This is a genomic window from Streptomyces sp. NPDC049687 (assembly GCF_044465285.1).
Lineage (GTDB): Bacteria > Actinomycetota > Actinomycetes > Streptomycetales > Streptomycetaceae > Streptomyces.
Window position 1 is genome coordinate 343,932 of record NZ_JBITLN010000009.1, and the last position, 113,838, is coordinate 457,769.

Below are 113,838 nucleotides of genomic sequence, written 5' to 3' on the forward strand. Positions count from 1 at the left end.
GAACCAGTGACCTCTTCCGTGTCAGGGAAGCGCTCTCCCGCTGAGCTAATCGTCCTCGGGACCTGCGTGCGCGATACTGGGATTGAACCAGTGACCTCTTCCGTGTCAGGGAAGCGCTCTCCCGCTGAGCTAATCGCGCCGGGGATCCGAAGATCCAGTGGACGATACTGGGATTGAACCAGTGACCTCTTCCGTGTCAGGGAAGCGCTCTCCCGCTGAGCTAATCGTCCTTGGAGGTGGAGACGGGATTTGAACCCGTGTAGACGGCTTTGCAGGCCGTTGCCTCGCCTCTCGGCCACTCCACCAGGAGTGTAGGGGATCGGGAAGACCCCTTCTTCCTTCGAGCGGACGACGAGGCTCGAACTCGCGACCTCAACCTTGGCAAGGTTGCGCTCTACCAACTGAGCTACGTCCGCCTGTCGTTTCGGTCCGCTCTCGCGTCCCGGCGACGTTCTGAACTCTAGCGGATTCCTGGGCCAGTACAAAAACGCGTTTGTGCAGCGTGCGCCCCTGCGGCCCCGCCCGGACCTGCGGCGCGCGCGTCCCGGTCGGCTCGGGGTCGCACTGCGGACCTGCTCAGGGCCCCGCCGGGGACATCGCCCGGCCACCCCCACGACACCCGCCCTAGACTCGACACCGTGCTCGACCTCCCTCCTCTCGCCCGTTTCGGCGCCCGCGTCGCCACCGGACTCCTCGACGTCACCAACGACCCCGCCGCCCTCGACTCCGCCGGTTTCTGGGCCGTCTGCGCCGACTTCGAGGGCCGTCCGGTCTGCGCCCGCTTCGCCGAGGTTCGGGACGAACCGGTGCCCGCGCCCGTGCCGGGGGAGTGGCGGGGGCCCGCCGCCGGAGACTGGACGTCCTCGCTCGATCGCGCCGCGTACACCGCGGGCGTACGCCGGATACGGGAACACATCGCGGCCGGCGAGGTGTATCAGGCGAACCTCTGCCGCGTCCTGACCGCGCCCGTCGAGCCCGGCGCCGACGTCGACGCCTTGACCGCGCTGCTGGCCCGCGGCAACCCGGCACCATATGCAGGAACGATTCGCCTTCCCGGTCACGGTGTCGAGATCGCCACCGCGTCCCCCGAACTCTTCCTCCGCCGCGAGGGAAGGGCCGTCGAATCGGGCCCGATCAAGGGCACCGGCCGCACCGAGGCGGACCTGCTCGACAAGGACTACGCCGAGAACGTGATGATCGTGGACCTGGTCCGCAACGACATCGGGCGGGTCTGCGCCACCGGCAGCGTGACCGTGCCCGACCTGTGCGCGGTCGAGAAACACCCCGGACTGGTCCATCTGGTCTCGACGGTCCGCGGCGAACTGCGCGAGGAGGCCGGCTGGCCCGAGCTGCTCGAGGCCGCCTTCCCGCCCGGCTCCGTCACCGGCGCCCCCAAATCCAGCGCCCTGCGGATCATCGACGCCCTGGAGACCGCGCCCCGCGGACCGTACTGCGGCGGCATCGGCTGGGTCGACGCCGACCGGGGCACCGGCGAGCTGGCCGTCGGCATCCGCACCTTCTGGATCGACCGACCCAGCGACGGCACCGCCGTACTGCGCTTCGGCACGGGCGCCGGCATCACCTGGGGCTCCGACCCCGAGGCGGAGTGGCGGGAGACCGAGCTGAAGGCGGCGCGACTGCTCGCGGTAGCGTCGGGAACGTACGAGGTGAACGAAGGGACCCTGACGTGAAGATCTGGCTCGACGGCGGGCTGCAGGACACCGAGTCCGCCCGTGTCTCCGTCTTCGACCACGGGCTGACCGTGGGCGACGGCATCTTCGAGACGGTGAAGGCGACGGACGGCAAGACGTTCGCGCTCACCCGCCACCTCCACCGGCTGACCCGCTCCGCGCGCGGCCTCGGTCTTCCCGACCCCGACCACGACGAGGTCCGCCGCGCCTGCGCCGCCGTCCTCGAGGCGAACCCCATGCCGCTCGGCCGCCTCCGCATCACCTACACCGGCGGCCACGGCCCCCTGGGCTCCGACCGCGGCGACCGGGGCCCCACCCTCGTCGTCGCCCTCGGCGAGACCACCCGCCGCCCCGACTCCACCGCCGTGATCACGGTCCCCTGGACCCGCAACGAGCGCGGTGCGCTGACCGGCCTGAAGACGACCTCGTACGCCGAGAACGTCGTCGCCCTGGCCCGCGCCCACCAGGACGGCGCCTCGGAAGCCCTCTTCGCGAACACCGTCGGGCAGCTCTGCGAGGGCACCGGGTCGAACGTCTTCGTCGTCCTGGACGGTGAGCTCCACACTCCGCCGCTCGCCTCCGGCTGCCTCGCCGGCATCACGCGCGCGCTGACCGTCGAGTGGACCGGCGCCAAGGAGACCGACCTGCCGCTCGACGTGCTGGAGCGGGCCGACGAGGTCTTCCTCACCTCCACCCTGCGCGACGTCCAGGCCGTGCACCGCGTCGACACCCGCGAACTGCCCGCGACTCCGGGCCCGGTGACCGCCAAGGCGATGCGGATCTTCGACGAGCGCGCCGGGAACGATCTCGACCCGTAGCCGCCCGGCAGGTCGGAGCCGCCGCGGAAAAGGAGCTGACTTCGGCCCGTACGGCGGGTAGAAACCCTCTGATGACCACCACCCTGCGGCCGACCGAGCCGCTCCAGCGTGCCGCCGACGGATCCCTGTCCCGCCGCTACCAGGTGTGCGTGAACAGCCGTCCGGTCGGAGCGGTCCACCTCTCCACCGATCCCGCCTTCGGGCCCGCCGTCGCCCGCATCGACGAGCTGCGCATCGAGGAGCCCGACCGCGGGCGGGGCCGGGGCGCGGTGGCCGCGCTCGCCGCCGAGGAGGTGGCCCGGGGCTGGGGCTGCCGACAGGTCCAGATCAGGGTGCCCGGCGACGCGGGAGCGGCGATGCGCCTCGCCACGGCGCTGGGTTACGTCCACCGCAACCGTGGCATGGAGAAGCAGCTCGGCGCCGTCGCGCCCGCACTGCCCGAAGGCAGTCGGGTCCGGCCCATGACGGAGGCCGAGTACGGCCCGTGGCACGAGCGCGGCATCGAGGGGTACGCGCGCGACTGGATCGACCGGGACGTGCCGGAGGCCCTGGCGTGGACCAAGTCCCGGCAGGACTACGCTCGGTCGCTGGCACAGGGCCTCGCGACGGAGAACGCGCGGATCAGCGTCCTGGAGCACGAGGGCACCCCGGTCGGCGACCTGTGGCTCGCCTTCGTCGCCGACAAGGCGTTCGTCTTCAACGTCGAGACCTACGAGGAGCATCGCGGCCGGGGCCACGGCCGCACCCTGCTGCTGCTCGCCGAGGCCCAGACGGTGGCCACCGGCAGACTGGTGCTCGGCCTGAACGTCTTCGCGGGCAACACACCCGCCGAGCGGCTGTACGAGTCACTGGGGTACGTGCCCGTGGGCTACTCGATGTACAAGAACCTGCTCTGAACCCCTTTCAGCCCAGTTCGGCCAGCAGCCGGTCCGCGATCTCCTCGATCCGCTCGCGCAGCCCCGCCTGGCTCTTGCCGCCGTCGAGGCGCTCGCCGCCGATGACGTACGTCGGGGTGCCGGTGACACCGACCGCCTTGCCCTCGGCCTGGTCGGCGTCCACGATCAGGATGTGCCGGCCGTCGATCAGCGCGGTGTCGAACTCCTCTGCGTCGAGCCCGAGTTCACCGGCGATCTCGACCAGGAAGGGTTCTCCCGCACGGTTCAGCTCCTCGACCCGGCCCAGCACGGCCTCGACGTACGGCCAGCCCTTTCCCTGCTCGAAAGCCTCCTCGGCGGCCTGCGCGGCGGCGAAGGCGTGCTGGTGCTTCTCCAGCGGGAAGTGCCGCAGCCGCAGCTCCAGCCGGTCGCCGTAGCGCTCGCGCAGGGCACGCAGGTCGTCCAGGGCGCTGCGGCAGTCCGGGCACTGCAGCTCGCACCAGACGTCCAGGACGACGGCGGGACGGGCGGATGCCGGGGCGGACGCGGCGGCGGATGCCGAGGAGGAGTCGCTCATGCGGCCAGTCTCCCAGCCCGCGCCCGGCCACCCCAATCCGGGCGGCCTGCGTCTCCCGTACGACTGCGCTCGGCACCGACCGGCACCTGTGGAGGAGCCGACCCGGAGATGTCCCTGATGTCCGGCCGGACGATGGCCGGACAGTGGTGGCGAGGTGCAGGATGGAAGGGACGAAGCGCCCGCAGGTGGGCGTCGAGTCGATCCGTCCCCGCCCGAGACTGCCTGCCTGGAGGTCCGGATGATTGCCGAGACCGTCTGTTCCGCCGCCGCCGCGGCCGGCCTGGGCATTGCCGCGGTCACGGCCTACCGCAAGCGTTTCCTGGCGGCCGCCCGGACAGCGGCCTACGCGCTCGTACCTCTCGGGCTGGTGATGACCGGTGTCGTCGAGTGGCTCGCCGACACCGCCTTCAGTCCGACCGCCTGGGCCGGCTTCGCCTTGCTCGGCGGCGCCTGGGGGCTGTTCGCGATCACCCGTGCCGTGGAGCGCCGCCGGGGTGGCACCCGCGCCACCCGCAAGGAGCGCAAGGCGGCGGCTCGCTCCGCACAGGCCGACGCCGTGGCTCCCTCCGCCACGGCACCCTCCCTGGGTCAGGCGGCGCCCCGCCCCGCCTCCGCCCCGCGCTCCACGGGCGGCACAGACGACTTCAGCGACATCGAGGCCATCCTCAAGAAGCACGGCATATGAACCCGCGGAGGGCTTGTCGACCCGTGCCTCAGGGGTGAAACGACACAGTCGGCCCGTCCCCGCGCGGAAACGATCACGGCTTGAAACGGTCGTCGCGGAATACGGCGAACACCCGCTCATTCCGGGCGTGTGGATCGCGCAAGGTGCCTGGCCTGCGTCATCATCGCCCGCGAGATGCTGGACACGGAACAAGGCGACACCGCGCCGCCGCAGGACGAGCCGCGCGGATGCCTTTTCGCCCTTTCCCAGCCACCGCTGATGATCTTCCTGGCGGTGATCGGGTGTCTGCTGCTCATGGCTTCGCTGCATGATCTGCTGCTGCTGTGAGCCGTACCCGCGGTCCCCGGCGCCACCCGCCGGGGCCGCGTCGGCATCGAGCCCCACCCACCGGCCTCGCCGCCGCGTGGGTTCCCAGCCGTGCCGTAGCCGTCAGCCGGTGCATCGCAGGCGGAACGCCGCCGTCGTCGCGCGTGTCGCCCGGTCCCGGTCGCTCGGGTCGGGTCAGTCGCCCGGCCCCGATGGATCGGGTCGTGTCAGCCGTCCGCGGCCGGTCACAGACGTTCGGCCGTCGGCGCCCGGCTCGTGCCCTCAGCCGGTGCGGCTTTGCCCGGTCCGTCGCCCTCGGCCGGTGCGGCCTGCCCGGCTCGTCGCCCTCGGCCGGTGCGGCCTGCCCGGCCGTCGTTCTCGGCCTGCGGCCGTCGGATGGCTCACCTCACCCCTGCCTCGCGGCCCTCAGCCCGCCGCCTCCTTGCGGCGGGCGCGGTAGGCGGCCACATGGAGGCGGTTGCCGCAGGTGCGGCTGTCACAGTACCGGCGGGACCGGTTGCGGGAGAGGTCGACGAAGGCGCGTCGGCAGTCCGGGGCCTCGCAGCGCCGCAGCCGCTCCTGCTCCCCGGCCACCACGAAGAAGGCCAGCGCCATCCCGCAGTCGGCCGCCAGATGGTCCGCGACCGACGCACCCGGTGCGAAGTAGTGCACATGCCAGTCGTAGCCGTCGTGGTCCGTGAGCCGGGGTGTGGTGCCCGCGGCGGCGACCAGCTCGTTGATCAGCCCGGCGGCGGTCCGGGCGTCCCGCGCCGCGAAGATCCCCGCGAACCGCCCACGGATCTTGCGCACCGCGGACAGGTCGAACTCGGAGAGCACCCCGACGTCACTGATCTCGTGCTTTCGTACGAACTCCGCGAGGGCGGCGACATCCGACAGCGTGTCCGGGGTCGTCTCGTCCTCCGCTGCGGTGTTCACCAGATCCACCACGGCATCGAGCGCACACCGGGTGTCGTGGGTGATCAGCACGTTCTGCTCCCTGGCCTGGGGGGTCGGGCGGGCGCCCGCCGATGCTGGCCGATGGTAGCCGCCCCGGGCCCGGAAGCCACGGGGCCGCGGACGCCGAGCTCCCCCGAAGCGCCCCGCACGCGCGCCGACGCCGCGCCACGGCGGACCGTGGCGCGGCGTCGGCGCGCTCCCTGTGCGGTGGTCATGGCCCGAGCCGTCTCCCCGAGTGGACGGCGCCGGGCGGCTCGGTGGTGAGCCTCGCCCTAGCTTTCCGCCAGGATGTGCGAGAGCTCTTGGTCGAGATCGAAGTGCCGGTGTTCCGTGCCGGGAGGCACGGCCGCGTCCGTCCGCTTCAGGAAGGACTCCAGGGCCCGCGCTGGGGCCTCCAGCAGGGCCTCGCCCTCGGGAGAACTCAGGGCGATGCAGACGACGCCCTGACCGTGGCTGCGCGACGGCCAGACGCGGACGTCGCCGGTACCCGTGGGCCGGTGCAGGCCCTCGGCGAGGAGGTCGCGGGCGAACACCCACTCGACGGTTTCCTCGGCTCCGGTGTGGAAGGTGGCGTGCACGGCGTAGGGGTCGGCCGTGTCGTACCGCAGGCCTGCGGGGACAGGCAGGGAGGACTCGCTCGACACAACGAGGCGCAGGTGCAGCTCGCAGCTGACCGTGGTGTTCATAAGCGCCAGGGCCTTTCGCTCAGTGTGCGCTCGGGGATTCGCACGTCGGCGAAATCGACATGCCACCTACGGTGCCGTTGTAAACCCCTCTGCGTGTTTTGCGTGTGTTTACGTAACTCTTCCGGCCGAGAGCATGTTCGCGAAGTACCACCATTCCGGTGACATGAATCTCTCGGGTAGGGTCTGGCTGTATGAATACGGGGAGTGACGAGCCTGGCGAGGCGGCCGTGGCGGCGGACGGGACGAAGGCCGACGGGGCGGCGGACGAGCCGCAGAAGCAGGGTCTGGGCTCCAGGGCCCCCGACTTCATCAAGGCGCGCCGGGCCCTGCACCTCAGCTGGCAGGTCGGCGTCTTCGTCATCGGCCTGGCCGTGGTGGCCGCCGGCATCGTCATGCTGCCGCTGCCCGGCCCCGGCTGGGTCGTGATCTTCGGCGGCATGGCGATCTGGGCGACCGAGTTCGTCTGGGCCCAGCTGGTGCTGCGCTGGACCAAGCGCAAGGTCACCGAGGCGGCCGCGCGCGCCCTCGACCCCAAGGTGCGTCGCCGCAACATCATCCTCACCTCGGTCGGCCTGGTGATCATCGGAGTCCTGGTCGGTGTCTACCTGTGGAAGTTCGGCTTCGAGATGCCCTGGAAAATCAAGGACCAGTGATCTCGGACCGCTCTCCGGCTGCGCTCCGGCGGCGGCGAAGGAGGCGTCGGTTCTGGTCACAAGCACCCCCTGACATGGGGTAATGTTCTTCCTGCGTCCGGGCGATTAGCTCAGTGGGAGAGCGCTTCGTTCACACCGAAGAGGTCACTGGTTCGAACCCAGTATCGCCCACCCCGGAACGGTGGCCCGTCCGCGACAGAGCGGACGGGCCACCGTCGTTTGCGTCCACCGGCCCCCCTCGTGGCTTCGTCGTGATCATCGGGGACTGTTCGGGGTGACGGTGCGCAGTCACCATGCCGGCGCCCCGCCGCTCACCGGCGGACGGTCCCGCGTCGCCTTGCGGCACCGCACCGTCAACTCGCCTCACCGGTACGGCTGTCCACCCCACCCGTCCCGCAAACTCCCCTCTCGCAGGCCGGATTTCAGTCGCTCCGCCCCGCACCCTCCTCCTGTTCGGGAATCCGAACAGGCGCCCCTCACCTGGGCCTTCGCCGCACCAGTCGCGTCCTGCCGCCGCCCCGCCCTCCCTCCGCCCCGGTGCCGCCTCACAAGAAATTCCTGTCCGAATCATTGACGCTCCCTCAGCCCCCTCGTACCTTGTGCCAGCAAGCGCTTTCTTGAAACGATTCATGCAAGCGGCGACGATGCTGCTGGGAGGGCCCGACTGTGGGAACCAACAGGAATGTTGAGAGGCGAACGATCCTGAAGGCGGCCGGAGCGACGGCGGCCACGCTCGGGCTGGCCGCCACCACGGGATGTGGTGGCAACAGTGGTTCCGGCGACGGGACGGTGACGATCCGTTACGCCTGGTGGGGAGCGGAGGAGCGGGCGAAAAGGATCAATCAGAGCATCGCGCTCTTCGAGAAGAAGTACCCGAAGATCAAGGTGAAGACGGACTTCCAGGACTACGTCGCATTCTGGGAGAAGTTCCAGACGCAGGCAGCCGGCGGAAATCCGCCGGACGTATTCCAGAACGCCGTCGCATATCTTCGGAAGTACGACAAGAGAGGCATTCTCCTCGACCTCAAGTCCCAGGTGGACGCGGGCAATCTGAGCCTCGACAACTTCCGCGCGGGCGTCACCAAGGTCGGCGAGGTCGACGGCAAGCAGCTGGGCGTCCCTGTCGGCTCCAACACCATGGCGCTGGTCATCGACAAGAAGGCCTTCGCGAAGGCGGGCGTCGAGGCGACCCCGGGCTGGACCTGGGACGACTACTTCAAGGCCCTCAAGACGATCTACGACAAGACCAAGGTCCCGGGGGACACCGGCTACTTCAGCATCATGTACCTCTACGACCTGTACCTCCGTCAGAACGGCAAGGCGTTCTTCACCAAGGACGGGCTCGGCTTCGACAAGGCCGATCTGACGGAGTGGTGGCAGGACGGCTACAACCTCACCAAGGCCGGTGTCATCACCGACCCGAAGATCGTCGCCCAGGACCGCCCCAAGTCCTCCCTCTCGGCGGGTCACGCGGCCTCCGAGTTCACCTGGGACAACTTCACCGTCCGCTACACCGCCGAGGGAGACAGCGAGTACGGCCTCGCCCCGATCCCGACCATGGACGGCAAGGACACCGGCCAGTACCTGGCCTCCCTGATGCTCAGCGCCTCCGCGCGCACCTCCCACCCCAAGGAGGTCGCCCAGTTCATCGACTTCATGGTCCATGACGCCGAGGTCGGCAAGATCATGGGCTACGACCGGGGCATCCTGGCCACCACCGAGCAGTACGAGGCGTTCAAGCCGACCGACGCGGTCGCCAAGGAGATCGCCCAGTACGAGGAGGACACCGCAAAGGCCGGCATCCTCGGCACGATCACGCCGCACCCGTCCGGCGCCGACACCGTCGAGGCCGCGTTCCTGCGCATCGGCGGTGACATGAGCCTGGGCAAGGTGAAGGTCTCCGACGCGGTGAAGCAGTTCTTCGACGAGTCCGAGGCCGCTTTCCAGGCCTGATGCCTGATGCCTGATGGGGAACCAACTGTGACGCTCGTCAAGGAATCTCCGCCCGCCGCCCGCAAGGCCCGCTCCGCAGCCCCCTCCGCCGAAAGGCGGCGGGGCCGCCGGGACAACCTCGCCGGCTACCTCTTCATGTCCCCGTGGATCGCGGGCTTCGTGCTGCTGACCGCGGGCCCCATGATCGCCTCGCTGTACTTCGCCTTCACCGACTACAACCTCTTCAACAGCCCCAAGTGGATCGGCTTCGGCAACTTCACGAAGATGTTCGACGATCCCCGCTGGCAGAAGTCGGTCGAGGTCACAGCGAAGTACGTCGTCATCGGCACCCCGCTGAAGCTGCTGCTCGCGCTCGGCGTCGCCATGCTGCTCGCCCAGAGCCGGCGCGGCCAGGCCTTCTACCGGGCCGCCTTCTACGCCCCCTCGCTGATCGGCGCGAGCGTCTCGGTCGCCTTCGTCTGGCGCTCCCTGTTCTCCGACGACGCCGTCGTCGACCGTACGCTGTCGGTCTTCGGTGTCCATATCGGCGGCTGGGTCGGCAATCCCGACTGGATCCTCTACTGCCTGGTCGCGCTCACCGTCTGGCAGTTCGGCGCGCCCATGGTCATCTTCCTGGCCGGGCTCAAGCAGGTGCCGAAAGAGCTGTACGAGGCGGCCGCGATGGACGGCGCGGGACCTTTCCGCCGGTTCTGGAACATCACCCTGCCGATGATTTCCCCGGTGCTGTTCTTCAACGTTCTGCTGGAGACCATCCACTCCTTCCAGATCTTCGGCTCGGCCTACGTCGTCTCCAACACCTACTGCGGCCCGGCCGACGCCACGCTCGTCTACACCTGTTACCTGTACCAGCAGGGCTTCAAGAACGCGCAGATGGGCTTCGCCTCCGCGATGGCCTGGATGCTGCTGCTGGCCGTGGCCCTGGTGACCGCCGTCCTCTTCTGGTCGCAGAAGAAGTGGGTGCACTACGAGGAGGACGCCCGATGAGTGCCACGTCCACCGCCACCACGTCCACCGCCACGCGCAAGCCGGTCGGCGGCCTCGGCCGCAGACGCGCCGGCTCGCTCGCCTGGCACCTCGGCTCCCTGCTGGTCCTCGCGGTCGTGCTCTACCCGGTCCTGTGGGTCGTCGGTGCCTCGTTCAAGCCGAGCAAGAACATCATCAACGGGCTGGACCTGTTCCCGGCCAGCCCGATCCTCGACAACTTCACGGGCCTCGCCGACGGCATAGCGGACATCTCGATCTGGACGTTCTTCCAGAACTCCCTCTTCTACGCCTTCGGCTCGGTCCTCGGCATCCTGATCTCCTGCTCGCTGACCGCGTACGCCTTCGCCAAGATCAGGTTCGCGGGCCGCAACCTGATGTTCTCGCTGATGATCGGCACCCTGCTGTTGCCGTACCACGTGCTGCTCATCCCGCAGTACGTGATGTTCCAGAAGATGGAGCTCATCAACACCTACGTGCCGCTGCTCCTCGGCAAGTACCTCGCCACGGAGGCCTTCTTCGTCTTCCTCATGGTGCAGTTCATGCGCAACCTGCCCCGGGAGCTGGACGAGGCCGCCCGTATCGACGGCTGCGGGCACCTGCGGATCTACTGGTCGATCGTGCTGCCACTGTGCCGGCCGGCGCTCATCACCAGCGCGATCTTCACCTTCATCAACGCCTGGAACGACTTCATGGGCCCGCTGATCTACCTCAACGAGCCCGGCAAGTACACCGTCTCGCTGGGCCTGACGATGTTCCGCGACTCCGACGGCGTGGCCGCCAACTACGGCGGACTGATCGCGATGTCGCTGGTCGCGCTGCTGCCGGTGCTGCTGTTCTTCCTCGCCTTCCAGCGGTACCTCATCGACGGAATGGCGACCTCCGGACTGAAGGGCTGAGGCGGTTCCTCCATGGCCGAAGCACGCGTCAAAGCCCGTGGCCGCAAGGAGCGCGGGGAATCCCCGCTCGCCGAGCGCTTCGGGGTGTTCGCCGAGTGTCTGCTCACGGGCGTGTGGATCGCGGTGGCCTCGGTGGGGGTGGTCACGTATCCGGCCGCCTTCGCCGCCGGGGCCCGGCATCTGCGCCGCCGTACGGCCCACGAGGGCGGGGGATGGCGGGAGTTCGTCGCCGACTTCCGCTCCGCCGTGCGCGGCGGGTGGCTCGCCGGGCTCGCCGGGTGGGCGGCGGTGGCAGCGGTCTGGGTGGACGTCCAGGCCGCGCGCGCCGGCATCCCGGGCGGGCCGTTCGTCGGGGCCGTAGGACTGTTCGCGCTGATCGGTCTCGCGGTCGCCGGGCTGCGGGCGGCCGCGGTGTGGACGCCGGGGGAGTCCTGGCGCGCCCTGCTCGCGCGGGCGGGCCGCCGTACCGTGCTCGATCCCGCCGGATCGTTCCTGCTCATCGCCGGGCTGGCCGTGGTGGCCCTGTCCGGCTGGGTGGTCGCGCCGCTCGCGGTCCCCATGCTTGGGGCCGTCGCGGCGGCCGCCGTCGCCGTGGAGGAGCGCCACCGGGACCGCTGAGCCGTCCCGCCCCCTTCAGGTCGGCGCCCTGCGCGCCGCACCTCACTCTGTCATGCCCCTGACCAGACCCCGCACGGAAAGGCTGCATCTCATGTCTCCCATCCCCCGCAGGTCCCTCCTCAAGGCGGCCGCCGTCGCCGGAGCCGCCGCACAGTTCTCCTGGGCGCTAGGGGCGAAGGACGCCGAGGCCGCGCCCGGAGCCGAGGCGGCGGACGCGGATCCGGTGATCCTGGACTGGCTGGAGGACGGCGGCCTCGGCGCCGCCCCCGGCTCCACACTCGGCGTGCCCTGGCCGATGGGCGCCTACCAGGAGGACCAGACCTTCGCGCTGACGGACGCCGACGGCAAGGACGTGCCCGTACAGTCCTGGCCGATCGCGTACTGGCCGGACGGCTCGCTGAAATGGACCGCCCACGCGGTCAGTTCGGGGAAGGGGAAGCTGACCCTGGCCGCCGGCACACCCGCCGCCCCCGCCAAGAAGGTCAGCGTCGACAAGCGCGGCGGCACCATCGACGTCTCCACCGGTGTGATCACGGTCAAGATCGGCAAGGACGGTGCCACGCTGATCAAGTCCGTCAGGCGCGGCTCCACCGAGATCGCCAAGAACGGCCGCCTGGTCCTGATCCGCCAGCCCGAGATCGAGGACGAGGACCAGGGCACGGTCAGGACCGAGCGCTTCGAAGGCGCCATCGGTGACGTCACCGTCGAGCAGGAGGGCCCGGTCCGCGCGGTCGTCCGCATCGACGGCAAGCACCGCAGGAGCAGCCGCAGCTGGATGCCGTTCTCCATCCGGCTCTACTTCTACGCGGGTGCCGACTCCTTCCGGATGGTCCACACGATCACGTACGACGGGACCCAGGAGCCGGGCAAGGCCGGCGGCGACTTCATCCGCGGTCTCGGCGTGCGCTTCACGGTCCCGATGCGCGACGCGGCCTACGACCGGCACATCCGCATCGGCGGCGAGGGCACCGGTCTGCTGCGCGAGGCCGTCAGGGGCATCACCGGACTGCGCCGCGACCCGGGTGCGGCGGTCCAGGCCGCCCAGTACGCGGGCGAGAAGCTGCCCGACCCGTCCACCTGGGACCAGCGGGTCACCACCCGCCTCCAGTACATCCCCGAATGGGGCGACTACACCCTCTCCCAGCTCTCCGCCGACGGCTTCACGCTCCGCAAGCGCACCAAGAAGGGGCACGGCTGGATCGGCGCCGGCGGCGGCAGGCGGGCCTCCGGCTTCGGGTACGTCGGCGGGGTGAGCGGCGGATTCTCCTTCGGCCTCAGGGACTTCTGGGAGAAGCACCCCTCCCAGCTCGACATCCGGAACGCCCACACCGACGAGGCGACCGTCACCCTGTGGCTCTGGTCACCCGAGGCACAGCCCATGGACCTGCGCTTCTACCACGACGGCATGGGCCAGGACACCTATCCCGAGCAGCTCGAGGGCCTCAACATCACCTACGAGGACTACGAGCCCGGCTTCGGCACCCCCTACGGGATCGCCCGTACCTCCGAACTCCTCTTCTGGGCCAACGAGTCGACGCCCGCCCCCGCCGAGCTCGCCCGGCAGGTCGAGGCCGTCCGGGTGCTGCCGCAGCTCGCCGCACCGCCCAAGCAGCTCATCAAGGCGAAGGTCTTCGGCCCCGGCCTCTACTCCGAGCCGGACCGCTCCACCGCCGCCAAGGCGAAGATCGAGGACCACCTCGACTTCCTCTTCACCTACTACCGGGACCAGGTGGAGCAGCGCCGCTGGTACGGCTTCTGGGACTACGGCGACATCATGCACACCTACGACACCGTCCGGCACCAGTGGCGGTACGACATCGGCGGCTACGCCTGGGACAACTCCGAGCTGTCGCCGGACCTCTGGCTCTGGTTCGCCTACATCCGCTCCGGCCGCGCGGACATCTTCCGCTTCGCCGAGGCGATGACCCGGCACACCGGCGAGGTCGACGTCTACCACATCGGCCAGTGGGCGGGCCTGGGCACACGGCACGGTGTGCAGCACTACGCGGACAGTGCCAAGCAGCAGCGCATCGCCAACACCACCTACCGCCGCTACTACTACTTCCTCACGGCGGACGAACGCGTCGGCGACCTCATGCACGCCAACGTCGACTCCGACGAGACGTTCCTCGCCCTGGACCCGCTGCGCAAGATCCGCACCGAGCCGTACACGCCCGACCGGCACGCCCTGTCGATCGGGTTCGGCACCGACTGGAGCGGGCTGGTGTCGGCGTGGCTGACGGAGTGGGAGCGCAAGGGCCCCAAGTGGGAGAAGGCCAGGGCGCGCGTGCTGTCGACGATGGAGACCATCGCCGCCCAGCCCAACGGCTTCGTGCAGGGCAGCGGCCTGTACGACCTCGACACCGGCAGGTTCGCCGTCGCCACGACCCCGGTCGTCGGCGTCTCCCACCTGTCCGCCGTCTTCGGTCTCAACGAGCTGTGCGCCGAGCTCATCCACCTGGTCGACATGCCGAAGTTCAAGGAGGCCTACCTGGACTACTGCCGCTACTTCAACGCCACCAAGGCGGAACAGGCGGCACGCTACGGCAGCAACTTCGGCAGCCTGCTGCTCTTCCAGGGCCACTCCCGCCTCGACGCCTACGCCGCCGTACAGACCGGCGACGAGACGCTCGCCAAGCGGGCGTGGACGAAGTTCTACAGCTCCGACGGCTACCTGGAGTCCTCGCCGTGGAAGACGGAGCCGCTGAGCGGCCCCGCCACCCTGGTCGCGGGCAGCGAGGCCGCCTGGGTGTCCACCAACGACACCGCCCTCTACGGCCTCGCCGCCATCGAGAACCTGGCCCTCCTCGGCGACCGGATGCCGTCCTAGGCCCTCAGACGGGGCTGGTGCCACGCCCTAGTTCATCCTCCCCAGGACCTCCCGCACCTTCCGGACGTCCCGCAGCCGCCGCTCGTACGTCGCCCCGAGTGCGAGCAGCAGCAGTCCGGCGAGGGCGGGAGGCACCCAGCGGGGGAGTGCGTCGGCCATCCGGACGAGATACGGGGCGAGTTCGTGCAGCGCGTCCAGGACCAGCACCGAGCCGCCCAGCACCAGCGGTGCCCGCAGACGGTGCCGGGCGCCCAGCAGGGTGAGCAGCAGCGCCGCCGCGCCCAGCAGCAGGGGGCGGGTCCACTCCTGGTCGCCCCAGGCGGCGGCCAGGCTCGGCAGGAGCGTGGCGGCGAGCCCCGGGCCGTACGCCGTCCAGGACGAGGCACGCGGGTCACGACGCCGTCGCAGGGCGCCGACGAGCAGCGCCGGGACGGTCACCGGCAGCGTGTAGGCCTCGGGGAGCCCCACGTGCCAGGCCGCCAGCCGCACCCAGGCGGCCAGCACGAAGAGGAGGGCGGCCGCGTACCCGACGGCGCGGCGGTCGGGACGTACGGCCGTGCCCGCGGCGATCACCGCGCACAGGGACAGGGACAGGGCCAGCAGCGGCGGATCGGGGAGCGCCAGCGCGATGGCGAGCAGGCCCGCGACCGCTCCCGTCGTCTCCACCGCGACCGTGGTGGCGGCGTCGGAGACGCGGGGCGCGAGCAGGGCAGCGGCCGCCGGGACCACCAGCACCAGCAGCGCGACCTGCTCCGGTGGCCGACCGGCCGAGGCGCCGACGGCGCACGCCAGCGCCGTGGCGTATCCGAGCGAGGCGGCCGCCGACAGCGGAGCGGAACGCCCGCGCCGGGCGGCCACCGCGAAGAGCACGGTCAGCGAGGTGAGGACGGCGAGCGTCGCCGGCTCGGCGGCCAGGGAGAGGAAGGCGAGGCTCAGCGAGGTCGCCAGGGCCAGCCCCGTCGCGCTCCGCGAGGCGAACCCCAGGAGCGCCAGCACCACGAGCCCGTGCACCGACAGGCCCACGGCGTACGGCAGTTCCAGCGCCGTCGGGAGCACGATCACCGCCGCCCACGCCAGGGGCAGGGCGTGCGGGCGCCACTCGGTACCGCGGACCGCGAGGACCACGGCCACCGCGGCGAGCACCAGCGGAGCCGTGACCGAGTGCGGCGGCCAGAACGGGTCGAGCGCCGCCGCCGTACGGGCATCCGACGGCGCCCCCGACCAGGCGCGGCCCGCCCAGATCGTCGGTCCCAGCAGTGTGACGCCCACGGCAGGCACCGCCCACAGCACGGCGCAGGCCTGCACGGCGGCGGAAGCCCGGGTGAGACCCCGGCGCACCGGCTCCGAGCCGCGCACGACGGCCGACAGGGCGATCCCGCAGGCCACATACGCCGGCACGGTCCAGTCGGCGGGAAGCGACACCCGTAGGACGCCACCGACACCGGCGACCAGGGACAGGCCGCCCACCACCGCCGTCCCCACCGCGAGACCCGGCCGGGAAGCGAACCACGCGCCGCCCAGAGCCACCGCCGCAGCGAGGGAGAGCAGCGCCGCCGCGCGGACGGCGTCGCCCGGACCGGCCGCGTCCAGGGAGAGCAGACCGGCCGCCAGGACGCCGCAGCCGCCCGTGCCGAACGCGCAGACCACGGCGACGAGCCGGACCGGCCGCGCGGCCACCCGCAGCGCGACCACCACGTCGAGCGCCGCCGTGAGCAGCGCGGCCGTCGTGATCGCGTACGGCCCCCCACCGGCCGCGACCGCCCAGAGCGGCAGCGGGAACCGGGCGACCAGCAGGGCGGCGGGGCGGGGGAGGCGCAGCGCCGTGAGTGCCGTGCCGTACGTCGTCCAGAGCGCCGCCAGCACCGTCGACGCGACCGCCGCGTAGGTCACGCCGTCCGCCGCCGTGAACGCCGTCTCGTGCAGGGCGTACGCGTCCAGCGCGGTGAGGGCGAGGCCGAGGCCCGCGACCGACTCGGCGGTCGAGAGCAGCCCGCGCCGCAGCAGCGCCACGGGCGCGCCGAGTACGGCCAGCGTGACCGCGCCCAGCACCAGGGACCGGCCGGTGAGGCCCAGGTGCCCCCAGCTCACCAGGGTGAACACCATCGCGGCCACGGTGAGCAGGATGCCGCCCAGCAGAAGCAGGACGTTCTGCACGCTGGGCGCGGTGGCCTCAGGCCGGGGCGCGGCCGGCGGAGTCGGGGGCAGCGGCCGTATCGGCTGGAGCGTGGTGACCAGCCAGGCGCGGCGGGCCAGCAACTGGGCCCGGCGGGCGTCCAGTTGGCGCAGCTCGGCGTCGAGGAACCGCAACTCCTCGGCCGGGGGCGGAATGTGCGTCATGGCTGGAGTGTGGCCCAGGTCACGTCGTATGCCATGAGTGCGGGTACTCAGAACGTACTCAACAGCGGTGCGACCGCCCCTCGCGCGGGCACACTCCGCCCATGGACTGGACCCGTTACCGCTTCCTCAGCCGGTGGGCCCTGCCCGGGCCGCCCGCCGCCGTGTACGCCGCGCTGGAGCGGGTGGAGGACTATCCGCGCTGGTGGCGCCAGGTGCGCGAGGTGAACCGTGCCGACGGCACCACCGGCGTCGTCCGCATCCGCTCGCTGCTGCCGTACGACATCACGTTCACCGCGCGCGAGACGCGCCGCGATCCGGCGGCCGGAGTCCTGGAGATCGCCATGTCCGGCGACATCGAGGGCTGGGCCCGCTGGACGGTCACCGCCGCCGGGCCCGGCACCCTCGCCCGCTACGAACAGGTCGTCGACGCGAACAAGCCGCTGCTCAGGCGGTTCGCCGTGCCGGGGCGGCCGCTGTTCCGCGCCAACCACCGGCTGATGATGCGATCCGGACGGCGCGGCCTGGCGGCGTACCTGCAAGCGGTTTGAAGGAAGCGTGCGGGGACCTGTATTGTTCAGTGCGTTCCCGGGCGATTAGCTCAGTGGGAGAGCGCTTCGTTCACACCGAAGAGGTCACTGGTTCGAACCCAGTATCGCCCACCGGGAAGAACCGGTCCGCAGCACGCGGGCCGGTTCTTTTGTGTCCTCCCCAAGAGCTCCGAAGGGGCTCTAAGCCGCCGCCGGCAGCTCCGGGCGTACCGGCCAGGAGGTGTCCACCGTCTCCGGGGAGCCGCTGCGCGCGAACCAGGCCTGCAGACCCCGGGCCTGGGCCGCGTGCCAGGCCGTCTGGAGGGCGTGCAGCTCGGCGGGGGACAGGCGCTCCAGGCGGGCCGTGAAGCGGCGGCCCAGCGCGCGGACGACCTCCAGCGCGGCCAGCGCGTCCGCGGCCGCGTCATGCGCCTCGGACAGGGACACGCCGTAGTGCGCGCACAGGTCCGTGAGCGTGCGCCGCCCCTTGCGGTAGCGGTCCAGCTGCTTGTCCAGTACCCGCGGGTCCAGCACCCGCAGCGGCGCCGGCTCCAGCCAGTGGCCCAGTGACGAGGCCCGGTGCCGGCGCAGCTCACGGTCGAGCAGCGTCAGGTCGAACGGCGCGTTCATCACCACCAACGGCCGCCCCGCCGCCGCCTGTTCGGCCAGCAGCTCGGCTATCTCGAACATCACCGGTGCCGGCCAGCGGCCGTTGCGCTGCAGATGATCGTCCGTCAGCCCGTGCACCGCCGTCGCCTCGGCGGGCACCGGCACGCCCGGGTTCACCAGCCAGCGGCTCACCCGCGGCCGTACCCCCGGAGCGTCCTGGACGACGAGGGCGGCCGACACTATCCGGTCGGCCTCCACGTCGACGCCCGTCGTCTCCGTGTCGAAAGCGGCCAGCGGGCCCTCGTACCAGTACGTCATACCTACACAACCCCTCGTTCACCCACGGCAGCTGACGCCCCGTCTTCTGCCCGTTTGGTGATACCCGGGCTGTTTGCGCCGTACGCCGGAAGGACACAACAGGAGTACGGGTCTTTGCAGTTCAGCGGCCCGAGGCGGGATTTCACTCGGCGTTTCATTCGGATGTCACTCGGCCCGGTCGCGGACATCTCACCTTGCGCGGAAGGCAGTTGGTCATGGCGATAGCGCAGCCCGAGCGGGGCGGGCTGCTGCCCGAACAGACGGGCCCCCATCGCGGCACGCTCGCCACCACCGCCTGCATGGAGACACTGCAGGTGGGCTACTTGCACGCGGTCGCGGCGGCGGCCGGCTGCTCGCTGTCCCAGCCGTTCCCGGACAACGGCATCGACTGGCACGTCAGCCACAGCGCGCCCGGCCACACGGTGGACGACGAGGTCACCATCAAGGTGCAGCTCAAGGCCACCTACCAGATCCCGCCCGACCCCCCGGGCCGGTTCTTCTCCTTCACGCTCGACAACGACCACCTGCGCAAGCTCGCCCGCACCCCGGTGTCGGTGCACAAGATCCTGGTCGTGATGATCGTCCCCCGCTCCCAGGACCAGTGGCTGCGTGCCGGCCACGACCGACTCGACCTGCGGCACTGCTGCTACTGGGTCAATCTCGCCGGCCACCCGATCACCGGGCGGACCCGGACCACCGTGCGGATACCGACCTCACGCATCTTCGACGACCGGGCGCTGTGCGAGATCATGACGCGGGTCGGGACGGGAGGCAGACCATGACGCACCGCTCCCTCGACGAGCCCCTGAGGGCCGTACGTCCGCACCCCGACCCCCACTGGGACCGGACCCCCGAACCCGGCGAGGTCGACCCGGCCGTCCTCGGCGCCCTGCTGCGCCGGCACGGCTGGCAGCGGCGCGGCGGCGCCGTCGGACGCTACGGCCGCTGGACCCCACCGGGGCCCGGCGCGGGCGCCACGAGCCTGCTCGTGCCCGAGAGCCGGGCCTTCCCCGACAGCGACGACCTGCTCGGCGAGGCGCTCCAGGCCCTGGCCCGCAGCGGCTCGCCCTCCGCGCGCGAGGTGCTGGTCGGGCTCGCCGTGCCGAGCGACGAGATCCGCTGGTGGCGGGACACCCCCGAGGGGCCCGCCGGGGCCGCGCCCTGGACGGCCGACGAACAGCTGCGCGGCGCCGCCCGCCAGATGCTCCTCGCCGGCGCGCTCGCCACCCGCGGGCGGGCCGGCTACTACGGCGCCCGGCACCGCCGTGCGGCCACCGCGATGCTCGACCAGGTCCTGGTCGGCTCCGGGGCAGGTGGCCGCAGCCTCACCGCGTTCGTGCCGGCCGCCTCCGCCCGCGCCCTCGCCGTACGCCTCCACCAGGCCCTGTACGCGGTCCGTGAGGCCATCGACTACCAGCGGGCCACCGGCGGCATGGACGCCTTCGACGGCGCCGTGGAGGCCGGCGCGAGCCGCGAGCTCACCGACGCGCTGATCGCCCTGGTCCGCGGCACGGAGGGGGCCCGCGTCGCCGTGGAGTGGGCCCCCGCGCCAGGAGTGCCCGAGGACTGCGCCGCCACCGCCGAGCCCGTCGAGTTCTCGCCCGGCGACCTGCCCGTGCTGCGCGAGGCCGGCGCCCGCTATCTGCGCGAGGAGCCCGCGGTGTCCGTGCGGATCACCGGCACGGTGGTCCGGCTGCGCAGGTCCGGTCCGCGTGGCGAGGGCAGCGTACGGCTGCGGGTACTGGCCGGCGCCGAGATCCCGCACGTCCGGCTCACCCTCGACGAGGAGGACTACCGCATCGCCGGGCAGGCCCATCTGGTCGGGCTGCCGGTGCGGGTGCAGGGGCGGCTGGAGAGCAGGGGCGGCTTCCGGCGGATCACCGGCGCCTGCGGAGTCGTACCCGTACAGGTCGACGACGCCGAACGGGACCGGCTGATGAAGTCCCTGCAGGAAGGTCTCGACTTCTTCGAGGAGGCCTGCGGCGGAGAGTACGACGGGGACTGATTTCGCGGTCGGCGGGTGCGGGTCGGTACGATCCCCTATTGCGCGCGCTCCCGGTATGGCGCCGCACCCACCTGCAGTCAGGAGAGACCGGTGTCAGACGTCCGTGTGATCATCCAACGCGATTCCGAGCGGGAAGAGCGCACGGTGACGACGGGCACTACGGCCGCCGACCTCTTCGCCGGCGAGCGCTCGATCATCGCCGCGCGCGTGGGCGGCGAGCTCAGGGACCTGTCGTACGTGCTCTCCGACGGCGAGGAGGTCGAGGGCGTCGAGCTCTCCTCCGAGGACGGCCTCAACATCCTGCGCCACTCCACCGCGCACGTGATGGCCCAGGCCGTGCAGGAGATCTTCCCCGAGGCCAAGCTGGGCATCGGCCCGCCGGTCAAGGACGGCTTCTACTACGACTTCGACGTCGAGAAGCCGTTCACGCCCGAGGATCTCAAGGCCATCGAGAAGAAGATGCAGGAGATCCAGAAGCGCGGACAGCGGTTCTCGCGTCGCGTGGTGACCGACGAGGCCGCCCGCGAGGAGCTCGCCTCCGAGCCGTACAAGCTGGAGCTGATCGGCCTCAAGGGCTCGGCTTCGAGCGACGACGGTGCCGACGTCGAGGTCGGCGCCGGCGAGCTGACGATCTACGACAACCTCGACGCCAAGACCGGTGAGCTGTGCTGGAAGGACCTCTGCCGCGGTCCCCACCTGCCCTCCACCCGCCTCATCCCGGCCTTCAAGCTGATGCGCAACGCGGCCGCCTACTGGCGCGGCAGCGAGAAGAACCCCATGCTCCAGCGCATCTACGGCACCGCCTGGCCGTCCAGGGACGAGCTGAAGGCGTACCTCGACTTCCTCGCCGAGGCCGAGAAGCGCGACCACCGCAAGCTGGGCTCCGAGCTCGACCTGTTCTCCATCCCCGAGCAGATCGGCTCCGGCCTCGCGGTCTTCCACCCCAAGGGCGGCATCGTCCGCCGGGTCATGGAGGACTACTCGCGCCGCCGGCACGAGGAGGAGGGCTACGAGTTCGTCTACACCCCGCACGCGACGAAGGGGAAGCTCTTCGAGACCTCGGGCCACCTGGACTGGTACGCCGACGGCATGTACCCGCCCATGCAGCTCGACGAGGGCGTGGACTACTACCTCAAGCCCATGAACTGCCCGATGCACAACCTGATCTTCGACGCGCGCGGCCGCTCCTACCGCGAACTGCCGCTGCGCCTCTTCGAGTTCGGGACCGTGTACCGGTACGAGAAGTCCGGCGTCGTGCACGGCCTCACGCGCGCGCGTGGCTTCACGCAGGACGACGCGCACATCTACTGCACCCGTGAGCAGATGTCGGAGGAGCTCGACAAGACGCTCACCTTCGTCCTCGGCCTGCTGCGCGACTACGGCCTGACCGACTTCTACCTGGAGCTCTCCACCAAGGACCCGGAGAAGTTCGTCGGCTCCGACGAGGTCTGGGAGGAGGCCACGGAGACGCTCCGCCAGGTCGCCGAGAAGCAGGGCCTCCCGCTCGTCCCCGACCCGGGCGGCGCCGCCTTCTACGGGCCGAAGATCTCCGTCCAGACCAAGGACGCCATCGGCCGCACCTGGCAGATGTCGACCATCCAGCTCGACTTCAACCTGCCGGAGCGCTTCGACCTGGAGTACACCGGCCCGGACGGCGCCAAACAGCGCCCCGTCATGATCCACCGCGCCCTGTTCGGCTCCATCGAGCGGTTCTTCGCGGTGCTCCTGGAGCACTACGCGGGCGCCTTCCCGGCCTGGCTGGCCCCGGTCCAGGCGATCGGCATCCCGATCGGCGACGGGCACGTCGAGTACCTGGAGAAGTTCGCCGCCGCCGCCAGGAAGCAGGGGCTGCGCGTCGAGGTCGACTCGTCCTCCGACCGCATGCAGAAGAAGATCCGCAACGCCCAGAAGCAGAAGGTGCCCTTCATGGTCATCGCGGGCGACGAGGACATGTCGAACGGCTCGGTGTCCTTCCGCTACCGCGACGGCTCGCAGGAGAACGGCATCCCGTTCGACGAGGCCCTCGCGAAGATCGCGAAGGTCGTCGAGGAGCGGGCGCAGGTCTGATCCACCGGTTCCGCGTCGGGCCCTCGGGAAGCTAGTTTCCCGAGGGCCTTTCGTCGCCCTCGCGCGAGAACACCTGGATCAGCCACGACGAGAACGACCCCGTGACCGCGCCCAGCAGCGCCAGCCCGCACGCCATCAGTGCGACCGCGATCAGCCGGCCGCCGGTAGTGACCGGCACGACGTCGCCGTAGCCGACCGTGGTGAGCGTCGAGGCCGCCCACCAGAGCGCGTCTCCGAACGTGTGCATGTCGGTGCCCGGCGCGCCGCGCTCCCGGTCGTAGACGGCGAGTGCGCACGCGAAGCCGAGGAGCACGGTCGTCACCCCCGCGTACGCGATCACACGCGCGTGCAGCGACAGCCGGGGCTGCCCGCGCCGGCGCTGTACGGCCTCGTACACCTTGACGACCCGCAGTGGACGCAGCAGGGGCAGCAGCACGACCACGGTGTCCAGCTTGTGCGTACGCACGAAGCGCGGCCCCTGTCCGCTGAGCCGCCAGCGGGCCCCGTAGTCGACGGCGAACAGGGCCCACGCCGCGGCCATCACGGCCGCGCACAGGTCGCGCCAGACGGACGGCAGATCCTGGGCGAGGACCAGGACGGCGTACCCGGCGAGGAACACCAGGGAGGCGAGGGCGAGGGGGAGCTCCGTGCGCTGCTCCCAGCGGACCTGAGGGCTGACTTCGTCCATCGGCCCAGCTTGGCCCGCGGGGGTTTTCCCGCAGCCCCGGCGACACGCCGCGAACGGGCGAAGCCATATGCTGCCTTGCATGACGAGTGAGCCGGAGCAGCAGATCGGAGTGGGGACGCAGGACGCGTTCCAGCGCCTGTGGACGCCCCACCGGATGGCCTACATCCAGGGCGAGAACAAGCCGACCGGCCCGGGTGCCGACGACGGTTGCCCGTTCTGCTCGATCCCGGCGAAGTCCGACGAGGACGGGCTGGTCGTCAAGCGGGGCGAGCACGTGTACGCGGTGCTCAACCTCTACCCGTACAACGGCGGCCACCTGATGACCGTCCCCTACCGGCACGTCGCCGACTACACCGATCTGACCGGCCCCGAGACCGTCGAGCTGGCCGAGCTGACCAAGCAGGCGATGACGGCCCTGCGCACCGCGTCCGGCGCGCACGGCTTCAACATCGGCATGAACCAGGGAACCGTGGCCGGCGCCGGCATCGCCGCCCACCTCCACCAGCACATCGTGCCCCGCTGGGGCGGCGACACGAACTTCATGCCGGTGGTCGGCCACACACGCGTGCTGCCGCAGCTGCTGGCGGACACGAGAAAGATGCTGGCGGAAGCCTGGCCGGCGGCCTGATCACCAGCCCGTCCGGCGTCCGAGGACGAGGCCGTTCAGGCCCCCTTCGGCCTGAACGGCACCACGGCCCCCCGCCGGAGGCCTACGCGTCGTAGGTGTCGGCCTTCTTCGGGGAGACCTCCTGGACGCCCCCGCTGAGGGCCGCGGCACGTGAGCTGAACTTCTCGGTGTCCACGTCGTGCTCCTTGAGCACCCTCAGCGCGGCCCTGTGCACCGCCCGCAGTACCGGGGTGGCCGCGCGCAACGCGTCGTCGGCCATGAAGCGGTGGCTCCACGGCTGGTCGGCCCACGCGTGCCGCAGACCGAAGGGCTCCGGCAGGCCTATGGAGCCGCCGAGCCACTTCAGCAGCGGCGGGTACCAGCTGATCGTGGCCCGGGCCGCCAGCCGGACCACCTCGTCGGGGGTGACCAGCGGAAGCTTGACCGTCCGGGTCTCCCAGAAGCGGACGGTCTTGGCGACCTCCTTGCTGGGGGCCTCCGGCTTGGTGCTGAACAGGCCGTTGACCGGGCCCAGGGCGTGCCCGGTGACCTCGATGCGCAGGGTCTCCTTCAGCACGGTCACGGTGATCATCATGGTGATGATCAGATTGCCGTTCCACAGATGCGGCCACTGCACGCCCAGGTAGTGCCGGTCGCCGCTGTCGAACTGCTGGTTGTTGCAGATGTCCTCCACGGCCCTCGGCTTGACCTGGTAGGCCTCGACGTCGGTCCCCTCGGGCCTGGAGACCGCCTTGGCGCCCGCGCCCACATGCGTGACGACCCAGTGCCGTACCGACGGCTGAGGGAAGCCTCCGGTCTTCAGGCTCTGCCGGTGCAGCAGGCTCAGCTCGTCGTGGATCGCCCGGACGACCGTCCAGCTGCGGAACTCGTGGACGCCCTTGACCGGGTCGAGCGGCGTCAGTTCCTCGGCGAGGTGCCAGGCGCCCCAGCGGGTGCCCATGCCGAGGATGCCCTTGGGGCCGGCGTAGAAGACGGAGTTGGACTGCTGCTCGGCACTGAGCCGGGCCAGGGACTGGCGCAGCTGCTCGGCCGCCGCCTGGTCGGGGCTGGTCGGCACCGCCTCGGGGACCTTGGCGCCGACGCTGCCGCCGGACAGCAGGCTGTCCCAGCGCTCGCGCAGGTCCGTCGCGGTGCCCTCGCACACCCGCTTGGCCAGGAACCAGCCGGCCACCGGGGCCACGACGCATCCCCGCGCGTACCACCCCCAGATGCCGGTGAACGGCATCCGGACCACGAAGATCACGGCGAGGGCGCCCACGGCGACCAGCAGGCCGGTGCCGAGTCCGGAGACCCGCCTGCTGTCCAGCTTCCCCATGGTGGCCCGGAGCTGGAAGACGAGCAGCCAGACCAGCAGACCCGGCAGGAAGAGCACCCCGCACAGCAGCATCAGGCCGGTCAGCTTCTGGTCGCGCTGCCGCCGGATGCGGTTGGCCGCGAGACAGTGCTCGACGACCACCTGAGGCTCGCTGCCGAAGGACTGGATGAGCGGATCGCGGCCGACGCCCAGCATGCGGTCGATCACGGCCTGGGAGTACGCCTCACCGAAGTTGGGCCGGAAGATCTTCGCCCAGCTGCGGCCCTCCTTCACCGTCGACTGGTGCCATTCGTTGTCGGCCTTCTTGATTTCCTCCATCGGGGTGTCCCGGTACGCCGCCGAAGCCAGCGCGAACGTCGGCGCACCCCCCGAGCCGCCCGTCCGCGGCACCTGTGGCCCGAAGAAGTCCTCCACGGTCATTCCGCCCCCACTCGCCGCCACTCTCGCTCCTGCGGCCTTCCCGACTTCCGTACTCCGCACACCTGTTGATCAGGTCATCAGCGTATCCCCAGCCACTGACATCCGTCGGCGGACGGCCGAAGCCGCCCGCCGAACCGGAGGATCACCTTCCTCCCACGTCACTTGAGTCTGCCGTCGTCTCAACGCCTAACCGGCCTCCGCCTGTTGACGGACCCGCTCGGCCACCGGCGGCGGCATCGGCTCGTGCCGCGCGTACGCGCGGTGGAAACGGGCCGTGCCGTGCGAGAGCGAGCGCAGGTCCACCGCGTACCGGCCGATCTCGATCTCGGGCACCTCGGCCCGGACGAGAGTGCGTCCGCCGGCCGTCTGCTCGGTGCCCAGCACCCGGCCGCGCCGCCCCGACAGGTCGCTCATCACGGGGCCCACGTAGTCGTCGCCGACCAGCACACTCACCTCGGCCACCGGCTCGAGGAGATGGATCCGCGCATTGGCCGCGGCCTCCCGCAGCGCGAGCGCGCCCGCCGTCTGGAACGCGGCGTCGGAGGAGTCCACCGAGTGCGCCTTGCCGTCGAGCAGCGTGACCCGCACGTCGATCAGCGGATACCCGGTCGCGACGCCCTTGGCGGCCTGCGCCCGTACGCCCTTCTCGACGGACGGGATGAACTGCCGCGGCACCGCCCCGCCGACGACCTTGTCCACGAACTCGATGCCCGAGCCGCCGGGCAGCGGCTCCACCTCGATCTCGCAGATGGCGTACTGCCCGTGCCCGCCGGACTGCTTGACATGCCGCCCGCGCCCGCCGGACTTGTCCGCGAACGTCTCCCGCAGGGAGACCTTGTGCGGTACGACGTCGACCTGGACGCCGTAGCGGGAGCGCAGCCGCTCCAGGGCCACGTCGGCGTGGGCCTCGCCCAGGCACCACAGGACGACCTGGTGGGTGTCCTGGTTCTGCTCCAGGCGCATCGTCGGGTCCTCGGCGACCAGCCGGGCCAGTCCCTGCGAGAGTTTGTCCTCGTCGGGCTTGCTGTGCGCCTGGATGGCCAGCGGAAGCAGCGGGTCGGGCATCTGCCAGGGCTCCATGAGGAGCGGGTCGTCCTTCGCGGAGAGCGTGTCGCCGGTCTCCGCGCGGCCGAGTTTCGCCACGCACGCGAGGTCGCCCGCGATGGCGTGCGTCAGCCCCCGCTGTTGTTTGCCGAACGGCGCGGACAGGGCGCCGATCTTCTCGTCGACGTCGTGGTCCTCGTGGCCGCGGTCGGCCAGGCCGTGCCCGGAGACGTGGACGGTCTCGTCGGGGTGCAGGGTGCCGGAGAAGACGCGGACGAGCGAGACACGCCCGACGTAGGGGTCGGAGGAGGTCTTGACGACCTCCGCGACCAGCGGGCCCTCGGGATCGCACGGCTTCAGCTCACGCGGCCTGCCGTCGACCGTCGTCACCCGGGGGGCCTCGCGCTCCAGCGGCGTCGGGAAGCCCCGGGTGACCAGTTCCAGCAGCTCGACCGTGCCGATGCCCTGGCGGGCCCCGTCGGAGGCGGGCGCGGCCGCCAGGACCGGGAAGAACGTGCCGCGCGCGACGGCCCGCTCCAGGTCGTCGACGAGCGTCTTGACGTCGATCTGCTCGCCGCCGAGATAACGGTCCATGAGGGTCTCGTCCTCGCTCTCGGCGATGATCCCCTCGATCAGCCGGTTGCGGGCCTCCTCGAGGTCCGGCAGCTGGTCCTCGCCCGGCTCGGACTCCTTGCGTTCGCCGGAGGAGTAGTCGAACAGCGTCCGCGACAGCAGCCCCGTCAGACCGGTCACGGGCGCGTGCCCGTCGGCGGCCTGCGGGCCGTGCAGCGGCAGGTACAGCGGGAGCACGGCGTCCGGATCGTCACCCCCGAAGGCCTCCGCGCAGACCCGGGTCATCTCCTCGAAGTCCGCGCGGGCCGCCTCCAGGTGCGTGACGACGATCGCGCGCGGCATGCCGACGGCCGCGCACTCCTCCCACACCATGCGGGTCGAGCCGTCCACGCCGTCCGAGGCCGAGACGACGAAGAGGGCCGCGTCCGCCGCGCGCAGACCGGCCCTGAGCTCCCCGACGAAGTCGGCGTATCCGGGGGTGTCGAGGAGGTTGACCTTGATGCCGTCCCATTCGACCGGCACCAGGGAGAGCTGTACGGAGCGCTGCTGCCGGTGCTCGATCTCGTCGTAGTCCGAGACGGTGCCGCCGTCCTCCACACGGCCCGCCCGGTTCACCGCTCCCGTCGTCAGCGCGAGAGCTTCCACCAATGTCGTCTTGCCCGAACCGGAGTGGCCGACCAGCACCACATTCCGTACGGACGCGGGATGGTCGGCCGCCGTAGCCCTGCCGGCGGCTCCGGGGTGTGTGTTCGCCTTGTCGCCCATTTCCTTGCCTCCCGTGCACGGTGAGGTCACTGGGGGCGCGGGCACGCGAGCCCCGCGTGCGATGGCGGCTCCGGCGACGCCCGCGGTCCTTCGAGCTTTCCACTCCCGTCACCGTGCGTCCATACGAGGGACGCCACGACCCCTGGACTCGGCCGCGACCGGGCCGTGACCCTGATGCCGCGAGGCCGTGACACGGGGCTGTGGGTGCCCGCCCGTCGCACACACGCGCGCGTGACTACGATGGGCCAGCCGGTGGTCAGCAGGGGCCGCGCGGCGACACCGACCCTCGGGAAGGCCATGCTGAACAAGTACGCGCGTGCATTCTTCACGCGTGTCCTCACACCGTTCGCCGCGTTTCTGATCCGGCGGGGCGTCAGCCCCGACACGGTCACGCTCATCGGCACCGCCGGTGTGGTCGCGGGAGCGCTGGTCTTCTACCCCCGTGGCGAGTTCTTCTGGGGCACGGTCGTGATCACGCTGTTCGTGTTCTCCGACCTCGTCGACGGCAACATGGCCCGCCAGCTGGGCCGCTCCAGCCGCTGGGGAGCCTTCCTGGACTCCACGCTCGACCGGGTCGCCGACGGCGCCATCTTCGGCGGCTTCGCCCTCTGGTACGCCGGCCACGGGAACGACAACGTCCTGTGCGCCGTCTCGATCTTCTGCCTGGCCAGCGGCCAGGTGGTGTCGTACACCAAGGCCCGTGGTGAATCGATCGGCCTGCCGGTCGCCGTCAACGGCCTCGTCGAGCGCGCCGAGCGGCTGGTGGTCTCGCTGGTCGCGGCCGGGCTGGCGGGACTGCACAAGTTCGGCGTACCGGGCATCCAGTACCTGCTGCCGGCCGCCCTGTGGATCGTCGCCGTCGGCAGCCTGGTCACCCTGATCCAGCGGGTCGTCACGGTCCGGCGGGAGTCGGCCGAGGCGGAGGCCGCCGCGGCCGCGGAGGACGAGGGACACGAGGCCCGGGGGAGCGAGGCCGCGAAGTGAGCCCCCAGGAGCGTCTGACCGACGCGCTGTACGGTCTCGGCTGGAGCACCGTCAAGAAGCTCCCCGAGCCGGCCGCCGTGCGCCTGGGGCGGTCCCTCGCCGACCTCGCCTGGAAGCGGCGCGGCAAGGGTGTGCGGCGGCTGGAGGCCAACTACGCGCGCGTGGTGCCCGACGCCGGCCCCGAGCGCCTCGCCGAGCTCTCGCGCGCGGGCATGCGGTCCTACCTGCGCTACTGGATGGAGTCCTTCCGTCTGCCGGTGTGGAGCGAGGAGCGGATCAAGAGCGGCTTCGACCCCAAGGACCTCCACCACCTGACCGACGGCATCGCCTCCGGACGGGGCGTCGTCCTCGCACTGCCCCACATGGCCAACTGGGACCTCGCCGGCGCCTGGGTCACCACCGCGCTCCGGACGCCGTTCACGACGGTCGCCGAGCGCCTGAGGCCCGAGACCCTCTACGACCGTTTCGTCGCCTACCGCGAGGGCCTCGGCATGGAGGTCCTGCCGCACAGCGGCGGCACCGCCTTCGGCACCCTGGCCAGACGGCTGCGCGACGGCGGACTGGTCTGCCTGGTCGCCGAGCGGGACCTGTCCGCCTCGGGCGTCCCGGTGACCTTCTTCGGCGACACGGCGACGATGCCCGCGGGGCCCGCCCTGCTCGCCCAGCAGACCGGCGCGCTCCTGCTCCCCGTCACGCTCTGGTACGACGACTCGCCCGTCATGCGGGGCCGCGTCCATCCCCCGGTCGAGGTACCCGGGACAGGTACGCGGGCCGAGAAGACGTCTGTCATGACACAGGCCCTGGCAGACGTCTTCGCCTCGGGCATCGCCGACCATCCGGAGGACTGGCACATGCTGCAGCGGTTGTGGCGCGCGGATCTCGACCCGGCGCGTTCCGCTCACGGGGGGACCGCGTGAGGATCGGCATCGTCTGCCCGTACTCCTGGGACGTGCCGGGTGGCGTCCAGTTCCACATCCGCGACCTCGCCGAGTACTTCGTCCGGCTCGGCCACGAGGTGTCCGTCCTCGCCCCGGCGGACGACGACACCCCGCTGCCGCCCTACGTCGTCTCGGCCGGCCGCGCGGTCCCGGTGCCGTACAACGGCTCGGTGGCCCGTCTCAACTTCGGCTTCCTGAGCGCGGCGCGGGTACGCCGCTGGCTGCACGACGGCGCGTTCGACGTCGTCCACATCCACGAGCCCACCTCGCCCTCCCTCGGCCTGCTGACCTGCTGGGCGGCGCAGGGACCCATCGTGGCCACCTTCCACACCTCCAACCCCCGTTCGCGCGCGATGATCGCCGCGTACTCGATCCTCCAGGCCGCGCTGGAGAAGATCAGCGCGCGGATCGCGGTGAGCGAGTACGCCCGCCGCACCCTGGTCGAGCACCTCGGCGGCGACGCGGTCGTCATCCCCAACGGCGTCGACGTGGAGTTCTTCGCCAAGGCCGAGCCCAGGGCCGAGTGGCAGGGTGACACGATCGGCTTCGTCGGCCGCATCGACGAGCCCCGCAAGGGCCTGCCCGTGCTGGTGAAGGCCCTGCCGAGGATCTTCGCCGAGCGCCCGAACGCCCGCCTGCTGGTCGCGGGCCGAGGCGACGAGGAAGAGGCGGTGGCCGACCTTCCCGGGGAACTGCGTGCGCGCGTGGAGTTCCTCGGCATGGTCAGCGACGAGGACAAGGCCCGCTTCCTGCGCAGCGTCGACCTGTACGTCGCCCCCAACACCGGTGGCGAGAGCTTCGGCATCATCCTCGTCGAGGCCATGTCGGCGGGCGCCCCCGTCCTCGCCTCCGACCTGGACGCCTTCGCCCAGGTCCTCGACCAGGGCGCGGCGGGCGAACTCTTCGCCAACGAGGACGCCGACGCGCTGGCCGAGGCGGCCGTAAGGCTCCTGGGCGATCCCGCACGGCGGGCCGAACTGCGCGAGCGCGGCAGCGCCCATGTGCGTCGCTTCGACTGGTCGACCGTCGGCGCGGACATCCTGTCGGTGTACGAGACGGTGACGGCCGGCGCGGCGGCGGTGGCCGCGGCCGACGACGACCGGTGGGTCTCGGGGCTGCGGGCCCGGCTGGGGTTGGCGCGGGACTGACCGGAGGGGCGGTGCGGGGCCGATCCGGCGCGGCGTGGGCCGACGGACCGGACCGACCGGCTCCCCGGGGCGATGGGGCGTCCCGATAGCCTTGCTGCCCGTGACCGCAACCCTGATCTGGGCCCTCGTCGTCCTCGTCGCGATCGGCCTGTACCTGAGCTGGACGGCGGGGCGGCTGGACCGCCTGCACGCCCGGATCGACGCCACCCGCGCCGCGCTGGACGCCCAGCTGCTGCGCCGGGCGTCCGTGGCCCAGGAACTGGCCACCTCGGGCGTGCTGGATCCGGCCGCCTCGATCGTGCTGTACGAGGCCGCACACGCCGCCCGGCAGGCCGAGGAGGAGCAGCGGGAGGTCGCCGAGAGCGAGCTCAGCCAGGCGCTGCGGGCGATCTTCTCGGAGCCGGCACAGCTGGACGTGGTCCGTGCGGCGCCCGGCGGAGAGGCCGCGGCGCACGAGCTGACCGAGGCCGTCCGCCGAGTTCCCATGGCCCGGCGCTTCCACAACGACGCCGTGGGCGCGGCCCGCCGGCTGCGCGAGCACCGCAAGGTCCGCTGGTTCCGGCTGGCCGGCCACGCCCCGTTCCCGATGGCCTTCGAGATGGACGACGAGCCCCCGGCCACCCTGTCCGACCGCGCGGCCTGAGGCCGCCCGCCCGGCCCCCGGGGCGGAAAAGGATCCACCGGCTTGCCATTGGCCCTTGCTGTGGACTGGTCCACTCACGTTTCCTCGGTGGTTGCAGAAACCCCTCTTCCACTCCAGTGAGGTCAACCCGTGTCCATCACCGAGAACCAGGCTCCCGAGACCGGCACCGCACGCGTGAAGCGCGGCATGGCCGAGCAGCTCAAGGGCGGCGTGATCATGGACGTCGTCACGCCGGAGCAGGCGAAGATCGCCGAGGACGCGGGGGCCGTCGCCGTCATGGCCCTGGAGCGGGTCCCGGCCGACATCCGCAAGGACGGCGGCGTGGCCCGGATGTCCGACCCCGACATGATCGAGGGCATCATCGAGGCGGTCTCCATCCCGGTGATGGCCAAGTCCCGCATCGGCCACTTCGTCGAGGCCCAGGTGCTGCAGTCCCTCGGCGTCGACTACATCGACGAGTCCGAGGTCCTCACCCCGGCCGACGAGGTCAACCACTCCGACAAGTGGGCCTTCACCACCCCCTTCGTCTGTGGCGCCACCAACCTGGGCGAGGCACTGCGCCGCATCGCCGAGGGCGCCGCGATGATCCGCTCCAAGGGCGAGGCCGGCACCGGCAACGTCGTCGAGGCCGTGCGCCACCTGCGCCAGATCAAGAACGAGATCGCCAGGCTGCGCGGCTACGACAACCACGAGCTGTACGCCGCCGCCAAGGAGCTGCGCGCCCCGTACGAGCTGGTCAAGGAGGTCGCCGAACTCGGCAAGCTCCCCGTGGTGCTGTTCTCCGCCGGTGGTGTCGCGACCCCGGCCGACGCCGCGCTGATGCGCCAGCTCGGCGCCGAGGGCGTCTTCGTCGGCTCCGGCATCTTCAAGTCCGGCGACCCGGCCAAGCGCGCCGCCGCCATCGTCAAGGCCACCACCTTCTACGACGACCCGAAGATCATCGCGGACGCGTCCCGCAACCTCGGCGAGGCCATGGTCGGCATCAACTGCGACACCCTCCCCGAGACCGAGCGCTACGCCAACCGCGGCTGGTAAGGATCACTGGTAGCCACCCCATGAACACTCCTGTCATAGGCGTCCTGGCCCTCCAGGGCGACGTACGGGAGCACCTCATCGCCCTGGCCGCGGCCGACGCCGTGGCCAGGCCGGTGCGGCGCCCCGAGGAACTCGCCGAGGTGGACGGCCTCGTCATCCCCGGCGGCGAGTCCACGACCATCTCCAAGCTGGCCGTCCTCTTCGACGTGATGGAGCCCCTCCGCGCGCGGGTGCGGAACGGCATGCCCGTCTACGGCACCTGCGCCGGCCTGATCATGCTCGCCGACAAGATCCTCGACCCGCGCTCGGGCCAGGAGACGATCGGCGGCATCGACATGATCGTGCGGCGCAACGCCTTCGGGCGGCAGAACGAGTCCTTCGAGGCGGCCGTGGACGTCACGGGCGTCGAGGGCGATCCTGTGGAGGGCGTCTTCATCCGCGCTCCCTGGGTGGAGTCCGTGGGCGCCGAGACCGAGGTGCTCGCCGAGCACGACGGCCACATCGTCGCCGTCCGCCAGGGCAACGCGCTCGCCACGTCGTTCCACCCGGAACTGACCGGCGACCACCGCGTGCACGCGCTGTTCGTCGACATGGTGCGCGCGAACCGGGCGCCGGAGTCCTTGTAGGATCTCTGGCGTTCGTTATGTGGATGGTTACGCGAAGGAGACAGGCAGATGTCCGGCCACTCTAAATGGGCTACGACGAAGCACAAGAAGGCCGTGATCGACGCCAAGCGCGGCAAGCTCTTCGCGAAGCTGATCAAGAACATCGAGGTCGCGGCGCGCATGGGCGGCGTGGATCTGGAAGGCAACCCGACGCTGTACGACGCCGTACAGAAGGCCAAGAAGCAGTCGGTGCCGAACAAGAACATCGACTCCGCGATCAAGCGCGGCGGCGGTCTCGAGGCCGGCGGTGCCGACTACGAGACGATCATGTACGAGGGCTACGGCCCGAACGGCGTCGCGGTGCTCATCGAGTGCCTCACCGACAACCGCAACCGCGCGGCCTCCGACGTCCGTGTCGCCATGACCCGCAACGGCGGCTCGATGGCCGACCCGGGCTCGGTGTCGTACCTCTTCAACCGCAAGGGCGTCGTCATCGTCCCCAAGGGCGAGCTGAGCGAGGACGACGTCCTCGGCGCCGTCCTGGACGCCGGCGCCGAGGAGGTCAACGACCTCGGTGAGTCCTTCGAGGTGCTCAGCGAGGCCACCGACCTGGTCGCGGTCCGCACCGCCCTCCAGGAAGCCGGCATCGACTACGACTCCGCCGAGGCCAACTTCGTCCCGACCATGCAGGTCGAGCTGGACGAGGAGGGCGCCAGGAAGATCTTCAAGCTGATCGACGCGCTCGAGGACAGCGACGACGTCCAGAACGTCTTCGCCAACTTCGACGTCAGCGACGAGGTCATGGAGAAGGTCGACGCGTAACGCTGCCGCGAGCCCAGCGGATTCGGCGGGCCGGTGGGACACGTCCTACCGGCCCGCCGCCGTTGTCAGCGGCAGCGGATAGCCTGGCGACATCCAGAGATCACCGTCCAAGGGGAGGGGGCGCGCGTGCGCGTACTGGGGGTGGACCCCGGACTGACGCGGTGCGGTGTCGGCGTCGTCGAGGGGGTCGCGGGGCGGCCGCTCACCATGATCGGCGTCGGTGTCGTACGCACGCCCGCCGACGCGGAGCTGGGCCACCGCCTCCTCGCCATCGAGCAGGGCATCGAACAGTGGCTGGACGAGCACCGGCCCGAATACGTCGCCGTGGAGCGGGTGTTCAGCCAGCACAACGTCCGGACCGTCATGGGCACCGCCCAGGCCAGCGCCGTCGCCATGCTGTGCGCCGCCCGCCGCGGCATCCCCGTCGCCCTGCACACCCCCAGCGAGGTCAAGGCAGCCGTCACCGGCAGCGGCCGCGCCGACAAGGCGCAGGTCGGCGCCATGGTCACACGCCTGCTCCGGCTGGCCGCACCGCCCAAGCCCGCCGACGCCGCCGACGCCCTCGCCCTCGCCATCTGCCACATCTGGCGCGCCCCCGCGCAGAACCGACTCCAGCAGGCCGTCGCCCTGCACGCGGCCACAGCACCGACGAAAGGCCGTACGGCATGATCGCCTTCGTGAGCGGACCGGTCGCCGCCCTCGCCCCCGGCTCCGCGGTGGTGGAGGTGGGCGGCATCGGCATCGCCGTCCAGTGCACGCCGAACACCCTCGCGGGCCTGCGGATGGGCCAGCCGACCAAGCTGGCAACCTCCCTGGTCGTCCGCGAGGACTCCCTGACCCTGTACGGCTTCGTGGACGACGACGAGCGCCAGGTCTTCGAGCTGCTCCAGACCGCGAGCGGGGTCGGACCGCGCCTCGCGCAGGCCATGCTGGCCGTGCACACCCCGGACGCCCTGCGCCGCGCCGTGTCCACCGGCGACGAGAAGGCGCTGATCGCGGTCCCCGGCATCGGCAAGCGGGGTGCCCAGAAGCTCCTGCTGGAACTGAAGGATCGGCTCGGCGAGCCCGTCGGCGCCCCCGCGATCGGAGCCCCGGTCACCCAGGGCTGGCGCGATCAGCTGCACGCCGCCCTGATCGGCCTGGGCTACGCCACCCGCGAGGCCGACGAGGCCGTGGTGGCCGTGACCCCACAGGCCGAGGCCGCCGAGGGCACCCCGCAGGTGGGGCAGCTCCTCAGGGCCGCCCTGCAGACCCTCAACCGCGCCCGCTGACCCCCCACCCCCCGAGGCACATCAATGAACTGGGACGACACGACCGACGGCGGCTCCGAACGGCTGGTGGGCCCTGTCGCCGACCGTGAGGACCAGGCCGTCGAGGCCGCCCTGCGCCCCAAGGACCTGGGCGAGTTCATCGGCCAGGAGAAGGTCCGCGAACAGCTCGACCTCGTCCTGCGCGCCGCACGCGCGCGCGGGGCGACCGCCGACCACGTGCTGCTCTCCGGCGCCCCCGGCCTCGGCAAGACCACCCTCTCGATGATCATCGCGGCCGAGATGGGCGCCCCCATCCGCATCACCTCGGGACCCGCGATCCAGCACGCCGGCGACCTCGCGGCGATCCTGTCCTCCCTCCAGGAGGGCGAGGTCCTCTTCCTCGACGAGATCCACCGCATGTCCCGGCCCGCCGAGGAGATGCTGTACATGGCGATGGAGGACTTCCGCGTCGACGTCATCGTCGGCAAGGGCCCCGGCGCCACCGCCATCCCCCTCGAACTGCCGCCCTTCACCCTGGTCGGCGCCACCACCCGTGCGGGCCTGCTGCCGCCCCCGCTGCGCGACCGCTTCGGCTTCACCGCGCACATGGAGTTCTACGAGCCCGCCGAACTGCGGCGCGTGATCCACCGCTCGGCGAACCTCCTCGACGTCGAGATCGACACCGACGGCGCCGCCGAGATCGCCGGCCGCTCCCGCGGCACCCCCCGCATCGCCAACCGCCTGCTGCGCCGCGTCCGCGACTACGCCCAGGTCAAGGCCGACGGCGTGATCACCCGCGACATCGCCTCGGCGGCCCTCGCCGTCTACGAGGTGGACGCCCGCGGGCTCGACCGTCTCGACCGCGCGGTCCTTCAGGCCCTGCTGAAGCTCTTCGGCGGCGGCCCGGTCGGCCTGTCCACCCTCGCCGTCGCGGTGGGGGAGGAACGCGAGACAGTGGAAGAGGTGGCCGAGCCGTTCCTCGTGCGCGAGGGGTTGCTCGCCCGCACCCCGCGCGGACGCGTTGCCACCCCGGCCGCCTGGACGCACCTCGGCCTCACCCCGCCGCGCACCGTGGCGGGAAACGGACAGCAGGACCTGTTCGGGACCTGAGCGGTTCATCGGCGGGGGCAATGGCGAGGCCAGGAACCCAGGTGCCATGCTGAGCGTTGTTCCATGCACGCGGACTCGCTTAGACTCCGCCGATGCCGCCCTTGTCGGCGGCACAACCAACCCCCATCCATCAGGCCGCTCGAACCAACGCGGTCGCTTGAAGGAAGTTCCGACCCGTGAGTCCTGTGACCCTCCTCCCGTTCATCGTGCTCATCGGGGCCATGTTCCTGATGACCCGGTCGGCCAAGAAGAAGCAGCAACAGGCCGCCGACATGCGGAACCAGATGCAGCCCGGCAGTGGCGTCCGCACCATCGGGGGCATGTACGCGACGGTCAAGGAGGTCAGTGACGACACGGTCCTCCTCGACGCCGGTCCGGGCGTGGAACTGCTCTTCGCCAAGAACTCCATCGGTGCCGTCCTGACCGACGACGAGTACAACCGCATCGTCCACGGCATCGAGCACGACCTGAAGTCCGACTCCGCCGTCGTCCCGGACGACGCCTCCTCCCTCACCGACTCCGCCGACGTCGACGAGACCGCCGACGAAGCTGCCGCCGCCTCCGACGAGAAGTCCGTCGACCTCGGCAAGAAGGACCAGCCCGTCGAGACCGAGGAGCAGGCCGCCGCGCCCGAGGACCGGCAGGCCGAGGCCGACGAGGAGCCGAAGAAGACCGACGGCGACTCCGACGCGAAGAAGTAGTCACGTCCCCGGGGCACACGGGTAACCCCCGTGCGTCCCGGGGCGTGCGCATCTCGCAGCGGATCCCGACCAATGTCATGGCCGCCGCCGCGCTGACCCGGCGCGAGGCGGCCCGAGAGGGAGTACAAGAAGGTGGCAGCACCTAAGAAGGGCCGGAGCGCGAGCGCCCAGAGCAAGCCAGGGCGCTCGCTGGCCCTGATCCTGATCGCCATCGTGGGGCTCACGGGGGGCATGTTCGCCTCCGGGCACACGACCCCGCGTCTCGGCATCGACCTTGCCGGCGGAACCAGCATCACGCTGGAGGCGAAGGCCGACCAAGGGTCCGCGATCAACAAGGCCAACATGGACACCGCGGTCGAGATCATGAACCGCCGTGTCAACGGCCTGGGCGTCTCCGAGGCGGAGGTGCAGACCCAGGGCGACCGCAACATCATCGTGAACATCCCCAAGGGCACCAACTCCAAGGAAGCCCGGGACCAGGTCGGCACCACCGCCAAGCTGTACTTCCGCCCGGTCCTGGCCCAGGAGGCCACCGGCTCCGCCGCCACCGCCTCGCCGAGCCCGTCGGCCAGCGGCTCCTCCAGCGCCTCGCCGAGTTCGTCGGCGAGCCCTTCGTCCAGCGCCTCCGGCTCCACCGGCGAGGAGGCGACCTCCACGTCGTCCCCGTCGCCCACCGCCACCTCGCAGGGCCGCTCCGTCACCGACGCGCTGAAGGCCGACTCCACGCCGTCGTCGTCCGCCAGCGGCAGCGCCAAGGCCTCCGCCAGCCCCTCGGCCACCGCGAGCACCGGCGCCGAGGCCGAGGCCGCCGCGCTCCAGGCCAAGTACGCGGCGCTGGACTGCTCCAAGCAGTCCGTCCGCACCAAGGCCGGCGAGGGCGTCAAGCCCGGCGACTCGACCGTCGCCTGCGGTGAGATCGACAAGGTCTGGTACAAGTACCTGCTCGGCCCGGCCGCCGTCGACGGCACCGACGTCGACAAGGCCCAGGCGGTCTACGACACGCAGACCGCCGCCGGCTGGCAGGTCACCATGGAGTTCAACTCCAAGGGCCGGAAGAAGTTCGCCGACGTCACGGCCCAGCTGGCGCAGAACACCGAGCCGCAGAACGAGTTCGCCATCGTTCTCGACGGCGATGTCGTCTCCAGCCCGTTCGTGCGGGAGTCCATCACCGGCGGCAACGCCCAGATCTCCGGCAGCTTCACGCAGGACGAGGCACAGAACCTCGCCAACATGCTGTCGTACGGCGCGCTCCCGCTCTCCTTCAAGGAGCAGAGCGTGACCACGGTGACCGCCGCGCTCGGCGGTGACCAACTGCACGCCGGTCTGCTGGCCGGCGCCATCGGCCTCGCCCTGGTCGTGATCTACCTGGTCGCCTACTACCGCGGCCTGTCGATGATCGCGATCGCCTCGCTGCTGGTCTCCGGCGCCCTCACCTACGTGCTCATGTCGCTGCTCGGCCCGGCGATCGGCTTCGCGCTGAACCTGCCGGCCGTCTGCGGTGCCATCGTCGCCATCGGTATCACCGCGGACTCGTTCATCGTGTACTTCGAACGCATCCGGGACGAGATCCGCGAGGGCCGCACCCTGCGCCCCGCCGTCGAGCGGGCCTGGCCGCGTGCCCGGCGCACCATCCTCGTCTCCGACTTCGTGTCGTTCCTCGCCGCGGCGGTGCTGTTCATCGTCACCGTCGGCAAGGTCCAGGGCTTCGCGTTCACGCTGGGTCTGACCACCGTCCTCGACGTCGTCGTGGTCTTCTTCTTCACCAAGCCGCTGATGACGCTGCTGGCCCGCCGGAAGTTCTTCGCGGACGGCCACAAGTGGTCCGGGCTCGACCCGAAGAGCCTGGGCGCCAAGCCCCCGCTGCGCCGCACCCGCCGTCCCTCCGGTCTTGCCGCCGGCCCTGTCGACACGAAGGAGGCGTGAGCAATGTCGAAACTCGGCAACCTCGGCGCCCGACTGCACCGTGGCGAGGTCAGCTACGACTTCATCGGCCACCGCAAGCTCTGGTACGGCATCTCGGTCCTGATCACCATCACGGCCATCCTGGGCCTGGCGGTGCGCGGCCTGAACATGGGCATCGACTTCCAGGGCGGTGCCGTCTTCACCACCGAGAAGACCGGCGTCTCCGTCTCCCAGGCCGAGGACTACGCGGAGGAGGCCTCCGGCCACCAGGCGGTCGTGCAGAAGCTCGGCAACGGCACGCTGCGCATCCAGATCGCCGGCATGGACACCCAGCAGTCCGACGACATCAAGACCGAACTCGCCAAGGACTTCAAGGTCGACCCGGAGACCATCGCCGCCGACCTCGTCGGGCCCAGCTGGGGTGACCAGATCGCCGACAAGGCCTGGCAGGGTCTGGCGATCTTCATGATCCTGGTCGTGATCTATCTGGCGATCGCCTTCGAGTGGCGCATGGCCATCGCGGCGCTCGTCGCCCTGATCCACGACATCACCATCACCGTCGGCATCTACGCCCTCGTCGGCTTCGAGGTCACGCCCGGCACGGTGATCGGTCTGCTGACGATCCTCGGTTACTCGCTGTACGACACGGTCGTCGTCTTCGACTCCCTCAAGGAACAGACGAAGGACCTCACCAAGCAGACCCGCTTCACCTACAGCGAGGTCGCCAACCGCTCGATCAACGGCACCCTGGTCCGCTCCATCAACACCACGGTGGTCGCGCTGCTGCCGGTGGCGGGCCTGCTGTTCATCGGCGGCGGCGTCCTCGGCGCGGGCACGCTCAACGACATCTCGCTGTCGCTGTTCGTCGGCCTCGCGGCGGGCGCCTACTCCTCGATCTTCATCGCCACGCCGCTCGTCGCCGACCTCAAGGAGCGCGAGCCGCAGATGAAGGCCCTGAAGAAGCGCGTCCTCGCCAAGCGTGCCCAGGCGGCTCAGGACGAGGAGTTCGTGCGTACGCCCGAGGGCGACCCCGAGGACGCCACCCCGGCCGTCGTCGGACCCCGCGACCAGTCCGGTCCGCGCAGCCGTCGCCGTCCTTCCGGGAAGCGCCGATGACCGACGTCGAGGAGTTGCTGCTCAGCCGCATCCGCGATGTGGCCGACTACCCGGAGCCGGGGGTGATGTTCAAGGACATCACCCCGCTCCTGGCGGACCCGGCGGCGTTCACCGCGCTCACCGACGCCTTCGCCGAGATCGCGGAGCGCACCGGCGCCACCAAGATCGTCGGCCTGGAGGCCCGGGGCTTCATCCTGGGCGCCCCGGTCGCCGTCCGCGCCGGCCTCGGCTTCGTCCCCGTACGCAAGGCGGGCAAACTCCCCGGAGCCACCCTCGCCCAGGCCTACGACCTGGAGTACGGCTCCGCGGAGATCGAGGTGCACGCCGAGGACCTCAGCGCCGAGGACCGGATCCTGATAGTCGACGACGTGCTCGCCACCGGCGGTACCGCCGAGGCCGCGATCCAGCTCATCCACCGCGCGGGCGCCGAGGTCGCGGGCGTCGCCGTCCTGATGGAGCTGAGCTTCCTGGACGGCCGCCCCCGCCTGGAGGCGGCGCTCGGCCGGGCCCCGCTGGACGCACTGCTGACCGTCTGAAAACCGCCGTACGGCAAAGGGGCGGGCCCGGAGGAATCCGGCGCCCGTCCCTTGCGTTTCTCCGGTAGACGGCCCTCACATCGGCCTGAAGGCGATCCTGGAGCCCAGGATCGCTACGATGGGTGCTCCGGAGCCTGACCGGGGACCCGGATCGCGCACGAGGAGCCCTCTTGCCAGACGAGGCCCAGCACCTGACCGCCGCCAAGCCCGAGTCCGCCTCGGCGCCCGCGGCCGAGCCTGCGCAGCCCGACGCCCGCGGGCCGGTCGAGCACGACCGTTCCGCGCCCGCCGACAAGCCGGCCGAGCAGACGCGCCCCAAGCCGGCCCCGCCCGAGCGCCCGGCCGCGGCGCAGCCGCCCGCCCGGTCCGGCTCCTCCAACCGCGTCCGTGCCCGCCTCGCCCGCCTGGGCGTCCAGCGCGCCAACCCCTACAACCCGGTCCTGGAGCCGCTGCTGCGGATAGTGCGCAGCAACGACCCCAAGACCGAGACGACGACCCTGCGCCAGATCGAGAAGGCCTACCAGGTCGCCGAGCGCTGGCACCGCGGCCAGAAGCGCAAGAGCGGCGACCCGTACATCACCCACCCGCTCGCGGTGACCACGATCCTCGCCGAACTCGGCATGGACCCGGCGACCCTCATGGCGGGCCTCCTGCACGACACCGTCGAGGACACCGAGTACGGTCTGGACGACCTGCGCCGCGACTTCGGCGATGTCGTGGCCCTGCTCGTCGACGGTGTCACCAAGCTGGACAAGGTCAAGTTCGGCGAGGCGGCGCAGGCCGAGACCGTCCGCAAGATGGTCGTGGCCATGGCCAAGGACCCCCGTGTCCTGGTCATCAAGCTCGCCGACCGCCTGCACAACATGCGCACCATGCGCTACCTCAAGCGCGAGAAGCAGGAGAAGAAGGCGCGCGAGACCCTCGAGATCTACGCGCCGCTCGCCCACCGCCTCGGCATGAACACCATCAAGTGGGAGCTGGAGGACCTCGCGTTCGCGATCCTCTACCCCAAGATGTACGACGAGATCGTACGGCTGGTGGCCGAGCGGGCACCGAAGCGTGACGAGTACCTGGCCATAGTGACCGACGAGGTCCAGTCCGACCTGCGAGCCGCCCGTATCAAGGCGACCGTCACCGGCCGCCCGAAGCACTACTACAGCGTCTACCAGAAGATGATCGTCCGTGGCCGTGACTTCGCGGAGATCTACGACCTGGTGGGCATCCGCGTGCTGGTGGACACCGTCCGCGACTGCTACGCGGCCCTGGGCACCGTCCACGCCCGCTGGAACCCGGTTCCGGGGCGGTTCAAGGACTACATCGCGATGCCCAAGTTCAACATGTACCAGTCGCTGCACACGACGGTCATCGGCCCGAACGGCAAGCCGGTCGAACTGCAGATCCGCACGTTCGACATGCACCGCCGCGCCGAGTACGGCATCGCCGCGCACTGGAAGTACAAGCAGGAGGCCGTCGCCGGCGCCTCCAAGGTGCGCACCGACGTGCCCAAGGCGGGCAAGGGCAAGGACGACCACCTCAACGACATGGCGTGGCTGAGGCAGCTCCTGGACTGGCAGAAGGAGACCGAGGACCCCAGCGAGTTCCTGGAATCCCTGCGCTTCGACCTGTCCCGCAACGAGGTCTTCGTCTTCACCCCCAAGGGCGACGTCATAGCGCTGCCCGCGGGCGCCACCCCGGTGGACTTCGCGTACGCCGTCCACACCGAGGTCGGCCACCGCACCATAGGAGCGCGGGTCAACGGCAGACTCGTACCGCTCGAATCGACACTGGACAACGGCGACCTGGTGGAGGTCTTCACCTCCAAGGCGGCCGGCGCCGGTCCCTCCCGCGACTGGCTGGGCTTCGTCAAGTCGCCGCGGGCCCGCAACAAGATCCGCGCCTGGTTCTCCAAGGAGCGCCGCGACGAGGCGATCGAGCAGGGCAAGGACGCCATCGCGCGGGCGATGCGCAAGCAGAACCTGCCGATCCAGCGCATCCTCACCGGCGACTCGCTGGTCACCCTGGCGCACGAGATGCGCTACCCGGACATCTCCTCGCTGTACGCGGCGATCGGCGAGGGCCATGTGGCCGCGCAGAACGTCGTTCAGAAGCTGGTGCAGGCGCTCGGCGGCGAGGAGGCGGCCACCGAGGAGATCGACGAGGCGGTCCCGCCGTCCCGCACCCGCGGCCGCAAGCGGCGCAGCAACCAGGACCCGGGTGTGGTGGTCAAGGGCGTCGACGACGTCTGGGTCAAGCTCGCCCGTTGCTGTACGCCCGTTCCGGGCGACCCGATCATCGGGTTCGTCACCCGCGGTAGTGGCGTATCGGTTCACCGCAGCGACTGCGTCAACGTGGAGTCACTGTCCCGTGAGCCGGAGCGCATCCTCGACGTCGAGTGGGCGCCCACGCAGTCCTCGGTCTTCCTGGTCGCCATCCAGGTCGAGGCCCTGGACCGCTCGCGGCTGCTGTCGGACGTCACCCGCGTCCTGTCCGACCAGCACGTCAACATCCTCTCCGCGGCCGTCCAGACCTCCCGCGACCGGGTCGCGACCTCCCGCTTCACCTTCGAGATGGGCGACCCGAAGCACCTGGGCCATGTGCTGAAGGCCGTACGAGGCGTGGAGGGCGTGTACGACGTCTATCGCGTGACGTCGGCCCGTCGGCCGTAAACCGCGCCCCAGGCACGCGAGAGGCCCCCGTACACCGCGTACGGGGGCCTCTTCGACGCCTGGCGTCAGACGGTGATCAGCCGCCGAACTCCTGCAGACCCTTCAGCGCCTGGTCCAGCAGGGCCTGGCGGCCCTCCAGCTCCCGCTCCAGCTTGTCGGCGCGGGCGGAGTTGCCCTGGGCGCGGGCCTGGTCGATCTGCGCCTTCAGCTTGTCCACCGCGGCCTGCAGCTGACCGGTCAGGCCCTCGGCACGCGCGCGTGCCTCCGGGTTCGTGCGGCGCCACTCGGCCTCCTCGGCCTCCTGGAGCGCCCGCTCCACGGTGTGCATCCGGCCCTCGACCTTCGGCCGGGCGTCCCTCGGCACGTGGCCGATGGCCTCCCAGCGCTCGTTGATCGAGCGGAACGCGGCACGCGCCGCCTTCAGGTCATCGATCGGCAGAAGCTTCTCGGCCTCCTCGGCCAGCTCCTCCTTGAGCTTCAGGTTCTCGGACTGCTCGGCGTCCCGCTCGGCGAACACCGAGCTGCGCGCGGCGAAGAAGACGTCCTGGGCGCCGCGGAAGCGGTTCCACAGGTCGTCCTCGTGCTCGCGCTGGGCGCGGCCGGCGGCCTTCCAGTCGGCCATCAGCTCGCGGTAGCGGGCGGCCGTCGGACCCCAGTCCGTCGAACCCGACAGCGCCTCGGCCTCGGCGACCAGGCGCTCCTTCGTCCGGCGGGCCTCCTCGCGCTGCGCGTCCAGCTGCGCGAAGTGGGCCTTGCGGCGCTTGGAGAACGCCGAGCGCGCGTGCGAGAACCGGTGCCACAGCTCGTCGTCCGACTTGCGGTCCAGGCGCGGCAGACCCTTCCAGGTGTCCACCAGGGCCCGCAGCCGCTCACCGGCCGCCCGCCACTGGTCGGACTGCGCCAGCTGCTCCGCCTCGGTGACCAGGTCCTCCTTGGCCTTGCGGGCCTCGTCGGACTGCTTGGCCCGCTGCTGCTTGCGCTCCTCGCGACGCGACTCCACCGTCTGCACCAGCTTGTCCAGCCGGGCCCGCAGCGCGTCCAGGTCGCCGACCGCGTGGTGCGCGTCGACCTGCTCGCGGATGTGGTCGATGGCGACCTGCGCGTCCTTCGCCGACAGGTCGGTGGTCTGCACTCGCTTCTCGAGGAGGCCGATCTCGACAACCAGGCCCTCGTACTTGCGCTCGAAGTAGGCCAATGCCTCCTCGGGGGAGCCGGCCTGCCAGGAACCGACGACCTGCTCGCCGTCGGCCGTACGCACGTACACGGTCCCCGTCTCGTCGACGCGGCCCCACGGGTCGCTGCTCACAGCGCCTCCTCCACATGATGCCTCCGAGGGGCTTCGGCGCCCCTGGGCATCGTCCACAGTTTCGTCACGGCCAACATAGGCGACCAGCGGGGCGCCTGTCCGCATCCAGCGCGACCGAATTACGCTGCCCACCGCCCGGATGTCAGGACTTCGTGACCGTCGCCTTGTTGATCACGACCGTCGCGTTCGGGGCGCCGTCACCGGCCCCGGTGTTCTCGCCCGCGGAGGCGATCTTCTTCAGGACCTTCATGCCCGCGGCCGACACCGTACCGAACGGGGTGTAGCTGGGCGGGAGCTGACTGTCCTGGTAGACGAGGAAGAACTGGCTGCCTCCGGAGTGCGCCTGCCCCGTGTTGGCCATCGCGACCGTGCCCGCCGGGTAGGTGTTGCTCTTGAGGCTCTTGTCCTTCAGATTCTCGTCCGGAATGGTGTAGCCGGGACCACCGCTGCCGCTGCCCGTCGGGTCGCCGCACTGCAGCACGTAGATGCCGTTCGTGGTCAGCCGGTGGCACTTCGTGTGGTCGAAGTAGCCCTTGCCCGCCAGGAAGTCGAACGAGTTGACGGTGTGCGGCGCCGCGGCCGTCTTGAGCGCTATGTCGATGTCACCGCACGTCGTCGCCAGCTTCATCGTGTAGTCGGCCGACTTGTCGATGGTGATCGCCGGCTCCTTCTTCCAGCTCAGCTTCTTGACCGAGCCGGCGGCGGCCTTCTCGCACGGGTCCTTCACGGCGCTGGGCGACGCCTGCGGGGACGCCTCCGCACTCGCGTTCGCCTTGTCGTCCTTGTCGTCCTTGAGGACGCCCGTGGTGTAGAGCGTCAGGCTGCCCACCAGGATCACGCCGAGCACCGACGCGATCACCGAGTTGCGCACGCGCGCCTTGCGCCGCGCGGCCGTGCGGCGCTGCTGCTGCCGCAAGAACTTCTCCCGGGCGAGCTGACGCTTGCGCTGTTCCTGGGTGACCACCGGGTTCTCTCCTCGTGCGTCTCGTAATGCCGACCGCTTGCATGTGCCCCGTACCGTATATGGGTTCGCTGAGGAATCGGCAGCGCCGGTAGTCTCTGACAGCGGCGGTCGCCGCTTGTAAACCGCCCGTATCGACACAACGAAGGACGATCGTGCTCATTGCCGGGTTCCCCGCCGGGGCCTGGGGGACGAACTGTTATCTCGTCGCCCCCGCCGCCGGTGAGGAGTGCGTGATCATCGACCCGGGCCACCAGGCGGCCCCCGGAGTCGAGGAAGCACTGAAGAAGCATCGGCTCAAGCCCGTCGCCGTCGTCCTCACCCACGGCCACATCGACCATGTCGCCTCGGTCGTCCCGGTGTGCGGCGCGCACGACGTACCGGCCTGGATCCACCCCGGGGACCGGTACATGATGAGCGACCCCGAGAAGGCGCTCGGCCGGTCCATCGGGATGCCGCTGATGGGCGAACTGACCGTGGGGGAGCCGGACGACGTCCGCGAGCTGACCGACGGCGTCACTCTCGGCCTGGCGGGTCTGGAGTTCTCCGTCGCGCACGCGCCGGGCCATACCAAGGGGTCGGTGACCTTCCGGATGCCCGAGACGACCGAGATCCCCCCGGTCTTCTTCTCCGGGGATCTGCTGTTCGCCGGCTCCATCGGACGCACCGACCTGCCCGGCGGTGACATGGCCGAGATGCTCGACTCGCTGGCCCGCGTGTGCCTGCCGCTCGAGGACTCGACCGTGGTGCTGTCCGGCCACGGCCCCCAGACGACCATCGGCCAGGAGCGCGCCACCAACCCGTATCTGCGGCAGGTGGCCGCCGGCGGCCAGGGAGCGTCCCAGGCTCCCCGACGAGGAATGTGACGAGAGACCTTCCGTGAGCACCTTCAGGGCCCCCAAGGGCACGTACGACCTTCTGCCGCCCGACTCCGCGACGTACCTCGCCGTCCGTGAGGCGATCGCCGCGCCGCTGCGCAGCTCCGGCTACGGCTACATCGAGACGCCCGGCTTCGAGAGCGTTGAGCTCTTCGCGCGCGGTGTCGGTGAGTCCACCGACATCGTGACCAAGGAGATGTACGCCTTCGAGACCAAGGGCGGCGACCGGCTCGCCCTGCGCCCCGAGGGCACCGCCTCCGTGCTGCGCGCGGCACTGGAGGCCAATCTGCACAAGGCGGGCAACCTGCCGGTCAAGCTCTGGTACTCCGGCTCGTACTACCGCTACGAGCGCCCCCAGAAGGGCCGCTACCGCCACTTCTCCCAGGTCGGCGCCGAGGCGATCGGCGCCGAGGACCCGGCGCTGGACGCCGAGCTGATCATCCTGGCCGACCAGGCGTACCGCTCGCTCGGTCTGCGGAACTTCCGCATCCTGCTGAACAGCCTGGGCGACAAGGAGTGCCGTCCGGTCTACCGGGCCGCCCTCCAGGACTTCCTGCGCGGCCTGGACCTGGACGAGGACACGCTGCGCCGCGCGGAGATCAACCCGCTCCGCGTCCTGGACGACAAGCGCGAGTCGGTCCAGAAGCAGCTCGGCGACGCCCCGCTGCTGCGCGACTACCTCTGCGACGCCTGCAAGGCGTACCACGAGGAGGTCCGCGAGCTGATCACCGCGGCGGGCGTCGCCTTCGAGGACGACCCGAAGCTGGTCCGCGGCCTGGACTACTACACCCGTACGACCTTCGAGTTCGTCCACGACGGTCTGGGCTCCCAGTCGGCGGTGGGCGGCGGCGGGCGCTACGACGGCCTCTCCGAGATGATCGGCGGCCCCGCGCTGCCGTCCGTCGGCTGGGCGCTGGGCGTCGACCGCACGGTCCTCGCCCTGGAGGCGGAGGGTGTCGAGCTCGACCTCCGGTCCTCGACCTCCGTCTACGCGGTCCCGCTCGGCGAGGAGGCCCGCAGGCTGCTCTTCGCCAAGGTCACGGAGCTGCGCAAGCTCGGTGTCGCGGCCGACTTCGCCTACGGCGCGAAGGGGCTGAAGGGCGCGATGAAGAACGCCAACCGCAGCGGCGCCCGCTACACGATCGTCGCCGGCGAACGCGACCTCGCCGAGGGTGTCGTCCAGCTCAAGGACATGGACTCCGGCGAGCAGGCGGCGATCGGCGTGAACGAGATCGTGGCCGAGCTGGAGTCCCGGCTCGGCTAGCACGCGAGGCTCGTGCAGCACGCGACGAAGGCGCCGGGTCGTCCCCCCGGCGCCTTCTCCGTAGTGGATCACGTGTTTCCACGGAGGCGCCCCGGGCCGCGGCGCGCCAAGGTCATCTGTGTCGGCAGGACGGAAAGACGCAGGGGGACCTCGGTGAAACTCGTGATCGGTGACCATTGGCGGGAGGCGGTCCGCTTCGGCCCGGACACGCAGGCCCGGCACATCCTGTGGCCCGCGTCCTTCCCGGACACACCCCGGGCCCGGGTCCCCGCGCACGCACTGGCGGCGCTGCTCTTCGTCACCGCGATGTGCGAGGCCTACCTGCTCTGGTACTGGGCCGACAACCACCAGCTGCACGTGTGGGACCGCCACGCCGCCCTGTGGCAGACGTCGGTGATCATGGCCGCACCGGTCCTGCTGATGGGCGCGGTACTGAAGGGCGCCCTGCGCGGCTGGAAGGGGGCGTGGTACAACCTGCTGACCGCCGCTGCGTGGATACCGACGGTCCCCGCGACCCTTCTCGTCCTGCTGCTGGTGTCCCAGCAGACCCGCGGCACCTACTGCGAGGGTGGGGCCCACCCGCCCGAGCATCCGCTCCCGGACCATGCGGTGCCCCTCTGCATCGCGCTGGCGCTGGCAGCCGGATCATCGGCCTCGTGGCTCGTGTGGCTGATCTCGCGCCGCCGTGCACGGCCCGAGGACCTGTACAGGGTGTGGCTTCTCGCGCTCCTCGTCACCCTCGTGGTGACCCTGGCACCGTGGCTGGAGTCGGCCGGGACCTGCCGCACCGGGGCCTGACCACAGCCTCTCAGTCGAGCAGCCCGAGACGCAGGGCGTTCGTCACCGCGGCGGTCCGGTCGTCGACTCCCAACTTGCCGAAGGCGCGCAGGAGATGGGTCTTCACCGTCGACTCACCTATGAAGAGTCGCCGCCCGATCTCCGCGTTGGTGCAGCCCTCCGCCACCAGCCGCAGCACCGCCGTCTCGCGCGCCGACAACCGCGGCCGCTCCGGTCTCACCCGCAGCTGGTCGACCAGCCGTGCCGCCACCGAGGGCGCCAGGACCGTCTCCCCGCGCGCCGCCGCCCGTACCGCCTCCGCCAGCTGCCCCCGCGGCAGATCCTTCAGCAGGTAGCCCGCCGCCCCGGCCTCCACCGCCCTCAGGATGTCCCGGTCCGTCTCGTACGTCGTCAGGACGATCACCCGGCAGGGCAGCCCCGCCTCCGTCATCCGCACGATCGACTCCACGCCCCCGCCGCCCGGCATCCGCAGGTCCATCAGCACGATGTCCGGGCGCAGTTCGGCGGCCAGTGCCTCGGCCCGCGGCCCGCTCTCCGCGTCGGCGACGACCTCCAGGTCCGGCTCGGCGCTCAGCATCGCCCGCAGCCCCTCCCGTACGACGGGGTGGTCGTCGGCCAGGACGATCCGGATCACGGGGCCTCACTCCTCGCCCGGGCGGGGACGGGCAGCCGGACGGTCACCGTCGTGCCCTCCCCGGGCATACTGCACAACACCGCCGTCCCGCCCACTTCCGCGGCCCGAGCCCGCAGCCCCGCCAGACCGTAACCGTCCGGGACGACGACCGGGTCGAAGCCGCGGCCGTCGTCCCGCACCGACACCGTCAGACCGCTCTCCTCGTACGCCAGAGAGATCACCACCCGGACCGGACTTCCCGCGTGCCTACGGGCATTGGTCAGCGCCTCCTGGCAGGAGCGCAGGGCCACCACCTCCGGCCCGGCCGGCAGCGCGCGCACCGCGCCGGTGACGTCCAGGACCGCCGAGTGCCGCTCGGCCAGCCGGCGCAGCGCGTCCGGCAGGGAGGTCCCGGCCAGGTCCGCGGGGGCACCGCCGGCGACCAGGGCACGCGCCTCGGCCAGGTTCTGACGGGCCGTCTCGTCCATCAGCCGCAGATGGCGCCGGGCCTGCGCCACATCCGTCTCCAGCTCCGCCTCCACCGCCTGCGTCAGCATCAGCAGGCTGGTGAACCCCTGGGCGAGCGTGTCGTGGATCTCGCGCGCCATCCGTTCCCGTTCCGCGAGCGCGCCATGGGCGGCCGACAGCCGGGAGACCTCGTGGCGGCTCGCGTCCAGCTCCGCGATCAACGCCGCCCGCTCCTGGCTCTGCTCGATGATCCTGATGATCCAAGTGCCGATGGCCACCGCGAACACGAAGGACACCACGGCGAACAGTACGTTGAAGAAGACGTCCTGGTCACTGGGCCACCACAGCAGCGCCCAGCCCATCACGGGCAGGAGGGTGAGGACGGCCACGGCCACCAGCGCCTGCCGCATCCGCAGCGTCATGAAGCACTGGGGGACCAGCGCGAAGGTCATCACACGGGTCTCGCCCACGAACACCGCCGCCGGCAGGAACAGCGTCATCGCCGCCACGAGGTAACCGAGGGCCCGGCGCGTGTCCGGCGGATCCTCCCGCAGCAGGGGGCGCCCCACCCGGACGAACAGGGGGACCAGCAGCACCAGCAGCGCCGCCGCGACCACGCGGACCGGCCACCCGGGACGCCCGGCACCGAGCACGAACACCAGGGTGGCCAGCCAGATGAGCGCGAAGTAGCTGTCCCAGAGCCGGAACGAGCGTTCCCAGGTGTACGCGCTCGCGGCCTGAGCGGCACCGCTCATCCGTCGCGCCGGTTCTTCCAGCGGAAGGTCAGCAGACACAGCGCCAATCCTCCGACGCACCAAGCCCCCAGCACCAGGGCGGTGCGTCCGAACTCCCAACTGCCCGCCTGCTCCAGGACCCGAGCCGACTCCGGCAGGAACACACCGCGCAGCCCCTGGCACATCCACTTCAGCGGGAACAGCGCACCGATGTTCAGCATCCAGTCGGGGATGGTGTCGATGGAGATGTACACCCCGGAGATGAACTGCAGTACCAGGAACGGCAGGACGACCACGGAGGACGCGCTCTTCCCGGACTTCGGCACCGAACTGATCGCGATGCCGAGCAACGCGCACGCCGTCAGCCCGAGCACGAAGATCCAGGCCAGGCCGAACCACCGGCCGGGGTCCGAGGGGAGATCGACGTCGTACAGCGTCGTGCCGGCCAGCAGCAGGATCGCCGTCTCCAGCAGGCCGGTGACCAGAACCAGCCAGATCTTGCCGAGGAAGTACGCCGCCGACGGCATGGGCGTGCCGCGAAGCCGGCGCAGCACCTTCTCGTCCCGCTCGATCGCGATCGAGATGCCCAGCGACTGGAAGCTCGTCGACATGATCCCGGCGGCCATCATCGCCGGGACGTACAGTTGCGAGGCGGTGATGCCGGCTCCCTCGACGTCGTCGGTGAAGATCGAGGCGAACAGGAAGAGGAAGACCACCGGGAAGGCGAAGGTGAACACCACCTGGTCGCGCTGCCGGAAGAACTGCTTCAGTTCGAGGGCGCCCCGGTGCAGGCCGAGCGTCCAGGCGCCGGGCAGGCGGGAGGAGGCGGTCTCGGTCCGTGCTGCCGCGAGGATCGTCATCGCGTGTCCTCCTGGTCTGTCTGTCCGGTCAGGTGCAGATACACGTCCTCGAGCGTGGGGCGGGTCACCGTGAGCCCCGGGATCTCGCCGTCGAAGCGGCGCGTCAGCTCGGCGACCGTGCGCGTCGGGGTGTCCGTACGCGTGGTGCGCGCGGTGCCGTCGGGTTCGGTCCAGGCGACCGTCGCGCCGGTGCCGTAGCGCTCCCGCAGGGCCGCCGGTTCGCCCTCGGCGACGACCCGGCCTCGGGCGACGACCGCGAGCCGGTCGGCGAGCGCCTCGGCCTCCTCCAGGTAGTGGGTGGTGAGCACGATCGTCGTGCCCTCGTCGGAGAGGGTGCGGATCAGCTCCCAGAACTGCCGGCGGGCCGCCGGGTCGAAGCCGGTCGTGGGCTCGTCCAGGAGCAGCAGGTCCGGGTCCCCGATCACGCCCAGAGCCACGTCGAGCCGTCGGCGCTGGCCACCCGAGAGCGTCTTCGTCCGGCTGTCCGCCTTCGCCTCCAGCCCCACCAGGGAGATCACCTGCTCCGGGTCGCGTGGCCTCGGGTAGTAGCGCGCGAAGTGCCGTACGGTCTCGCGGACCGTCAACTCCGCGGGCGCCGATTCGTCCTGCCAGACGATTCCCACCCGGGCGCGCCACGCGCGGGTGCCCGTCGCCGGGTCGGTGCCCAGCACCCGCACCTCGCCGGCGTCCCGGCTGCGGTGCCCCTGCAGGATCTCCACCGTGGTGCTCTTGCCCGCGCCGTTCGGTCCGAGCAGGCCGAAGACCTCGCCCGCGCGGATTCCCAGGTCGATGCCGTCCACAGCGGTCACGTCCCCGTACTGCTTGCGCAGCCCCCGAACGTCCACCGCGAGCTCGTTCGCGTCTGTGGTCATGCCGAGAGCGTCGTCCGGAACCGAACACGCCGGGACGACCGGGCGTACTTCCTTATGTCCACCGAACGGTGGACACCGGCTCCGGTGCGGCACAATGGCCCTGCCCGAAGATGGTCCAGCCCTCAAGTGACGGATCGGCGTGATGAGCAAGACGACAGTCAAAGACGTCTCCACGGAGTCCGAGCCCGAGCGCGCCGCCGCGTCCGAGCCCCGGACGGTGGGCGGCAGCCGAGCGTTCGCGATTCTGCTGCTGATCACCGGTGCGGCCGGGCTGCTCGCCGCGTGGGTCATCACGATCGACAAGTTCAAGCTGCTCGAGGCCAAGGTGGCGGGCACCACCTTCACGCCCGGCTGCAGCCTGAACCCCGTGGTCTCCTGCGGCAGCGTGATGGAGTCCAAGCAGGCCGCCGCCTTCGGCTTCCCCAACCCGATGCTCGGGCTGGTCTGCTACGGCATCGTCATCTGCGTCGGCATGAGCCTGCTGGCCCGCGCCCGCTTCCCGCGCTGGTACTGGCTCACCTTCAACTTCGGCACGCTCTTCGGCGTCGCCTTCTGCACCTGGCTGCAGTTCCAGTCCCTGTACCGGATCAACGCCCTGTGCCTGTGGTGCTCGCTGGCCTGGGTCGCCACGATCACCATGTTCTGGTACGTGACCTCCTTCAACGTCCGCAACGACTTCCTGCCCGCCCCGCGCTGGCTGAAGAGCTTCTTCGGCGAGTTCACCTGGGTCGTGCCCGTGCTGCACATCGGGATCATCGGCATGCTGGTCCTGACCCGCTGGTGGGAGTTCTGGACCAGCTGAGCCGCGCTCCCACGGTGCCGGTGGGATTGTCGGTGGCGTCATTTAGGGTTTCAGCGTGGAGCCCGACCTGTTCACCGCCGCAGCGGAAGACCGCCAGGAGAAGGACCCCGCCGGGAGCCCCCTGGCGGTCCGGATGCGCCCGCGCACCCTCGACGAGGTCGTGGGCCAGCAGCACCTGCTGAAGCCGGGCTCACCCCTGCGCCGTCTCGTCGGCGAGGGCGCCAAGGGCCCGGCCGGCCCCTCGTCCGTGATCCTCTGGGGGCCGCCCGGCACCGGCAAGACGACCCTGGCGTACGTCGTGTCGAAGGCGACGAACAAGCGGTTCGTCGAACTCTCCGCGATCACCGCCGGCGTCAAGGAGGTCCGCGCGGTCATCGACGGCGCCCGCCGGGCCATCGGGGGCTTCGGCAAGGAGACCGTCCTCTTCCTCGACGAGATCCACCGCTTCAGCAAGGCCCAGCAGGACTCCCTCCTCCCGGCCGTCGAGAACCGCTGGGTGACCCTGATCGCGGCGACCACGGAGAACCCGTACTTCTCCGTGATCTCCCCGCTCCTGTCCCGGTCCCTGCTCCTCACGCTGGAGCCCCTCACCGACGACGACCTGCGCGGCCTCGTCCGGCGCGCCCTGGCCGACGAGCGCGGCCTCAAGGACGCCGTCACCCTTCCCGAGGACGCCGAGGCCCACCTCCTGCGCATCGCCGGCGGCGACGCCCGCCGCGCCCTGACCGCCCTGGAGGCCGCCGCCGGAGCCGCCCTCGACCAGGACGAGCGCGAGGTCAGCCTCCGGACCCTGGAGCAGACGGTCGACCGGGCGGCGGTGAAGTACGACCGCGACGGCGACCAGCACTACGACGTCGCCAGCGCCCTCATCAAGTCCATCAGGGGATCCGACGTCGACGCCGCCCTGCACTACCTGGCCCGCATGATCGAGGCCGGCGAGGACCCCCGCTTCATCGCCCGCCGTCTGATGATCTCCGCCAGCGAGGACATCGGCCTGGCCGATCCCCATGCCCTGCCGACAGCCGTCGCCGCCGCCCAGGCCGTCGCCATGATCGGCTTCCCCGAGGCCGCCCTCATCCTCAGCCACGCCACCATCGCCCTCGCGCTGGCCCCCAAGTCCAACTCCGCGACGACCGCGATCGGCGCCGCCCTGGACGACGTACGCAAGGGCCTCGCGGGGCCCGTCCCGCCGCATCTGCGCGACGGGCACTACAAGGGCGCCGCCAAGCTCGGCCACGCCCAGGGGTACGTGTATCCGCACGACCTGGCGGAGGGCATCGCCGCCCAGCAGTACGCCCCGGACGCGATCAAGGACCGCGAGTACTACTCCCCGACCCGGCACGGCGCGGAGGCGCGGTACGCGGACGCCGTGGAGTGGACCAGGAAGCACCTCGGTCGCAAGGGGGACTGAGCACCCTGTAGACTCGCCCGAAGTGCCGCGTCCCGTGCAGTCAGAACGGGACAGCCGGCCGGAGACCCGGTCCCCCGGACCGGGCTCCAGGAGCGTCGCGCACCGTCGAAGGTGTCGCGGGCAGCCCACCACCACCCGAGGTTCCGGGACCGGTCGGTGGGCCACTCGCGTGCTGCACGTATGTGCCCAGACCAGGGGAGCGGCTGCCCACCCGGTCCGCAGTCCGCAAGGACGGGGACAGGGCGGGATTCCCCGGCTGCGGATGCGACCTCTCTCCACCCTGACAAGCCGAAACGAAGAAACGAGATTAGGACAGTGGCGAACCAGTCCCGCCCCAAGGTCAAGAAGTCGCGTGCCCTCGGCATCGCGCTCACCCCGAAGGCCGTCAAGTACTTCGAGGCCCGCCCCTACCCGCCGGGTGAGCACGGCCGTGGCCGCAAGCAGAACTCGGACTACAAGGTCCGTCTGCTCGAGAAGCAGCGTCTGCGCGCGCAGTACGACGTGTCCGAGCGCCAGCTCGTCCGCGCCTACGAGCGTGCCTCCAAGGTCCAGGGCAAGACCGGTGAGGCCCTGATCATCGAGCTCGAGCGCCGCCTCGACGCCCTGGTCCTGCGTTCGGGCATCGCCCGCACCATCTACCAGGCCCGTCAGATGGTCGTGCACGGCCACATCGAGGTCAACGGCCAGAAGGTCGACAAGCCGTCGTTCCGCGTCCGTCCCGACGACGTCGTGATGGTCCGCGAGCGCAGCCGCGAGAAGACCCTCTTCTCCATCGCCCGTGAGGGCGGCTTCGCCCCCGAGGGCGAGACCCCGCGCTACCTCCAGGTGAACCTCAAGGCCCTGGCGTTCCGCCTGGACCGCGAGCCGAACCGCAAGGAGATCCCGGTGATCTGCGACGAGCAGCTCGTCGTCGAGTACTACGCCCGTTGATCCTTCAGCGGCCGTAGGACACCTGCGCCCAGGCCCGTCGCTCCCCTGCCCCTCCGGGCAGGCGGGACGGCGGGCCTTCGCGCACCCCTAATCCGGTGCGGAACCGCGGTGTCGGCGCGATAGGCTCGGAACCCAATCGATTTCGCCGAAGAGCGGGAAGCAGGTGCACGGTGTCCGGTGGTGAGGTGGCCGGGATCCTGGTGGCCGTCTTCTGGGCGATCCTGGTCTCCTTCCTCGCCGTCGCGCTGGCGAGGCTGGCCCAGACGCTCAGGGCGACCACCAAGCTGGTCGCGGACGTGACCGACCAGGCCGTCCCGCTGCTGGCCGACGCCTCCGCGGCGGTGCGCTCCGCGCAGACCCAGATCGACCGGGTCGACGCGATCGCCTCCGACGTCCAGGAGGTCACGTCGAACGCCTCCGCGCTCTCGACGACCGTCGCCTCCACCTTCGGCGGCCCCCTGGTCAAGGTCGCCGCCTTCGGGTACGGCGTACGCCGGGCCCTCGGCGGTCGCAAGGAGGACGCGCCCGCCGGCAAGCCCCGGCGTACCGTGATCGTGGGCCGGACGGTCTCCCGGCGGGAGAAGTGGAACGCCCGTGGAAAGAGGGACTGAGAGCCAGCCATGTTCCGCCGTACGTTCTGGTTCACCACCGGCGTCGCCGCCGGTGTGTGGGCCACCACCAAGGTCAATCGCAAGCTGAGGCAGCTGACCCCCGAGAGCCTCGCCGCGACCGCGGCCAACAAGGCACTCGAGACGGGAGCGCGCCTCAAGGACCGCGCGGTGGGCTTCGCGCTCGACGTCCGCGACAACATGGCCCAGCGGGAGGCCGAACTCCAGGACGCGCTCGGCGTCCACGAGGACCCCGAACTTCCCGCGCCCCGGCGGTTCGCCGCCCTCGAGAACCCCACCAACCCGCAGCACCGCACCAACCCGAAGTACATCGAGAACACGACGTACTCGTACAACCGGAATGAGGACCACTGATGGAGTCGGCCGAGATTCGCCGCCGTTGGCTGAGCTTCTACGAGGAGCGCGGGCACACCGTCGTCCCTTCGGCGTCGCTCATCGCGGACGACCCGACTCTGCTCCTCGTCCCCGCCGGCATGGTCCCCTTCAAGCCGTACTTCCTCGGTGAGGTCAAGCCGCCGTGGTCGCGCGCCACCAGCGTGCAGAAGTGCGTGCGCACGCCCGACATCGAAGAGGTCGGCAAGACCACCCGCCACGGCACGTTCTTCCAGATGTGCGGCAACTTCTCCTTCGGCGACTACTTCAAGGAAGGCGCCATCAAGTACGCCTGGGAGCTGCTCACCACGCCCCAGGACAAGGGTGGTTACGGCCTGGAGCCGGAGCGCCTGTGGATCACCGTCTACCAGGACGACGACGAGGCCGAGCGCATCTGGCACGAAGTGGTCGGGGTGCCGAAGGAGCGCATCCAGCGCCTCGGCATGAAGGACAACTACTGGTCCATGGGCGTCCCCGGCCCCTGTGGTCCCTGCTCCGAGATCAACTACGACCGCGGCCCCGAGTTCGGCGTCGAGGGCGGCCCGGCCGTCAACGACGAGCGGTACGTGGAGATCTGGAACCTCGTCTTCATGCAGTACGAGCGTGGCGAGGGCATCGGCAAGGACAACTTCGAGATCCTCGGCGAGCTCCCGAGCAAGAACATCGACACCGGCCTCGGCCTGGAGCGCCTCGCCATGATTCTGCAGGGCGTGCAGAACATGTACGAGATCGACACCTCCATGGCGGTCATCGAGAAGGCCACCGAGTTGACCGGCGTGGCCTACGGCGACGCCCACGACTCCGACGTCTCCCTGCGCGTGGTCACCGACCACATGCGGACGTCGGTGATGCTCATCGGCGACGGCGTGACCCCCGGCAACGAGGGCCGCGGTTACGTGCTGCGCCGCATCATGCGCCGCGCCATCCGCAACATGCGCCTCCTCGGCGCCACCGGCCCGGTCGTCAAGGACCTCATCGACACCGTCATCGGGATGATGGGCCAGCAGTACCCGGAGCTGGTCACCGATCGCGAGCGCATCGAGAACGTCGCCCTCGCCGAGGAGGCCCGCTTCCTCAAGACCCTCAACGCCGGTACGAACGTCCTGGACGGTGCCGTCACCGAGACCAAGGCCTCCGGCTCCTCCGTGCTGCCCGGCGACAAGGCGTTCCTGCTCCACGACACCTGGGGCTTCCCGATCGACCTCACCCTCGAGATGGCCGCCGAGCAGGGGCTGTCCGTGGACGAGGACGGCTTCCGCCGCCTGATGAAGGAACAGCGGGAGCGCGCCAAGGCCGACGCCCAGGCCAAGAAGACCGGCCACGCCGGTGTCGGCGCCTACCGTGAGATCGCCGACAAGTCCGGCGAGACCGAGTTCATTGGCTACGCGGACACCGAGGGCGAGTCCACGGTCGTCGGCATCCTCGTCGATGGCGTCTCCTCCCCGGCCGCCTCCGAGGGCGACGAGGTCGAGATCGTCCTCGACCGCACGCCGTTCTACGCCGAGGGCGGCGGCCAGATCGGCGACACCGGCCGGCTCAAGGTGGCCTCCGGCGCCGTCGTCGAGATCCGCGACACCCAGAAGCCGGTCCCGGGCGTCTACGTCCACAAGGGCGTCGTCCAGGTCGGCGAGGTGACCGTCGGCGACCTCGTCCAGGCCACGATCGACTCCCGTCGCCGCAAGGCCATCGCCCGCGCCCACTCGGCCACCCACCTCACCCACCAGGCTCTGCGCGACGCCCTCGGCCCGACGGCCGCGCAGGCCGGTTCCGAGAACCAGCCCGGCCGCTTCCGCTTCGACTTCGGCTCGCCGTCCGCCGTTCCCACGGCCGTGATGACCGACGTCGAGCAGAAGATCAACGAGGTGCTCGCCCGCGACCTCGACGTGCGCGCCGACATCATGGGCATCGACGAGGCCAAGAAGCAGGGCGCCATCGCCGAGTTCGGCGAGAAGTACGGCGAGCGCGTCCGCGTGGTGACCATCGGTGACTTCTCCAAGGAGCTGTGCGGCGGCACCCATGTGCACAACACCGCCCAGCTGGGCCTGGTGAAGCTGCTCGGCGAGTCGTCGATCGGCTCGGGTGTGCGCCGTATCGAGGCGCTCGTCGGCGTCGACGCCTACAACTTCCTCGCCCGTGAGCACACGGTGGTCGCCCAGCTCCAGGAGCTGGTCAAGGGCCGTCCGGAGGAGCTCCCGGAGAAGATCTCCGCCATGCTCGGCAAGCTCAAGGACGCCGAGAAGGAGATCGAGAAGTTCCGCGCCGAGAAGGTCCTCCAGGCCGCCGCCGGTCTCGCCGAGTCCGCCAGGGACGTCCGCGGCATCGCCGTCGTCACCGGTCGGGTCCCGGACGGTACGACCCCCGACGACCTGCGCAGGCTGGTGCTCGACGTGCGCGGCCGGATCCAGGGCGGACGGGCCGCCGTGGTGGCCCTGTTCACGGTCAACAACGGCAAGCCGCTGACGGTCATCGCCACCAACGAGGCCGCCCGCGAGCGCGGTCTCAAGGCCGGCGACCTGGTCCGTACGGCCGCCAAGACCCTCGGCGGCGGCGGGGGCGGCAAGCCGGACGTAGCCCAGGGCGGTGGCCAGAACCCGGCCGCCGTCGGCGAGGCCGTCGAGGCCGTCGAGCGGCTCGTGGCGGAAACGGCCAAGTGAGTCCAGCCATGCGAAGGGGCCGTCGACTCGCGATCGACGTCGGGGACGCCCGGATCGGGGTCGCCTCGTGCGACCCCGACGGGATCCTCGCCACCCCGGTGGAGACGGTCCCCGGCAGGGATCTCCCGGCGGCTCACCGCCGGCTGCGGCAACTGGTCGAGGAGTACGAGCCGATCGAGGTCGTCGTCGGTCTCCCTCGCTCCCTCAAGGGGGGCGAGGGCCCGGCCGCGGTAAAGGTTCGAGGCTTCGCCCAGGAGCTCGCGAAGGGCATCGCGCCCGTGTCCGTCCGGCTGGTGGACGAGCGGATGACGACGGTGACGGCCAGTCAGGGACTGCGCGCCTCAGGCGTGAAGTCCAAAAAGGGCCGGTCGGTGATCGACCAGGCGGCCGCTGTGATCATCCTTCAACAGGCCCTCGAATCCGAACGGGTGTCAGGTAAAGCACCGGGCGAGGGCGTCGAAGTGGTCATCTGATCGCGATACGGTAACGTTCCGCGTCGATGCGGCGGTGTTCGAACAGCCACCGCACAGAGAGAGGCGGAACGGTGACGGCCCCGCGAAGGCCGCGTGATCGCCGCCTCGCGGCTCTAGGGGATCGATGACTGAGTATGGCCGGGGCCCAGGCTCCGAACCGTGGCATCCGGAGGACCCGTTGTACGGGGACGGCGGATGGGACGGGCAGCAGGCACAAACGGGTCATCAGCCTGCCCACGGCGGCCAGCCGCAGCACCACCACTACCCGCAGCAGCCGCAGCAGCAGTACTGGGCCGACGGACAGGCGCAGCAGTACGACCAGCACCAGTACGGCCAGCAGCAGTACCCCGAGCAGCAGTACCCCCAGCAGCCCTACGACCCGCAGCAGTACCAGCAGCCCCACGGCCAGCAGCAGTACCCGCAGCCCTATCACGAGGGGTACCAGGAGGGTGGCTGGGACGGTACCGGCACCCACGCCCACGTCCCGTACGCCGCCGATCCCGGCGACCCCTATGGCCAGCAGGCCGCCGCGTACGGCGCCGAGCAGCCCGACTTCTACGGCACCCCGGACGCGTATCCGCCGCCGGAACCGCCCGCCCGGCGGCACCCGGAGTCCGATCCGGAGCCGGAACCCGAGCCGGAGGCCGAGCCGAAACCCGACTGGGACCCCGGGCCCGACCAGGGCGAGCACGCCTTCTTCGCGGGCGGCGGGGACGAGGACGACGAGGACGACGACGATCCCGAAGGCCGCGGGGGCCGTCGGGGTCGCGGCGGCAAGGGCGGCAAGACCGCCAAGGGCAAGAAGAAGAGCCGCAACGGCTGCGCCTGCCTGGTCGTCGTGCTGGTGTTCGCCGGGGGGATCGGCGGCGCCGGTTACTTCGGCTACCACTTCTACAAGAATCGTTACGGCGCGGCCCCGGACTACTCGGGCAATGGCACGAGCCAGACCGTGAGCGTCCAGATTCCCGAGGGTGCGGGCGGCGCGCAGATCGGCCGGCTGCTGAAGGAGGCCGGCGTGGTCAAGAGCGTCGACGCCTTCGTGTCCGCGGCCACGAACAATCCCGATGGTGACAAGATCCAGGCCGGCGCGTACATCCTGAAGAAGGAGATGTCCGCGAAGAGCGCCGTCGCGATGATGCTCGACGGGGACAGCCAGGCCAACGTGATGGTCAAGCCCGGCCAGCGCAATGTACAGATCTACACGGTCATCGACGAGAAACTCGGCCTTTCCTCCGGAACCACCAAGAAGATCGCCGAGAAGGACTACAAGAGCCTCGGGTTGCCCAGCTGGGCGAACAACAACAGCGAGATCAAGGACCCACTGGAAGGCTTCCTCTTCCCGGGCACCTATCCCGCGGCCAAGGGCATGAAGCCCGAGACGGTCCTCAAGGGCATGGTGGCCGCGGCCGCGAAGAAGTACGCGTCGTACGACCTGGCGGGCAAGGCCGAGGCGCTCAATCTGGACGACCCCCTGCAGGTCGTCACCGTCGCGAGCCTCGTCCAGGCCGAGGGCAAGACGGTGGACGACTACCGCAAGATGGCGGAGGTGGTCTACAACCGCCTCGATCGCGCGAACCCCGAGACCTACGGCTTCCTGCAGTTCGACTCGACCTTCAATTACCTGAAGAGCGAGAGCAAGATCAATATCAGCGAGTCGGAGATCACCAGCAACAAGGACCCGTACAACACCTACACCAACAAGGGCCTCCCGCCCGGACCGATCGGAAACCCGGGGGAGGTCGCGCTCAAGGCGACGCTGAATCCGACCGACGACGGCTGGTACTACTTCGTGGCGACCGACGGGGTGAGCAAGACCGAGTTCGCCAAGACGCACAAGGAATTCTTGAAGCTCAGGGACAAGTTCAATGCAAGCACGGGCAACTGACGCCCGCCGAGCCGCCGTACTCGGCAGCCCCATCACCCACTCCCTCTCCCCGGTGCTCCACCGCGCCGCGTACGAGGCGCTGGAGCTCACCGACTGGACGTACGACCGCTTCGACGTCGACGAGGAGGCCCTGCCCGGCTTCGTCGCGGGGCTGGGCCGGGAGTGGGCCGGGCTGTCGCTGACCATGCCGCTCAAGCGCGCGGTCATCCCGTTGCTCGACGAGATCAGCGAGACGGCGGCCTCCGTCGACGCGGTCAACACCCTGGTGTTCACCGAGGACGGCCGCCGCCTCGGCGACAACACCGACATCCCCGGCATGGTCGCCGCCCTGCGCGAGCACGGAGTCGAACAGGTCGACTCGGCCGCGATCCTCGGCGCCGGCGCCACCGCGTCCTCGGCGCTGGCCGCCCTGGCCAGGGTCTGCACCGGCGAGATCGTGGCCTATGTCCGCAGTCAGGCCCGGGCCGCCGAGATGCGGCGGTGGAGCGAGCGCCTGGACGTCGGCGTCCGGATCGCCGACTGGACCGATGCCGCCGACGCCCTGCGCTTCCCGCTCGTCGTCGCTACCACTCCGGCCGGGACCACGGACGCCCTGGCCACCTCGGTGCCGGAGCGGCCCGCCACCCTCTTCGACGTGCTCTACGACCCCTGGCCGACCGAGCTCGCCGCCCGCTGGTCCATGTTCGGCGGCGCCGTCGTCAGCGGGCTCGACCTGCTCGTCCACCAGGCGGTCCTGCAGGTGGAGCAGATGACCGGCCTCGCCCCGGCACCCCTGGAGGCCATGCGCAAGGCGGGCGAACACGCGCTCGCCTCCCGACCGGACCCCCAGCACCGGAGCGGGAACACGCTGTGAGCCCTTCCCCTTCGTCGTAAGCCCTGCTCCTTCGTCCGTCTGTTCCTCCTTTCGTCCGTCTAATGGACCGTGCCGCCGGTCCGCCCCGCGGACGTGGGAGGATCGAGGTGGCTGGCCGGAGCCGCGCACCCGGCCGGGCCGACGACGTACGCGAGGACGCGCGTAGGGCAGTACCAGGGCGCGAGCACTGAGGAGCATCGTTGAGCAGGCTGCGTTGGCTGACCGCGGGGGAGTCCCACGGTCCCGCACTTGTCGCGACGCTGGAGGGCCTTCCCGCCGGCGTGCCGATCACCACGGAGATGGTGGCCGACCATCTCGCGCGGCGGCGGCTCGGCTATGGACGCGGCGCGCGGATGAAGTTCGAGCGCGACGAGGTCACCTTCCTCGGCGGCGTCCGGCACGGACTCACGCTCGGCTCCCCGGTGGCGGTCATGGTGGGCAACACCGAGTGGCCGAAGTGGGAGCAGGTCATGGCGGCCGACCCGGTCGACCCGGAGATCCTCGCCGGCCTCGCCCGCAACGCCCCGCTGACCCGGCCCCGCCCCGGCCACGCCGACCTGGCCGGCATGCAGAAGTACGGCTTCGACGAGGCCCGGCCGATCCTGGAGCGCGCCTCCGCCCGGGAGACCGCCGCCCGCGTCGCCCTCGGCGCCGTGGCCCGGTCGTACCTGAAGGAGACGGCCGGGATCGAGATCGTCTCCCACGTCGTCGAGCTGGCCGCCGCCAAGGCGCCCTACGGCGTCCACCCGACCCCCGCCGACGTCGAGAGGCTGGACGCCGATCCGGTGCGCTGCCTGGACGCGGACGCGTCGAAGGCGATGGTCGCGGAGATCGACCAGGCCCACAAGGACGGCGACACCCTCGGCGGGATCGTCGAGGTGCTGGCGTACGACGTCCCGGTCGGTCTGGGCTCGCACGTGCACTGGGACCGCCGGCTGGACGCCCGGCTCGCCGCCGCCCTCATGGGCATCCAGGCGATCAAGGGCGTCGAGGTCGGCGACGGCTTCGGCCTCGCGCGCGTGCCGGGTTCCCAGGCGCACGACGAGATCGTCACCACGCCCGACGGCATCAGGCGCTCCACCGGCCGTTCCGGCGGCACCGAGGGCGGTCTGACCACCGGTGAGCTGCTGCGCGTACGCGCCGCGATGAAGCCGATCGCGACCGTGCCGCGGGCCCTGCAGACCGTCGACGTCACCACGGGCGAGGCCACCCAGGCGCACCACCAGCGCTCCGACGTGTGCGCGGTGCCGGCGGCCGGGATCGTCGCCGAGGCGATGGTCGCGCTGGTGCTCGCCGACGCGGTCGCGGAGAAGTTCGGCGGCGACAGCGTCACCGAGACCCGCCGCAACGTCCGCTCGTACCTCGACAACCTGCACATCCGATGAGCGGGCCCCTGGTCGTCCTGGTCGGCCCGATGGGCGTCGGCAAGTCCACCGTCGGGCGGCTGCTGGCCGACCGGCTCGGCGTCGGTTACCGGGACACGGACGACGACATCGTCGCCGAGCAGGGCCGCAGCATCGCGGAGATCTTCGTCGACGAGGGCGAGCAGACCTTCCGCGCGATCGAGAAGCTCGCCGTGCACACGGCGCTCGCCGAACACGACGGCGTCCTGGCGCTCGGCGGCGGCTCCATCCTCGACGCGGACACCCGCGGCCTGCTGGCGGACCAGCAGGTGGTCTACCTGTCGATGGACGTCGAGGAGGCCGTCAAACGCACCGGCCTCAACGCGGCCCGCCCACTGCTCGCGGTCAACCCGCGCAAGCAGTGGCGCGAGCTGATGGAGGCCCGCCGAAGCCTGTACGAGGGTGTCGCCACGGCCGTCGTGCCGACCGACGGCCGCACGCCCGAGGACGTCACCCAAGCCGCCCTGGACGCCCTGGAGTTGAAGGAAGCATGAGCAGTGAGTCTGTGACCCGGATCCGGGTCGGCGGCAGCGCGGGTTCCGAGCCCTACGAGGTCCTGGTGGGCCGTCGGCTGCTCGGCGAACTCGCCGGGCTGATCGGTCCCAGGGCCAAGCGCGTCGCCGTGATCCACCCCGAGGCGCTCGCCGAGACCGGTGAGGCGCTCCGTGCCGACCTGGCCGCGCAGGGCTACGAGTCCGTCGCCATCCAGGTGCCCAACGCCGAGGAGGCCAAGACCGCCGAGGTCGCCGCGTACTGCTGGAAGGCGCTCGGCCAGTCCGGTTTCACGCGCACCGACGTGGTGGTCGGCGTCGGCGGCGGCGCCACCACGGACCTCGCCGGATTCGTGGCCGCCACCTGGTTGCGCGGGGTGCGCTGGGTCGCCGTACCGACGACCGTGCTCGCCATGGTGGACGCGGCCGTGGGCGGCAAGACCGGCATCAACACCGCCGAGGGCAAGAACCTCGTCGGCGCCTTCCACCCGCCGGCGGGCGTCCTGTGCGATCTGGCCGCGCTGGACTCCCTCCCGGTCAACGACTACGTCTCCGGACTCGCGGAGATCATCAAGGCCGGTTTCATCGCCGACCCGGCGATCCTCGACCTCATCGAGTCCGACCCCGAGGCCGCCCGCACCCCGGCCGGCCCGCACACGGCCGAACTGATCGAGCGCTCCATCAAGGTCAAGGCGGACGTGGTCTCGTCCGACCTGAAGGAGTCGGGGCTGCGGGAGATCCTCAACTACGGCCACACCCTCGCGCACGCCATCGAGAAGAACGAGCGCTACAAGTGGCGGCACGGCGCGGCCGTGTCGGTGGGGATGCACTTCGCCGCCGAACTGGGCCGCCTCGCGGGTCGCCTGGACGACGCGACGGCCGACCGTCACCGCACCGTCCTCGAATCCGTCGGGCTGCCGCTGCACTACCGCTACGACCAGTGGCCCAAGCTGCTGGAGACCATGAAGGTCGACAAGAAGTCGCGGGGCGACCTGCTGCGCTTCATCGTCCTGGACGGTCTCGCCAAGCCGACCGTCCTGGAGGGACCCGACCCGGCGGTGCTCCTCGCCGCGTACGGCGAAGTCGGACAGTAGGAGCACGCGAACGGGTGAGTAAGTCCACCAGGTCCCCTTCCGCCCGATTCACTTTCCACAGCGGGCACTTGGGACCGCCCCCGGCCGTTCACCAAACGACGGCCGGGGGCGGTACCGTTCAGTAGCGAAGGAAAGGGATCAACCCCCGACCGCCAGCGCCCATTGCCTGTACGAGACGGAGTGGCACCGGATGCAGCACGCAGTGGGTTCTCCGCTGCCGCCGCCCCACCAGCCGGGGCACGGTCCGGCCGCCGACTGGTCGTCGGCCGCCCACCACCCGGGCCCGCACCAGCCGGGATACCTCGGGGCTCCCTCGGGCCCGGTGCCACCGGCCCCGCAGCCCCCCATCCCCCCGGTGCCGCCGCCATCGGCCCCGCAGCCTCCCACCCCACCGGCGCCGCAGCACGCCCCCGTCCCGCCGGGCACCGACGTCACCGGCCACGTCCCGCTGCCTCCCGGCGGCCCCGTCGCCATGCCCAGCGCACCGCCCGCCGCGACCGCCCCGGATTCCGCGACCACCACCCTCGCCGTGCTGCTCATCGGCCCCGCGGGCGCCGGCAAGACCAGCGTCGCCAAGTTCTGGGCATCTCACCGCCGGGTCCCCACCGCCCACGTCAGCCTCGACGACGTACGCGAATGGGTCCGCTCGGGCTTCGCCGACCCACAGCGCGGCTGGAACGACCACTCCGAGGCCCAGTACCGCCTGGCCCGCCGCACCTGCGGCTTCGCCGCGCGCAACTTCCTCGCCAACGGCATCTCCTGCATCCTCGACGACGCGATCTTCCCCGACCGCCCGGTCGTCGGCCTCGGCGGCTGGAAACGCCACGTGGGCCCCGGTCTCCTCCCGGTCGTCCTCCTGCCCGGTCTGGAGGTCGTCCTGGAACGCAACGCGGAACGCTCGGGCAACCGCCGACTCACCGACGAGGAGGTGGCCCGCATCCACGGCCGCATGGCCGGCTGGTACGGCTCGGGCCTCCCCATCATCGACAACTCCCAGATGGACGTCCCGACGACGGCAAGGGTCCTGGACGAGGTGCTGGCCCGGGCGATAGCGAGTCCCCCGAAGTGGTGACGGGGGTGACCGCGGATCTCAGGGGTGTGGGGACCCGCGCGAGCAGCCCCCGTCGGCCCGCACCCGGCGGACAACCCCACCGGCCCCTCCCAACCGGCACAATCCGCCCACCGCTCCTACGCTCGACTTATGTCAGAGGTGTACGGGACTCGCCGCGCGCGACTGAGGGACCGCTGTAGCTCGAGCGGCGGCGCAGCCGCGCTCATCTCCCGCCCCGCGAATGTGAGGTACCTCGCGGGCGCTGCGCCCGAGGGTGCCGTCCTCCTGCTGGGCAGGCGCGAGGACGTCCTCGTCTGCACGGGCCCGCCCGACGACCGCCCCGCCGAGGCCGGCCGCCCGGACGAGACCCTCCGCATGCACACCCTGCCCCACGCCGGAGGCGACCCCGCGGTGGCCGCGGCGGGCCTCCTCACGGCCCAGGGCGGCGACTGCCTCGCCGTGGAGGAACACCACCTCACCGTCGCCCGCCACCGGGAACTGCGCTCGGTCGCCCCACGACTTCGCCTCACGGGCCTCGGCGGCGCGGTGGAACAGCTCCGCGTGGTGAAGGACGAGGAAGAGATCTCCTGCCTCCGCATCGGCGCCGAGATCGCCGACCAGGCCCTCGGTGAGCTGCTGGAGTCCATCCTCGTCGGCCGCACCGAACGCCACCTCGCCCTCGAACTGGAACGGCGGCTCGTCGACCACGGAGCCGACGGCCCCGCCTTCCCCACCTCCGTCGCCACCGGCCCGAACTCCGGCCGACGCGGACACCGGCCCACCGACCGGAGGGTCGAGGAGGGCGACTTCCTCTCCGTCTGTCTCGGCGCGACCTACCGCGGCTACCGCTGCGAGATCGGCCGCACCTTCGTCATCGGGACGTCTCCCGCCGACTGGCAGATCGAGCTGTACGACCTCGTCTTCGCCGCCCAGCGCGCCGGACGCGAGTCCCTGGCACCCGGCGCCGCCTGCCGTGATGTGGACCGCGCGGCACGCCAGATCCTCGACTCGGCGGGGTACGCACAGAGCCTTCCGGCGCTGACAGGGCACGGGGTCGGACTCGAATTCGACGAGGACCCGCAGTTGGCTCCCGCGGCCATGGGTAAACTGGACGCTTGCGTGCCGGTCACCGTCGAACCGGGGGTCCACCTCCCGGGCCGGGGCGGTGTCCGGATCGATGACACGCTCGTCGTACGCCCCGAGGCGGACGGCGGACCCGAGCTACTCACCATCACGACCAAGGAACTGCTCGCACTCTAGGCAAGGTGCGCGCCCCCGGGGTCGTCCACGTCAGTCCAGGAGATTCCGCAACCGTGGCTTCCACGAACGACCTCAAGAACGGCATGGTGCTCAAGCTCGAAGGCGGCCAGCTCTGGTCCGTCGTCGAGTTCCAGCACGTCAAGCCCGGCAAGGGCCCGGCCTTCGTGCGCACCAAGCTCAAGAACGTGCTCTCCGGCAAGGTCGTCGACAAGACCTTCAACGCCGGCGTCAAGGTCGAGACGGCCACTGTCGACAAGCGCGACATGCAGTTCTCGTACATGGACGGCGACTACTTCGTCTTCATGGACATGGAGACCTACGACCAGCTGCACATCGACCGGAAGGCCGTCGGCGACGCCGCGAACTTCCTGATCGAGGGCTTCACCGCCACCGTCGCGCAGCACGAGGGCGAGGTGCTCTTCGTCGAGCTCCCCGCCGCCGTCGAGCTGACCATCCAGCACACCGACCCGGGCGTCCAGGGCGACCGCTCCACCGGCGGCACCAAGCCCGCGACGCTGGAGACGGGTCACGAGATCCAGGTCCCGCTCTTCATCACCACCGGTGAGAAGATCAAGGTCGACACCCGCACCAGCGACTACCTCGGCCGGGTGAACAGCTAACCGTGGCTGCCCGCAACACGGCCCGCAAGCGCGCCTTCCAGATCCTCTTCGAGGGCGACCAGCGCGGAGCCGACGTCCTGACGGTCCTCGCGGACTGGATCCGGCTTTCCCGGGCCGACACCCGGCAGCCGCCGGTGAGCGAGTACACGATGCAGCTGGTCGAGGGCTACGCAGAGCACACGAAGCGCATCGACGAGCTGATCTCCCAGTACTCCGTCGGCTGGACGCTCGACCGGATGCCGGTCGTCGACCGCAACATCCTCCGGCTCGGCGCCTACGAGCTGATCTGGGCCGACGAGATCCCGGACGCCGTCGTCATCGACGAGATGGTGCAGCTGGCGAAGGAGTTCTCCACGGACGACTCGCCGTCGTTCGTCAACGGCCTGCTCGCCCGGCTGAAGGACCTCAAGCCGTCCTTGCGCCGGGACGAGGCATAGGCGGTACGACAAACGCCGGAGGGCCCGCAGCATCACTGCTGCGGGCCCTCCGGCATGTCCGTGCCCCCGGCGCCCGGTACGCCCCTAGAAGGCCCCAGGGGTGGCGGGAACCACTCGGTTCCGGCCAGCCCGAGGGTACGTTTCTGCTGAGCCGCAGAGCGGCTCAGCTCTCCTCGTGGGAGACCGCGCGACGCGCGTCCGCGTCCAGCACGCCCCAGCTGATCAGCTGCTCGGTGAGGACCGAGGGCGACTGGTCGTAGATGACGGAGAGCGTGCGCAGGTCGTCCTGGCGGATCGACAGCACCTTGCCGTTGTAGTCACCGCGCTGGGACTGGATCGTCGCCGCGTAGCGTTGCAGGGGGCCGGCCTTCTCGACCGGCACATGGGCCAGTCGCTCCAGGTCCAGGACCAGCTTCGGCGGGGGCTCGGCCGCCCCGCCCGGGGTGGTGCCCGGCAGCAGCTCCTGGACGGGGACGCCGTAGAAGTCCGCCAGCTCGGCAAGGCGCTGCACGGTCACGGCGCGGTCGCCGCGCTCGTACGAACCGACCACGACCGCCTTCCAGCGTCCCTGGGACTTCTCCTCGACACCGTGGAGGGAAAGGCCCTGCTGGGTGCGGATCGCCCGGAGCTTGGCCCCGAGCTGTTTGGCGTATTCGCTGGACATATAGCTCCCCGGCACTGGGTCGACGCGACTGGACTTTGGTTCCCGGCCGCGCGGCTGGTAACTCATTGTGAGGTTACGCAGCGTGATTCTTCTGCGTCAAGCCGAATGGTCCACACCGACTCTTCCGTGGTATCGATGGCCGGTACCGCCAAGGGGGTGATCGGGGTCGTCTCCGGGGGCTGCTACGGTGGATGGCGCAAACCCGACGTCCTTTAAGGTCCGTCCCGTGAGGCGGAGAAGGAGGTCCTTTTCGTATGGACACTCAAGCGTCCGATGCGCGGCCCGTTCTCGAAGGCCCCGACATCGCGCGGGTACTGACCCGCATCGCCCACGAGATCGTCGAGCGCGCCAAGGGCGCCGACGACGTGGTGCTCCTCGGCATTCCGACCCGGGGCGTCTTCCTCGCCCAGCGGCTGGCCGCCAAGCTCGAGCAGATCACCGACCGCAAGATCCCGGTCGGCTCCCTCGACATCACCATGTACCGCGACGACCTGCGCATGCACCCGCCGCGTGCGCTGGCCCGCACCGAGATCCCCGGTGACGGCCTCGACGGCAAGCTGGTCGTCCTCGTCGACGACGTGCTCTTCTCCGGCCGTACCATCCGCGCCGCCCTCGACGCCCTGAACGACATCGGGCGCCCCCGCGCGGTCCAGCTCGCGGTCCTCGTCGACCGCGGCCACCGCGAACTGCCCATCCGCGCCGACTACGTCGGCAAGAACCTCCCCACGTCGTTGCGGGAGACGGTCAAGGTCCAGCTCGCCGAGGAGGACGGTCGGGACACCGTGCTGCTCGGTGTGAAGCAGACCCAGTAGCAGACGGATCCCGGCCGCCGATCCGGCGCGCCCCCGCCTGCCCGGATTCTCCCCTATATACGTGAACTGCCTTACGGAGCCTGACAGATGCAGCGTCATCTCATCTCGGCCGCCGACCTCACCCGCGACGACGCCGTCCTGATCCTCGACACCGCCGAGGAGATGGCCCGGGTCGCCGACCGGCCCATCAAGAAACTGCCGACCCTGCGCGGCCGCACGATCGTCAACCTCTTCTTCGAGGACTCCACGCGCACCCGTATCTCCTTCGAGGCCGCCGAGAAGCGCCTCTCGGCGGACGTCATCAACTTCTCGGCCAAGGGATCGAGCGTGTCCAAGGGCGAGTCCCTCAAGGACACCGCCCAGACGCTGGAGGCCATGGGCGTCGACGCCGTAGTCATTCGGCACGGCGCCTCCGGAGCCCCCTACCGCCTCGCGAACTCGGGCTGGATCGACGCGGCCGTCGTCAACGCCGGCGACGGCACCCACCAGCACCCCACCCAGGCGCTGCTCGACGCCTTCACCATGCGCCGCCGCCTGGTCGGCCGGGACGCCGGCATCGGGCAGGACCTCTCCGGCAAGCGCATCACCATCGTCGGCGACGTCCTGCACAGCCGGGTGGCCCGCTCCAACGTCGACCTGCTGCACACCCTCGGCGCCGAGGTCACCCTGGTCGCCCCGCCCACCCTGGTGCCGGTCGGCATCGAGACCTGGCCCTGCGAGGTGTCGTACGACCTCGACAGCACCCTGCCCAAGTCCGACGCGGTGATGATGCTGCGCGTGCAGCGCGAGCGGATGAACGCCGCGTTCTTCCCGACCGAGCGTGAGTACTCGCGGCGCTACGGCCTCGACGGCGACCGCATGGCGAAGATGCCCGAGCACGCCATCGTGATGCACCCCGGCCCGATGGTCCGCGGCATGGAGATCACCGCCGAGGTCGCCGACTCCGACCGCTGCACCGTCGTCGAGCAGGTCGCCAACGGCGTGTCCATCCGGATGGCCGTTCTCTATCTGCTGTTGGGCGGCAACGAGCCCGCCGTCAGCCACGCCCGTACCACCGAGGAGAAGTAACAACCCATGAGCAAGATCCTGATCCGTGGTGCGAAGGTGCTCGGCGGCGAGCCGCAGGACGTCCTGATCGACGGCTCGGTCATCGAGGCCGTGGGGACCGGACTCCCGGACGAGGGCGCCGAGGTCGTGGAGGCGGCCGGCAAGGTGCTGCTGCCGGGACTGGTCGACCTGCACACCCATCTGCGGGAGCCCGGCCGCGAGGACTCCGAGACGGTCCTGACGGGTACGCGGGCCGCCGCGAGCGGTGGCTACACGGCCGTGTTCGCCATGGCCAACACCTTCCCGGTCGCCGACACCGCCGGTGTCGTCGAGCAGGTCTACCGGCTCGGCCAGGAGCACGGCTACTGCGACGTGCAGCCGATCGGCGCCGTCACGGTCGGCCTGGAGGGCAGGAAGCTCGCCGAGCTCGGGGCCATGCACGAGTCGGCGGCCGGTGTCACCGTCTTCTCCGACGACGGCAAGTGCGTCGACGACGCCGTGATCATGCGGCGCGCCCTGGAGTACGTGAAGGCCTTCGGCGGGGTCGTCGCCCAGCACGCGCAGGAGCCGCGGCTGACCGAGGGCGCCCAGATGAACGAGGGCATCGTCTCCGCCCAGCTGGGTCTCGGGGGCTGGCCGGCGGTGGCCGAAGAATCGATCATCGCCCGGGACGTCCTGCTCGCCGAGCACGTGGGCTCTCGGGTGCACATCTGCCACCTCTCGACCGCGGGGTCGGTCGAGATCGTGCGCTGGGCCAAGTCCCGCGGCATCGACGTCACCGCCGAGGTCACCCCGCACCACCTGCTGCTCACCGACGAGCTGGTCCGGACGTACAACCCGGTCTACAAGGTGAACCCCCCGCTGCGCACCGAGCGTGACGTGCGCGCCCTGCGCGAGGCGCTCGCCGACGGCACGATCGACATCGTCGCCACCGACCACGCGCCGCATCCCCACGAGGACAAGGACTGCGAGTGGGCCGCGGCGGCCATGGGCATGGTCGGCCTGGAGACCGCGTTGTCGGTGGTCCAGGAGACGATGGTGGAGACGGGCCTGCTGGACTGGGCGGGGGTCGCCGAGCGCATGTCCTTCACGCCGGCCAGGATCGGGCGGGCCAAGGGGCACGGGCGTCCCGTCTCGGCAGGTGAGCCCGCCAACCTCACGCTCGTCGACACGGAATACCGTGGGTCCGTGGACCCCGCGGGCTTCGCCTCGCGCAGCCGCAACACCCCGTACGAGGGGCGTGAGCTGCCGGGCCGTGTGACGCACACGTGGCTCCGGGGCAAGGCCACGCTCGTCGACGGGAAGCTCACGTGACATCTGCAGCACTACTGCTCGCGGCCGAGAAGGAATCGGCCGAAGTGACCGACTGGGCCGCGCGGATCGGCTGGGTGGTCGGCCTCGGACTGTTCGTCGCGCTCGTCTACTGGCTGATGCGCGAGGGCTGGAAGTGGCGGGGCACGCTCCAGGGCGACATCCCCGAGCTGCCCACCGCGCCTTCCGAGCCGGGTGCGGCGAGACTGACGATGAGCGGCCGCTACCACGGCTCCACCACCGCCGGGCAGTGGCTCGACCGCATCGTGGCGCACGGCCTGGGCACCCGCAGCCTGGTCGAGCTCACCCTGACGGACGCGGGACTGGACGTCGTACGCCCCGGCGCGACCGACTTCTTCATCCCCGCGGGCGCGCTGCGCGAGGCCCTGCTCGGCAAGGGCATCGCCGGCAAGGTCCTCACCGAGGGCGGACTGCTCGTGGTGACCTGGCAGCACGGCGACAAGCTGATCGACTCCGGCTTCCGCTCCGACCACGCGGCCGAGCACACCGAGTGGGTCGACGCCATCAACTCCATGATCAAGAACAGCACGACGGAAGGCGCACGATGACGACCTCCACCAGGGGAGCCACCAAGGCTCCCGCCGTACTCGTCCTGGAGGACGGCCGGATCTTCCGCGGCCGTGCCTACGGGGCCGTGGGGGAGACCTTCGGCGAAGCGGTGTTCTCCACCGGCATGACCGGCTACCAGGAGACCCTCACCGACCCGTCGTACGACCGCCAGATCGTCGTCGCGACCGCCCCGCAGATCGGCAACACCGGCTGGAACGACGAGGACGACGAGTCGAGCCGCATCTGGGTGTCCGGCTACGTCGTACGGGACCCCGCGCGCGTGCCGTCCAACTGGCGCGCCAAGCGGTCGCTGGACGACGAGCTGGTCAAGCAGAACATCGTCGGCATCTCCGGCATCGACACCCGCGCCCTCACCCGCCACCTGCGCGAGCGCGGCTCCATGCGGGCCGGCATCTTCTCCGGCGAGGCGATCGCCGCCGAGAACGAGCTCCTCGCGCGCGTGCAGTCCCAGCCGCACATGAAGGGCGCCAGCCTCTACGAGGAGGTCGCCACCCAGGAGGCCTACGTCGTCCCGGCGGTCGGCGAGAAGAGGTTCACCGTCGCCGCCATCGACCTCGGCATCAAGGGCATGACCCCGCACCGCATGGCCGAGCGCGGCATCGAGGTGCACGTGCTCCCGGCGACGGCCTCGGCTCAGGACGTGTACGCCGTGAACCCCGACGGCGTGTTCTTCTCCAACGGCCCGGGCGACCCGGCCACCGCCGACGGCCCGGTCGCGCTGATGACCGAGGTGCTGGAGCGCAGGACGCCGCTCTTCGGCATCTGCTTCGGCAACCAGATCCTCGGCCGCGCCCTCGGCTTCGGCACCTACAAGCTGAAGTACGGCCACCGGGGCATCAACCAGCCGGTCCAGGACCGTACGACCGGCAAGGTCGAGGTCACCGCGCACAACCACGGCTTCGCCGTGGACGCGCCGCTCGACAAGGTCAGCGAGACCAGGTTCGGCCGCGCCGAGGTCTCCCACGTCTGCCTGAACGACGACGTCGTGGAGGGGCTGCAGCTGCTCGACCAGCCGGCCTTCTCCGTCCAGTACCACCCCGAAGCGGCAGCGGGCCCACACGACGCCGCCTACCTGTTCGACCGCTTCGTATCCCTGATGGAGGGCCAGCGTGCCTAAGCGCACCGATATCCAGTCCGTCCTGGTCATCGGCTCCGGCCCGATCGTCATCGGCCAGGCCGCCGAGTTCGACTACTCCGGGACCCAGGCCTGCCGCATCCTGCGAGCCGAAGGGCTGCGCGTCGTCCTGGTCAACTCCAACCCGGCGACGATCATGACCGACCCGGAGATCGCCGACGCCACCTACGTCGAGCCGATCACCCCCGAGTTCGTCGAGAAGATCATCGCCAAGGAGCGTCCCGACGCGCTGCTGCCCACCCTGGGCGGCCAGACGGCCCTCAACACGGCGATCTCGCTGCACGAGAACGGCGTCCTGGACAAGTACGGCGTCGAGCTGATCGGCGCCAATGTGGAGGCCATCCACAAGGGCGAGGACCGCGACCAGTTCAAGGAGGTCGTGGAGGAGGTCCGCCGCAAGATCGGGCACGGAGAGTCCGCCCGGTCCGTGATCTGCCACACCATGGACGAGGTCCTCGCGGGCGTGGACACGCTCGGCGGCTACCCGGTCGTCGTCCGTCCCTCCTTCACCATGGGCGGCGCCGGCTCCGGCTTCGCCCACGACGAGGAGGAGCTGCGCCGCATCGCGGGCCAGGGCCTCACCCTCTCGCCGACCACCGAGGTGCTCCTGGAGGAGTCCATCCTCGGCTGGAAGGAGTACGAGCTGGAGCTGATGCGCGACAAGCACGACAACGTCGTGGTCGTCTGCTCCATCGAGAACTTCGACCCGATGGGCGTGCACACCGGCGACTCGATCACCGTCGCGCCCGCGATGACGCTGACCGACCGCGAGTACCAGATCCTGCGTGACATCGGCATCGCCGTGATCCGCGAGGTCGGCGTCGACACCGGTGGCTGCAACATCCAGTTCGCGGTGAACCCCGAGGACGGTCGCGTGATCGTCATCGAGATGAACCCGCGTGTGTCGCGGTCGTCGGCCCTCGCCTCCAAGGCGACGGGCTTCCCGATCGCCAAGATCGCGGCCAAGCTCGCCGTCGGCTACACCCTCGACGAGATCCCGAACGACATCACGCAGGAGACCCCGGCCTCCTTCGAGCCCACGCTGGACTACGTGGTCGTGAAGGCCCCGCGGTTCGCCTTCGAGAAGTTCCCGAGCGCCGACTCCACCCTCACGACCACCATGAAGTCGGTGGGCGAGGCCATGGCGATCGGCCGCAACTTCACCGAGGCCTTCCAGAAGGCGCTGCGCTCCCTGGAGAGGAAGGGCAGCCAGTTCACCTTCGTCGGCGAGCCCGGCGACAAGGACGAGCTGCTGCGCGAGGCCGTCCGGCCCACCGACGGCCGGATCAACACCGTCATGCAGGCCGTCCGCGCGGGCGCCACGCCCGAGGAGGTCTTCGAGTACACGAAGATCGACCCCTGGTTCGTCGACCAGCTCTTCCTCATCAAGGAGATCGCGGACGAGCTGGCCGCCGCCGACCGGCTGGACACCGAACTGCTGGCCGAGGCCAAGCGGCACGGCTTCTCCGACCAGCAGATCGCCGAGATCCGCGGCCTGCGCGAGGACGTCGTCCGCGAGGTCCGGCACGCCCTCGGCGTCCGCCCGGTCTACAAGACGGTGGACACCTGCGCCGCCGAGTTCGCCGCGAAGACCCCGTACTTCTACTCCTCCTACGACGAGGAGAGCGAGGTCGCGCCGCGGGAGAAGCCCGCGGTGATCATCCTGGGCTCCGGCCCGAACCGCATCGGCCAGGGCATCGAGTTCGACTACTCCTGCGTCCACGCCTCCTTCGCGCTGTCCGACGCCGGGTACGAGACCGTGATGGTCAACTGCAACCCGGAGACCGTCTCCACCGACTACGACACCTCCGACCGCCTGTACTTCGAGCCGCTGACGCTGGAGGACGTGCTGGAGATCGTGCACGCGGAGGCGCAGGCCGGCCCGATCGCCGGTGTCGTCGTCCAGCTCGGCGGCCAGACCCCGCTGGGCCTGGCGCAGGCGCTCAAGGACAACGGCGTGCCGATCGTCGGCACCTCCCCCGAGGCCATCCACGCGGCCGAGGACCGGGGCGCCTTCGGGCGCGTGCTCGCCGAGGCCGGTCTCCCGGCCCCGAAGCACGGCACGGCCACCACCTTCGCGGAGGCCAAGGCCATCGCCGACGAGATCGGCTACCCGGTCCTGGTCCGGCCCTCCTACGTCCTGGGCGGCCGCGGCATGGAGATCGTCTACGACGAGACCCGTCTGTCGTCCTACATCGCCGAGTCGACCGAGATCAGCCCCACCCGGCCGGTCCTCGTCGACCGCTTCCTCGACGACGCGATCGAGATCGACGTGGACGCCCTGTACGACGGCGAGGAGCTGTACCTCGGGGGCGTCATGGAGCACATCGAGGAAGCCGGCATCCACTCCGGCGACTCGGCGTGCGCCCTGCCCCCGATCACGCTCGGCGGCTTCGACATCAAGCGCCTGCGGGCCTCCACGGAGGCCATCGCGCGCGGTGTGGGCGTCCGGGGCCTGATCAACATCCAGTTCGCGATGGCTGGCGACATCCTCTACGTGCTGGAGGCCAACCCGCGCGCGTCCCGTACGGTCCCCTTCACCTCGAAGGCGACGGCGGTGCCGCTGGCGAAGGCCGCCGCCCGGATCTCGCTGGGCGCGACCATCGCCGAGCTGCGGGCCGAGGGGCTCCTCCCGGCGACCGGGGACGGCGGCGAGCTGCCGCTGGACGCGCCGATCTCCGTCAAGGAGGCCGTGATGCCGTGGACCCGCTTCCGCGACACCTCCGGCCGCGGCGTCGACACCGTGCTCGGCCCGGAGATGCGCTCCACCGGCGAGGTCATGGGCATCGACTCCGTCTTCGGCACGGCGTACGCCAAGTCGCAGGCGGGCGCGTACGGTCCGCTGCCCACCAAGGGCCGCGCCTTCATCTCGGTCGCCAACCGCGACAAGCGCTCGATGATCTTCCCCGCGCGCGAGCTGGTCGCCCACGGCTTCGAGCTGCTCGCCACCTCCGGCACCGCCGAGGTCCTCAAGCGCAACGGCATCAAGGCCACGGTGGTGCGCAAGCAGTTCGAGGGCACCGGCCCGAACGGCGAGAAGACGATCGTCCAGCTCATCCACGACGGAGAGGTCGACCTCATCGTCAACACCCCGTACGGCACCGGCGGCCGCCTCGACGGCTACGAGATCCGTACGGCGGCCGTGGCGCGGTCAGTGCCCTGCCTGACGACGGTCCAGGCACTCGCCGCCGCCGTCCAGGGCATCGACGCCCTCAACCACGGTGACGTGGGCGTGCGTTCGCTCCAGGAACACGCGCAACACCTGACCGCGGCCCGCGACTAGCAGCCGACGAGGGGGACACCGGAAACGGTGTCCCCCTCTGTATGAGGACCGCTGTCATGAGGACCGCTGTCTTCATGAGGACCCGAGGACTCTTCCGATGTACAAGCTTTTCTTCCGTCTGGTTTTCCGACGGATGGACCCTGAGCAGGCCCACTACCTGGCCTTCCGCTGGATCCGGTTCGCCGTCCGCGTCCCGGTGCTGCGCACGTTCGTGGCGGCCGCTCTCGCCCCGCGCTACGAGGAACTGCGCACCGAGGCGTTCGGCCTTCGCATGCACGGTCCGTTCGGGCTCGCGGCCGGCTTCGACAAGAACGCGGTCGCGATCGACGGCATGTCGATGCTCGGTTTCGACCATGTCGAGATCGGTACCGTCACCGGTGAGCCGCAGCCCGGCAACCCCAGGAAGCGGCTGTTCCGCCTGGTGAAGGACCGGGCGCTCATCAACCGCATGGGCTTCAACAACGAGGGCTCGCTGGCCGTCGCCGCGCGCCTGGCCTCGCGTACGCCCGTCTTCAGGACGGTGGTGGGCGTCAACATCGGCAAGACGAAGGTCGTACCGGAGGAGGAGGCCGTCGGCGACTACGTGAAGTCGACCGAGCGGCTCGCGCCGTACGCCGACTACCTGGTCGTGAACGTGTCCTCGCCGAACACGCCCGGGCTGCGCAATCTGCAGGCCACCGAGGCGCTGCGGCCGCTGCTGAGGGCCGTCCGGGAGGCCGCCGACCGTACGGTGACCTCGCGCCGGGTCCCGCTGCTGGTGAAGATCGCCCCGGACCTCGCCGACGAGGACGTGGACGCGGTCGCCGACCTCGCCGTGGAACTCGGTCTGGACGGGATCATCGCCACGAACACCACCGTCGCGCGCGAGGGCCTCGGTCTGACAGCCGAACCCTCTCTGGTCAAGGAGGCCGGCGGCCTGTCGGGCGCCCCGCTGAAGGCGCGCTCCCTGGAGGTCCTGAGGCGTCTGTACGCGCGTGTGGGCGATCGGATCACCCTGGTGGGTGTCGGCGGCGTCGGGAACGCCGAGGACGCCTGGCAGCGCATTCTGGCCGGTGCCACGCTGGTGCAGGGCTACAGCGCCTTCGTCTACGAGGGGCCCTTCTGGGGCCGCGCCATCCACAAGGGGCTCGCCACCCGGCTGCGCACGAGCCCGTACGCCACCCTCGCCGACGCGGTCGGCGCCGACGTGAGGAAGACGGCATGACCCTGGAGCCCTTCGGCGCGCGCCTCCGCCGGGCGATGGACGAGCGCGGCCCCCTCTGCGTCGGGATCGACCCGCACGCCTCCCTGCTCGTCGAATGGGGCCTGAACGACGACGTGGCGGGCCTGGAGCGGTTCAGCCGCACGGTCGTGGAGGCGGTGGCCGACCGGGTCGCCGTACTGAAGCCGCAGAGCGCGTTCTTCGAGAGGTTCGGCTCGCGGGGGATCGCCGTCCTGGAGAAGTCGGTCCAGGAGGCGCGGGCCGCGGGAGCCCTGGTGGTCATGGACGCCAAGCGAGGCGACATCGGCTCGACCATGGCCGCCTACGCCGAGTCCTTCCTGCACAAGGACGCGCCCCTGTTCTCGGACGCGCTGACCGTCTCGCCGTACCTCGGCTACGGCTCCCTCAGCCCGGCCGTCGCGCTCGCCCGGGAGAACGGCGCGGGACTGTTCGTGCTGGCGCTGACCTCCAACCCGGAGGGCGGCGAGGTCCAGCACGCGGTGCGGGCGGACGGCCGTGACGTCGGCGCGACCATGCTCGCGCACCTGGCGCTGGAGAACGCGGGGGAGGAGCCCCTGGGTTCCTTCGGGGCGGTCATCGGGGCCACGCTCGGCGATCTCTCGTCCTACGACCTCGACATCAACGGCCCCCTCCTCGCGCCCGGTGTCGGCGCGCAGGGGGCGACGCCGGCGGACCTTCCGGGGGTGTTCGGCGCCGCGCTGCGCGACGTGGTGCCGAATGTCAGCCGGGGGGTGTTGCGCCACGGTCCCGACGCGGTCGCGCTGCGTGACGCAGCGGACCGTTTCGCCGAGGAGATCCGGGCGGCGACGGAGTCCGCCTGATGGGCGGTCCGAGGGCTTCTCAAACCTCCGAGGGGTGCCTCGTGGCGGATTTGAGGCTGGATACATCCTCAAATCCGGGGCACTATGTCTGAAATATCCCGTCCTGACGGAGGCTGACCAGGACTTTTCCTCTGTTCTCGCTGACTCAGGCGGACTTGGCCGCTAGTCTCCGAGCAGTGGGGCTACCTCCCACGTTCTTAAAGCAGTGGGGGAGAACGGGCAGAGCGTGTTGCTCGTATCTCCCTAGGTGTGGGGCGACTAGGTTCCTCACCGGTCCGTATCCGACAGTTCGACATCCGAGGTGACGTAGGCGTGGCTCTTCCGCCCCTTACCCCCGAACAGCGCGCAGCCGCGCTCGAAAAGGCCGCCGCGGCTCGCCGGGAGCGGGCCGAGGTCAAGAATCGACTCAAGCACTCCGGCGCCTCCCTGCACGAGGTCATCAAGCAGGGCCAGGAGAACGACGTCATCGGCAAGATGAAGGTCTCCGCGCTGCTCGAGTCCCTTCCGGGCGTGGGCAAGGTCCGCGCCAAGCAGATCATGGAGCGACTCGGCATCTCCGAGAGCCGCCGTGTGCGCGGTCTCGGTTCCAACCAGATCGCCTCCCTGGAGCGTGAGTTCGGCAGCACCGGTTCCTGAACCCGGGTACTCCGGGAAGGAAGTCCCGGGCACTCCGGGATTGCTGGAATAATCGCTGCATGAGTGAACGTCCGCGGCTGACCGTGCTCTCCGGCCCCTCCGGGGTCGGCAAGAGCACGGTCGTCGCCCATATGCGCAAGGAACACCCCGAGGTCTGGCTCTCGGTGTCGGCGACGACCCGCAAGCCACGCCCCGGCGAGAAGCACGGAGTCCACTACTTCTTCGTCACCGACGACGAGATGGACAAGCTGATCGCCAACGGTGAACTGCTGGAGTGGGCCGAGTTCGCGGGCAACCGCTACGGCACGCCGCGAGCCGCCGTGCTGGAGCGTCTGGAGGCCGGTGAACCCGTCCTCCTGGAGATCGACCTCCAGGGCGCGCGGCAGGTCCGCGAGTCCATGCCGGAGGCCCAGCTGGTGTTCCTGGCTCCTCCCTCCTGGGAGGAACTCGTGCGCAGACTCACCGGGCGGGGCACCGAGCCGCCCGAGGTCATCGAACGCCGGCTGGACGCCGCCAAGATCGAACTCGCGGCCGAGCCGGAGTTCGACGTGACCCTGGTCAACACCTCCGTCGAGGACGTGGCGCGTGAGCTGCTAGCCTTGATGGATGTCGTGTGATCGTCACGATCACACCCAGTGAATCGTCCTGATTCTTTCCCATCCATCGGAAGGTAGAGCGTGTCCTCTTCCATCTCCGCGCCCGAGGGCATCATCAACCCGCCGATCGACGAGCTCCTCGAGGCCACCGACTCGAAGTACAGCCTCGTGATCTACGCGGCCAAGCGGGCCCGTCAGATCAACGCGTACTACTCGCAGCTCGGCGAGGGCCTCCTCGAGTACGTCGGTCCGCTCGTCGACACCCACGTCCACGAGAAGCCGCTCTCGATCGCTCTTCGCGAGATCAACGCGGGTCTGCTGACGTCCGAGGCCGTCGAGGGCCCGGCGCAGTAAGTAGTACTTTCAGCTCGCAGCTGACTTTTCCACAGGCCCGGCAGGCCGACTGCCGGGCCTGTGGTGTGTGATGGGGGTGTGCGCCGGTCCCTGGCGCACACGAGCCGAGTGCCGGGGAGAGACGGTGGACAAGCCCAAGGTCGTGCTGGGAGTCAGCGGTGGCATCGCCGCCTACAAGGCCTGCGAGCTGCTGCGCAGACTGACCGAGTCCGGCCATGAGGTACGCGTGGTCCCCACCGCCTCCGCGCTGCACTTCGTCGGCGCCGCCACCTGGTCCGCCCTCTCCGGCAACACCGTCTCCACCGAGGTCTGGGACGACGTCCACGAGGTCCCGCACGTCCGCATCGGCCAGCACGCCGACCTGGTGGTCGTCGCCCCGGCCACCGCCGACATGCTCTCCAAGGCCGCCCACGGCCTCGCCGACGACCTCCTCACCAACACCCTGCTCACCGCCCGCTGTCCGGTCGTCTTCGCCCCCGCGATGCACACCGAGATGTGGGAGCACCCGGCCACCCAGGAGAACGTGGCGACACTGCGCCGCCGTGGCGCCGTCGTGATCGAGCCGGCCGTGGGCCGCCTCACCGGCGTCGACACCGGCAAGGGCCGGCTGCCCGACCCCGCCGAGATCTTCGAGGTCTGCCGCCGCGTCCTGGCCAGAGGGGTGCGCGAGCCCGACCTCACCGGCCGGCACGTCGTGGTCAGCGCCGGCGGCACCCGCGAGCCGCTCGACCCGGTCCGCTTCCTCGGCAACCGCTCCTCCGGCAAGCAGGGCTACGCCCTCGCCCGTACCGCCGCCGCCCGGGGCGCCCGTGTCACCCTGATAGCGGCGAACACCGGCCTGCCCGACCCGGCGGGCGTCGACGTCGTCCAGGTCGGTACCGCCGTACAGCTGCGCGAGGCCGTCCTGAAGGCGGCCGCGGACGCCGACGCGGTCGTGATGGCGGCCGCCGTCGCCGACTTCCGGCCGGAGATCTACGCCACCGGGAAAATCAAGAAGAAGGACGGACAGGACCCCGACCCGATCGTCCTCGTACGGAATCCGGACATCCTCGCGGAGATCTCCGCCGACCGCGCCCGCCCCGGACAGGTCGTCGTGGGCTTCGCCGCCGAGACGGACGACGTCCTGGCCAACGGCCGTACGAAGCTGCGGCGCAAGGGCTGCGACCTCCTGGTGGTGAACGAGGTGGGGGAACGCCGGACCTTCGGCTCCGAGGAGAACGAGGCCGTCGTCCTGGGCGCCGACGGCAGCGAGACCCCCGTGCCGCACGGCCCCAAGGAAGCGTTGGCCGAAATCGTGTGGGACCTGGTGACGCCACGCCTGAGCTGACGCTGTGATGCGCTTCGCCATTCCCTCGAACGCCGCTCGATTCGGGCGTGGCGACCCTGGCCAAGGGCGTTCGGCATTCGGCAGAATGCCCGTGCCGCAGGTCACAGCGCTCCCGAGAGGCGAGACGGTGGGCCGGTGGCCGGGCTCGACCGATAAACTGTCCCCGGACGACGCCGGGCGCAGCTCCCGTCGCGTCCGCCAATGATCAGCCAGCAGCCGCTGCAACCCCAGGGAGCGTTGTGTCCCGTCGCCTGTTCACCTCGGAGTCCGTGACCGAGGGTCACCCCGACAAGATCGCTGACCAGATCAGCGACACCATTCTCGACGCGTTGCTGCGCGAGGACCCGACGTCCCGGGTCGCCGTTGAGACCCTGATCACGACCGGCCTGGTGCATGTGGCCGGTGAGGTCACCACCAAGGCCTACGCGCCCATCCCCCAGCTCGTGCGCGAGAAGATCCTCGAGATCGGCTACGACTCCTCGAAGAAGGGCTTCGACGGCGCCTCCTGCGGCGTCTCGGTGTCCATCGGCGCCCAGTCCCCCGACATCGCGCAGGGCGTCGACACGGCGTACGAGACCCGCGTCGAGGGTGACGACGACGAGCTCGACAAGCAGGGCGCCGGTGACCAGGGCCTGATGTTCGGCTACGCGTCCGACGAGACGCCGACCCTGATGCCGCTGCCGATCTTCCTGGCGCACCGCCTCTCCAAGCGCCTGTCGGACGTCCGCAAGAACGGGACCATCCCCTACCTGCGCCCCGACGGCAAGACCCAGGTCACCATCGAGTACGACGGCGACAAGGCCGTCCGCCTCGACACGGTCGTCATCTCCTCGCAGCACGCGAGCGACATCGACCTGGACTCGCTGCTGGCCCCCGACATCCGTGAGTTCGTCGTGGAGCCGGAGCTGAAGGCGCTTCTGGACGAGGGCATCAAGCTCGACACCGAGAACTACCGTCTGCTGGTCAACCCGACCGGCCGCTTCGAGATCGGCGGCCCGATGGGCGACGCCGGCCTCACCGGTCGCAAGATCATCATCGACACCTACGGCGGCTTCGCCCGTCACGGCGGCGGTGCCTTCTCCGGCAAGGACCCGTCCAAGGTCGACCGCTCGGCCGCCTACGCCATGCGCTGGGTCGCCAAGAACGTGGTCGCCGCGGGCCTGGCGGGGCGCTGCGAGGTCCAGGTCGCCTACGCGATCGGCAAGGCCGAGCCGGTCGGTCTGTTCGTCGAGACCTTCGGCACCAACAAGGTCGAGACCGAGAAGATCGAGAAGGCCATCGACGAGGTCTTCGACCTGCGCCCGGCAGCGATCATCCGCGACCTCGACCTGCTGCGCCCGATCTACGCCCAGACCGCCGCGTACGGCCACTTCGGCCGTGAGCTGCCCGACTTCACCTGGGAGAAGACGGACCGCGTGGAGGCACTGCGCAAGGCCGCGGGGCTGTAAGCCCCACCGCCCACACCGACACGCCGGGGCCCGGCCTCCTCAGGGAGGCCGGGCCCCCGCGTGTTCGGGCACCAGGGGCTCTGTCGGTGGGGTTTGGTAAGAATGCAAAGGTGAGCAGCGAGAAAGGGCACGGGGGCGTGGGCGGCGGGGAGGGTGCGCCGCCGGAGCAGCTCGCGTTGATTCGGGAGAGTGTGCGCAAGGCCAAGGCGCCCAGGGCCAAGCCGCGGACCTGGCGGGGCGCCACGCTGGCCGAGGGGCTGCCGGTGGCGCGCGTGCTCGTGGACAAGGGCGTGCTGCACCTCGACCGGTACTTCGACTACGCGGTGCCGGCCGAGCTGGACGCCGACGCCCAGCCGGGGGTGCGGGTGCGGGTGCGGTTCGGGGCCGGTCGTGGCCGGGTGCGTGAGGGGCGGCGCGAGGGCGGGGGCCTCATCGACGGGTTCCTGGTCGAGCGGCTCGCCTCGTCCGACTACTCGGGGCCGCTCGCGGCCCTCGCCCAGGTCGTGTCGCCCGAGCCGGTGCTCAGTCCGGAGCTGCTCGGGCTGGCGCGGGCCGTCGCCGACCGGTACGCCGGGAGCCTGGCCGATGTCCTGCAACTGGCCGTGCCGCCGCGCAACGCGCGGGCCGAGCAGCGGCCCTCGCCCGCGCCCCTTCCCCCGCCTCCGGCACCGGCGGCCGGGGCCTGGGCGCGGTACGAGCACGGGGGCGCCTTCCTGGATTCGCTGGCCTCGGGGGGCGCGCCGCGCGCCGTGTGGAACGCCTTGCCGGGGCCCGAGTGGAGCGAGGAGCTGGCGCGGGCGGTCGCCGCGACGCTCGCCTCGGGACGGGGGGCGCTCGTCGTCGTACCGGACGGGCGGGCCGCCGCCCGCGTCGACGCTGCGCTGACGGCGCTGCTGGGGGAGGGGCGGCACGCCCTGCTCACGGCGGACGCGGGGCCCGAGAAGCGGTACCGGGAGTGGCTCGCCGTACGGCGCGGGAGCGTACGGGCGGTGGTCGGAACCCGGGCCGCCATGTTCGCGCCGGTGCGCGACCTCGGGCTCGTCGCCCTCTGGGACGACGGGGACGACAGCCACAGCGAGCAGCACGCGCCGCAGCCCCATGCGCGGGAGGTGCTGCTGCTGCGGGCCGCGCAGGACGGGTGCGGGTTCCTGATGGGGGGCTGGAGCTGCACGGTGGAGGGCGCGCAGCTCGTCGAGAGCGGGTGGGCACGGCCGCTGGTCGCCACCCGGGAGGAGGTGCGGCAGGCCGCCCCGCTGGTGCGGACCGTGGGGGACCAGGACCTGGCGCGGGACGAGGCCGCCCGGGCCGCGCGACTGCCCACCCTCGCCTGGCAGGCGGTGCGGGACGGGCTGCGGCAGGGGCCGGTGCTGGTGCAGGTGCCGCGGCGGGGATACGTGCCTCGGATGGCGTGTGCGCAGTGCCGGGCGGCGGCGCGGTGCCGGCACTGCTCCGGGCCGTTGGAGGCGCGGGACGGCGGGGCGCTGTGGTGCGGGTGGTGCGGGCGTGAGGAGAGCGCGTGGCACTGTCCGGAGTGCGGGTCGTTCCGGTTGCGGGCCCAGGTCGTGGGCGCGCGGCGGACCGCCGAGGAGCTGGGGCGGGCGTTTCCCGCCGTTCCGGTGCGCACGTCCGGGCGGGAGCATGTGCTGGACACCGTGCCCGCGGCGCCCGCGCTGGTCGTGAGCACGCCGGGGGCCGAGCCGGTGGCCGAGGGCGGGTACGCGGCGGCGCTCCTGCTGGACGGCTGGGCCATGCTGGGGCGGCCCGATCTGCGGGCCGGCGAGGACGCGCTGCGCCGTTGGATCGCGGCCGCGGCGCTCGTGCGGCCGCAGGGGGACGGCGGCACGGTGGTCGTCGTCGCCGAGCCGACGCTACGGCCCGTTCAGGCGCTGGTGCGGTGGGATCCCGCGGGGCATGCGCTGCGGGAGCTCGCCGAGCGGGCCGAGCTGGGGTTTCCTCCGGTGTCGCGGATGGCGGCGGTGTCCGGGACGGGGGAGGCGGTAACCGCGTTCCTGGGGGCCGTCGAGCTGCCCGGGGAGGCGGAGGTGCTGGGGCCGGTCCCCTTGCCGGACACCCCGCCGGGGAGGCCTCGGCGGCCGGGTGCGCCGCCTCCCGGCGAGCACTGGGTGCGGGCACTGATCCGGGTGCCGCCGGGGAGGGGAGCGGCGCTGGCCGCCGCGTTGAAGGCGGCGCAGGCGGCGCGGATGGCTCGGGGCGGGGAGGAGGCCGTGCGGGTGCGGATCGATCCGGCGGACATCGGGTGAGAGCGATGCGGCGGGCCCGGGGGGCTGTCGATCCGGCGAACCTGTCCATGAGGCTGCCCATGAGGCTGCCCTCTCGGGAGGGGCCGAGAGGGCAGGAGGGCGGGGGTGCTTCAGCCGTTGCGCGGGCCGGGGAGCGCGGTCGGTCTCACCTCGTCGCGCAGGGACGGGCTGCCCGCCGTCGGCTGGGTCGGCATGGAGCGGGCGGCGGGGACGGTGGGGGCCGTCGGCATGCCCGCGTTCACACCGACCGCGTGGGTGCCGGTGGGCTCCGGGGTCCTCTCGGTCTCGGCAGGTGCCTGGGCGGCGGCGCGGCGGGCGCCGTAGCGGCGGTGGACCGCCTGCTTGGTGACTCCGAGCGCGGAGCCCACGGCGTCCCACGAGAAGCCGAGCGAACGGTCGAAGTCCACCGCCGCGGTGACCAGGGTCTCGACGCTGTCCCGGAGTTCCTGGGCGAGGCGGACCGTCGGGGCGGGAGCGCGTCCGTAGACGACGAAGCCCGTGGAGGGGCCGGAGCGGCGCGGACGGTAGACGTTGCCCAGTTGGGCGGTGAGGGTGCGCAGTGCGTCCACCTGCCGGCGGACCCGCTCGATGTCCCGCACCAGCAAGTGCAGGCTGGCCCGGGCCTGGGCGTCGTGGGTTGCGTGGTCGGCCATGAACAAGCCTCTCGAACCGGCGTTGAAGAGAAGGTCAACGAAGAGAAGGTCAACTCTTTCTTGACCAACGCGGGTTCGCTCCGCTGGTCACGGTGTGGGGGCGTGTGGGCATATGCGGGCGCCCCCCGGGGTGGGGTGCGCGGCTCGGCTGCGGCCTTCGCCGGGTTGTCCTCCCACCCGTGCACCGCCCGTTTCCCGTGGGATGAGCGCGCGCCACCTGACCCACGCCCCCGCGTCCTCTCCCCATAAACTTGTGCGTTGCCCGCCGTCCGTTTCCTTCGAGAGGCCCGCCCCCTTATGAAGCTCGTCTTCGCCGGTACCCCCGAGGTCGCCGTTCCCGCTCTGGACGCTCTGATCGCCTCCGGGCGGCATGAGGTGGCCGCCGTGGTGACGCGGCCCGACGCGCCGGCCGGGCGGGGGCGCAGGCTGGTCGCCTCTCCCGTCGCGCAGCGGGCCGAGGAGGAGGGGATCGAGGTGCTGAGGCCCGTCCGGCCCCGGGACCCGGAATTCCTGGAGCGGCTGAAGGAGATCGCGCCGGACTGCTGTCCTGTCGTGGCCTACGGGGCGCTGCTGCCCAGGGTGGCGCTCGACATCCCCGTCCACGGCTGGGTCAACCTGCACTTCTCGCTGCTGCCCGCCTGGCGCGGGGCCGCGCCCGTGCAGCACGCCATCATGGCGGGGGACGAGATCACCGGGGCGTCCACGTTCCTGATCGAGGAGGGGCTCGACTCCGGCCCGGTCTACGGCACCGTCACCGAGGAGATCCGGCCCACCGACACCAGTGGTGACCTGCTCACCCGGCTCGCCTTCGCGGGTTCCGGGCTGCTCGCAGCGACCATGGACGGGATCGAGGACGGCACCTTGAAGGCCGTTCCGCAGCCCGGCGAGGGGATCTCGCTCGCTCCGAAGATCACCGTCGAGGACGCACAGGTCGACTGGGCCGCCCCGGCGCTGCGGGTCGACCGTGTCGTGCGCGGCTGCACCCCGGCCCCGGGTGCCTGGACGGTCTTCCGTGGCGAGCGGCTCAAGCTCATCCAGGTACAGCCCGTTCCGGGGCGCGAAGACCTCGCTCCGGGTGCCCTGGCCGTCGGCAAGAACAGTGTCCACGTCGGCACGGGGTCGTACGCCGTCGAGCTGCTGTGGGTGCAGGCGCAGGGCAAGAAGCCGATGCGGGCGGCCGACTGGGCGCGAGGTGCGCGCATCGGCGAGGGCGAGCGCGTCGGGGCGTAACGCTCCTGCACCGGCCCCGCGAACACGCCGTACGCTGAACGCGTCTTCCATCCTGCAATCCGGAGCACCTTTTCGTGAGCGACCAGCCCCGCCGGCCCCGCAAGCCCGCCAAGCCCTACCGACGGCCCCAGAAGGACCCCGTCCGCATCCTCGCCTTCGAGGCGCTGCGGGCCGTGGACGAGCGGGACGCCTACGCCAACCTCGTGCTGCCGCCGCTGCTGCGCAAGGCGCGCGAGAAGGGCGACTTCGACGGGCGGGACGCCGCGCTCGCCACCGAGCTGGTGTACGGGACGCTGCGGCGGCAGGGGACGTACGACGCCGTCATCGCCGCCTGTGTGGACCGGCCGCTCAAGGACGTCGATCCGCCCGTGCTCGACGTACTCAGCCTCGGGGCCCATCAGCTGCTCGGGACGAGGATCCCCACCCACGCGGCCGTGTCCGCCTCGGTCGAGCTGGCGCGGGTCGTGCTCGGCGACGGGCGGGCCAAGTTCGTCAACGCCGTGCTGCGGAAGATCGCCCAGCACGATCTCGACGGATGGCTGGAGCAGATCGCCCCGCCGTACGACGACGATCCCGAGGACCACCTCGCCGTCGTGCACTCGCATCCGCGCTGGGTCGTGTCCGCGCTGTGGGACTCGCTCGGCGGTGGGCGGGCCGGTATCGAGGATCTCCTGGAGGTCGACAACGAGCGGCCCGAGGTGACCCTCGTCGCCCGGCCCGGGCGGGCCACGACCGAGGAGCTGCTGCGGGAGGAGGCCGCCGTGGCCGGGCGCTGGTCGCCGTACGCCGTGCGGCTCACCGAGGGCGGCGAGCCCGGCGCCGTCGACGCCGTACGGGAAGGGCGCGCCGGGGTCCAGGACGAGGGGAGTCAGCTCGTGGCGCTGGCCCTCGCCAACGCGCCCGTGGAGGGAAGCGACCGGTACTGGCTCGACGGGTGTGCCGGGCCCGGTGGCAAGGCCGCGCTGCTCGGCGCCCTCGCCGCCGAGCGCGGGGCCACCCTCCTCGCCGCCGAGAAGCAGCCGCACCGGGCGGGTCTGGTGGCGAAGGCCCTGCACGGCAATCCGGGCCCCTATCAGGTGATCACCGCCGACGGGACACGGCCGCCGTGGCGGCCCGGGGCGTTCGACCGGGTGCTGATGGACGTGCCGTGCACCGGGCTGGGCGCGTTGCGCCGGCGGCCCGAGGCGCGCTGGCGGCGCCGGCCGGAGGACCTCGAGGGGTTCGCGACGCTGCAGCGCGGCCTGCTGCGGACCGCGCTGGAGTCCGTGCGCGTCGGGGGCGTCGTCGGGTACGCCACCTGCTCACCGCATCTCGCCGAGACCCGGGCCGTCGTCGCCGACCTGCTCAAGCAGTTCCCGGAGGCCGACCTCGTCGACGCGCGGCCGCTGCTGCCGGGCGTGCCGGCGCTCGGTGACGGGCCCGACGTACAGCTGTGGCCGCATCTGCACGGCACCGATGCCATGTACCTGGCGCTCATCCGCCGGACCGGGTGACCGGCTCCGGTTCGCTGGGAGTCGCCGCCCGGCCGTCCTCCCGGGCCAGCCGGTGCGGCCACCACACCTTGGGTCCCACATCCAGGAACAGCGCTGTGACCAGCACGGACCGTACGATGAAGGTGTCCAGGAGGACGCCCAGCGCGACCGCGAAGCCGATCTCGGCGAAGGCGACCATGGGGAGGGTACCGAGGGCGGCGAAGGTGCCCGCCAGCACCAGACCCGCGGAGGTGATGACGGAGCCCGTCGCGGCCAGGCCCGTCACCACGCCCTTCCGCGTGCCCTGGTGGGCCGCCTCCTCACGGATACGGGTGGTCAGGAAGATGTTGTAGTCGATGCCGAGGGCCACCAGGAACACGAAGACGAAGAGCGGGAAGTCCGTGGACTCGCCCGCGTAGTCGAACAGGTGCCGGAAGGCGAGCGCGCTGATGCCCAGGGCCGCCGCGAAGGACAGGATCACCGTCCCGACCAGCAGCAGCGGCGCCACGACGGCGCGCAGCAGGGCGCCCAGGATCAGCAGGACCACCGCCAGGACCAGCGGGATGATCAGGATGTTGTCGTGCGTGGTGGCCTTGTCCATGTCCAGCAGGGCCGCCGTGCCGCCGCCGACCTTGGCGTCGGCGTCGGGCACCGCGTGCACGGCGTCGCGGACGCGCTCCACGGTCTGTTTGGCGGCCTCGCTGTCCGCCGGGGCGGTCATGGTCGCCTCGAACAGCACCTTGCCGTCGTGGAGCGGTTTCGTGCCCGGCGGAAGTCCGAGGGACGTCGGCACGACCCCGTCCGTGGCCGCCACGGCCTGGCCCACCTGCCTCGCCCGGGCCTGGTCGGAGACGATCACCAGGGGGTCTCCGCTGCCCGCCGCGAAGTACTTCTCGGACACCTCCTGCCCCGTGATCGAGTCGGGTTTGCCGGTGAAGGCGTCCGCGTTGCTGATGCCCTCCGCGCGCAACTGGATCAGGCCGAGGGAGCAGACCGCCAGGACGAGCGCGGTCACCGCCCAGATCATGCGCGGGCGGCGGGCGATGCCGCGGCCCGTGCGGGACCAGAACCCGCTTTCGGTCGGATCGGACGAGCCGAAGTGCGGGATCACCGGCCAGAAGATCCACCGCCCGCAGATCACCAGCAGGGCGGGGAAGAGGGTCGTCATGGCGAGAAGGGCCACCGCCACGCCGATGGCCGCGACCGGGCCAAGACCGGCGGTGGAGTTCATCTCGGCGGCCATCAGGACAAGCATGCTCAGGACCACCGTGGCGCCCGAGGCCAGCACGGCCGGGCCCGCCCGGTGCAGCGCCAGAGCCATCGCCTCGTGCCGGTCCTCGTGGCGGCGCAGCTCCTCCCGGTAGCGGGCCACGAGGAGCAGCGCGTAGTCCGTGCCCGCGCCGAAGACGAGGACCGTGAGGATGCCGGCGCTCTGGCCGTTCACCGTCAGGCCCGCGTGGGTGGCCAGGAAGTAGATCAGTGCCTCGGCCGTGAACAGCGCAGCGACCACGCCGAGCACCGGGACCAGCAGCAGGGTGGGACTGCGGTAGGTGATCAGGAGCATGACGATGACGACACCCATGGCCGACAGCAGCAGCGTCGAGTCGATGCCCTCGAAGGCCTCGGAGAAGTCCGCCGAAGTTCCGCCGGGCCCGGTGATGTGCACGGCCAGACCGGTCCCGCCCTTGCCGACGACGTCCCGGATCGAGTCGACGGCCGGGGCGATCCGCTCCCAGCCCTTCTCGTCCATCGTGATCGGGACGTAGATCTGCGCGGCACGGGGGTCCGCCCGGCGGTCGTAGACCGGGTCGCGGGTCTCGGAGCCCCGGATGCCGTGGTCCGAGAGCTGCTTGAGGTCGGCCGCGTCGGCGGTGATCCGCGCGCGGTCCTGTGCCGTCAGACCGGAGTCACGGGCGTAGACGACCACGGCCGGGATCTGCTCCGGCCGGAAGTCCTTCGAGATCTCCAGCACCTGCGTGGACTCGGCCGACCCCGGCAGCCAAGAGGCCGCGTCGTTGTCCTGCGCGTCGGTGAGCTTCGAGGCGAAGGGCGCCATCAGGAACAGCACGATCAGCCACAGCACCAGCACCAACCACTTGGCCCGCCTTCCGCAGACCAGGTGCGCGATGCCTCGGTTCCCGTTCATACCCACCCCAGCCGGTAGGGAGAGCGGGGCAGTGACGTCCGCCGCCCCACCGCTCGGACGCGACCGGCCACCCACGGCCCGCACTGTTCGTACGACGGTATCCACCCGGGACCGATGCGGCTAACCCCCGGAGGGCATGGCAGGCTGGGGGCATGGCCGTGCAGATCAACCCCAGCATTCTGTCCGCCGACTTCGCCCGCCTCGCGGACGAGGCGAAAGCGGTCGAAGGAGCCGACTGGCTCCACGTCGACGTCATGGACAACCATTTCGTCCCGAACCTCACGCTCGGTGTGCCGGTCGTAGAGTCCCTGGCCCGTGCGACGGACACTCCGCTGGACTGTCATCTGATGATCGAGGCCCCCGATCGCTGGGCCCCGCAGTACGTCGAGGCGGGTGCCTCGTCCGTCACCTTCCACGTCGAGGCGGCCGCCGCGCCGGTGCGACTCGCCCGTGAGATCCGCGCCAAGGGCGCCCGTGCCTCCATGGCGCTCAAGCCCGCGACGCCCATCGAGCCGTACGAGGACTTGCTGCCCGAGCTCGACATGCTGCTGATCATGACCGTCGAGCCGGGCTTCGGGGGTCAGGCGTTCCTCGACATCATGCTGCCGAAGATCCGCCGCACCCGCGAGTTGATCAGCAAGCACGGTCTCGAGCTGTGGCTCCAGGTCGACGGCGGCGTCTCGGCCTCGACGATCGAGCGGTGCGCCGAGGCGGGCGCGGACGTCTTCGTCGCCGGTTCCGCCGTGTACGGCGCCGAGGACCCGGCCGAGGCGGTCCGCGCGCTGCGCGCTCAGGCGGAGGCGACGACGGCGGGGGCGAGCTGGGCGTGCGCCCATTGAACGGCCGGCCGGGCACGCGCTTGAACGAGCCGGTCACGCGGCTGAACAGGGCGGTCGTGCGGCCACTGGGCCACAGGTACGTGAACGGCTCTCATCAGGGCTGATCAAGTGCGCCGGATCTGCAAGGATGAACGGCGTATCCAGAGTGTGAACAGCAGTGAGGAGATCGCCGTGTCGGGTATGTCGGCGGGCCGGTCAGCCATGCGGATGGGACCCGCTGAGCTGGTGCAGGCGGCGGCCATGGCCCGCCGCTTCTACCTCGAGGGCAAGTCCAAGATCCAGATCGCGGAGGAGTTCGGCGTCAGCCGCTTCAAGGTGGCCCGGGTTCTGGAGACCGCCCTCGAACGGGATCTCGTACGGATCGAGATCCGTGTGCCGGCCGAACTGGACGCCGAGCGCTCGGACGCGCTCCGCGCCCGGTACGGCCTCAGGCACGCCGTGGTGGTCGAGTCCCCGGCCGAGGCCGAGGATTCGCCCGACCCCGAGAACCTGGGAGAAGTGGCCGCCGATCTGCTCGGCGAACTGGTGAACGAGGGGGATGTGCTCGGGCTGGCCTGGGGCCGGTCGACCATTCACATGGCGGCGGCGCTGGACCGGCTGCCGCCCTGCACGGTGGTGCAGCTGACGGGGGTGTACGACGCCGGGACCGCCGAGCGCGGCTCGGTCGAGGCCGTCCGCCGTGCCGCCCAGGTGTCCGGCGGCGACGCGCACCCCATCTACGCGCCGATGCTGCTGCCGGACGCGGCCACCGCGGCCGCGCTGCGCCACCAGACCGGGATCGCCCGGGCCTTCGAGTACTTCGACAAGGTCACGGTCGCCTGCGTCTCCATCGGCTCCTGGGAGCCCGGTATCTCCACGGTGCACGACATGCTCAGCGACGAGGAGCGGGGCCACTACGCCTCGCTCGGGGTCGCCGCCGAGATGTCCGCGCACCTCTTCGACGCCGAGGGCCGCCGGGTCGGACGGGATCTGGGGGAGCGGTGCATCACGGTCAAGGCCGACCAGCTCCGCCGTATCCCCGAGGTCGTCGCGATCGCGGGCGGACAGCGCAAGGCGGCCGCGATCGACGCGGTGCTGCGGTCCGGGCTCGTCACCAGCCTGGTGACGGACACCTCGGCGGCCGACTATCTGATGACGGCGGGGCCGACGCCCAAGCCCGCGCTCAACCGGGCGGATCCTGACGGTATCTGAGGGAAGATCAGGAAAAGGGGGCGGTCATCCAGGCCGCCCCCTCGCCGCAACCCACGACTCGCTCAGGACGGTGCCTGGATGACGGAGCACGTGCTCACTCTGGACCTCGACGGGGTGCTGGACAAGGCGGCCCTGATGGACCGCTGCGCCCGGCACCTGGAGCTGCCCGACTGGTTCGGCCGGAACTGGGACGCCCTCGCCGACAGCCTCACCGATCTGCCGGACGGGCCCGAGGCCGGGCCGGTGCTGGTCGTCGTACGGAACTGGCAGCCTTACGCGAAGGCGCGGCCGGAGGAGTGGGAGATCGCGCAGGAGGTGTTCTCGTCGGCGGTGAACCAGGTCCCGGCGCTGTCGGTCGTGCTCGCTCTCGGAGGATCCTCCTAAGCCCCTGTGAGCTGCTTGGACGTTCCGTCCGGGCCGCTCGTCGCGGTCGTCATGGGACAATGAAGTACGTGCTCTTCCCCCTGGCTGACCTGTCAGGGGGTCACCTCTGAACGACTGGGATGTGCAGCACGTGCGTTTCCTCAACGACATCCAGCCCGCCTACGACCTCACCTACGACGACGTCTTCATGGTGCCGAGCCGCAGCGCGGTCGGGTCGCGTCAGGGGGTGGACCTCACCTCCCCGGACGGTACGGGCACCACGATCCCGCTGGTCGTCGCCAACATGACCGCCGTCGCCGGCCGCCGTATGGCGGAGACCATGGCCCGGCGCGGCGGACTCGTCGTGATCCCGCAGGACATCCCGATCGATGTCGTCACCGACGTGATCACCTGGGTGAAGAGCCGCCACCTGGTGCTGGACACCCCGATCGTGCTCGCACCGCACCAGACCGTCGCCGACGCCCTCGCGCTGCTGCCCAAGCGCGCGCACAACGCGGGCGTCGTCGTCGACGAGGGCTTCCGGCCGGTCGGTGTCGTCACCGACCGGGACCTGACCGGTGTCGACCGCTTCACCCAGCTCGAGGTCGTCATGTCCCGCGACCTGCTGCTCCTCGACGCCGACATCGACCCGCGCGAGGCCTTCAACACCCTCGACGCGGCCAACCGCCGGTACGCCCCGGCCGTGGACAGGGACGGCAAGCTCGCCGGCATCCTGACCCGCAAGGGCGCCCTGCGAGCGACGCTGTACACGCCGGCCACCGACGCCCGGGGCAAGCTGCGCGTCGCCGCCGCCGTCGGCATCAACGGCGACGTCGCGGGCAAGGCCAAGCAGCTGCTCGACGCAGGCGTCGACACGCTCGTCATCGACACGGCCCACGGCCACCAGGAGTCGATGATCAGCGCGATCCGGACCGTACGCGCGCTCGACCCGCGGGTGCCGGTCGTCGCCGGCAACATCGTCTCCGCCGAGGGTGTCAAGGACCTGATCGACGCGGGCGCCGACATCATCAAGGTCGGCGTCGGCCCCGGCGCCATGTGCACCACCCGCATGATGACCGGTGTGGGCCGGCCGCAGTTCTCCGCCGTCCTGGAGTGCGCGGCCGAGGCCAGGAAGTACGGCAAGCACGTGTGGGCCGACGGGGGTGTCCGTCACCCGCGTGACGTCGCCATGGCGCTGGCCGCCGGCGCGTCCAACGTGATGGTCGGCTCCTGGTTCTCGGGGACGTACGAGTCCCCGGGCGACCTCCAGCACGACGCGAACGGCCGCCCGTACAAGGAGTCCTTCGGCATGGCCTCCGCGCGCGCCGTCCGCAACCGTACGTCGGAGGAGTCGGCCTACGACCGTGCCCGCAAGGCGCTGTTCGAGGAGGGCATCTCCACCTCCCGCATGTTCCTCGACCCGGCCCGGCCGGGTGTCGAGGACCTGATCGACTCGATCATCGCGGGCGTCCGCTCCTCCTGCACCTACGCCGGCGCGGCCTCTCTCGAGGAGTTCGCCGAGAAGGCGGTCGTCGGTGTTCAGAGCGCCGCGGGCTATGCGGAGGGGAAGCCTCTGCACGCCAGCTGGTAGGCCGTGGGGAGGGGCGCGGGTCCGTTGTGAAGGCGCGCGGGTCCTGGCCGCCCGCCGTCCCGCTGGAGCAGCGGGCCGACGCCACCAGCATCGGCACCCTGTTCGCCTTCGCGCTGGTCGACGTGGCCGTCGTGGTGCTGCGCCGGACCCTGCCGGAGATGCCCCGCACCTTCCGGGTGCCCCTGTCCCCGGTGCTGCCCGCTCTGGGCTTCGCCTTCTGCGTCTGGATGATGGGCAGCCGCTCGGCCGTCACCTGGGCGGTCTTCGGGATCTGGATGGCCGTCGGACTCGTGTTCTACTTCGGGTACGGCCATCGCCGCTCCCGACTCGCCCCGCCCGCACCAGCTGAGAAGTGATCAACCCACCGTGCTGAACGATCTCGACGAACGCATCGTGCACGCCCTCGCCGAGGACGCCCGCCGCTCCTACGCGGACATCGGGCAACTGGTCGGCCTGTCCGCGCCCGCCGTGAAGCGGCGCGTGGACCGGCTGCGGGCCACCGGAGCCATCACCGGCTTCACCGTCCGGGTGGATCCGGCGGCCCTCGGCTGGGAGACCGAGGGGTTCGTCGAGATCTACTGCCGGCGCAACACCTCCCCGGAGACCATCCAGCGCGGCCTGGAGCGCTACCAGGAGGTCGTGGCCGCTTCCACCGTCACCGGCGACGCGGACGCGGTCGCCCAGGTCTTCGCCGCCGACATGCGCCATTTCGAGCGGGTGCTGGAACGGATCGCTGGGGAGCCCTTCGTGGAACGGACGAAGTCGGTGCTGGTGCTGTCCCCGCTGCTGCGCCGGTTCTCGTCGGGCTCGCCCACCTGAGTTCTACTCCGCCGTCTTGCGGGCCAGCGCGTTGTTGTCGATCGAGTTGTGGACGCTGAAGCTCACCGCGTCCGAGCGGTAGCGGTCGTCGGACCACTCCACCGGGCGGCCCTCGCGGGTCGTCGTCACCCGGCGGACCCGCAGCAGGGGGCTCGTGCGGCGGATACCGAGCAGTTCGGCGTCCTGGGCGCCCGCCGCCACCGCGTCGATGACGTGCTCGCCGTAGGCGAAGACCAGGCCGGTGTCGTCGAGGAGGCGCTGGGTCACCGAGGGGCAGTCCGGCTCGATCGACTCGACGGCGGGGGAGATCCAGTCGGCGTACACGGTCCGCTCCAGGAGGACCGGTTCGCCGTCCAGGCCGCGCACCCGCAGGACGTGCAACACCGGTGTCCCGGCCGGCAGTTGCAGGCGTACGGCGTCCTCCTTCGTCGCCGGCCGGTACTCCTGGGCCAGCACCCGCCCCGTCGCCTCGCGCCCCATCGCCCGCGCCCACTGGGCGAAGCTGCGCAGCTCCGCGAAGCTCTGGCTGCGGCGGCTGGCCAGCACCATCCGGCGGGCGCCCTGGCGGGAGCCGATGAGGCCCTCGGCGGTCAGCGCCGCGACCGCCTGGCGGACCGTGCCCCGTGAGACGCCGTACTGGGCGGCGAGGTCCGTCTCGGCGGGCAGCAGTGCGCCCACCGTGTACTCCTCGCGGTCGATCGCCCGCCGCAGTTCGTCGGCGATCTCCTCGTGTCGGGCCGCCATGTTCCCCCTTCGCGCCTCGGCTGCTGTGTACAGCTATGCCAGCCTAGTCGAGATCCCGCGGCGCCGGCCCGCACCCGGATTTGTGCGCGAAATAGGGGATCAGGGTTTCGCCAGAGTTTACGAGGGGGACACCAGCGGCGTGCGTACTGAGGCGAACTTGTTCAGACAAGTTAGCCCGAGTCTCGATGGGTCTTGATCTCCCGCACCCCAGCGCCTCCCCTGGAGAAGCCGTGACCGTGTCCTTGCCGAGAACAGCCGCCCTCGGTGTCATCGCCGCACTCACCCTGAGTGCCTGTGGCGCCGCCCCCGACAACGCCTCGACCACCGCCGACGGCAAGAGCGCCGCCACCGCCACCTCCGCCGCCGACTTCGGCGGACTCGCCGCCCTGGTGAAGGCGGCCAAGAAGGAGGGCACGCTCAACGCCATCGCCCTGCCCCGCGACTGGGCCAACTACGGCGCCCTCATCGACGGCTTCGAGAAGAAGTACGGCATCAAGGTCGCCGTCGAGAACCCCGACGGCTCCAGCCAGGACGAGATCAACGCCGTGACGTCGAGGAAGGGCCAGGGCCGCGCGCCCGACGTCCTCGACCTCGGCAGCTCCTTCGCGCTGAGCGCCGCCCAGCAGGGGCTGCTCGCGCCGTACAAGGTGGCCTCCTACGCCGACATCCCCGCGGGGCAGAAGGACGCGCAGGCCCGCTGGTACAACGACTACGGCGGCTACATCTCCATCGGCTGCGACGCCAAGCGCGTCACCACCTGTCCGACGACCTTCGCGGACCTGCTGAAGCCGCAGTACAAGGGGCAGGTCGCACTCAACGGCAACCCCACCAAGTCCGGCTCGGCCTTCGGCGGCGTCTGGGCGGCCGCCCTCGCGAGCGGCGGCTCCTTCGACGACATCCAGCCCGGCCTCGACTTCTTCGCCGAGCTCAAGAAGAACGGCAACTACACGCCCGTCGAGTCGACCCCGGCCACCGTCGAGAAGGGGGAGACGCCGATCAGCATCGACTGGGACTACCTCAACGCCGGCTACGCCGACGAGTTCAGGTCCAAGGGCGTGGACTGGAAGGTCGCGGTGCCCCGCGACGGCGAGTTCTCCCAGTACTACTCCCAGGCCGTCAACAAGGACGCCCCGCACCCCGCGGCAGCCCGACTGTGGCAGGAGTACCTCTACAGCGCCGACGGCCAGAACCTGTGGCTCGAGGGATACGCCCGCCCGGCCCTGATGACCGCCATGGACAAGGCCGGCACCCTCGACAAGACCGCCGCCGCCAAGCTCCCCGAGGTCTCCGGGACCCCGTCCTTCCCGACCGAGGACCAGCAGAGCAAGGCCAAGACGGTCATCGGGCAGGGCTGGGCGAAGGCCGTCTCCGGATGACCTCCACCGCCGTACGGGTGGACATGGCGACCGCCGCCGCGGTGGGGCGGCGGCGCCGGTCCCTCGGCTGGCTCGCCGTCGTCCCGCTGCTCGCCTTCACCGCGCTCGCCTTCGGGCTGCCCGCGCTGGCCATGCTCGACGGCGCGTTCACCGCCAAGGACCCGGCCACCGGCGCCACCTCGTACACCACCGGCAACCTGACGGCCTCGCTGCGGGGCGCGTATCTGACGGCCCTGCTCGGCAGCGTGAAGCTGTCGGCCGTGTCGGCGGCCCTGGGCGCACTGCTCGGGCTGCCGCTGGCGCAGGCCGTCGTCACCTCCCGCTTCCGCGCGCTGCGCGAGGCCGTGCTCACCGCGTCCGGGGTCCTCGCCAACTTCGGCGGCGTCCCGCTGGCCTTCGCCTTCGTCGCCACGCTCGGCAACGCCGGTGTCCTGACCCGGCACCTCGGCCTCACCGACCGGGGCTGGGACCTCTACAGCTTCTGGGGACTGGTGATCGTCTACCTGTACTTCCTGATCCCGCTGATGGTCCTCACCATCACCCCCGCCCTGGAGGGCCTGCGCACCCAGTGGCGCGAGGCCGCGCAGAACAACGGCGCGACACCCGTGCAGTACTGGCGGCACGTGGCCCTGCCCGTGCTGCTGCCCTCGCTGCTGGGCGGCCTGGTGCTGCTCTTCGGCAGCGCCTTCGCCGCGTACGCCACCGCCGCCGCCATGGTCGGCAGCTCCGTCCCGCTGGTCACCCTGCAGATCGCCGACGCCATCTCCGGCAACGTGCTGGTCGGCCAGGAGAACGTGGCGCTCGCCCTCAGCCTCGACATGGTCCTGGTCGCGGGCCTGGTCATGGCCGTCTACCTGCCCCTGCAACGGAGGAGCGCGCGATGGCTCGCCTGACCCCGTGGCGGTGGGGCGTGCTCGGCCTCGCCGGACTGTACTTCCTGGTCCCGCTGGCCGCGTCCGTCGTCTTCACGGTCGACGTGCCCGGACAGGGCATCACGTTCGACGCCTACACCCAGATCCTCTCCACCGACGGATTCACCTCCAGCCTGCTGCTCTCGCTGGAGCTGGCCGCCGCCACCATCGCCCTCGTCCTGCTGCTGATGGTGCCCGCCATGGTCGCGCTGCGGCTGGGCGCGCCCCGGCTGCGGCCGGTCGTGGAAGTGGTGTGTTCGTTGCCGCTGGTCGTACCGCCGATCGCGTTCGTCGCCGGCATCGGGACCGTGCTGAAGTGGGGTCCCGATCACCTCTCCCGCACACCCCTGTTCCAGACCTTCGTGGCGATCCAGAACCCGGACTTCCCCTTCGTCCTCGTCCTGGCGTACGTCGTGATGGCGCTGCCGTTCGTGTACCGCGCCCTGGACGCGGGCCTGCGGGCCGTCGACGTACGCACCCTCGTCGAGGCGGCCCGCAGCTGCGGGGCCGGCTGGCCGCAGGCGCTCGTCCGGGTCGTCCTGCCCAATCTGCGCGGCGCGCTGCTCAACGCGTCCTTCCTCACGCTGGCCCTGGTGCTCGGCGAGTTCACGGTGGCGCAACTGCTGGGCTTCCAGCCGTTCGCCGTGTGGATCGTCAACGTCAGCGGCTCGCAGGCCCAGCTGTCCGTCGCCGTGTCCGTGCTGAGCCTGCTCGTGACGTGGATCCTGCTCCTCGCGCTCGCCGGTGTCGGCGGGCGTACCCGTCCTACCTCCCGGGGATGAACCATGACCGTGACCACGATCGAGAAGGCGGCGACGGTCGAATTCCGCGGCCTGCGCCGCGTGTTCGGGCCGACCGTCGCCCTCGACGGACTCGACCTGAGCGTGCGGCCCGGTGAGCTCCTCGCCCTGCTCGGCCCGTCCGGCTGCGGCAAGACCACCGCCCTGCGCATGCTCGCGGGGTTCGAACACCCCGACTCCGGCGCGGTGCTGGTCGACGGCGAGGACGTCACCCGCGTCCCGGCGCACCGCCGCGACGCCGGGATGGTCTTCCAGTCGTACAGCCTCTTCCCGCACCTCGACGTGCTCGACAACGTGGCCTTCGGACTGCGGATGCGCAAGGTCCGTACGTCCGAACGGCGGGCACGGGCCGCCGAGTTGCTGGAGCTGGTCGGTCTCGCCGACAAGGGCGGGCGGTTCCCGCACCAGCTCTCCGGAGGCCAGCAGCAGCGCGTCGCCCTGGCCCGCGCCCTGGCGCTGCGTCCGCGCGTCCTGCTCCTCGACGAGCCCCTGTCCGCGCTCGACGCCAAGGTGCGGCTCACCCTCCGCGAGGAGATCCGGCGGCTCCAGCAGGAACTCGGCATCACCACCCTCTTCGTCACCCACGACCAGGAGGAGGCCCTGTCCATGGCGGACCGGGTCGCCGTGATGCACGCCGGGCGGCTCGAACAGTGCGCGGAGCCCGCCGAGTTGTACGGACGGCCCGCCACCGCCTTCGTCGCCGAGTTCGTCGGCACGATGAGCCGCATACCCGGGCGGCTCTCCGGCGGCGAGGTCGACGTGCTGGGGCAGCGGCTCCCCATCGACGGACCGGTGCCGACGGCGGCCGACGTGGACGTGCTGGTGCGGCCCGAGGCGGTCGGCGTACGGGCCGAGGACGACGGAGACGCACACGTGCTCGCCACGTCCTTCCTGGGCGCCGCCGTCCGGGTCACCGTCCGGCTCGCCGACGGCACCGAGGTGAAGGCCGACCTGCCGGCGCACGAGGCCGCCGGACTGGGGGCGGGGGCGACGGTCGGCGTGACGCTGCCGCGACGCCCCGTGCTCGTCACCGAACGTACTTCCTGACCACCGTGGAAAGAGAGAACCGTGACTCGACTCCCGCTCCAGGCCGTCCTGTTCGACATGGACGGCACGCTCGTCGACACCGAGCGGCTGTGGTGGGAGGCGGTGGAGCAGGTGGCCGGCCGGGCCCTGACCGAGGCGGACCAGCCGGAGGTGCTCGGCCGGCCGGTCGAGCACACCGCCGGCTGGCTGGCCACCACCACGGACCGCCCGGTGGGGGACCTCGCCGACGCGCTCCACAGGGAGTTCGCCGCCCGCGTGCGCACCGGCATCGAACCCCGCCCCGGCGCGCTCGCCCTGCTCGACGCCCTGGCACGCGACGCGGTGCCCACGGCCCTGGTCACCGCGTCCCCCCGGGCCGTCGCCGACACCGTCCTAGAAGCGCTCGGCGAGAACCGCTTCGCGGTCTCCGTCACCGCCGACGACACCGAGCACACCAAACCCGCCCCCGACCCCTACCTCGCCGCCTGCCGGGCCCTCGGCGTCCACCCGTCGGGGTGCGTGGCCGTCGAGGACACCGAGACCGGCGTCGCCTCCGCCGAGGCGGCGGGCTGCGCCGTCCTCGCGGTGCCCTCCCTCGCGCCGATCGGCCCGGCGCCCGGCCGGACCGTGCTGACCAGCCTGGAAGGCGTGACTCCCGAGCGGTTGCGTGGTCTGCCGCCGCCCCGGCTCCGCGTCATGACCTGGAACCTCTGGCACGGCGGCACGAAGGTCCGCGACCACCGGGCCAAGCAGCTGAAGGTCATCACCGAGACCGACGTCGACGTGGTCGGTCTGCAGGAGACCTGCGGGACGGCGGCCGGGGAACTCGCCGAGGCGCTCGGCTGGCACCACCACCGGGCCGGAGAGAACCTCGGCCTCATCAGCCGCCACCCGATCACCGCCACCTTCGGCGACCCGCACGTCGGCTTCTACGGCGCGGCGGGCGTACGGATCCGGGTCGCCGAGGGCGCCGAGGTCGACGTATGGACGGTCCACCTCGACCACACCCCCTACGGGCCCTACGAGGCCGCGTTCGACGGGCTGCCCGCCGCCGGTCTGATCGCCCACGAGGAGGCACGGCTCGCCCGGATGCGGGACGCCCTGCGCCGCATCGGCAGTGAGGTGCCGGTCGTCCTCGTCGGTGACTTCAACAGCCCGTCGCACCTGGACTGGCCGGACGTCGAGTGGCCGGTGACCAAGGCGGCCGAGGAGGCGGGGCTGCGCGACTCCTACCGGGAGGCCCACCCCGACCCCGTCCGCGACCCCGGGCACACCTGGTCCCCGGTCCACACCGGGCACGAGGACGGCAGCGGCCGCCCGGAACCGCAGGACCGGATCGACTTCGTGCTCCACCGCGGTCTCGGGGTGCTGGACTCCCGGACCTACGTCGGCGGCAGCCCACGCCCCTGGCCGGACGTCGAGGACAACGACTGGCCGTCCGACCATGCCGCCGTGATCACCACGTATTCGCTGGGCACCGGGGCCGGTCCTGTCTAACATCGGTGGCATGACCTGGCGACATTGATCCACGACCGGCTCCGCCACCCGTCGACTGACCGCCACGCTGTACGCGTACGCGTTCCTCGACGAGTTCGTGCTGCTCTACCCGGTGTACGCGCTGCTCTTCGCGGACGCCGGCCTGTCCGTCTGGCAGATCTCCTCCCTCTTCGTCCTGTGGTCGCTGACCGGCGTCCTGCTGGAGGTTCCCTCCGGCGCCTGGGCCGACGCCGTCTCCCGACGGCTGCTGCTGTGGCTGGGCCCGCTGCTGGGCGGCGCCGGCTTCGCCCTGTGGGTGCTCGTCCCGTCCTACGGGGCCTTCGCCGCGGGCTTCGTCCTGTGGGGCGTGCGCGGAGCGCTGGGCTCCGGAGCCCTGGAGGCGCTGGTCTACGAGGAGCTGGAGCTGCTCGGCGCGGCGGACCGGTACGCGCGCGTGATGGGACGGGCCCATGCGGTGGGCCAGGTGGCCGTGATGGCGGCGACGGGTCTGGCCGGGCCGGTCCTCGCGGCCGGTGGCCACCTCGCGGTCGGCGGCGCGAGCGTGCTGGCCTGTCTGCTCTGCGCGGCGACGGCGACCCGGTTCCCCGAGCATCGCCGCGCCACCGGTGAGGGCGAGAGCTGGGCGGTGACCCTGCGCGGCGGACTGGCCGATGCCCGGCGCGACCGCTCCGTGCGGGGCGCGCTGCTGCTGGTCCCGGCCGTCACGGCCGTGTGGGGTGCCCTCGACGAGTACACATCGCTCCTGGTCGGGGAGACGGGCGTGGCGGACGCGGCCGTTCCCTACGCGCTGGTGCTGATCTGGGCCGGCGTCACGGCCGGCAGCATGCTCGCCGGGGCGGCCGAGCGCCTGGGGCGTAGGGGATTCGCCGCGCTCCTCGCCGCTTCGGCGCTGGCCCTCGCAGCCGGCGGCGTCAGCGGGGCCCCCGCCGGTATCGCCCTGGTCGCCCTCGCCTTCGGCGGCTTCCAACTGGCGACCGTCGTCGCCGACACCCGGCTCCAGCAGCGTGTCGAGGGCACCGGCCGGGCCACCCTCACCTCCGTGGCGAGCCTCGGCACGGAGCTGGTGACCATCGGGGTGTACGGGGCGTACGGCGCCCTCGGATCGGCGTACCCGCACGGCACCGTCTTCGCGCTGTGTGCGCTGCCGTATCTGGTGACGGCGGTGGCCGTGGGGGTGCGCAACGAATCGCCGTCCGAGGGGCGGGGCACGCAATGAACCGCTCACCGGCGCGCAACGGCTCCTTCTTGTCCGGCCCGCGCGGCCGACCGTACCGTCTAGGAGGCCCCCCAACCCCCCTCGTAGCGGTGAGGATCACGCATGCGCACAGCCCTGCTCCAGAGCTCCGGCCGGCCCGGCTCGGTCGTCGAGAACCTCGAGGTCCTCGACGAGGCCGCGGGCCGGGCCGCCGCCGCGGGCGCCGGGCTGCTGGTCGCGCCGGAGATGTTCCTCACCGGGTACGCGATCGGCGACGGCATCGCCCGCCTCGCCGAGCCCGCCGACGGCGACTCCGCTGACGCGATCGCCGAGCTGGCCGCCCGGCACGGGCTGGCGATCGCCTACGGCTACCCCGAGCGGTCCGGCGGGACGGTGTACAACTCCGCCCAGCTGATCTCCGCCGACGGCACCCGGCTCGCCGCCTACCGCAAGACCCACCTCTTCGGCTGCTTCGAGCGCGACCACTTCACGCCGGGGGAGCAGCCGGTCGTCCAGGCCGAGCTGAACGGCCTCACCGTCGGCCTCATGATCTGCTACGACGTCGAGTTCCCGGAGAACGTCCGGGCCCACGCCCTGGCCGGCACGGATCTCCTCGTCGTCCCGACCGCGCAGATGCACCCCTTCCAGTTCGTCGCCGAGTCGATGATCCCGGTGCGCGCCTTCGAGAACCAGATGTACGTGGCGTACGTCAACCGGGTCGGCCGGGAGGGCGAGTTCGAGTTCGTCGGCCTCTCCACGCTCGCCGGTCCCGACGGGGTGGCCCGCGCCCGGGCCGGACACGGTGAGGAACTGGTCCTCGCCGACGCCGACCCCGTCTCCCTCGCCGCGTCCCGCGAGGCGAACCCGTATCTGAAGGACCGCCGCCCCGGTCTCTACGGGTCCCTGGTCTGAAAACCGTCTCAAATCCTCTGAGCCACCCCCGGTTCTTTCGTGCAAGGAGTCCGCACCCCATGACGTCCACCGTGCCCAACGCCGTCGAGCACGCAGACGAGCAGCAGCCGCCGATCACCATGTTCGGCCCGGACTTCCCGTACGCGTACGACGACTTCCTCGCCCATCCGGCGGGGCTCGGCCAGATCCCCGCGACCGAGCACGGCACCGAGGTCGCCGTCATCGGCGGCGGGCTGTCGGGCATCGTGGCCGCGTACGAGCTGATGAAGATGGGCCTCAAGCCGGTCGTGTACGAGGCCGACCGGATCGGCGGCCGGCTGCGGACCGTCGGCTTCGAGGGCACCGGCACCGAGGGACTCACCGCCGAGCTGGGCGCGATGCGCTTCCCGCCCTCCTCCACGGCCCTCCAGCACTACATCGACCTGGTGGGTCTGGACACCCGGCCCTTTCCCAACCCGCTGGCCGAGACGACCCCTTCGACCGTCGTCGACCTCAAGGGCGAGTCGCACTACGCCGAGACGATCGACGACCTCCCGCAGGTCTACCGCGACGTCGCCGAGGCCTGGAACAAGTGCCTCGAGGACGGCGCCGACTTCTCGGACATGAACCGCGCGCTGCGCGAGCGGGACGTGCCGCGCATCCGGGAGATCTGGGCGAAGCTCGTGGAGAAGCTCGACAACCAGACCTTCTACGGTTTCCTCTGCGACTCCGAGGCGTTCACGTCCTTCCGGCACCGGGAGATCTTCGGCCAGGTCGGCTTCGGCACGGGCGGCTGGGACACCGACTTCCCCAACTCCATCCTGGAGATCCTGCGCGTCGTCTACACCGAGGCCGACGACCACCACCGCGGGATCGTCGGCGGCAGCCAGCAGCTCCCGCTCCGGCTCTGGGAGCGCGAGCCGGAGAAGATCGTCCACTGGGCGTACGGCACCTCGCTGGCGAGCCTGCACGCCAACGGCGCACCGCGTCCGGCCGTGACCCGGCTGCACCGCACCGCCGGCAACCGGATCACCGTGACGGACGCCGACGGGGACATCCGGACCTACCGGGCGGCCGTCTTCACCGCCCAGTCCTGGATGCTGCTGTCGAAGATCGCCTGCGACGACTCGCTCTTCCCGATCGACCACTGGACGGCGATCGAGCGCACCCACTACATGGAGTCCTCGAAGCTGTTCGTGCCCGTCGACCGGCCCTTCTGGCTCGACAAGGACGAGGAGACCGGCCGGGACGTCATGTCGATGACGCTCACCGACCGGATGACCCGCGGGACCTACCTCTTCGACGACGGTCCGGACCGGCCCGCGGTCATCTGCCTCTCCTACACCTGGTGCGACGACAGCCTGAAGTGGCTGCCGCTGTCCGCGAACGAGCGGATGGAGGTCATGCTGAAGTCGCTCGGCGAGATCTACCCGAAGGTCGACATCAGGAAGCACGTCATCGGCAATCCGGTGACGGTCTCCTGGGAGAACGAGCCCTATTTCATGGGCGCGTTCAAGGCCAACCTGCCCGGCCACTACCGCTACCAGCGGCGCCTGTTCACCCACTTCATGCAGGACCGGCTGCCCGCCGACAAGCGGGGCATCTTCCTCGCCGGCGACGACATCTCCTGGACGGCGGGCTGGGCCGAGGGCGCGGTCCAGACCGCCCTGAACGCGGTCTGGGGCGTCATGCACCACTTCGGCGGCGCGACCGACGCGTCCAACCCGGGCCCGGGTGACGTGTACGACGAGATCGCGCCGGTCGAGCTGCCCGAGGACTGAGGGCTCACAGCGGTGTGAGCAGCATGCGGCCCGCGAAACCGACCGCCGTGCCGAGGCGGTCGGTGAACTCCTCGGCGACGTCCGGGAGCCGGCGCAGCGCCCACAGGGCCCGGGCCGCCGTCCAGGTGGCGTCCCGGGCGCGCTCCAGGCTCCAGGAGCCGAGCAGGTGGGTGAGCGGATCTGCGATCTGCAGGAGGTCGGGGCCCGGCATCAGCTCCTCGCGGATGCGTTCCTCCAGCGCCACGAGCAGGTCGCCCACCCGGTCGTACTCGTCCTCCAGATCGGCCGGTTCGCAGCCGAGACTCCGACAGGTGTCCACCACGGCGAGCGCGAGGTCGTGCCCGATGTGCGCGTTGATGCCCGCGAGCGCGAACTGCAGCGGACGTACGCCGGGATGGCGGCGCATCTGGAACAGCGGGCGCCAGCAGGCCGGCGGGCGCCGGTCGGCCGCCATCGCGTCCACCGCGGCCAGGTAACGCTCGGCGAACCGTACGTCCAGCGTGCGCGCGGCCCGCGCGTCCGTGAACCCGCCTGTGTCGATCCGCAGGTCGACCTCCTGCGTCACGGCGAGATAGACCCGGTTGAAGACGGCGACCCCGTCGTGGGGCGGCAGGGCCCCGTCGAGGGCGCGCATCCGGGCGAGCACGTCGTGCACGGTGGCGTCGAGAGCCGGGTCCAGGGCTGTGTCTACGAGGGTGGTGAACTGTTCCCAATGCGGCATGAGGGAAGGGTCGCAGCCCTGGGCGGACCGCGGGCCGGCGAGCCGGACGCTTCCCCGGAACGGGGGAACGGGCCCGCCGCTCGGGAGGGGATGCCGCCCGATGACGGTGCCGGCGGTGGCCGGGACCAGGCGAGAGAGGAGGGTGAGCGACCGCTTAGGATAGGGGTCGTTGCCTCCAGCACCCAGGAGTCCGTGTGACCGCCGAAGCCCCGATCGCCCCCGCCCTGTCGTACGGCCGGCTGATCCCCGTCACCGTCCACTTCGACGACCTCGACGCGCTCGGCATGCTGCACAACGCCCGCTACCCGCTGCTGGTCGAGCGCGCGTGGAGCGAGTTCTGGGAGGAGCGGGGGGTCCGTTTCGACGGCGACTGGGCGAGCGCCGGGGACGCCTGCAACGTGGTCAGGGAACTGCTGATCGGCTACGAGGCCCCGGTCACCCGCACCGGCACGTACGCCGTCCATCTCTGGCTGGAGCGGCTCGGCGCCACGGGGCTGACGTACGGCTTCCGGTTCTGTTCCGCGGACGGGATGACGACGTACGCGCGCGGAACCCGGGTCCTGGTCCGGCTGGACGCGGCCACCCTGCGCCCCGCGCCCTGGAGCGACGGCTTCAGGTCCGCGGGTCGGGCACTGCTGCGACCCGAGGACTGACCTCCGCGTCCCCGCGCCCGCCGGTCCGCAGCACCCCCGCGAACACCGCGAGTCCGCAGGCCAGCACCGTCACCACCCCGAACGACACCACCAGGCTGGTCGCCTGTGCCACCCCGCCGATCAGGCTCGGGGCGATCAGCCCGGAGGTGTACGTGATCGTCGCGACGCCCGCGATGGCCTGACTGGGGTTCGGCCCGCTGTGCCCGGCCGCGGCGAAGCAGAGCGGTACGACGACGGCGATCCCGAGACCCATCAGCCCGAACCCCGCCATCGCCACCGCCGGACCCCCGGCGAGGACGATCATCAGCCCGCCCAGCGCGGCGAGGACACCGCCCGCACGGACGGTCCGTACCGCGCCGAAGCGGTTGACCACCGCGTCGCCCACGATCCGGGCCGCCGCCATCGTGAACATGAAGCCGGTCGTGCAGGCCGCCGCGAGCCCGGCCGACGTCTCCAGCCGGTCGCGCAGATAGACGGCCGACCAGTCCAGGCTCGCGCCCTCCGCGAACACCGCGCAGAACCCGACCGCGCCGATCAGCAGCGCCGAGCGCGGCGGCAGCGCGAACCTCGGTGGCGGCTCCTCGTCCGCCGTGGGCCGGAGGTCCAGCACCCACTGACAGGCCAGCAGACCCAGCGCGGTGAGGGTGGCCGCCGCCAGCGCGTGGTGCACGCGCGCGTCCGCGCCCAGGTGCGCGGCGAGCGTCCCGCCCGCCGAGCCGATCAGCGCGCCGGCGCTCCACATGCCGTGCAGCCCGGACATGATCGACTTGCTCAGCAGGCGCTCCACCTCCACCCCGAGCGCGTTCATCGCCACATCGGCCGTGCCCGAGGTCGCGCCGTACATGAACATCGCCAGGCACAAGGTGAACAGATTCGTCGCGAGCGACGGCAGCGTCAGCGACAGGGTCCACAGCGCGAGCAGGCCGCGCAGCGCCGTACGGCTGCCGTAGCGGTGGGTGATCCGGCCGGCCAGCGGCATCGCGCAGGAGGCGCCGAACGCCGTGAAGGCCAGGGCGAAGCCGAGCTGCCCGGCGCTCACGCCCGCGTGGTCCTGGATCCACGGGACGCGGGTGGCGAAGGAGCCGGTGACCGCGCCGTGCACGGTGAACACGGCCGCCACGGCGTACCGGGCGCGCCGTACCTGCGACGGTGCGTGGACCACTTCGCTCATTCTCCCGCCCCTCCCGGCTTCGCACCGCCCCGGCGCGATGCCGTCGCAAACTATCAGGAACCCTGCCTGATAAAAAGAGAGCCTTCGGAGGCTCCTGATCGGCCGGCCATGGGAGGATTCCCCGCATGCCCGCATCCCCGAGCACCGCCCGGGCCATCAACGACCGGCTCGCCCTGCGGCTGCTGCAGGACGAAGGCCCGCTGACGGCCGGGCAGTTGAAGCAGCTCACCGGCCTGTCCCGGCCGACGGTCGCCGATCTCGTCGAACGCCTCACCGCCGCCGGCCTGATCGAGGTGGTGGGGGAGGCGGGGGAGCAGCGGCGCGGGCCGAACGCCAGGCTGTACGGCCTTGTCGCCGGCCGCGCCCATCTGGCGGCGCTCGATGTGCGCACCGAGGGCGTCGCCGTCCGCGTGTCCGACCTGGTGGGCCGGGTGCTGGCGGAGGCCTCCGTGCCGATCGGCGGTGACACGGGCACGGGCCCCGCCGTCGAACAGGCGGTGACGCTGGTCGAGCGGACCGTGAAGGAGGCGGGCGCCGACCGGCTGCACACGGTGGGCATCGGCGCCCCCGGTCTGATCGACCCGGCCGGCGGCGAACTGCGCGACTCCACCGGGCTCCCCGAGTGGCACCGCCGCCTGGTGGCCGCCCTCCAGGAACGGTTCCCGCACGCGCGCGTGAGCGTCGAGAACGAGACCAACCTCGCCGCCCTGGCCGAACAGCGCCAGGGCGGCGCCCAGGACCGCGACACCTTCGTCCTGCTCTGGCTCGGCCACGGCACCGGTGCCGCCGTCGTCCTCGACGGCACCCTGCGGCGCGGCGCCTCCGGCGGCACGGGCGAGATCGGCTTCCTCCCGGTACCGGGCACGTCCGGTCTGCCGTCGGCCACGGACTGCGAGGGGGGCTTCCACTCCCTGGCGGGCTCGTCGGCGGTCACGGCGTTGGCAGCGGGGTACGGGGTGCGGGCCCTGCCGGAGGGGGACGAGCCGACGGGGGCGGCGGTGGTGCGGGAGGCGGTACGGGTGGTGCGGGGGAGCGGAGCCTCGCCGGCGTCCGAAGCGGGGCCCGCCTCGGACGCGCCCCGCGAAGGGCCGGCGGCACCGGAGGCGACGCCCGCGCCGGGCACGGCTGCCCGCGACGCCGGCGCGTTCCTCGACGCTCTCGCCGACCGCGTCGCCATCGGTGTCGCCTCGGTCGTCGCCGTGCTCGATCCCGGATGCGTGGTGCTCGGGGGCGAGGTCGGAGAGGCCGGAGGACGGGAGCTGGCCGAGCGGGTGTCGGCGCGGCTTCGGCGGATGGCGCCCCTGCCCACCGAGGTGCGGCCGAGCGTCCTGGGCGGCGGCGCGGTCCTGCGCGGAGCGCTGCTCACCGCCCGCGAGTCCGCGCAGGAGGATCTGTTCGGGACGCATCAGCCCCGGCTGCGGGCCCTTCGCGCCAGATAGTCCGCGAACGTCCCCTTCCCCACCGCCCGTTCCGGTGCCAGGTGCCCCCCCGCCCGGAAAGCCCGGTAGGCCGCGCCCCACAGCGGCACGTTCACCACCGCCCGCCGCTTGCCGCTCGCCTTCAGATACGCGCGGGCCAGCGACTCGAGCGTCCCGACCTCGGGCCCCGCCATGTCCTCGACCCGCCCCGCCGGCGCGCCGGTCGCCAGCTCCGCGAGCCGCCGCGCGACCTCGGCCACCTCCACCGGCTGGTCGCTCACCCCGGCCGGAAGGATCATCACCGGCACCTTGGCCAGCCCCTCGAACACCTGGAGCAGCAGATCGTGGAACTGGGTCGCGCGCAGCACGGTCCAGCCCAGCCCCGACTCCTGCACCAGCTTCTCCACGGCGAGCTTCGCCTTGTAGTAGCCGAACGGCACCCGGTCCACCCCGACGATCGAGATGTAGACCAGGTGTCGTACCCCCGCCTTCCGCGCCGCGGTGATCAGGTTCGCGGCCGCCCGCTCGTCGCCCCCGCGCGGGGTGCTCGCGCAGTGCACGACCGTCTCGACGCCGGCCAGGGCCGCGTCCAGCCCCGGCCCGCCCTCGCGCAGGTCGACGGCGTAGGGCCGGGTGCGCCGGCTCAGCACCCGCACCTCGTGGCCGTCCGCCCGCAGCCGCTCGGTGACGAGCCTGCCGAGGGTTCCGGTACCGCCGGTCACCAGGATCGTGCTCATGCTGTTCAACCCCTTTTCGGCACCGGACGCTCCGGGATGGAACGCCCTTCGTCCGCTGAGACCCAGGAGCCGCCGCGGAATGTGACAGGCGCCCCGCGGTCACGCCAGCTGACGCCGTACGAAGTCCAGCTTGTCCGGGTTCACCACGGCCTGCACGCCCACGATCTGCCCGCCCCGGCACACGAACCCCACCGTGCCGGCCAGCGTGTCGCCGTCCCAGGCGAGCAGCCCGGGAGCGCCGTTGAGTTCGGCGACGGTGAGCGTGAAGCCGGCCGCGAAGCCCCTGAACGCACCGGCCAGGAATCGCAGCACCTTCTCGCGCCCCTCGATCGGCCGTCGCGCCGCGGTGACCTTGCCGCCGCCGTCGCTCCACCAGGTCACATCGGCCGCGAGCCGTCGCTCGAGCACGGCCAGGTTTCCGTCCCGGGCCGCCGTGAGGAAGGACGCGACCAACTCCTCCTGCCGCTGGGGAGTGACCTCGAAACGCCCTTCCGCCAGCGCCAGCCGCTTCTCCGCCCGCCGGTACAGCTGACGGCAGTTGGCCTCGCTCAGGTCGAGCGCCTCCGCGATCTCCCGGTGCCCGTACGCGAACGCCTCCCTTAGCACATACACCGCCCGTTCGGTCGGCGTCAGCCGCTCCAGCAGCACCAGCATCGCGAGCGACACGGCGTCCCGCTGCTCGGCCGACTCCAGAGGGCCCAGTACGCCGTCGGAGGTGACGACCGGCTCCGGCAGCCAGGGGCCGACATAGCTCTCGCGCCGTGCCCGGGCCGAGGTCAGCCGGGTCAGACAGAGGTTGGTGACGGTCTTCGCGAGCCAGGCACCCGGGTACGTGATCCCGGCGCGGTCGGCTCCGCTGAACCGCAGATACGCGTCCTGGACCGTGTCCTCGGCCTCCTCGGCCGAGCCCAGCATCCGGTAGGCCAGTCCGAACAGCCGGGGACGGTGACTCTCGAACTCGTCGGCGATCGCGGTCGAAGACATGGGCCCCACCCTGCCAGAACACCGAGGTGGGAGGCCCGGCGACGGGCAAGGGCCGTCTCCACCGCCGCCGGACCGCACCCGCAGACCCTAAAGAGGACTAGACCAGTACGTCAATAGGTACGGACCAACCGTCAGGCCCCCTCGGGGGCAGGGCAGTTGGCTCACTCGCGAGCCGTCCGACAAGTCCAGCGGCACGGTCTGTGAGCCACCCCACACCCTTCGCCCGTATGGACGACGATCGGGCGTGGCACACTGGCCCTGTACCTAAAGCAGCGCACTCCGGGGTCGGTGAAAGTCCGAACCGGCGGTTACAGTCCGCGACCCGGTCACTTCCAGTGACCGGTTGACCAGGTGAAATTCCTGGACCGACGGTTAAAGTCCGGATGGGAGGCAGTGCGCGGCGGGCGGGCATTCGTGCGCGCCGCCGTATGTGTACTCGTCCAGGCGGACGAGTCTGTCGGCGTCGCCCCGGTGTTCTCGCTCGTGTCTGCTGTCGTCATCGACAGGCCCCGGAGTCCGTGCCCTATTGAGGCAGGAGGACCCGGGAGTGTTCACCGGAATCGTCGAAGAGCTGGGTGAGGTCACCGCCGTCGAGAATCTCGGCGACGCCTCCCGCTTCCGGCTGCGCGGCCCCGTCGTGACCGACGGCGCGAAGCACGGCGACTCCATCGCCGTGAACGGGGTCTGTCTCACCGTCGTCGAGCACGAGCGCGACGAGTTCACCGCCGACGTCATGGCGGAGACCCTCGACCGTTCCAGCCTCGGCGCCCTGACCGTCGGCTCCCGCGTCAACCTCGAACGCCCCACCGCCGTCGGCGCACGCCTCGGCGGGCACATCGTGCAGGGCCATGTCGACGGCACCGGTCAGATCCTGGAGCGCAAGCCCTCCGAGAACTGGGAGATCATCAAGATCTCGCTCCCCGCCGACCTCGCCCGGTACGTCGTGGAGAAGGGCTCCATCACCGTCGACGGCATCAGCCTCACGGTCGTGGACGCCGGTCCCGACCACTTCACCGTCAGCCTCATCCCCACCACCCTCGCCCTGACCACGCTCGGCCTCAAGCAGCCCGGCGACCCGGTCAACCTCGAGGTCGACATCGTCGCCAAGTACGTGGAGCGGCTGCTGACGAGCACGCAGGGAGCGGCCGAGTGAACTGGCTGAACTCCGAGGCCTTCGTCATGTTCGGCCAGCACATCATCTGGTCCGACATGATCGGCAACATCCTCGGCCTGATCACCCTCGCCCTCGGCTGGCGCCGCTCACTGCTGACGTGGCCCGTGCAGTTCCTCTCCGGCCTCGTCCTCTTCGTCGCGTTCTACGGCCATCTGGCGGGCAGCGCCGGCAAGCAGGTCGTCGTCATGGTCGTCGCCCTGTACGGCTGGTGGCAGTGGAACCGCAACAAGGGCCAGTCCGGCGACGGTCACATCGTCCCGCGCTTCGCGACCTGGGCCGAGCGCGCGGCCATGCTCGGCGCCGCCGCCGTCGGCACGGTCGCCGTGGCCCTGCTCTTCAAGGCCTACCCGTCCCTGTCCTGGGACCCCTGGCCGGACGCCTACATCTTCGTCGGCACCATCGTCGCCATGTACGCCCAGGCGCGCGGGATGGTCGAGTTCTGGATCGCCTGGCTCCTCGTCGACGTCGTCGGCGTCCCCCTCAACTTCGCCAACGGCTACGCCTTCTCCGGCTTCGTCTACGTCATCTACGGCGCGCTCGTCCTGTG

Annotated in this window: 105 protein-coding genes, 7 tRNA genes, 1 pseudogene and 1 riboswitch (2 of these 114 running past the window's edge); of the genes and pseudogenes, 86 read left to right on the plus strand and 27 right to left on the minus strand. The window is 71.1% G+C overall.

The genetic code is table 11. From position 1 onward, the window contains the following. The 5 genes from ACIBVL_RS27825 to ACIBVL_RS27845 all read right to left on the minus strand — a co-directional run. Positions 1-55 (minus strand) — tRNA-Val (locus tag ACIBVL_RS27825); it reaches 17 nt to the left of the window's first position. Between the two features lie 12 nt (positions 56-67). Further along, positions 68-139: transfer RNA gene (locus ACIBVL_RS27830), tRNA-Val, on the minus strand. Positions 140-158: 19 nt separating this feature from the next. Then, positions 159-230, minus strand: a tRNA-Val gene (locus tag ACIBVL_RS27835). A 1-nt stretch (position 231) separates the two neighbouring features. Beyond that, positions 232-305 (minus strand) — tRNA-Cys (locus ACIBVL_RS27840). Between the two features lie 38 nt (positions 306-343). Beyond that, positions 344-416 (minus strand) — tRNA-Gly (locus ACIBVL_RS27845). A gap of 222 nt (positions 417-638) precedes the next feature. Between ACIBVL_RS27845 and ACIBVL_RS27850 the strand changes: the two genes are divergently transcribed. From ACIBVL_RS27850 to ACIBVL_RS27860, 3 genes are all read left to right on the plus strand, one after another. Then, positions 639-1,691 carry a chorismate-binding protein gene (locus tag ACIBVL_RS27850; protein ID WP_399100995.1) on the plus strand — a complete coding sequence of 351 codons (1,053 nt, stop codon included), beginning with the start codon at positions 639-641 and terminating at the stop codon, positions 1,689-1,691. Further along, complete coding sequence (locus ACIBVL_RS27855; RefSeq protein WP_399100997.1) at positions 1,688-2,509, plus strand: aminotransferase class IV; 822 nt, start codon at positions 1,688-1,690, stop codon at positions 2,507-2,509. The genes ACIBVL_RS27850 and ACIBVL_RS27855 overlap by 4 nt, the downstream gene beginning before the upstream one ends. Before the next feature lie 71 nt (positions 2,510-2,580). Continuing rightward, positions 2,581-3,405: a GNAT family N-acetyltransferase gene (locus ACIBVL_RS27860; protein ID WP_399100999.1), complete on the plus strand. Its 825-nt coding sequence runs from the start codon at positions 2,581-2,583 to the stop codon at positions 3,403-3,405. Positions 3,406-3,412: 7 nt separating this feature from the next. Here ACIBVL_RS27860 and ACIBVL_RS27865 read toward each other — a convergent pair whose 3' ends face one another. Further along, positions 3,413-3,961, minus strand: coding sequence for a DsbA family protein (locus tag ACIBVL_RS27865; protein ID WP_399101001.1), 549 nt, complete (start codon positions 3,959-3,961; stop codon positions 3,413-3,415). A gap of 238 nt (positions 3,962-4,199) precedes the next feature. Here ACIBVL_RS27865 and ACIBVL_RS27870 point away from each other — a divergent pair, with 238 nt between their 5' ends. Together ACIBVL_RS27870 and ACIBVL_RS27875 are read left to right on the plus strand one after the other, a co-directional pair. Further along, positions 4,200-4,646 (plus strand): hypothetical protein, encoded by a 447-nt coding sequence (locus ACIBVL_RS27870; protein ID WP_399101003.1) that lies wholly within the window; start codon positions 4,200-4,202, stop codon positions 4,644-4,646. A gap of 174 nt (positions 4,647-4,820) precedes the next feature. Further along, on the plus strand, positions 4,821-4,973 hold the full coding sequence (locus ACIBVL_RS27875) for a hypothetical protein (protein WP_399101005.1): 153 nt from the start codon (positions 4,821-4,823) through the stop codon (positions 4,971-4,973). A 405-nt stretch (positions 4,974-5,378) separates the two neighbouring features. Here the strand turns inward: ACIBVL_RS27875 and ACIBVL_RS27880 are convergent, their stop codons facing one another. Next, on the minus strand, positions 5,379-5,939 hold the full coding sequence (locus tag ACIBVL_RS27880; protein WP_399101007.1) for a CGNR zinc finger domain-containing protein: 561 nt from the start codon (positions 5,937-5,939) through the stop codon (positions 5,379-5,381). Between the two features lie 242 nt (positions 5,940-6,181). Next, entirely contained in the window at positions 6,182-6,595 is a 414-nt protein-coding gene (locus ACIBVL_RS27885; protein WP_004002642.1) for an SsgA family sporulation/cell division regulator, read from the minus strand. Positions 6,596-6,786: 191 nt separating this feature from the next. Here ACIBVL_RS27885 and ACIBVL_RS27890 point away from each other — a divergent pair, with 191 nt between their 5' ends. The 7 genes from ACIBVL_RS27890 to ACIBVL_RS27920 all read left to right on the plus strand — a co-directional run bounded on the left by ACIBVL_RS27890 (position 6,787) and on the right by ACIBVL_RS27920 (position 14,529). Beyond that, positions 6,787-7,248: a TIGR02611 family protein gene (locus ACIBVL_RS27890; RefSeq protein WP_399101009.1), complete on the plus strand. Its 462-nt coding sequence runs from the start codon at positions 6,787-6,789 to the stop codon at positions 7,246-7,248. A gap of 99 nt (positions 7,249-7,347) precedes the next feature. Beyond that, positions 7,348-7,419, plus strand: a tRNA-Val gene (locus ACIBVL_RS27895). Between the two features lie 495 nt (positions 7,420-7,914). Then, on the plus strand, positions 7,915-9,201 hold the full coding sequence (locus ACIBVL_RS27900; protein WP_399101011.1) for an ABC transporter substrate-binding protein: 1,287 nt from the start codon (positions 7,915-7,917) through the stop codon (positions 9,199-9,201). A gap of 27 nt (positions 9,202-9,228) precedes the next feature. Then, positions 9,229-10,185: a carbohydrate ABC transporter permease gene (locus tag ACIBVL_RS27905; protein WP_399101013.1), complete on the plus strand. Its 957-nt coding sequence runs from the start codon at positions 9,229-9,231 to the stop codon at positions 10,183-10,185. Further along, on the plus strand, positions 10,182-11,081 hold the full coding sequence (locus tag ACIBVL_RS27910) for a carbohydrate ABC transporter permease (RefSeq protein ID WP_399101015.1): 900 nt from the start codon (positions 10,182-10,184) through the stop codon (positions 11,079-11,081). The genes ACIBVL_RS27905 and ACIBVL_RS27910 overlap by 4 nt, the downstream gene beginning before the upstream one ends. Before the next feature lie 12 nt (positions 11,082-11,093). Next, positions 11,094-11,699 (plus strand): hypothetical protein, encoded by a 606-nt coding sequence (locus ACIBVL_RS27915; RefSeq protein WP_399101017.1) that lies wholly within the window; start codon positions 11,094-11,096, stop codon positions 11,697-11,699. Positions 11,700-11,790: 91 nt separating this feature from the next. Further along, positions 11,791-14,529: a Tat pathway signal sequence domain protein gene (locus tag ACIBVL_RS27920; protein WP_399101019.1), complete on the plus strand. Its 2,739-nt coding sequence runs from the start codon at positions 11,791-11,793 to the stop codon at positions 14,527-14,529. 27 nt (positions 14,530-14,556) lie between these two features. Here the strand turns inward: ACIBVL_RS27920 and ACIBVL_RS27925 are convergent, their stop codons facing one another. Beyond that, complete coding sequence (locus ACIBVL_RS27925; protein ID WP_399101021.1) at positions 14,557-16,866, minus strand: SCO7613 C-terminal domain-containing membrane protein; 2,310 nt, start codon at positions 16,864-16,866, stop codon at positions 14,557-14,559. Between the two features lie 101 nt (positions 16,867-16,967). On the opposite strand from ACIBVL_RS27925, the gene ACIBVL_RS27930 reads away from it, so the two are divergent. Then, entirely contained in the window at positions 16,968-17,414 is a 447-nt protein-coding gene (locus ACIBVL_RS27930; protein ID WP_399101023.1) for an SRPBCC family protein, read from the plus strand. A gap of 39 nt (positions 17,415-17,453) precedes the next feature. After that, a tRNA-Val gene (locus ACIBVL_RS27935) sits at positions 17,454-17,525 on the plus strand. 69 nt (positions 17,526-17,594) lie between these two features. Here ACIBVL_RS27935 and ACIBVL_RS27940 read toward each other — a convergent pair. After that, entirely contained in the window at positions 17,595-18,320 is a 726-nt protein-coding gene (locus ACIBVL_RS27940; RefSeq protein WP_399101024.1) for a 3'-5' exonuclease, read from the minus strand. A gap of 215 nt (positions 18,321-18,535) precedes the next feature. Between ACIBVL_RS27940 and ACIBVL_RS27945 the strand changes: the two genes are divergently transcribed. The 3 genes from ACIBVL_RS27945 (at position 18,536) to thrS (ending at position 22,392) form a co-directional block, all read left to right on the plus strand. Continuing rightward, positions 18,536-19,102: a DUF4365 domain-containing protein gene (locus ACIBVL_RS27945; protein WP_399101026.1), complete on the plus strand. Its 567-nt coding sequence runs from the start codon at positions 18,536-18,538 to the stop codon at positions 19,100-19,102. After that, complete coding sequence (locus ACIBVL_RS27950) at positions 19,099-20,325, plus strand: hypothetical protein (RefSeq protein ID WP_399101029.1); 1,227 nt, start codon at positions 19,099-19,101, stop codon at positions 20,323-20,325. Before ACIBVL_RS27945 ends, ACIBVL_RS27950 begins: the two co-directional genes overlap by 4 nt. Positions 20,326-20,415: 90 nt before the next feature. Next, the gene (gene thrS, locus ACIBVL_RS27955; protein WP_399101031.1) at positions 20,416-22,392 is read left to right on the plus strand and encodes a threonine--tRNA ligase; all 1,977 of its coding nucleotides are present in this window, start codon (positions 20,416-20,418) and stop codon (positions 22,390-22,392) included. 31 nt (positions 22,393-22,423) lie between these two features. Here the strand turns inward: thrS and ACIBVL_RS27960 are convergent, their stop codons facing one another. Then, positions 22,424-23,080, minus strand: a complete 657-nt coding sequence (locus ACIBVL_RS27960; protein ID WP_399101033.1) for a potassium channel family protein — start codon at positions 23,078-23,080, stop codon at positions 22,424-22,426. A 67-nt stretch (positions 23,081-23,147) separates the two neighbouring features. Here ACIBVL_RS27960 and ACIBVL_RS27965 point away from each other — a divergent pair, with 67 nt between their 5' ends. Further along, complete coding sequence (locus ACIBVL_RS27965; protein ID WP_399101035.1) at positions 23,148-23,708, plus strand: HIT family protein; 561 nt, start codon at positions 23,148-23,150, stop codon at positions 23,706-23,708. An 82-nt stretch (positions 23,709-23,790) separates the two neighbouring features. On the opposite strand, the gene ACIBVL_RS27970 is transcribed toward ACIBVL_RS27965, so the two are convergent. Next, positions 23,791-25,443, minus strand: a complete 1,653-nt coding sequence (locus ACIBVL_RS27970) for a hypothetical protein (protein ID WP_399101253.1) — start codon at positions 25,441-25,443, stop codon at positions 23,791-23,793. Positions 25,444-25,629: 186 nt separating this feature from the next. Then, the gene (locus ACIBVL_RS27975; RefSeq protein ID WP_399101037.1) at positions 25,630-27,825 is read right to left on the minus strand and encodes an elongation factor G-like protein EF-G2; all 2,196 of its coding nucleotides are present in this window, start codon (positions 27,823-27,825) and stop codon (positions 25,630-25,632) included. A 240-nt stretch (positions 27,826-28,065) separates the two neighbouring features. Here ACIBVL_RS27975 and pgsA point away from each other — a divergent pair, with 240 nt between their 5' ends. The 15 genes from pgsA to ACIBVL_RS28050 all read left to right on the plus strand — a co-directional run bounded on the left by pgsA (position 28,066) and on the right by ACIBVL_RS28050 (position 43,281). After that, on the plus strand, positions 28,066-28,809 hold the full coding sequence (pgsA, locus tag ACIBVL_RS27980; protein ID WP_399101257.1) for a phosphatidylinositol phosphate synthase: 744 nt from the start codon (positions 28,066-28,068) through the stop codon (positions 28,807-28,809). After that, entirely contained in the window at positions 28,806-29,726 is a 921-nt protein-coding gene (locus ACIBVL_RS27985) for a phosphatidylinositol mannoside acyltransferase (RefSeq protein ID WP_399101039.1), read from the plus strand. Before pgsA ends, ACIBVL_RS27985 begins: the two co-directional genes overlap by 4 nt. After that, entirely contained in the window at positions 29,723-30,895 is a 1,173-nt protein-coding gene (locus ACIBVL_RS27990; RefSeq protein WP_399101041.1) for a glycosyltransferase family 4 protein, read from the plus strand. Before ACIBVL_RS27985 ends, ACIBVL_RS27990 begins: the two co-directional genes overlap by 4 nt. Positions 30,896-30,995: 100 nt before the next feature. After that, on the plus strand, positions 30,996-31,538 hold the full coding sequence (locus tag ACIBVL_RS27995; RefSeq protein ID WP_399101043.1) for a hypothetical protein: 543 nt from the start codon (positions 30,996-30,998) through the stop codon (positions 31,536-31,538). A 129-nt stretch (positions 31,539-31,667) separates the two neighbouring features. Beyond that, a complete protein-coding gene (pdxS, locus tag ACIBVL_RS28000; RefSeq protein WP_399101045.1) occupies positions 31,668-32,573 on the plus strand; it encodes a pyridoxal 5'-phosphate synthase lyase subunit PdxS in 906 nt (301 codons plus the stop codon). A gap of 20 nt (positions 32,574-32,593) precedes the next feature. Then, positions 32,594-33,199, plus strand: a complete 606-nt coding sequence (pdxT, locus tag ACIBVL_RS28005; RefSeq protein WP_399101047.1) for a pyridoxal 5'-phosphate synthase glutaminase subunit PdxT — start codon at positions 32,594-32,596, stop codon at positions 33,197-33,199. Between the two features lie 48 nt (positions 33,200-33,247). After that, a complete protein-coding gene (locus tag ACIBVL_RS28010; protein ID WP_399101049.1) occupies positions 33,248-34,000 on the plus strand; it encodes a YebC/PmpR family DNA-binding transcriptional regulator in 753 nt (250 codons plus the stop codon). 126 nt (positions 34,001-34,126) lie between these two features. Beyond that, the gene (gene ruvC, locus ACIBVL_RS28015; protein WP_399101051.1) at positions 34,127-34,669 is read left to right on the plus strand and encodes a crossover junction endodeoxyribonuclease RuvC; all 543 of its coding nucleotides are present in this window, start codon (positions 34,127-34,129) and stop codon (positions 34,667-34,669) included. After that, entirely contained in the window at positions 34,666-35,271 is a 606-nt protein-coding gene (gene ruvA / locus ACIBVL_RS28020; RefSeq protein WP_399101053.1) for a Holliday junction branch migration protein RuvA, read from the plus strand. Before ruvC ends, ruvA begins: the two co-directional genes overlap by 4 nt. Before the next feature lie 24 nt (positions 35,272-35,295). Further along, a complete protein-coding gene (gene ruvB, locus ACIBVL_RS28025; RefSeq protein WP_399101055.1) occupies positions 35,296-36,360 on the plus strand; it encodes a Holliday junction branch migration DNA helicase RuvB in 1,065 nt (354 codons plus the stop codon). A gap of 176 nt (positions 36,361-36,536) precedes the next feature. Then, positions 36,537-37,061, plus strand: coding sequence for a preprotein translocase subunit YajC (gene yajC, locus ACIBVL_RS28030; protein WP_399101057.1), 525 nt, complete (start codon positions 36,537-36,539; stop codon positions 37,059-37,061). Positions 37,062-37,193: 132 nt separating this feature from the next. Beyond that, complete coding sequence (secD, locus tag ACIBVL_RS28035) at positions 37,194-38,984, plus strand: protein translocase subunit SecD (protein WP_399101059.1); 1,791 nt, start codon at positions 37,194-37,196, stop codon at positions 38,982-38,984. 3 nt (positions 38,985-38,987) lie between these two features. Next, positions 38,988-40,079, plus strand: a complete 1,092-nt coding sequence (secF, locus tag ACIBVL_RS28040; protein WP_399101061.1) for a protein translocase subunit SecF — start codon at positions 38,988-38,990, stop codon at positions 40,077-40,079. Further along, a complete protein-coding gene (locus ACIBVL_RS28045) occupies positions 40,076-40,615 on the plus strand; it encodes an adenine phosphoribosyltransferase (protein ID WP_399101063.1) in 540 nt (179 codons plus the stop codon). Before secF ends, ACIBVL_RS28045 begins: the two co-directional genes overlap by 4 nt. A 170-nt stretch (positions 40,616-40,785) precedes the next feature. Beyond that, positions 40,786-43,281, plus strand: a complete 2,496-nt coding sequence (locus tag ACIBVL_RS28050; protein ID WP_399101065.1) for a RelA/SpoT family protein — start codon at positions 40,786-40,788, stop codon at positions 43,279-43,281. 76 nt (positions 43,282-43,357) lie between these two features. Here ACIBVL_RS28050 and ACIBVL_RS28055 read toward each other — a convergent pair whose 3' ends face one another. Then, positions 43,358-44,587 carry a DUF349 domain-containing protein gene (locus ACIBVL_RS28055; protein ID WP_399101067.1) on the minus strand — a complete coding sequence of 410 codons (1,230 nt, stop codon included), beginning with the start codon at positions 44,585-44,587 and terminating at the stop codon, positions 43,358-43,360. 142 nt (positions 44,588-44,729) lie between these two features. After that, complete coding sequence (locus tag ACIBVL_RS28060; protein ID WP_399101069.1) at positions 44,730-45,551, minus strand: peptidylprolyl isomerase; 822 nt, start codon at positions 45,549-45,551, stop codon at positions 44,730-44,732. Between the two features lie 152 nt (positions 45,552-45,703). Between ACIBVL_RS28060 and ACIBVL_RS28065 the strand changes: the two genes are divergently transcribed. The 3 genes from ACIBVL_RS28065 to ACIBVL_RS28075 all read left to right on the plus strand — a co-directional run bounded on the left by ACIBVL_RS28065 (position 45,704) and on the right by ACIBVL_RS28075 (position 48,488). Then, the gene (locus tag ACIBVL_RS28065; RefSeq protein WP_399101071.1) at positions 45,704-46,414 is read left to right on the plus strand and encodes an MBL fold metallo-hydrolase; all 711 of its coding nucleotides are present in this window, start codon (positions 45,704-45,706) and stop codon (positions 46,412-46,414) included. A gap of 13 nt (positions 46,415-46,427) precedes the next feature. After that, positions 46,428-47,690 carry a histidine--tRNA ligase gene (gene hisS, locus ACIBVL_RS28070; protein ID WP_399101073.1) on the plus strand — a complete coding sequence of 421 codons (1,263 nt, stop codon included), beginning with the start codon at positions 46,428-46,430 and terminating at the stop codon, positions 47,688-47,690. A gap of 153 nt (positions 47,691-47,843) precedes the next feature. Beyond that, positions 47,844-48,488 carry a hypothetical protein gene (locus tag ACIBVL_RS28075; RefSeq protein ID WP_399101075.1) on the plus strand — a complete coding sequence of 215 codons (645 nt, stop codon included), beginning with the start codon at positions 47,844-47,846 and terminating at the stop codon, positions 48,486-48,488. A 10-nt stretch (positions 48,489-48,498) separates the two neighbouring features. On the opposite strand, the gene ACIBVL_RS28080 is transcribed toward ACIBVL_RS28075, so the two are convergent. Genes ACIBVL_RS28080 through ACIBVL_RS28095 form a run of 4 tightly spaced genes read right to left on the minus strand, consistent with a single transcriptional unit; the run spans position 48,499 to position 52,035 of the window. Then, entirely contained in the window at positions 48,499-49,122 is a 624-nt protein-coding gene (locus ACIBVL_RS28080) for a response regulator (protein ID WP_399101077.1), read from the minus strand. Further along, a complete protein-coding gene (locus ACIBVL_RS28085) occupies positions 49,119-50,324 on the minus strand; it encodes a sensor histidine kinase (protein ID WP_399101078.1) in 1,206 nt (401 codons plus the stop codon). The genes ACIBVL_RS28080 and ACIBVL_RS28085 overlap by 4 nt, the downstream gene beginning before the upstream one ends. After that, entirely contained in the window at positions 50,321-51,163 is an 843-nt protein-coding gene (locus ACIBVL_RS28090) for an ABC transporter permease (protein WP_399101080.1), read from the minus strand. Before ACIBVL_RS28090 ends, ACIBVL_RS28085 begins: the two co-directional genes overlap by 4 nt. Beyond that, a complete protein-coding gene (locus ACIBVL_RS28095; protein ID WP_399101082.1) occupies positions 51,160-52,035 on the minus strand; it encodes an ABC transporter ATP-binding protein in 876 nt (291 codons plus the stop codon). Before ACIBVL_RS28095 ends, ACIBVL_RS28090 begins: the two co-directional genes overlap by 4 nt. Before the next feature lie 142 nt (positions 52,036-52,177). Between ACIBVL_RS28095 and ACIBVL_RS28100 the strand changes: the two genes are divergently transcribed. The 16 genes from ACIBVL_RS28100 (at position 52,178) to nusB (ending at position 68,400) form a co-directional block, all read left to right on the plus strand. Continuing rightward, positions 52,178-52,837: a vitamin K epoxide reductase family protein gene (locus ACIBVL_RS28100; RefSeq protein WP_399101084.1), complete on the plus strand. Its 660-nt coding sequence runs from the start codon at positions 52,178-52,180 to the stop codon at positions 52,835-52,837. Positions 52,838-52,892: 55 nt separating this feature from the next. Then, positions 52,893-54,248 carry a replication-associated recombination protein A gene (locus ACIBVL_RS28105; RefSeq protein ID WP_399101086.1) on the plus strand — a complete coding sequence of 452 codons (1,356 nt, stop codon included), beginning with the start codon at positions 52,893-52,895 and terminating at the stop codon, positions 54,246-54,248. A gap of 315 nt (positions 54,249-54,563) precedes the next feature. After that, complete coding sequence (gene rpsD / locus ACIBVL_RS28110; protein ID WP_015661793.1) at positions 54,564-55,178, plus strand: 30S ribosomal protein S4; 615 nt, start codon at positions 54,564-54,566, stop codon at positions 55,176-55,178. A gap of 170 nt (positions 55,179-55,348) precedes the next feature. Continuing rightward, positions 55,349-55,789 (plus strand): DUF948 domain-containing protein, encoded by a 441-nt coding sequence (locus tag ACIBVL_RS28115; protein WP_399101088.1) that lies wholly within the window; start codon positions 55,349-55,351, stop codon positions 55,787-55,789. A gap of 9 nt (positions 55,790-55,798) precedes the next feature. Next, positions 55,799-56,161 (plus strand): hypothetical protein, encoded by a 363-nt coding sequence (locus tag ACIBVL_RS28120; RefSeq protein WP_399101090.1) that lies wholly within the window; start codon positions 55,799-55,801, stop codon positions 56,159-56,161. Next, positions 56,161-58,833, plus strand: coding sequence for an alanine--tRNA ligase (alaS, locus tag ACIBVL_RS28125; protein WP_399101092.1), 2,673 nt, complete (start codon positions 56,161-56,163; stop codon positions 58,831-58,833). The genes ACIBVL_RS28120 and alaS overlap by 1 nt, the downstream gene beginning before the upstream one ends. Positions 58,834-58,841: 8 nt before the next feature. After that, positions 58,842-59,306: a Holliday junction resolvase RuvX gene (gene ruvX / locus ACIBVL_RS28130; RefSeq protein ID WP_399101094.1), complete on the plus strand. Its 465-nt coding sequence runs from the start codon at positions 58,842-58,844 to the stop codon at positions 59,304-59,306. A gap of 124 nt (positions 59,307-59,430) precedes the next feature. After that, on the plus strand, positions 59,431-61,191 hold the full coding sequence (gene mltG / locus ACIBVL_RS28135; protein WP_399101096.1) for an endolytic transglycosylase MltG: 1,761 nt from the start codon (positions 59,431-59,433) through the stop codon (positions 61,189-61,191). Continuing rightward, positions 61,172-62,044, plus strand: coding sequence for a shikimate dehydrogenase (locus ACIBVL_RS28140; RefSeq protein WP_399101098.1), 873 nt, complete (start codon positions 61,172-61,174; stop codon positions 62,042-62,044). The genes mltG and ACIBVL_RS28140 overlap by 20 nt, the downstream gene beginning before the upstream one ends. A 200-nt stretch (positions 62,045-62,244) precedes the next feature. Continuing rightward, positions 62,245-63,429, plus strand: coding sequence for a chorismate synthase (gene aroC, locus ACIBVL_RS28145; RefSeq protein ID WP_399101100.1), 1,185 nt, complete (start codon positions 62,245-62,247; stop codon positions 63,427-63,429). Beyond that, entirely contained in the window at positions 63,426-63,941 is a 516-nt protein-coding gene (locus ACIBVL_RS28150; protein ID WP_399101102.1) for a shikimate kinase, read from the plus strand. The genes aroC and ACIBVL_RS28150 overlap by 4 nt, the downstream gene beginning before the upstream one ends. After that, positions 63,938-65,032, plus strand: coding sequence for a 3-dehydroquinate synthase (gene aroB, locus ACIBVL_RS28155; RefSeq protein ID WP_399101104.1), 1,095 nt, complete (start codon positions 63,938-63,940; stop codon positions 65,030-65,032). Before ACIBVL_RS28150 ends, aroB begins: the two co-directional genes overlap by 4 nt. 190 nt (positions 65,033-65,222) lie before the next feature. Next, positions 65,223-66,104 carry a Pro-rich N-terminal domain-containing protein gene (locus tag ACIBVL_RS28160; RefSeq protein WP_399101106.1) on the plus strand — a complete coding sequence of 294 codons (882 nt, stop codon included), beginning with the start codon at positions 65,223-65,225 and terminating at the stop codon, positions 66,102-66,104. 129 nt (positions 66,105-66,233) lie between these two features. Beyond that, on the plus strand, positions 66,234-67,343 hold the full coding sequence (locus ACIBVL_RS28165; protein ID WP_399101109.1) for an aminopeptidase P family protein: 1,110 nt from the start codon (positions 66,234-66,236) through the stop codon (positions 67,341-67,343). A 53-nt stretch (positions 67,344-67,396) separates the two neighbouring features. Continuing rightward, positions 67,397-67,963: an elongation factor P gene (efp, locus tag ACIBVL_RS28170; RefSeq protein WP_399101111.1), complete on the plus strand. Its 567-nt coding sequence runs from the start codon at positions 67,397-67,399 to the stop codon at positions 67,961-67,963. Between the two features lie 2 nt (positions 67,964-67,965). After that, positions 67,966-68,400 carry a transcription antitermination factor NusB gene (gene nusB / locus ACIBVL_RS28175; RefSeq protein ID WP_399101113.1) on the plus strand — a complete coding sequence of 145 codons (435 nt, stop codon included), beginning with the start codon at positions 67,966-67,968 and terminating at the stop codon, positions 68,398-68,400. A gap of 163 nt (positions 68,401-68,563) precedes the next feature. Here nusB and bldD read toward each other — a convergent pair whose 3' ends face one another. Then, entirely contained in the window at positions 68,564-69,064 is a 501-nt protein-coding gene (gene bldD / locus ACIBVL_RS28180) for a transcriptional regulator BldD (protein ID WP_399101115.1), read from the minus strand. 254 nt (positions 69,065-69,318) lie between these two features. On the opposite strand from bldD, the gene pyrR reads away from it, so the two are divergent. From pyrR to ACIBVL_RS28250, 14 genes are all read left to right on the plus strand, one after another. Continuing rightward, entirely contained in the window at positions 69,319-69,876 is a 558-nt protein-coding gene (pyrR, locus tag ACIBVL_RS28185; protein WP_390662342.1) for a bifunctional pyr operon transcriptional regulator/uracil phosphoribosyltransferase PyrR, read from the plus strand. An 87-nt stretch (positions 69,877-69,963) separates the two neighbouring features. Further along, complete coding sequence (locus ACIBVL_RS28190; RefSeq protein ID WP_399101117.1) at positions 69,964-70,944, plus strand: aspartate carbamoyltransferase catalytic subunit; 981 nt, start codon at positions 69,964-69,966, stop codon at positions 70,942-70,944. A 6-nt stretch (positions 70,945-70,950) separates the two neighbouring features. After that, on the plus strand, positions 70,951-72,237 hold the full coding sequence (locus tag ACIBVL_RS28195; protein WP_399101119.1) for a dihydroorotase: 1,287 nt from the start codon (positions 70,951-70,953) through the stop codon (positions 72,235-72,237). Continuing rightward, the gene (locus ACIBVL_RS28200; protein WP_399101121.1) at positions 72,234-72,803 is read left to right on the plus strand and encodes a hypothetical protein; all 570 of its coding nucleotides are present in this window, start codon (positions 72,234-72,236) and stop codon (positions 72,801-72,803) included. Before ACIBVL_RS28195 ends, ACIBVL_RS28200 begins: the two co-directional genes overlap by 4 nt. Next, a complete protein-coding gene (carA, locus tag ACIBVL_RS28205) occupies positions 72,800-73,942 on the plus strand; it encodes a glutamine-hydrolyzing carbamoyl-phosphate synthase small subunit (protein WP_399101123.1) in 1,143 nt (380 codons plus the stop codon). The genes ACIBVL_RS28200 and carA overlap by 4 nt, the downstream gene beginning before the upstream one ends. Next, complete coding sequence (gene carB / locus ACIBVL_RS28210) at positions 73,935-77,243, plus strand: carbamoyl-phosphate synthase large subunit (RefSeq protein WP_399101125.1); 3,309 nt, start codon at positions 73,935-73,937, stop codon at positions 77,241-77,243. Before carA ends, carB begins: the two co-directional genes overlap by 8 nt. A 97-nt stretch (positions 77,244-77,340) precedes the next feature. Beyond that, on the plus strand, positions 77,341-78,447 hold the full coding sequence (locus ACIBVL_RS28215; protein ID WP_399101127.1) for a quinone-dependent dihydroorotate dehydrogenase: 1,107 nt from the start codon (positions 77,341-77,343) through the stop codon (positions 78,445-78,447). Continuing rightward, positions 78,444-79,286, plus strand: a complete 843-nt coding sequence (pyrF, locus tag ACIBVL_RS28220) for an orotidine-5'-phosphate decarboxylase (RefSeq protein ID WP_399101129.1) — start codon at positions 78,444-78,446, stop codon at positions 79,284-79,286. The genes ACIBVL_RS28215 and pyrF overlap by 4 nt, the downstream gene beginning before the upstream one ends. Before the next feature lie 312 nt (positions 79,287-79,598). Then, complete coding sequence (locus ACIBVL_RS28225) at positions 79,599-79,922, plus strand: integration host factor (protein ID WP_003977346.1); 324 nt, start codon at positions 79,599-79,601, stop codon at positions 79,920-79,922. A gap of 59 nt (positions 79,923-79,981) precedes the next feature. Then, positions 79,982-80,539 carry a guanylate kinase gene (gmk, locus tag ACIBVL_RS28230; RefSeq protein WP_399101131.1) on the plus strand — a complete coding sequence of 186 codons (558 nt, stop codon included), beginning with the start codon at positions 79,982-79,984 and terminating at the stop codon, positions 80,537-80,539. 60 nt (positions 80,540-80,599) lie between these two features. Further along, positions 80,600-80,872 (plus strand): DNA-directed RNA polymerase subunit omega, encoded by a 273-nt coding sequence (gene rpoZ / locus ACIBVL_RS28235; protein ID WP_003988945.1) that lies wholly within the window; start codon positions 80,600-80,602, stop codon positions 80,870-80,872. A 124-nt stretch (positions 80,873-80,996) separates the two neighbouring features. Continuing rightward, positions 80,997-82,199, plus strand: coding sequence for a bifunctional phosphopantothenoylcysteine decarboxylase/phosphopantothenate--cysteine ligase CoaBC (coaBC, locus tag ACIBVL_RS28240; RefSeq protein ID WP_399101133.1), 1,203 nt, complete (start codon positions 80,997-80,999; stop codon positions 82,197-82,199). Positions 82,200-82,438: 239 nt separating this feature from the next. Next, on the plus strand, positions 82,439-83,647 hold the full coding sequence (metK, locus tag ACIBVL_RS28245) for a methionine adenosyltransferase (RefSeq protein ID WP_399101135.1): 1,209 nt from the start codon (positions 82,439-82,441) through the stop codon (positions 83,645-83,647). A 110-nt stretch (positions 83,648-83,757) separates the two neighbouring features. Continuing rightward, a complete protein-coding gene (locus tag ACIBVL_RS28250; protein WP_399101137.1) occupies positions 83,758-85,908 on the plus strand; it encodes a primosomal protein N' in 2,151 nt (716 codons plus the stop codon). Positions 85,909-86,018: 110 nt separating this feature from the next. Here the strand turns inward: ACIBVL_RS28250 and ACIBVL_RS28255 are convergent, their stop codons facing one another. Further along, entirely contained in the window at positions 86,019-86,561 is a 543-nt protein-coding gene (locus tag ACIBVL_RS28255) for a hypothetical protein (RefSeq protein ID WP_399101139.1), read from the minus strand. Positions 86,562-86,858: 297 nt separating this feature from the next. On the opposite strand from ACIBVL_RS28255, the gene fmt reads away from it, so the two are divergent. Then, complete coding sequence (fmt, locus tag ACIBVL_RS28260; protein WP_399101258.1) at positions 86,859-87,791, plus strand: methionyl-tRNA formyltransferase; 933 nt, start codon at positions 86,859-86,861, stop codon at positions 87,789-87,791. A gap of 74 nt (positions 87,792-87,865) precedes the next feature. Next, entirely contained in the window at positions 87,866-89,284 is a 1,419-nt protein-coding gene (locus ACIBVL_RS28265; RefSeq protein ID WP_399101141.1) for an RsmB/NOP family class I SAM-dependent RNA methyltransferase, read from the plus strand. Here ACIBVL_RS28265 and ACIBVL_RS28270 read toward each other — a convergent pair. Continuing rightward, positions 89,265-91,409 carry an MMPL family transporter gene (locus tag ACIBVL_RS28270; RefSeq protein ID WP_399101143.1) on the minus strand — a complete coding sequence of 715 codons (2,145 nt, stop codon included), beginning with the start codon at positions 91,407-91,409 and terminating at the stop codon, positions 89,265-89,267. The two genes, ACIBVL_RS28265 and ACIBVL_RS28270, sit on opposite strands and share 20 nt — an antisense overlap. Positions 91,410-91,561: 152 nt before the next feature. Between ACIBVL_RS28270 and rpe the strand changes: the two genes are divergently transcribed. From rpe to ACIBVL_RS28300, 6 genes and pseudogenes are all read left to right on the plus strand, one after another. After that, positions 91,562-92,248 (plus strand): ribulose-phosphate 3-epimerase, encoded by a 687-nt coding sequence (gene rpe, locus ACIBVL_RS28275; protein WP_399101145.1) that lies wholly within the window; start codon positions 91,562-91,564, stop codon positions 92,246-92,248. Between the two features lie 147 nt (positions 92,249-92,395). Beyond that, positions 92,396-93,439 (plus strand): sugar-binding transcriptional regulator, encoded by a 1,044-nt coding sequence (locus tag ACIBVL_RS28280; protein ID WP_399101147.1) that lies wholly within the window; start codon positions 92,396-92,398, stop codon positions 93,437-93,439. A 78-nt stretch (positions 93,440-93,517) separates the two neighbouring features. Further along, the gene (locus tag ACIBVL_RS28285) at positions 93,518-93,823 is read left to right on the plus strand and encodes a barstar family protein (RefSeq protein WP_399101149.1); all 306 of its coding nucleotides are present in this window, start codon (positions 93,518-93,520) and stop codon (positions 93,821-93,823) included. Between the two features lie 130 nt (positions 93,824-93,953). Then, positions 93,954-95,393 (plus strand): GuaB1 family IMP dehydrogenase-related protein, encoded by a 1,440-nt coding sequence (locus ACIBVL_RS28290; protein WP_399101260.1) that lies wholly within the window; start codon positions 93,954-93,956, stop codon positions 95,391-95,393. A 53-nt stretch (positions 95,394-95,446) separates the two neighbouring features. Further along, a pseudogene (locus ACIBVL_RS28295) lies at positions 95,447-95,749 on the plus strand (amino acid permease C-terminal domain-containing protein); the annotation flags it as partial. 10 nt (positions 95,750-95,759) lie between these two features. Continuing rightward, entirely contained in the window at positions 95,760-96,212 is a 453-nt protein-coding gene (locus ACIBVL_RS28300; RefSeq protein WP_130444560.1) for an Lrp/AsnC family transcriptional regulator, read from the plus strand. 3 nt (positions 96,213-96,215) lie between these two features. On the opposite strand, the gene ACIBVL_RS28305 is transcribed toward ACIBVL_RS28300, so the two are convergent. Beyond that, positions 96,216-96,956, minus strand: coding sequence for a GntR family transcriptional regulator (locus ACIBVL_RS28305; RefSeq protein WP_399101151.1), 741 nt, complete (start codon positions 96,954-96,956; stop codon positions 96,216-96,218). A gap of 230 nt (positions 96,957-97,186) precedes the next feature. Between ACIBVL_RS28305 and ACIBVL_RS28310 the strand changes: the two genes are divergently transcribed. The 8 genes from ACIBVL_RS28310 to ACIBVL_RS28345 all read left to right on the plus strand — a co-directional run bounded on the left by ACIBVL_RS28310 (position 97,187) and on the right by ACIBVL_RS28345 (position 106,433). Next, positions 97,187-98,332, plus strand: a complete 1,146-nt coding sequence (locus ACIBVL_RS28310) for an ABC transporter substrate-binding protein (protein WP_399101153.1) — start codon at positions 97,187-97,189, stop codon at positions 98,330-98,332. After that, the gene (locus ACIBVL_RS28315; RefSeq protein WP_399101155.1) at positions 98,329-99,225 is read left to right on the plus strand and encodes an ABC transporter permease; all 897 of its coding nucleotides are present in this window, start codon (positions 98,329-98,331) and stop codon (positions 99,223-99,225) included. The genes ACIBVL_RS28310 and ACIBVL_RS28315 overlap by 4 nt, the downstream gene beginning before the upstream one ends. Then, positions 99,213-100,025: an ABC transporter permease gene (locus ACIBVL_RS28320; protein ID WP_399101157.1), complete on the plus strand. Its 813-nt coding sequence runs from the start codon at positions 99,213-99,215 to the stop codon at positions 100,023-100,025. Before ACIBVL_RS28315 ends, ACIBVL_RS28320 begins: the two co-directional genes overlap by 13 nt. A 3-nt stretch (positions 100,026-100,028) precedes the next feature. Further along, positions 100,029-101,090, plus strand: coding sequence for an ABC transporter ATP-binding protein (locus tag ACIBVL_RS28325; RefSeq protein ID WP_399101159.1), 1,062 nt, complete (start codon positions 100,029-100,031; stop codon positions 101,088-101,090). Positions 101,091-101,111: 21 nt separating this feature from the next. After that, positions 101,112-102,566 carry an HAD-IA family hydrolase gene (locus tag ACIBVL_RS28330; protein ID WP_399101161.1) on the plus strand — a complete coding sequence of 485 codons (1,455 nt, stop codon included), beginning with the start codon at positions 101,112-101,114 and terminating at the stop codon, positions 102,564-102,566. A gap of 97 nt (positions 102,567-102,663) precedes the next feature. Next, positions 102,664-103,782: an MFS transporter gene (locus ACIBVL_RS28335; protein WP_399101163.1), complete on the plus strand. Its 1,119-nt coding sequence runs from the start codon at positions 102,664-102,666 to the stop codon at positions 103,780-103,782. Positions 103,783-103,884: 102 nt separating this feature from the next. Then, entirely contained in the window at positions 103,885-104,673 is a 789-nt protein-coding gene (locus tag ACIBVL_RS28340; RefSeq protein ID WP_399101165.1) for a carbon-nitrogen hydrolase family protein, read from the plus strand. 59 nt (positions 104,674-104,732) lie between these two features. Further along, the gene (locus ACIBVL_RS28345) at positions 104,733-106,433 is read left to right on the plus strand and encodes a flavin monoamine oxidase family protein (protein WP_399101167.1); all 1,701 of its coding nucleotides are present in this window, start codon (positions 104,733-104,735) and stop codon (positions 106,431-106,433) included. Positions 106,434-106,437: 4 nt separating this feature from the next. Here ACIBVL_RS28345 and ACIBVL_RS28350 read toward each other — a convergent pair whose 3' ends face one another. Then, positions 106,438-107,154, minus strand: a complete 717-nt coding sequence (locus ACIBVL_RS28350; RefSeq protein WP_399101170.1) for a DUF5995 family protein — start codon at positions 107,152-107,154, stop codon at positions 106,438-106,440. 194 nt (positions 107,155-107,348) lie between these two features. Here ACIBVL_RS28350 and ACIBVL_RS28355 point away from each other — a divergent pair, with 194 nt between their 5' ends. Then, positions 107,349-107,807 carry an acyl-CoA thioesterase gene (locus tag ACIBVL_RS28355; protein ID WP_399101172.1) on the plus strand — a complete coding sequence of 153 codons (459 nt, stop codon included), beginning with the start codon at positions 107,349-107,351 and terminating at the stop codon, positions 107,805-107,807. On the opposite strand, the gene ACIBVL_RS28360 is transcribed toward ACIBVL_RS28355, so the two are convergent. Beyond that, positions 107,767-108,978 carry an MFS transporter gene (locus ACIBVL_RS28360; protein ID WP_399101173.1) on the minus strand — a complete coding sequence of 404 codons (1,212 nt, stop codon included), beginning with the start codon at positions 108,976-108,978 and terminating at the stop codon, positions 107,767-107,769. The two genes, ACIBVL_RS28355 and ACIBVL_RS28360, sit on opposite strands and share 41 nt — an antisense overlap. Positions 108,979-109,103: 125 nt before the next feature. Here ACIBVL_RS28360 and ACIBVL_RS28365 point away from each other — a divergent pair, with 125 nt between their 5' ends. After that, positions 109,104-110,417: an ROK family transcriptional regulator gene (locus tag ACIBVL_RS28365; RefSeq protein ID WP_399101175.1), complete on the plus strand. Its 1,314-nt coding sequence runs from the start codon at positions 109,104-109,106 to the stop codon at positions 110,415-110,417. Here the strand turns inward: ACIBVL_RS28365 and ACIBVL_RS28370 are convergent. Together ACIBVL_RS28370 and ACIBVL_RS28375 are read right to left on the minus strand one after the other, a co-directional pair. Beyond that, positions 110,384-111,133: an SDR family oxidoreductase gene (locus ACIBVL_RS28370; protein WP_399101177.1), complete on the minus strand. Its 750-nt coding sequence runs from the start codon at positions 111,131-111,133 to the stop codon at positions 110,384-110,386. The genes ACIBVL_RS28365 and ACIBVL_RS28370 overlap by 34 nt on opposite strands. A 99-nt stretch (positions 111,134-111,232) precedes the next feature. After that, positions 111,233-112,117: an RNA polymerase sigma-70 factor gene (locus ACIBVL_RS28375; RefSeq protein WP_399101179.1), complete on the minus strand. Its 885-nt coding sequence runs from the start codon at positions 112,115-112,117 to the stop codon at positions 111,233-111,235. A 270-nt stretch (positions 112,118-112,387) separates the two neighbouring features. After that, positions 112,388-112,518, plus strand: a riboswitch (FMN riboswitch). Positions 112,519-112,664: 146 nt separating this feature from the next. Between ACIBVL_RS28375 and ACIBVL_RS28380 the strand changes: the two genes are divergently transcribed. Together ACIBVL_RS28380 and pnuC are read left to right on the plus strand one after the other, a co-directional pair. Beyond that, entirely contained in the window at positions 112,665-113,270 is a 606-nt protein-coding gene (locus tag ACIBVL_RS28380) for a riboflavin synthase (protein WP_399101181.1), read from the plus strand. Continuing rightward, a protein-coding gene (gene pnuC, locus ACIBVL_RS28385) for a nicotinamide riboside transporter PnuC (RefSeq protein ID WP_399101184.1) crosses the window boundary here: on the plus strand, positions 113,267-113,838 show its 5' portion. The gene runs 70 nt beyond the window's last position; 572 of the gene's 642 nt are visible here — the first part of the coding sequence; the start codon lies at positions 113,267-113,269; its stop codon lies beyond the right edge, outside the window. The genes ACIBVL_RS28380 and pnuC overlap by 4 nt, the downstream gene beginning before the upstream one ends.

Excerpts from the sequence above, each read along its gene's own strand:
- carA (WP_399101123.1), top strand. The coding sequence starts at position 72,800 with ATGACGACCTCCACCAGGGGAGCCACCAAGGCTCCCGCCGTACTCGTC.
- ruvB (WP_399101055.1), top strand. The coding sequence starts at position 35,296 with ATGAACTGGGACGACACGACCGACGGCGGCTCCGAACGGCTGGTGGGC.
- ACIBVL_RS27930 (WP_399101023.1), top strand. The coding sequence starts at position 16,968 with ATGGACTGGACCCGTTACCGCTTCCTCAGCCGGTGGGCCCTGCCCGGG.
- ACIBVL_RS28140 (WP_399101098.1), top strand. The coding sequence starts at position 61,172 with ATGCAAGCACGGGCAACTGACGCCCGCCGAGCCGCCGTACTCGGCAGC.
- secF (WP_399101061.1), top strand. The coding sequence starts at position 38,988 with ATGTCGAAACTCGGCAACCTCGGCGCCCGACTGCACCGTGGCGAGGTC.
- ACIBVL_RS27890 (WP_399101009.1), top strand. The coding sequence starts at position 6,787 with ATGAATACGGGGAGTGACGAGCCTGGCGAGGCGGCCGTGGCGGCGGAC.
- rpe (WP_399101145.1), top strand. The coding sequence starts at position 91,562 with ATGGCCGTGCAGATCAACCCCAGCATTCTGTCCGCCGACTTCGCCCGC.
- bldD (WP_399101115.1), bottom strand. The coding sequence starts at position 69,064 with ATGTCCAGCGAATACGCCAAACAGCTCGGGGCCAAGCTCCGGGCGATC.
- pyrF (WP_399101129.1), top strand. The coding sequence starts at position 78,444 with ATGACCCTGGAGCCCTTCGGCGCGCGCCTCCGCCGGGCGATGGACGAG.
- ACIBVL_RS27975 (WP_399101037.1), bottom strand. The coding sequence starts at position 27,825 with ATGGGCGACAAGGCGAACACACACCCCGGAGCCGCCGGCAGGGCTACG.
- ACIBVL_RS27960 (WP_399101033.1), bottom strand. The coding sequence starts at position 23,080 with ATGGACGAAGTCAGCCCTCAGGTCCGCTGGGAGCAGCGCACGGAGCTC.
- ACIBVL_RS27885 (WP_004002642.1), bottom strand. The coding sequence starts at position 6,595 with ATGAACACCACGGTCAGCTGCGAGCTGCACCTGCGCCTCGTTGTGTCG.
- ACIBVL_RS28190 (WP_399101117.1), top strand. The coding sequence starts at position 69,964 with ATGCAGCGTCATCTCATCTCGGCCGCCGACCTCACCCGCGACGACGCC.
- ACIBVL_RS27865 (WP_399101001.1), bottom strand. The coding sequence starts at position 3,961 with ATGAGCGACTCCTCCTCGGCATCCGCCGCCGCGTCCGCCCCGGCATCC.
- ACIBVL_RS27940 (WP_399101024.1), bottom strand. The coding sequence starts at position 18,320 with ATGACGTACTGGTACGAGGGCCCGCTGGCCGCTTTCGACACGGAGACG.
- ACIBVL_RS28090 (WP_399101080.1), bottom strand. The coding sequence starts at position 51,163 with ATGACGATCCTCGCGGCAGCACGGACCGAGACCGCCTCCTCCCGCCTG.
- ACIBVL_RS28010 (WP_399101049.1), top strand. The coding sequence starts at position 33,248 with ATGTCCGGCCACTCTAAATGGGCTACGACGAAGCACAAGAAGGCCGTG.
- ACIBVL_RS27970 (WP_399101253.1), bottom strand. The coding sequence starts at position 25,443 with ATGACCGTGGAGGACTTCTTCGGGCCACAGGTGCCGCGGACGGGCGGC.
- ACIBVL_RS27860 (WP_399100999.1), top strand. The coding sequence starts at position 2,581 with ATGACCACCACCCTGCGGCCGACCGAGCCGCTCCAGCGTGCCGCCGAC.
- ACIBVL_RS28095 (WP_399101082.1), bottom strand. The coding sequence starts at position 52,035 with ATGACCACAGACGCGAACGAGCTCGCGGTGGACGTTCGGGGGCTGCGC.
- ruvX (WP_399101094.1), top strand. The coding sequence starts at position 58,842 with ATGCGAAGGGGCCGTCGACTCGCGATCGACGTCGGGGACGCCCGGATC.
- alaS (WP_399101092.1), top strand. The coding sequence starts at position 56,161 with ATGGAGTCGGCCGAGATTCGCCGCCGTTGGCTGAGCTTCTACGAGGAG.
- ACIBVL_RS28160 (WP_399101106.1), top strand. The coding sequence starts at position 65,223 with ATGCAGCACGCAGTGGGTTCTCCGCTGCCGCCGCCCCACCAGCCGGGG.
- ACIBVL_RS27950 (WP_399101029.1), top strand. The coding sequence starts at position 19,099 with ATGACGCACCGCTCCCTCGACGAGCCCCTGAGGGCCGTACGTCCGCAC.
- ACIBVL_RS28085 (WP_399101078.1), bottom strand. The coding sequence starts at position 50,324 with ATGAGCGGTGCCGCTCAGGCCGCGAGCGCGTACACCTGGGAACGCTCG.
- ACIBVL_RS28270 (WP_399101143.1), bottom strand. The coding sequence starts at position 91,409 with ATGAACGGGAACCGAGGCATCGCGCACCTGGTCTGCGGAAGGCGGGCC.
- ACIBVL_RS28150 (WP_399101102.1), top strand. The coding sequence starts at position 63,426 with ATGAGCGGGCCCCTGGTCGTCCTGGTCGGCCCGATGGGCGTCGGCAAG.
- ACIBVL_RS28345 (WP_399101167.1), top strand. The coding sequence starts at position 104,733 with ATGACGTCCACCGTGCCCAACGCCGTCGAGCACGCAGACGAGCAGCAG.
- ACIBVL_RS27925 (WP_399101021.1), bottom strand. The coding sequence starts at position 16,866 with ATGACGCACATTCCGCCCCCGGCCGAGGAGTTGCGGTTCCTCGACGCC.
- pdxT (WP_399101047.1), top strand. The coding sequence starts at position 32,594 with ATGAACACTCCTGTCATAGGCGTCCTGGCCCTCCAGGGCGACGTACGG.
- ACIBVL_RS28375 (WP_399101179.1), bottom strand. The coding sequence starts at position 112,117 with ATGTCTTCGACCGCGATCGCCGACGAGTTCGAGAGTCACCGTCCCCGG.
- mltG (WP_399101096.1), top strand. The coding sequence starts at position 59,431 with ATGACTGAGTATGGCCGGGGCCCAGGCTCCGAACCGTGGCATCCGGAG.
- ACIBVL_RS28045 (WP_399101063.1), top strand. The coding sequence starts at position 40,076 with ATGACCGACGTCGAGGAGTTGCTGCTCAGCCGCATCCGCGATGTGGCC.
- ACIBVL_RS27920 (WP_399101019.1), top strand. The coding sequence starts at position 11,791 with ATGTCTCCCATCCCCCGCAGGTCCCTCCTCAAGGCGGCCGCCGTCGCC.
- ACIBVL_RS28325 (WP_399101159.1), top strand. The coding sequence starts at position 100,029 with ATGACCGTGACCACGATCGAGAAGGCGGCGACGGTCGAATTCCGCGGC.
- ACIBVL_RS27965 (WP_399101035.1), top strand. The coding sequence starts at position 23,148 with ATGCTGCCTTGCATGACGAGTGAGCCGGAGCAGCAGATCGGAGTGGGG.
- ACIBVL_RS27875 (WP_399101005.1), top strand. The coding sequence starts at position 4,821 with ATGCTGGACACGGAACAAGGCGACACCGCGCCGCCGCAGGACGAGCCG.
- ACIBVL_RS28360 (WP_399101173.1), bottom strand. The coding sequence starts at position 108,978 with ATGAGCGAAGTGGTCCACGCACCGTCGCAGGTACGGCGCGCCCGGTAC.
- ACIBVL_RS28340 (WP_399101165.1), top strand. The coding sequence starts at position 103,885 with ATGCGCACAGCCCTGCTCCAGAGCTCCGGCCGGCCCGGCTCGGTCGTC.
- ACIBVL_RS27945 (WP_399101026.1), top strand. The coding sequence starts at position 18,536 with ATGGCGATAGCGCAGCCCGAGCGGGGCGGGCTGCTGCCCGAACAGACG.
- ACIBVL_RS27910 (WP_399101015.1), top strand. The coding sequence starts at position 10,182 with ATGAGTGCCACGTCCACCGCCACCACGTCCACCGCCACGCGCAAGCCG.
- ACIBVL_RS27870 (WP_399101003.1), top strand. The coding sequence starts at position 4,200 with ATGATTGCCGAGACCGTCTGTTCCGCCGCCGCCGCGGCCGGCCTGGGC.
- ACIBVL_RS28305 (WP_399101151.1), bottom strand. The coding sequence starts at position 96,956 with ATGGCGGCCCGACACGAGGAGATCGCCGACGAACTGCGGCGGGCGATC.
- ACIBVL_RS28165 (WP_399101109.1), top strand. The coding sequence starts at position 66,234 with ATGTCAGAGGTGTACGGGACTCGCCGCGCGCGACTGAGGGACCGCTGT.
- fmt (WP_399101258.1), top strand. The coding sequence starts at position 86,859 with ATGAAGCTCGTCTTCGCCGGTACCCCCGAGGTCGCCGTTCCCGCTCTG.
- ACIBVL_RS27915 (WP_399101017.1), top strand. The coding sequence starts at position 11,094 with ATGGCCGAAGCACGCGTCAAAGCCCGTGGCCGCAAGGAGCGCGGGGAA.
- pyrR (WP_390662342.1), top strand. The coding sequence starts at position 69,319 with ATGGACACTCAAGCGTCCGATGCGCGGCCCGTTCTCGAAGGCCCCGAC.
- ruvA (WP_399101053.1), top strand. The coding sequence starts at position 34,666 with ATGATCGCCTTCGTGAGCGGACCGGTCGCCGCCCTCGCCCCCGGCTCC.
- ACIBVL_RS28320 (WP_399101157.1), top strand. The coding sequence starts at position 99,213 with ATGGCTCGCCTGACCCCGTGGCGGTGGGGCGTGCTCGGCCTCGCCGGA.
- gmk (WP_399101131.1), top strand. The coding sequence starts at position 79,982 with ATGAGTGAACGTCCGCGGCTGACCGTGCTCTCCGGCCCCTCCGGGGTC.
- ACIBVL_RS28350 (WP_399101170.1), bottom strand. The coding sequence starts at position 107,154 with ATGCCGCATTGGGAACAGTTCACCACCCTCGTAGACACAGCCCTGGAC.
- ACIBVL_RS28315 (WP_399101155.1), top strand. The coding sequence starts at position 98,329 with ATGACCTCCACCGCCGTACGGGTGGACATGGCGACCGCCGCCGCGGTG.
- ACIBVL_RS28285 (WP_399101149.1), top strand. The coding sequence starts at position 93,518 with ATGACGGAGCACGTGCTCACTCTGGACCTCGACGGGGTGCTGGACAAG.
- ACIBVL_RS28100 (WP_399101084.1), top strand. The coding sequence starts at position 52,178 with ATGAGCAAGACGACAGTCAAAGACGTCTCCACGGAGTCCGAGCCCGAG.
- ACIBVL_RS28195 (WP_399101119.1), top strand. The coding sequence starts at position 70,951 with ATGAGCAAGATCCTGATCCGTGGTGCGAAGGTGCTCGGCGGCGAGCCG.
- ACIBVL_RS28215 (WP_399101127.1), top strand. The coding sequence starts at position 77,341 with ATGTACAAGCTTTTCTTCCGTCTGGTTTTCCGACGGATGGACCCTGAG.
- ACIBVL_RS28120 (WP_399101090.1), top strand. The coding sequence starts at position 55,799 with ATGTTCCGCCGTACGTTCTGGTTCACCACCGGCGTCGCCGCCGGTGTG.
- ACIBVL_RS28365 (WP_399101175.1), top strand. The coding sequence starts at position 109,104 with ATGCCCGCATCCCCGAGCACCGCCCGGGCCATCAACGACCGGCTCGCC.
- ACIBVL_RS28255 (WP_399101139.1), bottom strand. The coding sequence starts at position 86,561 with ATGGCCGACCACGCAACCCACGACGCCCAGGCCCGGGCCAGCCTGCAC.
- aroB (WP_399101104.1), top strand. The coding sequence starts at position 63,938 with ATGAGCAGTGAGTCTGTGACCCGGATCCGGGTCGGCGGCAGCGCGGGT.
- pgsA (WP_399101257.1), top strand. The coding sequence starts at position 28,066 with ATGGGCCAGCCGGTGGTCAGCAGGGGCCGCGCGGCGACACCGACCCTC.
- ACIBVL_RS28370 (WP_399101177.1), bottom strand. The coding sequence starts at position 111,133 with ATGAGCACGATCCTGGTGACCGGCGGTACCGGAACCCTCGGCAGGCTC.